The organism is Candidatus Uabimicrobium helgolandensis (assembly GCF_041508025.1).
GTDB classification, from domain to species: Bacteria; Planctomycetota; Uabimicrobiia; order Uabimicrobiales; family Uabimicrobiaceae; genus Uabimicrobium; species Uabimicrobium helgolandensis.
Genome location: NZ_CP165719.1, coordinates 110,172 through 225,514 on the forward strand (window position 1 = coordinate 110,172; position 115,343 = coordinate 225,514).

The window sequence follows — 115,343 nt, forward strand, 5'->3', positions numbered from 1 at the left end:
CTTTATTTTGTTTACCAATAACAAGGTCGTCAGTCAATAAAAGAGAATCCTCAAAAAGCTGGGCTAACCCTTCATTTAACCACCGAGGGGCCTCCAACGCTAATTTTTTTGTGAACATAAAATTATGTAGAAAAGCATGAAAGGCTTCGTGATAAATAGTTTCAATCATTGTTTCGATATAACCTAAAAAAATTTGCTTATTTTTATAGTTGTAAAGTTTTATTTTGTCTTCTAACGATTTAACTACTTTTTGGTTTTCGTATAATTTTTTTCGTTCTTCTTGAATTAAATCAAGTAATTTACGGTGCCTTTTTTTATATTCTTTTAATGTAATGTTTTTCTGTTGGAACATTTTTTCTAGTTTTCTGGAAGTATCTTGTCTTATTCCTGTGATTTCTTTTTTCGTAGATTTAATGTGTTTTCGATACTCTTTTATGTTTTTTAAAGTTTCTTCATTTTCGTTTTTTAATTTTTCTATTACTTTTTGGTAAGAATCTACGTTGCAACCAGCGGCGATATAGTTACTTTGCGGGAGAAAAAAAGCAGGGTTAGAAAAAGCATGATCAATTGATTTATAATATTCTTCCATGGAGTTGAACACATAAATTTTTACCTTTTCTTTCGTGTCGCTTTTGATGAAAAAGAATTTTTTATATGCTTTAAAAATCAAATCTACACGAAAGGCAACTTCTTGCGAAAAATCTAATGGTGTATTGCAAAAAAGTTGAAAGTACTCACCTTCATAAAACAATGCTTCACCTTCACCAAATTTCCAGTCACTTTTTTCGAAATTGATTTTTTTTCTAAAGTCATTTTTGGCCATTCGATCTAAATATCTAATTTTACGTGCGCGAGATTCTGGTGAAATTTTTCGAATAGATTTTATATTTTTTTTCATTACCAAACGTTTAGTGCTTTTTTCTTTGAGTTTTTCATCAAAAATTAGTAGAAACAACACATCGTCTTTCTCTTGTATGATTAAACCTTCTTTTGTTGTTCCATTTTTTAAAAAAACTTTATCGAGGTTTACTTGTAAGGATCGTCCTTTGATTATTTTTTTCTTTTTAAGACGAATGAGTTTTCGCTTTTGTTGAACTTGCCACTTGTTTAATTCTTGGATAAAACTCGCTGTTACTTGCTTATTTAATTGTTCTTGCGTTTTTATAGTTGAAAAATTTATATATCTAGATGAAGAAATCACATCGTTCCAAATACGCTTGCCATTTTCCCATTTATCGACAACGCAAAAAATACGGTATTTTTGTAGTTTTTGCCAATTGCCTGTTTTTACTTGTCTCATTTTTAGAGCAAGGTAATTTTGGCTTTTTTGTTTTAAAAACTGCACAATATAACCTTTTTCAGAGAAAGACTCTTCTATTTGTTTTTTGGCATTAACAAGTGTTACTCTCGAAAAGTTTTTACAAAGAACATGTATTTTCTGTTTTACGTCTAAAAAAGATTTCCAGTGTGTAATTATTTTTTCAGTATCAGAAGAATTGAGAACTCTCGCTTTTTGCAACACGCTTAAATACGATTTGCAAAAACTAGAACGATGATTTTTAGAAATGTTTTGTAGTAAAGACAATGCCAACTTGTCTACTTTGTACAGATTATTGGTCACTTCTTCGCGAAATTCTAATTGCTTAACAAGAGTATTTGATCTTATTTTTATAGATGATTCTCTATATTTCGCTATTATGTCTTTATAGGCATTTATAAATTCTGTGTGGTTGAAATTAGCCAGTTTATCAACGGCATTTTTTCTTTTATGTTTTGCTGAGAGTGGCTTACTTGATTGTTTCTTTTGTTGCTCGGGAATTGGATTTAATTTTCGCTGCCACTGGTTTTCTACAAGTTCATACTTTCTTTGGTACTCAATAAATATGTTGACCAGACAATGTATTGCTTCCTGACTAGTTTGCTTATCTTGAGAAGACAGCATTTCTTCAAGTTCATAACGCAAAGTGTTCATTTTTAATTCGCGAATAGCCTCGAAAAAAACACCGTTAGGTTTTTTGTTTGTACGTAACAACTCTTTAAAATAAGGCGTTAAAGTTGCTTTATCAAACCTTTGTAACATCTTCTTGGATCGACTTCGTATCTCTTCAAATTCGCTATCTAGGCCCATCATTAAGATAGGGGCGGCTCTTTTATCAATAGACTGTGATGCAATAAGAGCTTTTTTCTGCTGAGTGAGTACTGGAGACATCATCTTTGTTTTGAGATCTTTGATATCTGTTTTGGAAATATAACTGAAAAAAAAGGCACAACAAATAACAAAAGCACCAGCAGCGACAAAATATTTGGTGTTCTTTTTTTGGCTGTTTAATTTCTGGCGTCGGATATTTTTGTTTGGTTTTTGTACCTTTGGCACTTTGTAGCTTTTTTGAGCTTTATTTTCCTGACTAAGGACAAACAAATTATTACAATGTCGACATTTCGCTTTTTTCCCAAACGAAATCCTATCGTTTTGAAAACTAGACTCTAAATTACAATGATGGCATATAAAGTGAGTTCTTTCAGTCTGTAAGTCTTGCGATATTTCTGATTTGCTTTTTTCTTTGATGCGAGAAGAACGTAGAACTTTTCTATCAAATGTTACGCAACAATGCCCACATTTTACATGACTACTTATTTTTCCAAGAGGAATAATCGGAATAAAATATAAAGTAAAATATTTATGTACTCCAACAAGACTATATTTCTGATCTTTGCAACACGTTGGACATAGAAATAAACCTTTTTTAATTGTCTTTTCTATACATTTTGTACCATAGATGATCATGTCTGCTCCTAGCTTTAGAACACATTGATATTGACAAATATCATGTTCTCGTATATCGAAATTCTGCCGTTACATATCTATCACTAACAATAACGAAGAATGTGACATATTTTTTATTTTATCTTAAAAGCTTGGGGCCTGTCATCAATTAAAACATTATATTGGAGAATTCGTGTTGTAACCGAAAATATATAACGGCTACGATTACAATACTATCGGGCTAACAAAAAGTATACGCATCATCGTTTACTTCTTGTTTATATTTTTACTGTTTTGAGTGACATTTCTAATTTTTTGTTCTAAGTTAGGAGATAGAGTCTGCGAGTAATTGATTAATTGTTTTAATTCTTGCTCGGAGCAATTTTTAAGCATCTTCCGGTGCCTAAAGCCTTTTAAAAACTTATTGATAATACCTATTGCTTCTTCTTTTTTGAACTTATTACAGTGATCTATAAACAAAGGAACAGATAAACACTCAGGTCGACCAATACTCATACCACTTCGAAATTTTTTCATACTTCTTTCTGAAAAAGAATGACCTATAAAAGCACGAAAATTCTTGGCATCGGGATTGATCATTATTGTGTAGTAAAAACGTCCAATACCTTTCTCTACTTTTATGTGATGATCTTCAAATCGTTTACCATCAGTGGTGAATTGATATTCGTATGCTACTCCATCTATTATCTGAGTATTTTTGCGTATAGTAAATTCTAGTGGGGTTAGTCTTTTTAGTTTTACAGGGATAATATATGGACCTTCTCCTGGAGGAATAACGCCAATAAATTCTGTGGTTTTGTATTTTGCGAATTGAATAATAAAATGTACTTGTTTTCCTGGTTGAAAAGTGTCGCGAAATTTTACTTGAGCATTTGTTTTTACATTCATCACGCTATGTGCATCAACAAGGCAAGAGCATAAAAATAGTGCTTGTGGTCTGACAACAGAGAAAGCTATTTGCTTATTATTTTGTACATTAAAAATCTTTTGCGGGGAAACGTTACTATAAGAATAAGCAACCATTTCAAAAGATATTTGTCTTTTTTTTGCAATCAGAGTTGTTTTGATAACAAAGGGAGATGATGTTATCGGTTGTTGTTTGATTACTTGGGTTTTATATCCTGGTTGTGAAATTGTAATATCGTAGATTCCCGCAGCAATTGTATTTTTGCTTTGTAATTGTTTGGTTAGCGTTTTATTCGTTATACTCACAGTGTAAGGTGGTAGGTCTTTTGGTGGTAATACATCGTGAGTGATGTCTAGTTGTATTTCAATGTTGCTTTGTGCATTGCAAACAATTGAAAATACTAGAGTAAGAAAAAATATCATGCGCATTATAATTTACTCCTTTTAAATTTGTTGTCCTGTTTTTTCGATCTTGTTGTCGCCTACTTAGAATAGATATTCATAATTTTTTGTTCTAGATCGTTATCAGTGAGAGTTCGCAAGTAGTCGATTAATTGTTGTAGTTCCTGCTGAGAACAATTTTTTAGCATTTTACGGTTTCTAAAGCCTTTTAGAAATTTGTTGATAATGTTTACTGCTTGTTGTTTTTTGAACTTACTGCAGTGATCTATAAACAAAGGAACGGATAAATATTCCGGTCGGCCAATACTCATACCGCTTCGAAATTTTTTGAGGCTTCTTTCTAAAAAGGAGTGTCCTATGAAAGCGCGAAAAACCTTAGCATCAGGATCGATCATTATTGTGTAATAAAAACGTCCAATACCGTTCTCTACTTTTAAATGGTGATCTTCTAGTGGTTTACCGTCAGTAGTGAATTTGTATTGGTATGTAAGTCCATCTATTATTTGAGTGTTTTTGCGTATGGTAAATTCTAGAGGGTTTAATTTTTTCAGAGGCACAGGAATGATGTACGGCCCTTCGCCTGGAGGAATAACATCAACAATTTCGACAGTGTTGTATGTACTAAATCGAATAATAAAATGAACTTGTTCTCCTGAACAAAAAGTATCGCGAAATTCTACTTTGGCGCTTGTTTTTACGTTGATCACACTGTGCGCGTCAATACAAGCCATCGTATAGTTTTTAGGTTCAAAAGATATTTGTCTCTTTTTTGCAACAAGTGTTGCTTTGATAACGAAAGGAGATGTTGTTATCGATTGCTGTTTGATTACTTTCGTTTTGTATCCTGGTTGTGAAATTGTAATATCGTAGGTGCCCGCAGCAATTGTATCTTTGTTTTGTTTGGTTAATGTTTTACTAATTATACTCACAGTGTAAGGTGGTAAATTTTTTGGTGGTGATGCGTCGTGAGTGATGTCTAGTTGTATTTCAATGTTGCTTTGTGCATTGCAAACAATTGAAAATACTAGAGTAAGAAAAAATATCATGCGCATTATGATTTACTCCTTTTAAATTTGTTGTCCCTGTTTTTTCGATCTTACTATTGCCTACTTCGAATAGATATTCATAACTTTTTGTTCTAGATCGTTATCAGCTAGAGTTCGTAAGTAGTCGATTAATTTTTGTAGTTCCTGTTGAGAACAATTCCGTAGCTTTTTACGGTTTCTAAAGCCTTTTAGAAATTTATTGATAATGTCTACTGCTTGTTGTTTTTTGAACTTACTGCAGTGATCTATAAACAAAGGAACAGATAAATATTCAGGTCGGCCAATACTCATACCACTTCGAAATTTTTTGAGGCTTCTTTCTAAAAAGGAGTGTCCTATGAAAGCGCGAAAAACCTTAGCATCAGGATCGATCATTATTGTGTAGTAAAAACGTCCAATACCGTTCTCTACTTTTAAATGTATATCTTCTAGTGGTTTACCGTCAGTAGTGAATTTGTATTGGTATGTAAGTCCATCTATTATTTGAGTGTTTTTGCGTATGGTAAATTCTAATGGCTTTAGTTTTTTCAGAGGTACAGGAATGATGTACGGGCCTTCACCTGGAGGAACAACATCAATAATTTCGACGGTTTTGTATTTTATAAATTGTACAAGAAAGTGTACTTGTTCTCCTGGTTGAAAAGTATCGCGAAATTCTACTTTGGTGTTTGTTTTTACGTTGATCACACTGTGCACATCAACAAGATGACAAACGTATAAATACGGCTGTTGTGGTTTGGTAATAGAGAAAGAGATTTGTTTCTTATTCTTTACATCAAAAATTCTTGGGAAAACGTTACTATAATAAGGATTTATTTCAAATGATATTTGTCTCTTTTTTGCTATCAGAGTTGTTTTGATAACAAAAGGATATGTTGTTAGCAATTGTTGCTTGATTACTTGGATTTTATATCCTGGTTGTGAAATTGTAATGTCGTAGATTCCCGCAGCAACTGTATCTTTGTTTTGTAATTGTTTGGTTAATGTGTTACTGGTTATACTCACAGTGTAAGGTGGTAAATTTTTTGGTGGTAATACGTCGTGAGTGATGTCTAGTTGTATTTCAATGTTACTTTGTGCATTGCAGACAATTGAAAATACTAGAGTAAGAAAAAATATTGTGCGCATTATGTTTACTCCTTTTATGTCGTCCTATGAAAGCAGTTGTCATTAATTCATAGACTTCTTGTTAGTGTAGTGGATCAATGTCATATTCCATTACAACATCAACATAGATAGCTTTTCTTTTTAAGACACTCACGTCTAATGATTATTCATTTTCTATTTTAGGAGTTTTGCTAGAAATTGTCCGGTGTGTGATTTTTTTTGTTTTGCTATTTGTTCTGGCGTTCCTTTGGCCATTATTCTTCCTCCGTTTTCTCCTCCTTCAGGACCTAAGTCTATTATATAATCTGCGGTTTTGATGACGTCTAGGTTGTGCTCGATTACAATAACACTGTGACCTTTGTCGACAAAACCGCGTAAGCAGTCTAGTAATTTTTGGATGTCAGCAAAATGTAAACCTGTTGTTGGTTCGTCGAAGATGTATAGGTTGTGTTTGCCGCGCTTGCTTTTCGCCAGTTCTGCTGCTAATTTGACTCTTTGCGCTTCACCTCCTGATAGTATAGTTGCAGGATGACCGATTGTTAAATAACCTAGTCCTAGGTCGTTGAGAACGCTGAGTTTTTTGGCAATGAGTTTGTTGTCTTCAAAAAATGCTACCCCTTTTTCTATAGACATTTCTAGCACATCAAAAATGTTTTTGTCTTTGTAGGTGACACTTAGGGTGTCTTCGTTGTAGCGTTTTCCCTTGCAATTTGGGCATGTGGTCTCTACGTCGGGCATAAATGCTAGTTTTGTGGTTATCATTCCCTCGCCTTTGCATTCTTCGCATCGTCCGCCTTTGACATTAAAACTAAATTGTGACGCGCTATATCCTTTTTCTTTGGCAGTGTCTGTTGATGCAAATAGCTTGCGGATATTGTCGTAAAAGCCAATGTATGTTGCAGGGTTTGAGCGCGAGGTGCGTCCAATAGGAGACTGATCTATATGAATGACACTATCTACATGTTCGTGACCACTGAACTTTGTGTGTTTACCAGAAAGAACGCGGCTATCGTATTTCAGTGAATATAGTTTTTTGTACAGCGTTTCGTGAATAAGAGAACTTTTGCCTGATCCAGAAGCGCCGGTGATACATGTGAAATTTCCTAGGGGAATTTTTATATCGAGGTTATCGAGATTATTGTGTTGTGCTCCTTTAATTTCTAAGTGTTTTCCGTTGCCTTTGTTGCGCTTTTTGGGGTATGAAATTTGTTTTTTACCACTTAAAAATAGCCCGGTAATGGAATTGTTATCTTTAATCATTTTACTTACCGTGCCGCTCATTACAATTTCACCACCATGAACACCAGGCCCTGGTCCTACCTCTACAATATAATCGGCAGCGCGAATTGTGTCTTCATCGTGTTCAACAACAATAACAGTGTTACCTATATCTCTTAAATGGCGCAAAGTTTTGATCATTTTTGCATTGTCTTTAGCATGTAAACCAATGCTTGGTTCGTCTAAAACATATAACATGCCCATAAGCCCAGAACCTATTTGCGAAGACAATCTTATTCTTTGAGATTCGCCACCTGATAGTGTCGCAGAGCGACGATTTAAATTTAAATAATTGAGTCCGATATTGATTAAGGTATCTAAACGCCCTATAATTTCGCGCTGTATGGTTTGTAGTATTTGTAAGTGTTTATCTTCGGTTTTGATATTTTGAATAAAGGAGTGAAGTTCTTCAAGTGGCATTTCGCCGATTTGATAGATGTTTTTGTTGTCAATAGTAACAAGACATCTCTGCTTTTTTAAACGTGTTCCCTTACAATCAGGACAAGGTTGCTCGACCATAATTTTGCGATAGTATTCCTCGGACCAGTTGCTGGCTTCACCATATTTTCGGTACCAATTGTATTTGTGTTCTATATCAATTGCGATACCTCGGTAACTAACTTCTTTTCCTTCATGGTGTTGTCCTTGCGTTGCTCCTTGCGGTATTACAATGGGAAGTTTTTCGCCGTTGGTTCCGTAGAATAAAATGTTGACAACCGATTTTTTCAATTTTGCAAATGGTGTATCTAGACTGAACTTGTAGTGGCTTGCTAAGCTTTCAAGAATGCGTCCCCCCCAAGTATTCTTGTCGCAGTTAAGCGCTTCTTTCACGAAGGCTCCATTACGTAAAGATCTCGATGGATCGGGAACAAGAAGTGGAGTATGAACGCGCATAGAAGTTCCAAGTCCAGAGCAAGTATTACAGGCTCCGGCGGCGTCGTTAAATGTAAACCAGCCGTGATGCATTTCTGAAGATAAAATGAAATGCTGTTTGCAGCCACAAGCGCGGTAGAACTCATCGCGTTTATTTTTGGTAATTTTACTAATAATATGAAAACTAAACAAACCAGCGCCTATTTGATTGGCGTGTTCTAGTGAAGCAATTATTTGCTTGTCGATGTTTTTTTGTACAGTAAAAACATCAGCAATGACTTCAATAAAATAATTCTGGCTCTCGTCCAACTCAATTTCATTACCAATGTCTTGGAGTTTGCCATCAATGCGTATATTTCTGTAACCACTAGCGCGTATAGTTTCTAGTAGATAGGGATAGTCTTCATTGTAAATTTTTAATACGGGAACACGTGCTTCTACCTCTGTTCCCATGGGAAGGGAGAGTATATGTTCCATCATACGATATAAACTCCATACCTCGACAGGTTCTTCGCAAACAGGACACTTAGGAGTTCCTATACTTGCATATAACATCCGCAAGTAGTCTAAAATGTCAGTCATTGTTCCAACGGTAGAACGAGGGTTTTTGGTGATGGTTTTTTGATCGATACAAACAACAGGTGACAAACCGCTTACAAAATCTACTTGCGGTTTTTTTAGCTGTTGCACGAATCTTTTTGCCCACGAGGACATTGATTCTAGAAAACGTCGCTGTCCTTCTGCGTAAATAGTATCAAAAGCCAAAGATGATTTACCTGAACCACTTACTCCCGTAACGACAACGAGTTTGTCGCGTGGAATCTCGACATCAATGTTTTTTAAGTTGTTTTCTCGTGCCCCACGCACAGATAGTATTTTTTCCATTTTATCTCCACATTTTTACTTATTCACTTGGTACGCTGGTTCTTCTACATCGGTTATGCTTTTTTTAGTGATGCGAATCGGCAATGATATTTTTTCTAAAAAACCTTTGTTGCACAACCATTCGCAAACACAAACGATGTGCCATGGATAGATTTGGGTGTGGGCGAAAGAATCGCAGATTTGCGATAGTGGCACAATATGCGGTTTATTTTGGTAAAATTTTATGATAGGACGTAAATAGTGCTGATGATTTTGTTCTAGATATTCTCGCACAGCTTGTAAGGCTTTTTTTAGTTTAGTCATCGAGCGTTGTCGTCCTAATATTTCTTGGTAGACAGTTGCAAATAACTGCGGATTGTAATCTATTGCTTTGTAAATGGGCTGATGCTCGTATACTTCGCCGCGCAAAATAATTTCAATTGCCGCTAAACTGTGTGCAACTCCAAGAAGCTCTTGACGTGCTAATTCGATATCTTTTTTGGTGTGTATTAACTGATCGATATATTTTAATGGTTGGATTACCCATGTTGTTGCAATCATTAGTGAAGTTTCTTGGTCGGAAGTTGCTAGTTGGTGGGCTTGTTGAAACCAGCGATCAATAGAAGAATCTTTACTATGAACTAAGATGCGTTTTGCAAAGAAATTATGAGTAAAAGCCGTGCGCGAATTTCCTTCTACCATGAGTTTAAAACGCGTACGTGGAATGAGTTCAATGACTATGTTAATATCTTCTTCCGTGTAAGTACGGAAAAGGCGTTCATCTCCACCATCGCTTTTACGGCGTTTCGTTACCCCATCAACCTCAATAACCCACAAAAATAAATGTTCTTTAGACCAAATAGTTTGTGGTGAAATTTCTCCGATAAGGACCACTGCCTGAATCCATTTATCTTTCTCTACACGTTCTATAAAAATATCCAGCGCTTTTTGAAAGCGTTGGCATTTTTGTTCCATATTCTCTGACATTATTTTTCTCACTATGCATTTTACATAAGAAGTACATTACTATTTATATGGTACTGTTTATGTACGGTTTTTGCAAGCTAGTTTTAAGTAGTAAGATCACTTAGATAAACAATTTAGTGAGTTTTTTTTGTAAGTTTAAAGAGTAATGTCGTTCTTTTTGTTCACTTATTTGTTGTTGTTTTTCTGTAGCATCAAATTTTACATTATTGTTTTGTAAAGTTTTAGTGATGAGTTTGGATAATCGTATTTCTAAATCGAGTATAAGAAGAGGATCGCAGTTTTTTTTACGGCGATTAATTTCGTTAACTAATTCGTTGAGACTCCATTTTTGCGAAGAAAAGAATGTGTCGGCTTTACATAGAGCGCAAATCATTTTATGTAGTGTTTCGCGAGAATGAGAAATAACTTTATCTATATTTTCTTGCGTAGGTAATTGGTATTGCTTGCGGATATTGTCTTCGTGATCAAGAGGAATATGTTCGATGTTATCTATTTTGTGTTCTATTTCTAGTTTTACTATTAAACTGTGATAGTCGTGTAAAAAAGAGCAGTGTAAGTAGTTGATATCTTCTCGGCTGTATTTCATACAAAATACCAGCACAAAAAAATCTTTTATTGGTGTAAATACACTTAGTGGGTTTGGTATAAAGCTCAACAAGAAGTCTAGTATGGTTTTTTTTCCTGTTGCAAGCGTTTCCTTTCGATTAACAAAATCTAGATCTCTGCGCATTTGATCAAGGTGGTACCTTGCCTCAAGAACGAGGGTTAATACAATATCTCTTTGGTATTTATCTAGTTTTGTTATCTGCTTTTTTGTGGTGCTAGAGTTATAGAGCAATCGATATAGCAGTGCACGTGCTTTGTTGTAGTCACTCCACAGTTCCGATACTAAGATTGAAGGGTCTTTTGTTCTTCTTGCGGCCTTTTTCATTGTGTGGGCCATCTTCCAGGCGCGAAAAATTCCTTGAACATAACTACTAACGGTGTCAATGATCATATCTACAGCATTGGCAAATAACACAAAATACATTCCTATAGTTGCTTGCGATATTTTTAGTAGAACTTTGAATTTAGAGGTGAAACGTTCCACTGGTCCAGGAATTCCTGCATCTCCAGAGAGCCATTTTTGCCAACTTTTTTCGCGTTGTATAGTAATCTTACGCTTTTCTTTACGTTCAACTTTTAAAGCTTGTTGTCTTTTTTGAGTTTCCGTCTCCAATTTACTTGGTTTCTTTAGGGCTTTTTTTCTCAATCCTACTTTGGGTTTTGTTTCTGTGCTTTTATCTAAATCATAACTTTTTTTTGCATAATTACGGCGTTTTAAAGATGCAATTTCACGAAGATCGCTACGATCACATTCATCGACAATCTCAGAGTTCATTCCATCATCGTCATCGTCATCATCTTCTTCATAGTCTGCATCGTCTGATTTTACAGGTGCATACTCTATTTCATCGTCTAAATCGTAGCCAAGGTCAGCGGAGGTTAGCATATCATACATATCTTCGAGGTTACTTTGCTCAACATCATAGTGTTTTTTAATAGCTTGTGCGATAGATGTTGGAGTTGCAACGACCAGTTCTATATCACAAGCGAGTAAAAATCTTAGGTCCTCTAAGGTCTCTAAATCTGTTACATCTGAAAAGGCGACGTAGATTGCTCTAGCAGTCTTTTTTACTGGGATAATTTGCTTTTCTTCTACAATTTGTCTTGGAGCACACTCAATAACTTCTGGAGGGATATCTCCCGTTGAAAGATCAACATAGGGTAGGTTATTCTGTCGTGCAAGAGCTTGATATACTTGTATTTCCGTTGCATAATTAAGTAGAATTAAAGCTTCGCCTAAACGTACACTATATTCTTGTTGATAGGCGAGGGCATTTTTGAGTTGCGATCTATTGATAATATCTAGAGAAATAAGTATTGCGCCTAGTTTTCTATGACGTTTCTTAGATGATGGATTTTTAGGTTCAAAAATTTCTATACTTGGCGGAGTATTTGATTCACTTTGTTCTTGGGAGCTTTCAGGTTTGGAAGTATCGGAGCCTTTAGATTCAGCAATATCTATATTGGGTGGAGTGCTTAATTCGCTTTGTTCTTGGGAACTTTTAGTTTCGGAAGTATTTATGTTATTTGATTCGCTTTGTTGCGAAATGATTGCGTCTTGAGAGTTTTCAGGTTCGGAAATATTTATACTAGGTGGAGTATTTGATTCGCTTTGTTCTTGAGAGTTTTCAGGTTTGGAAATATTTATATTGGGTGGAGTATTTGATTCGCTTTGTTTCGAAAAAATTTCATCTTGAGAGCTTTCAGATTCCAAAGAAGTTATGTCTAAGCTTGTTATGGGGTTGAATTCCACATTATTGTCATGTGAATCAAAAAACTTTAGATTGTATAAAATATTTTGTTCAATAAATTTCTCTAATTGTTCTTTCGAAGTATCAGAGTTTTCTAAAAGTGTTTTGATCTTTGTGATACTTTGATAAAGTTTGGATGGATTTCTTAAACCGCGAAGAGTAATTTTGTGATAAATATCTAATAAATAATCTGTATCGTTTTTTTGAGTTGTGATAGTGTGAAATAGCTTTTTTTTGATAAGATGGGCATTGGATGTACTTTGATATGCTAGTGAGAGTAGTTGTACTAAGGTACGTTTGTCTTGGGCTGTTTTCACAGTTAATTGTTCCACTGTTTTGGTATTTATTTTTGGTGAGATACTGTCGCTGGTTACTAGCTTTTTCGCTGCTTTATCTAGTATGTTTGACAAATCTTCGAGAACTTGCTGTACGTTTTGGTAGCGCTGTTCTTTCTTTTTTTGTAGCATTTTGGTAATGATTGTTTGGAGTTGAGGGTTGATATCCGGCAAGTATTTTTGAATGGAGGTAGGTTCATTTTTTAGCATATGATTGAGATAAGATATACCTTGCTGTTGTCCAAAAGGGTACTGTTTGGTAAGGAGATAGTAAAATAAAACTCCTATAGAGAAAATATCAGATCTTTCGTCGAGTTGTTCTCCTTGGTAAAGTTCAGGAGACCAAAAATGGTATGCTTCGTTTTCGCTTATTTTATAATTTTTTTCAGACTGTTGATTAGATAACTGTGGCTCAAATCCTGTCATTCCCTTACTCAAATTAAGTCCATACATCATTATTTTTACATGACCATTTTTTTGTAAGAAAATATTCTTAGGATGAATAGCTTGGTGAATGATTCCGAGATTATGTCCGGCAAAGATTCCATCTAGCAATTGGTAAATAGTTGCTGTTGTTTGACTGATAGAGAGTGTTTGTTGTTGTAACCACCATGAAAGTGTGTTTCCCGAAACGGCTTCTAGTACTAAATAATAATTATTATCGTCTTGTTCTACAGAATAGATTTTTTGAAAATTGCGATGATTAATTTTTTGTAAAGTTTCTGCCATTTTAGTTAATTTTTGATGAGCATTTTGTGTTGAAGCTTTTGTTACATGTAATAAATTCATAATCACACTTTCATAGCTGTTTTACTCTTTTGATGGTTTTTGATTGTATAATAGTCTATTATAAAAAATAGTGATTTGCAATTTAGGAGAATTTATTATTAAGGATAATAATATGCGTTTGTTAATAGTTTTTTTGCTTATAGTATCCATTTTTGCTAACGAAGAAAAATTTACTTTAGAGGTTTCTAGTCAAATCCACGAAAGTAAATCTGTGTCGTTTATTGCGCATTCAGGTACGGGAGCTTTTGATAGTTATTTGATTCTTAATTTGCCGTACAAACATGTAAAGAAAGTTTATGATGATTTACAGGTAAAGTTGGAAAAAACTCTAAAAAATAGAGGCGAAGCGCACATTACCGTTATTACCCCTCCAGAATATTATAACCAGTTACGTAATTATATTTCTATAGAAGAGATTAACGAAATCGCTAAGGATATGAAAATTCAAAATGCGCGATTTGATATCATTTGTATTGGTAGAGGCGAAAAAAAAATCGATGGCAAGAAAGAGCATACTTATTATATCGTGGTCGAATCGCTAGATCTACGAAATATACGTAAAAAAATATGGGATTTGTACGTTGAAAGAGGTGGCGACCCGCAGAAGTTTAATGCCGAGCGATATTACCCACATATAACATTGGGGTTTACAAGGCGGGATTTGCATGAAAGCGATGGTATTATAAAAGATCGTAAATCTTTATTTGCATTTTTAGTCGAAGCAAAACAAGAAAAATAAGATGAAGTGCGTCTCAGGCATGACACCTGAGACGTAAATATTATAGATTATCTTTTAGTTCTTTTTCGGTAAAAGGACGACATACTGAATCGTGATGCTCATGTGCATGTCTCTCGTTTGTTACCGCTTCTTCGCTTTGTCCGTAGACGTAGCGATCAAAACGATCAAATAAACTTTTACCAGCTTTTTTCTCTACAAATGTTTTAAATAACTCTGTAGTGATATTGTTGTGGTGTTTATTTGCGTAGAACTCGCGTAATTGCTTTTTCATACCACCTTGAGCGCTAAGAATATAATCTAGCTCTGCAATAAATGTCATACCTGAGCTATAAGAAGCGTAAGGTGTATGACGGCGATACTCAGAATTACCTGCTAGATTTACAGGAGTACGATTTGCAGGACGCTTACTTGGGTAACCTTTGTCTCTCCAGCTTGCAATCGCTTCATCCATCCATCCAGAGTTACCGCTTGATGGCATAATTCCACGTGCAAACCACGAGTGAGTTAGTTCATGACCTAAAGCCCATAGAGAAGTGATTGTCGCTCCACAGTGTTCCATTCCACCACCACCTGGTGTCATGTATGCAATAAATTGTGGGTGACAAAAAGGGCCAAATGTTGTTTCTAGTTCTGCCATGTACTTTTTCAAATCGCGCATTCCATTGCTTGCTAAAGAAGAACTTTTTGCGTAAACAGTTAGCGGAATTGTTTTTTCCATACCTTTGTAATCAAATTCAATGATGGTCATTGCATTTGGATTTACAATGTGTAGGTAGAAAGAAGATGCAGTGAAGTACTGTGGGAATGAAATGGAATACTGGTTACTTCCCAATTTTTGAGTAGTACCATTAGCCATTACGCGGTGCTCATACTGAGCGTTCAATATTTTTAATTGTAGTTGAGTTGGATATTGATCAAACTCTAGGTTACCAGGCAAGTACTGTTCGATGAATGTACGTTTGCTTAGATCAGACATAAAAAAACCAAGTTTAACACCTTGCGATGTAAACTCAAGATTTTTAGTGAAAGAGTTTGTTATTTGAAGTTCGTGCATACCAGCAGCAAGTTGCGTGCGTACAACGCGAAAAGTAGTTGCGTTGTCAGGTGAGCTGATTGATGGGCATGAATCTGACGATAACTCTTGACCATCCACTTTCGCAGAACTTACTGAGGGAACTAGGTCAAATATTGGATACCCATCTTGTGGTTGAAAAAAAGAAATTGTGGTTGTTGCTGTTGCCTTGCGGTTTTTTACATCAAGAACTAAGTCAACACTTACTTGTTGAAAGTCAACAAAAACAGCCTGTGCATCAAATTTGTCAAAGTTCTTTGGCGCTTTATCTAAATCATTGGCCACTAGGCACACAGATAAAATAAGGCTTAATAAAAATATATTTTTCATAAAAAAAAATCCCTTCAATAAGATTTTTAGAGTGCGATTTGCGCACTCTAAGTGACCTGAGTTTCAACAGGTCACTTAAATTTACATTATCTTATTATATCAGGGATTTTTTTCTTAGTACAGTTTTATTTGCGGTACTTAGCCCAGCGGTATATTTGTTCGTAAATACTACCGCCTTTGTAATGTTTGTAACCACTAACAAAACCTTGTTTAAACGAATGGTGACAACTATCAGGTAAACGAAGTACATACGAACGAATAAAATTCGCCAGTTGGTTTTTGGTTACATTTCCCCAATAGAGGTTGTGCCCGTATATTTTTCCAAAATCACTAGCTGTGTGACATAGTAATTCTTGGAAAAGATATAAACCCGCTGCACCATAACCTTTGATAAAGCCACGTCTAAATTGTTCTAAATCACTTGCGTTTTTAGTAAAAACGTTGCCGTATATGAATTTTTGCGTTTGTTTTCGCGATACACGGCCGCTGCGCAGTGACCTTCCCCAATCAAGGCCTAAACTATATGTAGTATTTTTACGGCCAATCACTACTTCTGCAACAGATTCTACTCCTTGGTGTCTTGCAATAACTACGTAGTTACCAGGAGCTCTACCTGCTTGGAATGTACCACTTTGGTCAATTTTTCCTCCTGTGGCAGACCAAGATATTTGCGCAGGGTATCTTTGGCCATTGCTTAAATAGGCTGCGGCTGTAAATTTATAAAGTTCTCCAGGTTGTAATGCAATTTTTTTCGGTCGTAGATCTATTCGTTTGATGCGTTGTCCGTATTCACCTTCTACTTCAAGCACGATTTCGCGGGTAGCTTTACGGTGCGCTACTGTAAGAGTGTATGTACCTGGGCGCTTGGGAGCAATCCAAATATTACCATACTCGCCGACTAATACTCCGTCTGAAGCTTTGTATTTAAATTCCCAAGGCCATGTCCACTCTGTTTTATCATTTTTAAGTAGGGCAGGCTTAATAACTACATTTTCTCCAGGACGTACTTTTGTACTACTAGCTGAAATACGCAGTGAGTAGCCTATGTTATGTTGTTGCCTTTCTTCTATCACTATAGGTGCTTTAGCAAATAAGTGGCTTTCCATGTCAATAACAGTAACATAATATCGTCCAGCTTTGTTTCCCGCATAGTAAATACCATCTTTACTTATCGTACCGCCAATAGCAAACCACTTCGGAGTGATGACCACTTCATTTTCATTGTTATCAATTCCTATTGCTTTGAATTGTAGGCTTTCACCAGGAGCTAATTTGGTGCTTTCTGGAATTATTTTTAAACGTACACTGCTACTACTTAGAATTCTAATTTTAGCAGTGCTACTAAGACCGTTTGGAGTATTTGCGGTAACAGTGAAGTAACGCCCCTCTTTTTGACCCGCTGTAAATAGGCCTTCAGGTGTAATGTCACCTCCCGTAGCGCGCCAATTTACATCAACAGATGTTTCTTCGTTGTTTTGTCTAACTCCCATTGCTGTAAATTTGAATGTTTGGCCAGGTTGCATATTTTTATTTCCTGGAACAATTACAATTCGTTCTATTGGTTCCACAATAGAAATTGTTGCTTGTCCTTCCAAACCTCGTTCGCGATCAATAGCTTTTACTATATAATCACCGCTAATTGCACCTGCGGTGTAAGTTCCGTCACCTTCCATGACTCCGCCTTGGGCTTGCCACTGTAGATTAGCTGATAATTTATTGTTTTGGGCATCGTAAACTTCAGCAGTAAAATGGTGTTTTCTTAGAGGTTCTAAAGAAACGGTTTGCGGAGTAATTACAATACGACTTTTGTTATTGTTAGGAGTATAAACAACAACCTTTGTTCGTTTTACCCATTTTTTATAGCGAATCTTTACGCGGTAGGTTCCTGGTTCGTTTGGAGCAGTGTATAGTGTTTCGTGAAATGAGCCTTTTTCTGCAACACATTTAAATTCCCAAGGCCATGCCCATAGTTTTTCTTTACCTTTGTACATTGTTATTTTTAAACGAAGTTTTTCGCCCACTGGAATTTCGAGTTTCTTTGGCTCGACAAACATTTTCATTCTACCAATAACATTTATGGTTGTTTGGGCAGAGATGTCTGTTCCTGGGATTTGGGCGGTAATGGTTTGTGCTCCTGATTCACTTGCTAGGTATAAACCATTTTGCTTAATTTGTCCCCCAGAGCAACTCCATTCTAAAGGAAATGTGCGGCTGCCTTGTGGATCTGTGATTTCGGCCGCAAATTTTACTTTTGTTCCCTCTTTTACAGTTTTTTGTGCACTTTTTATTGTGAAAGATTGAATTTGTGGAGGTGTTACTGTTATTTTAAATTTTGCTTTTGCTTTCTTATGTACAGCTTCTAGCAGGTATTCGCCTGTTTTACTTGGCGCTGTATATACGCCATTCTCATACGTACCAGCAGAAACACTTGTCTTGTATTCCCATGGCCATGAAAATTGTTCAAAGGAACCTTGGCGTAGTTTGAAGCTGATTTTTTGCTGTGTACCTATTGGTAGTATAATTTCTTTTGGGTCAGACTCAATGCTGAATATGTCTGATTTTTTTTCGATAACGGTTATATTTATAGTTTTTGTAGCGCCTGATACAGGATCAGAAACTTCTATAGTATAATTCCCTGGCGTATTACCTGCCGTATAAGTTCCATTTGCATCTACTTTACCGCCATTTGCTCGCCATAAAAGAGATATTTGTTGTACACTACCATCTTCTGCTATTGCATTTGCAATGAAAGTATATTTACTAAAAGGTTGTAAGGTTAGACTGTCGCGATTAACTTGAATTTCTTTGATTTTTGAGTTTTCAAGTTCTGTTCCCACAATGACAATTACATTGGTTACAGCTTTTGGGTGGCGAATTTCGATGTTGTATGCACCAGGTTTTTGTGGAGCAGTATATACTGTATCGTTCATTTGTCCTTCGCTAGCAACAAATGTGTATTCCCAAGGCCATGACCAAATTTCTTTGTTACTTTTGTTAAGTGCAACTTGAAAACGTACTTGTTCTCCAGGTTTTACACGAGGTTCCACAGGAGAAACTTGTAATGTGTATTCATTGTTTGTGGCTATAACAACGCGCGCTGAAGCTTGTAAATCTTGTTTTGAAGACGCAACCTTAATACTATAATTTCCAACGGTATTGTTCGCTGTATATAAACCGCTGTTATCAATAGAACCACCTGTTGCAGTCCATGTTATATCTACAGCTATTTTATTGTTATTTTTATCATAAGCATTCGCTGAGAATTGTGCGCTTTCTCCTGGCTGAAGCGTTACATTTTTTGGAAGAATTTCTAAACGCGAAACTTCAGTAACTTCTTGCAGACCTCGAAAGACATAAATGCTAGCTTTTGTATGTGTATCACCGTTTGTAGCAACAACTACAAATTCTCCTACAGCGCTCCCTGCGGTAAAAAGTCCGCTGTTATCGATAGTACCTCCTGTAGCTTCCCATTTTATTCCCCCTGCAATATTTGTTGAGAATTGATATGTTTCTCCTGGTTGTAGAGAGATGCTTTCAGTGTTAATTTTTATACCGGCTTGTATTATTTCGTTTGTATTATCTGGTAGTTTAGGTTCTTCGATTTCGTTGTTTACAATTTCATTTTCTATGAGTTCGTCTTGTTGTTCGCGCGATGGGTTTTCTTGATCGTTATTCTGCTCGCGGTTTGTTAAATCTGCTTGATTATTCTCTTCTTTATTTGAAGAATCTTGTTGGTTATCTGTGGTTTGATCTTGGTCGCGATTTATTAATTCGTCTTCCTGTTCACGCGAGAACATTTCGGAAGCTGTATCTACGCCATCATCATTTGTTAGATCATCAGGGGTTTTCTCTGAGAATATTTCTACATGTTTATTTATATCGTTTTCATTTTCCTCAGGAAAATCACGCTCGAAATTTTCTGGTGTATTAGAAAGATACTCTTCTTTGCTGTTATTTTCGCTATTTTCAGATGTATCTTGAGTGTTTTCTACCAAATTTTCGTTTTGTTGTGGGTTGTCATCTGTATTTATGTTATCAGCAACAATATTTTTATTTGGAAGAATTTTAATGGCGATTTGTTGTTGTACATTACTTTGAGCATCTTTTACTTGGACGCTATATATTCCTGGTTCTTTTGCAGTAAAGTTTCCTTGTGCGTCTATGTTTCCGCCACTTGCATTCCACAATGGCTGGAAATTTATTTTATTACCGTATTGATCATAACCTTGACTTGTGATTTGCAATGTTGTGTTTGGATATATAGGTTCTTTGTTAGCTATAAGCTCTATTTTTTGTAGCTTTGCTGGAATTGCTTCTACTTCTATTTGTATAGAGGCTTCTACATTACCGTCAACCGAAGAGGCCTTAATTTTGTAGACACCTACTTTTTCAGCTTTAAAATTGTAACCTTGGCTATTTGGTTCTCCTGAAGTAGACTGCCATGAGTATTCACTCTCAATTATTTGACGGCGGTTGTTGTATGCTGTCGCTGTTAGTTGTAATGATTCACCTACGTATATTTTCTTTTTAGGAGTAGAAATGACTATTTCTTGAAGAACATCACGTTGTTCTTGAATGTTAACATTTGCGACTGCTTTTAAGCCGTTAGGACCAAGAGCAGTTACTTGGTATTTTCCAAGATTATTTCCCGCTGTAAATTTTCCATTTGAATCGATTTTTCCACCTTTTGCCATCCAAGCTACTTGGTAGAAAAGAGCATTTTTGGTTTTGCCGAGAGGAGTTGCTGTAAAGTTAACGGATTCTCCTGCTTGAAGATTAACTTCTTCTGGAGTAATTGCTATTTTAGCAACAGGTTCGCGACCAATAACGTTTACAATTGCTACGCTTTCTATGGTCTTATAGCGAATAAAAACCAGAAATGTTCCGGGGACAGGTGGAGCTTTATATACGTTTCCTGAAAAACTTCCTTTTTGTGCAGAAAATTTAAAATCCCAGGGAAGAACTTGTTGCACTTCTCCATCTTTAACAAGACCAACTATATAGGGAATTTGTTCTTGTGGAGCAACAGATACTTCGATAGGATTTACAGATATATATGTTTCTGCACTCAAAATAGGTATTAAAATTAATAAAACTATAAGCACATACTTTAACATCTATGGTCTCCGATTTCGAATTTAAGGGCGGGTGCAGAGGATTGTACCCTCTTTTTCGCAGCATCCCTAAGTTGTAAGGCGTGTGAAAATAAATATACCCAACCCTGAGCTGGAATTTTATTAGATATTTGCATGTTCAAAATGTCTATCTCTGTAAGTGAGAAATAACGACAGATAAAAAGTCAAGCAAAAGGAGTATATTATTTATTTCTATATGCCTAAAATCTATTTTGGGTAGGCTTTTATTCTAAGGGCTATAGAGATAAATTATTTTCTCTCACCCTAAAGTACCAACTATGACACTCTTAATTTCTATTTATTTTTTCTAATTCTACTATAAATTTTGCAATATTTTTATAAAAATGCATAATTATATATTAAAATTTTTTTACACTTGGGTATTATTTCACTTTCCTAGAAGGATTCTCTGTGAATGAACTAGCAATTGATTATTTAGACATATGCCTTCTTATAGTAGTGACTATTTTTAGCACAATTATTTCCTCTACTACTGGTTCAGGTGGTGGTGTGCTTCTCTTTTCGTTTATGACATTGTATCTACCTCTTTTTATTATAATACCTGTTCACGGCTTTGTTCAAATGTTTACAAATGGATTTAGAAGCTATTTATTACGCGATGTTATGCGCTTAAAATTATTTATTTTTTTTGCACTCAGTGCATCTGTTGGAGCAATTTGTGCTGGTGCCTTTCTGCCTAAAATTTCCAAAACAGTTCCGTATTTAATTATCACAACATTTATTTTTTACACAATTTTTAAGCCAAAAAATATTCCCGATATTGTTTTGGGAAATAGAGGATTTGCGATTGTTGGCTTTTTTGCAGGTATTTTGGGGATTCTAGTTGGGGCTATTGGACCGTTTTTAGCATTATTTTTTGTGCGTAAGGATTTAACAAAAGAAGAAATTGTTGCAAATAAATCAGCAATGCAAGGTTTTATTCATTCTACGAAATTGCCTATCTTTTTGTACCTTGGTTTTTCTTATTTTGAGTACTCATATCTTATTTTAGTTATTTTAGTTTCTGGTGTGATTGGTACGCGCATTGGTATATATGCATTAAAGTGGATTCCTCAAATTTATTTTTTCACACTTTTTAAGTGTGCATTGTTTTTTGCAGGTTTAAAGTTACTACACCAAGTATTTTTTTAGGATGTGACCGCATCCTTCTTAGGAAGAGATTTTATGAATATGTTTACAGTTAAAAATCCTTTTAATAATCGTTCTTTGGGAGAATTTCCGTTTTGTTCTGCTGAAGAGACAGATACAGCAATTGCTCGTTTATATGTAGGTAAGAAAAAATTGCGTGCGATTCCATATTTTCAAAGAGCAGTGATTCTTGAAAATTTAGGAAGATTATTAGCTGAAAATGCAGAAAAACTTGCGCAACTCATTACTTCTGAAACCGGAAAAACTATTAGTGATAGTCGCGTCGAGGTACGACGCTCTCAAAATACGGTGCTGTGTGCTGCTAGTGAAGCAAAGAATATAAAAGGTGAAGCTTTGCATTCTGACGCTTATCCACCACAAAGAAATCGCGTTGGGATTGTGCAGTTATTTCCTTTAGGAACTGTTTTGGCGATTACGCCATTTAATTTTCCTCTCAACATTGCCATGCATAAAATTGGACCGGCTTTTGCGGCAGGAAATGCTATTTTGTTTAAACCAAGTCCTCAAAATTATTTATCTGCCAAGGAAATTTTACGTTTATGTTATGAAGCGGGAATAAGCGAGGATGTTTTACAAATGTGCGTTCCTGACGTAGAGGTTATGAATAAAATTGTTGCTGATCCCCGGATTGATTGCATTAATTTTACTGGCGGTACAAAGGTAGCGAAAGCGATTGCTAAAAATGCAGGTTTTAAGAAATTATTGTTTGAACTTGGTGGTAATGACCCTCTTATTGTGATGGATGATGCCGATATTGATTTGGCAGTGAAGACTACTATCCAGCAACGCTTTGGAACAGCAGGCCAACGTTGTACAGCTTGCAAAAGAATTTATGTTCACAATGGTATTTACAATTCTTATAAAGAAAAGCTCGTGAGCGAAGCGCAGAAATTGCAAGTTGGCGATCCAAGCAAAGACGATACTTTTGTTGGACCTTTAGTGAACAAATTAGCTGCAGATGAAGTATTTTCACGTATTCAAAAAACAGTTGAGCTTGGAGCTTCTGTTTTACTTGGGAATAAGCGTGAAAACAATATTATCTTTCCTACTATACTAGAGAATGTTACTGCTAATTCTCCTGTAGTTGCTGAAGAGACATTTGGTCCTGTTATACCACTATTTAAATTTTCTAATCTAGATACAGTGATCACAAGTATTAATTCTTCAAACTACGGATTACAGTCAGGCGTATTTACTCAAAATATATCTGTAGCAAAAAAACTTTACGCAGAATTAGAAGTAGGTGCTTTAGCAGTAAATGACGGTCCTGGTTTTCGAGCAGAACACTTTCCATTTGGTGGAGTCAAAGATAGTGGTATTGGCCGTGAAGGTGTGTATTACGCTATTCGCGAAATGTCTTTTCATAAAACTTTAATTATGTAGAAATTCATTATGAAGGTTGTACAAGTAATTACTGAATTGCGCCCTGCTGGAGCGGAGCAAATTGTATTGGAGCTTAGCCGTGGTTTACAAAGCCTTAACCATGAAGTGACTGTTGTATCGTTATTGAAAGTACCTGAAAACTCTATTGTTGTCGAAAAACTCCAGGCACTTGGTATCCGCATTCTTAGTCTTAATTTAACAAAGTTAAGTATCTGGCGTATTTGGAAATTGCGACGTTTTCTTAGTGAAATTGAGCCGCAAATTGTTCACGCGCATCTTATTCATGCTAATGTCGTTTCTCGGCTAAATTCCTGGCGGAGAAAATATATTTTGGTTAACACCATACATATTGCGGAAAAACGCAAAGGAAAAAATTGGCATTTCATTTTAGATCGCCTTACTTTTCGCCTTTGCGATTGTATGACAGTGGTTTCAAAAGCAGTACAAGAATTTCATTCGCAAAAAATAGGTGTTACAAGTAAAGCTTTACCAGTTATATATAATGGTATTACAGACATTACTTGCCTATCTCCCGAAAAAATTTCTGATTTGAAGTGTATTTGGGGAATTGAGCATTGTACGAAAATTATTGGCTCTGTTGGAAGATTAAATCGCCAGAAAGGTTATGATGTTTTTTTTAATCTTTTGACCGAACTGAGTGCGCATATTCCAAAAGGGGAGCATTGGGCAGTTGTTATTCTGGGGGAGGGAGAAGAGCGCAGTAAGTTAGAGAGCTACTGCACTATTGATAATATCAAAGTGCGTTTACCAGGTTTTCGAAAGGATGCAGCCGATTGTATTGCTGCTTTTGATTTGTTTGTTATGCCTTCGCGTTATGAAGGTTTTGGGCTTGTTTTAGCTGAAGCTATGAGCCACGGAGTTCCTGTTGTGGCAAGTAATGTTGATTCCTTGCCTGAATTATTAGAATACTATACAAATGGTTGTGTTGCTGATTTTACGAGAAAAGATACGGTAGAAAAGATAATAAAGCAACTCTCCGTTTCAAAAAATACTCCCTGTAAAGAATTTACATTATCAAAAATGATATCTAGTTATATCGATTTATATAATAAATACGACAATAATTACAAATATCCAAGGTAATGAGTTGCTAAATTAAATGGCATCTTTTATAAGATGCTTAAACTAAGTGCGATGTAGGGATCGTCTCGTATCGTGTCGCTCTTGGTGGTATAAGACGGCCTCTACATCGTATTACTCGAATCGATATTTGCTGGGTTCTTTTGTCTATAAAACTTATATCGTTTAATACTTTAGTTTTCTTTTCCCAAAAGAAAATTTCGTTTAAAAATCCTTAGTATTGGTATTTTTTTATTAATCTACGAAAGCGCCTTAGGTAACGAACATTGTTAAGGTCTGGATCTTGTCTTATATGAGCAAAATCTCGATACCCTAACTCAAATGCACGTGCTAGGTAATCTAAAGCTAAGTCTTCGTGGTAAGTAATTGCTTCTACACAAGCTAAGTTATAAACCGCTATAATATTGCTTGGTTCTATTTGGGTTATTTTTGTGAGCAATTTTCGCGCAATATTGTACTTTCCTTTTTTCATCAATTTAATTGCTTTGTCCATTAATGCTTTTGTTGAAGGAGAATTATGTGGCGGAAAGCTTGAGCGTCTTACAGAAAAAGTGACCTCATTGCTGCGCAAAGTACCATAATTACGTGTTTTAACTACTCCGACGAGACGATGTTGACCTGGATTTAATGCGTATCTTCTGAGAGAATGATTTTTTTGAAAGAGCTCTATTTTTCCATATGCAGGCACTAATTCGCGTCCAAGAACTTGAGTAAACATCATATTTTTTGACCAGTGATAATTGTTATCCAAAATATAATCACCTCTCATGCCATTTGTAAACTTTAACCACACTGCCCGCGAAGAGTTATTGTGTACCGATATTTTGATACTCGGACTTTCATTTACTTCGTATTGGGGTTTATCTAACGCAACAACTATTTTTAGTTTTGGTTTAGGTTGAGAGAAATAGTAAGGATAAGGCCCGTACCAATAAGAACTTTGGGTTTGATTTTCTTGCAATTCAACCCAGTATCTATTACCTCTATTGCAGTAATAAGAAAATGCTTGGTATCCTGGATAAACATGACCATGGGAATATTTTACCACTACGTTTCCATAATCGGTCGTTTTATAATAAGTGGTTAATTCGAGTTGGTTTGGTTGCAGTGAAGGCGTTTGTTTTGTATGTGTACTATTAAATTGATTTTGAAAAAATGTACGATTATTGAATTGGTTTGAGTATTGATAAAAGCCATACCACAAATCTACGTTTAAAATAGATCCTTGTAAGCGATACCAATATCGTTTGTGTGGTTGACAATTGTAAACAGTAACTTTAATGTCAGGTGTTTCTTGTAGTATGATTTCAGTAACAGGTGCTCCCATGTGTGTCCATGTTTGTAATTTTTCAAGTCCTTGAGGTGAATTTGCGTGGGTAGCTTTTGTGTTGCTTGAGCCTTGTGATAAATTTTGTTGTCTTAGAAAATCTTCTATTTGTCCTTTTACTTTCTCATCGGCAAATAAGAAACAACTAACAGATAATAAAGCAATAATTAAATTTTTATACATGTTGAAAAATCCTTAAAATTTGAGATGTTCTATTTTTTGAGATAATTATGATTTTTTTTTTTTCATATACCAAGCATATTTTTATTTTTTCGTTGGAAGTTTGTAAGTGTGACACTATAATTTTTTTATAATACATGTTTAGGGAGATTATTTTGAACACAGCAGATATTTTTTTTCAAGCGTATAGCAATTTTGTGCTAGATATTCTTATTATCCTCATGTGGGGATGGGGAGTTATCTATACGCTATCCAAGATAACAAAATATAAAAAAATGTTACTTGGAGCTTTTGGTTGCTTGGGAATGTTTGCACTTCATATATATGAAGGAATTTCTAACGCACCAGATGCCCTCATTGTTGTTATGCCTAATTTTGAAAATGTAATAGAAATGAAGAGCAATATTATAAACACTTGGCAAAGTACTGGTATTGCAAACTATGAATTATCCTTGGTCCTTTTATTTCAGATTTGTATAGTATCTGCAATTGCGGGACGTTTTAAAATGGAAGATCGTTTAGACGAGAATAAAGAAGTTGCAACAGATAGCGTTGTTTCAGTTGTTGATAACGATCTTGACCACTCGAATGACAGTAATGACACTAATCGTTCATATGAATCAGAAGAAATAATATCAGAGGCTGATGATTCACAAGAATATGTCTCAGAAGAAATGACATCTGATGATTATGCGTCTGAAGAATATGTCTCAGAAGAATATGTCTCAGAAGAAATGACATCTTCTGACTATGTATCTGAGGAAGTGGTTTCTGCAGATTATCACGAAGAAAGCCAGGAAAAAGAGTATATAGAAGCCTACACGGAAAGTGAAGCAGATCAACAAGGAATAGCTGAAGATTATGTTGCTATAGAAGCGTATAGTGACTCGCAAAGTACTATCGCAGCAGAAGAAGTAGATGAGAGTTTCTTTGAAGAAGAAGATGACCCTTTGGCGATTGATGAAGAACGAGCAATTCCAGAAACCAAAATAACATCTGCTCCAGAACTTGAAGTTGATGACCTAACAGACCAAGGCTATGATTCTGAAGTTGCACGTGCGCAAACTATTACAAGTGATAATGATATTTCTATTCCTCTTGAACCGTCAACACAACGCGATTTTACAATGTCATCTCATATTTCAGAATTTACTGATAGTTCTGTAAGTATACCTAATGAACCGAATATTGATGATGATGTAGAACAGACGCTTGCTTGTGATATGGAAGAACTAGTAAAAGAAGCAGAAAGCTCTCCAATAGCAATACCAGCAGAGCCAGATCTTTATGATGATGTAGAAGCTACAATATCATGTGATATGAAGGAAATAGTTCAAGATCCAAGCTTTGATGATGATACATTTGCTGGTTTGGGTGACGAAGATTTTGAAGAAGAGGAAGAGGAAGATTCTACGGGTAATGAAGATAACCGTTCTTTATTGAGAAATCTTCTACCTCCTGGTAGCAGTAACAAACGTAAATCCTAATAAGTTGTTTTCGGATGTTGTTTGTTTTGGAGTTCTTATATATTGTGTTTAGATTAGTATCATTACTTTTAATTACAGAGCAATACGTACTTCTAAGTGCCCTGTTCTAATTGCATTAAACGCGCTTGAAAACTTTTTTGCAGCTCATGTTGAATTTCCTTAGAAAGAAGTGAAGTATGTCACAAAGAGAACTAACTATTTTAGGAACCTCGGGGCAAGTTCCTACACGTTATAGAAACCACAACGGTTACTTGTTAAAATGGGACAAACAGGGTTTTTTGTTTGATCCTGGAGAAGGTATACAGCGGCAAATGATATATGCCAACGTTTCTACTTCAGCAATAACCAAAATATTTATTACCCATTTTCATGGTGACCATTGTTTAGGACTTGCTGGCTTATCGCAAAGAATTTCTTTGGATAAAGTAGCACACCCTATTGAAATATACTATCCGGTTTCCGGCCAAGAATTTTATGAGCGCTTACGAAAATCGACAATATTTCACGATGTAGCACACATTGTCGATTGTCCTGTTTCGCAAGAAGGCGTTATTTTTGAAGATGAGCAATTTGTAATAACAGCAAAACAACTCAGCCATAGTGTCGATACTTTTGGGTATAGGATACAAGAAAAAGATGGAAGAACAATGTTGCCAAATAAACTTGCTGAGTATAACGTAAAAGGTCCTTCTATAGGTGCGTTGCAGCGAGATGGTTATCTTGAGGTAGATGGAAAACGTATTGCTGTTGAGGATGTAAGCGTTTTACGTAGAGGACAAAGCATGGCTTTTGTTATGGATACTAGAGTATGTCAAGCAGCAGCCGATTTAGCTGAAAATGTAGATCTTTTGGTATGCGAAGCGACATACTTAAAACAACATTCTGTAGAAGCAAAAGATCGGGGACACCTAACCGCTGAACAGGCAGCAACTATAGCAAAAAATGCAAATGTACGTAAAGTAGTGCTTAGTCACTTTTCACAACGTTATCCTCATACAGATTTAATTTTACAAGAGGCAAAATCTGTTTTTGATCACGTGCATGTTGCTAAAGATTGCGAAAAAATTCCGATGCCCAAACGCCAAAAGTAGAGATTCTAACCGCTGATTCACCTGGTTTTGAGCTAAAATTTTGCCTAATCACTGATAAGTACGAGGCAAGGTATTCTAGCGATAGAACAAAGACTAGGAGGGTGAAGCTTCTACTGAGCCAAAGCCTTTATTAGAATAAAGGCTTTATAGGAAAAAACTTATGAAAGTGAATATATGCGAAAATCTATTGTAGATTGGTCGTTTCCTGGAAATTTTTATTTGTAAAAATTTGGCTCAGCAGCTTCGCCTTCCTAAAACTATACTTGCTCCTACCAATCTTTGTCACCCACCAATTTAGTATTTGACATAATACATACAAACATAACTAGTGGAGCAAATGAAATAGCAATTATTGCTATTGCTATTTCACGCCAACTGTTAGGTTTTAAAAAGCAAATACGAAATAATGCCCGAAGTTGCAAAGCTGTTTCCCTAACATCTATTCTCACTTTATATCTTCCTTCTTTAGATAATGAGGTTTTGTAGTATTAGTAGGTTCGTGAGGAACTTCTTTTAACGGTACGTAGTTCGGAATAGGGTTTGGGTATGGAGGATTTGTCCATAAAGAACGAAAGATTATTGCACTTATAAAAACAACTAACCCTATCATTAAAACCCAACGAGAAAAAGCTGCTGTTTCTTCTTCTTTTTCCTTTTTGGTATCTTTATCGAGTTTTTTTGTTATTTCATCGTAAGTAACATCCATTTTGAAACCACAATGTGTGCAGTACATTTCAGTATCAGGAGTATCCTGTTTACATTTCAAACACTTCATACAATATCCTTTTACTTAATAGCATATTTACGGTATTTTTTGGCTAAGTCTTTTTTATGTGGATTACTTTTATACACATAATACAAGTTGTTCATTAAGATACGTTTGTAGGTTAGTGGACGTCCATCAATTATTACTTTTTTATCTGGTAAAGAAGACAGTATCTTGGCCAATTTTTCTGAAAAACTAGAAGCTTTACGTGAATAATTAGTAACAGCAGAGATATAAAAAAAGTTAGCTAAGAATACAGTATCATGCGGAACAAACTTTTCTTTTTCCAAAAGACTTCTAACACTTTTGCGATAAGCGGATAAAAATATATCTGAAAAGTTACTTTTTAAAGTCTTGTTTTTCCTCTTTTGATCAACAAGTAGCATTCGTGCATAGCGATCATTCGAAGGACTAAAGGCAATTTTGAATCGTCTAGCCAAGTTAAATCGACATTTTCCATAGTTTTTAGTATAGATATTAGAGATTGCTGTACCATTTTCAATATAGGCCTTGCTTTTCTCCAGAAACCATTCTTTCTTTGCTGTTTTGCTACTTTTGTATTCTGAGTACAAATGTTTAGAAAATGTTTTCGTTTCTTGTTGGTAGCTTGTTGCTCTTGTAAAAATTTGCTTGCGTTGTTTTGGAGTTAACCAAGGGAAACTCAAAATTCTATCACCTATAACACCTAAATTTACAACAATATGAGAATAGGTCTTATCACGGTAAAGAAATGCTATACGGTAGTGATCGAAAGCGCTTAGAAACTTATTATATATTTGTGTAGAGGCTGAACTATTTTCTTTGGGAGAGGGTGTTTCTTTTAAAAGTCGAGATGCTTCCCAAAAGTTTAGTTCTGCGACACCTGCGTAATACGATAAACTAGACATTACTGAAGGTGGATATTCGGTCATCTTGTCTTTTGCTTGGCCAAATTTCCGGCTAGCTAATTTCATATATGAAAGTTCTTTGTCCTTATCGTTATTACGACTGAAGAACCTTGATTGTAATAGATATAAATGCGCATGTAAGATGTAGAAATCTATCGATTCTGGGCTTTCAGAAGAGAGAACTTTTATTTTACTCTCTAGTGAACGATAGACAGAAGGATTTGTTTTTTTTGATTTACTGTTTTCGTGTAAATATAACTGACATACAGCATTGCCAATTTGTCCAGCAAAAGCGTCTTCTCCAAAGGCATATTCTTCTATTTTTTCGTATAATTCTTGGGCCTCTTTGTATTGTCCTTTTAGTAAGTGTATTTTAGCTAGAAGAGCTGTAGGACCTACTTCGCCGTCCTGAATTTTTAAAGCTTTAGATAAATGATATTGAGCTTGCCCGTAATTTTTAGAATGGAAGAAAATTAGTCCTTTAGAGATATTTTGATGATATTGCATTTCGCTATAACTACTGTTAAATTGGCTGATTCCTATCAACAGAAATATAAGCCCTAGTGCTAAAGTGCCTATTGAGTTAGGTGTAAATCGATGGTTACCTATTTCCATTTTATTTTACTTTCCTTTAAAGATATTAATCTCGCCCTAGAACACCCTTTATTACAAACATTGATATTGGGCCTAGATGACGACTGTCGCTCAGGAAGAAATACTTTCCGACAATGTTTCTTTTATCATTTAGTAAGTATACATGATCGCGAGGAATAAGAACTTCAGGAAGATTTTCATCGCTCAAATTTGGTTGAGGAATATACGATTGATCAACAAGGCTTCCATTACGAATTAATTTTCCGTCCTGTATACCTATTGTATCTCCGGGTAAACCAACAACTCTCGAAAAGAAGAGATTTTCTTTATCACTTTTTACGAAGACACTTTCGAACACGTAATAAACAACATCACCGTATTCTAACGAGTCAACATAGTCTAAATGTTGACCGGCACTTACTGAACTTGCTATATGAACTGCAAACTCTTCATAAGAAGGTGACATCTGCGAATGCTTTGCTGGGATACCAAGCCAATCGTAAGAGCTCCATAGTATAATAGCGGTGTTTGTTACAATAAAAACGACTGCTATTTGTACATAAAGCATTATTTCTTTTTTTCTTTGACCTTCTTTCATATATTTTACGAAGCGTTATTACTTATTTTCGCTTCGAACTCCCTTCTGAAAGTAGAAAATGTTTTACTGTTAGTTTATTAAAGCGTGCCGGTGTTGATCTCTCTTATAATTTGACTTTTTAGAAAGTGACTATGTTACTTTTCAATTGTGTTGCGAAACCTTGTTACTTCCTAAGATATCTTTTTTTACACAAAATGTTGGCCGCCTTAAGGTGTCTAGTGTATTGAGATTGTAGTACGAATCGTTTGGTGTAGTAACTTCCACCATGAAGTACTTCGATACATCATTGTTACAGCTTATTGTGATATTTTCAAGCGTTTGTTAAAAAATTAGCTTACTCAGTAATAAATAATGAGTTTTCTTTACTGAGTTGTAAAAATCCTGTATAATTTAAATATCTGTAAAAAAAACAAAAAATGAATTTTGTAGATTTTTTTATGATAGCAATTTTCAAATCGAAACAGTTTCTAGAAATAGAACGCCTTAGTTGGGAATTCTAAAACGTTGTTGAGCTAAAATTTTGTAGGTTACAGAGGAAAAGGTATGTCGATCAAATTTAAACTTGTTTATAGTTTTCTGTCTGTTGTTTTATTGCTATTGAGTATAGGCTATATAAATATCTACAACCAACAGCAGACAGCAATAAAATTTAAACAAATTGCAACAAAAACTTCAGCGCAGATGTCTGCTTTAAATCAAATAAATACCTATATATTTTCAGTAATAAAAGATACATTTAACATTGTTATTATAGAAGAAGCTATCAAAAAAAAAAACCAAGTTACAGTGAGCAGCGAGCATAAAAAACAACAGCAAAAAATAAATTCTATTTACAAAACAAATAAAAAATTTATCAAATGGTCGCAAAATTTACAAAATTTAGTGAGCAGTGATCAACAAAAAGATATTTGTTTAAAAATTTCCCAAGAAGGAGAAAAAATATTTGCAATATGTTTACAAATAATATCGGAACGTGGGAATTCCGCAAATTTTTTTCTTCTCCGCAACAATCTACAACTTCTAGAGAGTAATTTTCAAGTTTTAGTAAGTCAAGTAACAAAAGCAAATATAGACAGCTTTTTTAAAGGGAATACTGAGGCAGATAAGCGAGTTAACAAAAGTATTGTTTATAGTGCATTAGGATCTCTTTTAGCTATGGCTATTGCGTGTATACTCGCACTTTTTTTGTATAAAGGTATTATTAATCCAATTAATTTGCTTAAAAATGGTACGAAACAAGTGGCAAAAGAAAACTTTACTTGTGATATTAAAATTGAATCGTGGGATGAGTTTGCAGAACTGGTACAAGCATTTAATCATATGTCACGAATGTTAGAAAATCATCGTAAAAGAATTGATGATAATACTAAGGTTATACAATTAAAAAATAAAGATTTAGCTCATGCTCTTAAACACAAAAGCGAATTCCTTGCAAACATGAGCCACGAATTACGCACACCTTTGAACGCAATGATCGGGTATACAACTGTTACGCAAAAGGCACTAAAAAATAAAGTAGAAGAGCGTCATTTGCAAAACTTGCAATTTGCAACACAAGCTGCAAAAACACTTTTGCATTTAATTAATGATATACTTGATTTTTCTAAAATAGAAACAGGCAAAGTAAGAATTTCGCCTAAGATGATTAACCTTAGCGAAGTTATACAGGATTGTGCAATTACTGCTAAAAGTATGCTTACAAATAGGCCTGTTGAAGTAAAAACAGAGTTGTTTTCAAACATTCCTCAAGTAAAAAGTGATCGCGCTAAAGTAGAACAAATCCTACGGAATTTGTTGAATAATTCAGCAAAATTTACTACAGAAGGTGAAATAAGAATACGTGCTTCATTTATGAAAAGTAAAGAATCAGTATATATAGAAATAGAAGACACAGGTTGCGGTATTCCCAAGGAAAATATTACTAAGGTTTTCGAGGTATTTACACAAGGAGATAGTTCGACAAAGAAATCTTTTAGTGGTTCAGGGTTAGGATTGGCAATAGCTAAAAAGCTATGCGACATGTTAGGTATAGAGATTGGTGTTCATAGTGAAATTGACAAAGGAAGTACATTCTGGCTTATGGTACCTTTGCGGTTTTTTGGAGAAGAAGATAGTGTACTACTAACAACATCAACAACATCATCGCAGTTAGACATAAAGCCTTTTAAAGAGGTATTCGAAACCAAAAGTGACAATGCTCTTCAAGTTTTAAATGCAGAACAAGAAAACAGCCCTCCTTCGTCTCTTGTTAAAGATGCTAAAAGTACTGATAATGAAAAAAAACAAGTAAATAGTTCTACTTCGTCAATTATGAGAGATGCTACAAATATTTCTAACGAAAAAAAACAAGTAAATAGCTCTACTTCATCAATTATGATTAGAGATTCTACAAATATTTCTAATGAAAAAAAACAAGAATTGGCTATTAGTCAAAAAGATGTTATGATGCAAGATGTATGGATTGGTTGTATAACAAAACATGACACATTTAACACTTTAAAAGAGCTTCTTGATGACCTACCAATGATAATAAGAGAGATTAAAGATGTTGAAATGTTGTCAATGAAAACTAACACAAATAAGTTATGGGCTATTATTGTTGAACCAGACTATGTTGGTTTTGAGAACTTGATGTACATAAAAAATAATGACAATGTAAATAAATTTCCAGTAATTATGTGTAGTAGTAACAATAACTCTATCAAGAGTTGGGGAAAAGTAGATCACATATCAAAACCAATATCAGAAGAACAACTCATTAATATACTACTGCGTATTGGTAAAAATAACAGTGGTGAGATATTGATTGTTGACTGCGATGACAACTGTCATCAAGTATATAAAGATACACTAGAAAATTTAGGATACAAAGCCGTAATTGCCACAAGTGCTGTTGAAGCTCTTGATTATTTGGGTAGTAATCAAAATCCAGCGCTGTGCTTTTTAGATTTACTGTTGCCAGCAGAAAATAGCTTTAAATTATTTGATAGCTTGCGAAACACTGAAAAATGGCGAAGTATTCCTATTGTAATCGCAACAGACCAACACTTGTCTTCAGAACAACAAGAGCGTTTAAAAAAGGGCTCTTTTCTACTTTTGGAAAAAGGAAATGTTGAAGACCTAAAGAAAAATGTATACACAGCGGTTAACGATGTTGAAACTATCCATATAAATACTGCTCTTATTATTGATGATAATAGTATGAATCTGCATTTGGCTTCTGAAATATGTCAAGATGCTGGTTACACTGTTTATCAAGCTTCGTCTGCAAAGCAAGGTATCGAAATGTGCGAAAAATATCTTCCAGATTTCGTGGTAATGGACTTAGCAATGCCTGGTATGGATGGCTTTGAAGCTACTCGCGTTATTAAAAAATCTCCAAAAATTGCTCATATTCCGGTTATTGCTTGTAGTGCTTTTGCCATGGATGAATTTCGCAAGCGAGCCATCGAAGCTGGGTGCTGTGATTTTATTGTTAAACCGATCAGTACGGAAACATTTGCGACCCAAGTCAAAAAAAATATAATTATTAACCAAATAAAAAGGATGTACGATGAAAAAGATTTTGTTGGTAGATGACTCAGAGGATGTATTATTTCTTGTACCAGCAATACTTGAAGGTCTTTACGAAATACACACGGCAACAAATCTTAGTGATGTAAATCGTTGTATTACTTCCCAGGAAATAGATCTTATTCTGATGGATGTGAATATGCCTATTTTACGAGGAGATAAAATGACACAGATGTTGAAGATGTGTAAACAATCGGAAGAGATACCTGTGGTTCTTTTTTCTGCCATGGACGCAGAAGACCTAGAAGAAAAAGTAGAAAATGTCGGCGCTAACGGTTACATATGTAAAACTCTAGATGAAGAATTATTGACATTTAGGATCAAAAGGTTTTTTGAGGCACAGTAATATGATCCATCGAACATTTGATGATTTTACAATTTTAAAGTTACTTGGTGCTGGGAGTATGGGGCAGGTGTATTTAGCACAACAAAACTCTTTAGTTCGGCAAGTGGCAATTAAAGTTATGACAAAACATCCATCAAACTCAGGTGAGCAATTCGAGAGATTCATGCGCGAAGCGAGAATTGCTGCATCTCTACATCATCCAAATATTACAGCTGTTTATGCTGTAGGGTCCCAAAATAATTTTGCATACATTGCAATGGAGTATGTAGAGGGTACTTCTTTAGACCACTACATAAAAGAAAAAGGTATGATGCCTCAAGAGCTGGCTTTAAAAATTACCTTACAATTGTGTGAAGGTCTTAATACAGCGTTGAAAGGCAATATTATTCACAGGGATATTAAACCTGCAAATATACTTATTAATCTAAAAAATAATGTAAAAATTACTGACTTTGGTTTATCAAAACGGACTGATGGCAAAATGGATTTAACAAAGACAGGGATGATTTTAGGTTCACCGGGATATATGAGTCCAGAACAAGCTGTGGGAAAGCGCGTAGATTTTCGCGCTGATATATATTCGCTAGGAGCCTCTTTGTATCAAATGTTAACGCAACATATGCCTTTTGCTGCTGATACAATTGCCGATATGATTTATAAACACCGTTTTGAAAAAGTTGATTCACCGCGAAACTTTAATCCTGATATTGAAGACGAAGTATGTTTTATCATTGCAAAAATGCTGCGTAAAGAGCCAGAGAAACGCTACCAGAGTTACGAAGAAGTCATCGGAGATATCGAGGCCTTTTTTATTAGTAAAAATGTTATGTCTACAGGGAAACTAGATGCAAAAGAAATCTACAACAATTTTCGCCTGAAAAAACGTGGTTTTACAGGGATGTTTTCCTCTACGAGTTCTAAGCGTACGATTAGTAAGACCCAAAGGCGCATTTCTCCTGTAGCAAAAGATAATTCTGATCGTAGAACTCAAAGACGAGATAAACCTCCGGTGGTTGCAGAAAAATCGACAAAAAATAATCCAGCGCCGTTGTCTCCTAAAAGTAATTTGGTGACGAATTCGATAATGATTGAAACTTTTGCGACCAAAGACCAAGGTTTTTTAAAACATCTTGTTGACCAAGGAATGCTTACAACAGAACAAGCCGATCATGCAAAGTTACTACAAGCAACTCTCAACCGTAAAGTAGGACAAATTTGTATAGAGTTAGAGTTTCTTAATGATGAAGATGTCGATATCATCTTACAACTACAAAAAAGTAACGGCCGGTATTTTGGTGAAATTGCAATACGCGAAGGACTAATGAGTCACGAAGAGGTTGAAATTGTTTTGCAAAAACAATCAGATAGTTACGTTGATATGTATAAAGTGCTGCTTTATGATAATGTTTTGCCAGATGAAATACTACAACAACAGCAAAAATTATTTCTTGGAGATTTGTTCTAATAGTTGTTAAAAAATCGATATTAACTGCTTAAAAAGTACCTATAAGTTTTCGGTTACAGTTTGTGCTAATTCAAAATACGATTTCGATCTGGTTAATAGCAGGATCGATTTGGTGCAAATTATACAGATTTTTATATACGCTACAAATAAGTAGAAAACTTATGGTACTCCCATCCCAAAAACCTACTAGAGCCTTAAATATTGATATCTAAAAATACTTTAAACAAGTGTTTCAATATGTATTCTTGACAAATTCAAGATATTGTTTTATTTTTTTATGTAGACACTCTAGACAATTGTAATTTTTATCTAAATATAAAACTTAATGGGAAGAAACATTGTGAAATACTTATTTATTTTTTTCATTCTTTTTTTGTATGGCTGTGGTGGAACAAGAGAGTATCGCTTGCAAGAACCACAAAAAATTTCTGTTGAAAAAAAACTACCAGGAAATGTAAACTTGAAAGTCTTTTCTCCGCCTAAATACCAAGACAATTTAGGTCTATATAAATATAACATACATTTAAAAGATGCTATCACTAAACAGTACGAGTTTAGTTTACGAAATCTTTTTGAAAATGAGCTTCAAAAAGATCGCGCAGAAACAAATATACACGTTACAAGTTTGGATACTTCTATATTTCCTATATCAGGTTTAGTAATTGATATTCGCGTTTTTCTTAAAATTGAAATCTTTGATACAAAAATGAGAAAATTAAAGACTTTAAAGATCTATGGTTTCGGCTCAGCAGAAGATGGAAATAAAGCTTTACAAAAAGCGGTTGCTAATTCTTTTCATCAATTGATACCTGCTGTAGAAGAACTGTTTGTGCGCTCTTAAAAAGTAGTGATTACTATTCCATCATTTTGTCGCAACAATTTCATTGACTAAGGTATACTTTACCAACAATAAATTCTGTTTCATCTACAACATAAAATAAAAATACAGCATAATCGTAAAAATCGAATACACAATAGCACATTTTTTATTTGAGAGCTTAAGTATGTCAGAAAATAACGAAAGTCTTCAGGCTAAACTCTTAGGAGAATTGGGAAGCATAGGACTTGCAGAAATCTTTGAAACACTAGGAACAAAAAACAGATACGGTTGGCTAACACTAAAAGATCATAATAGTGAAGTAGTTCTATATTTTCAAGGCGATTTAGTTGGTTTAGTAACACTGCCACAAGAGAAATTAAGTTATATCCCAGAAAAATTATACTATTCAAGTAATATATCGGTAGAGCAGTACCAACTTATTATTGAAAGCGAAGATCCACTAGGTACTTTGGAAGAAATAGTAGATAGTGACACTATTTTGAATTTTTTAAACACTATTTACTATGATGAAATTTGTTATTTGTTTTCTTGGACAGAAGGTTATTTTGAATTTGTTGATCAAAAACCTGGTGACCAAGGAAGTCCTGTTGGAAAGCTATTTGAAGCAGAAACAATATTACTGGATGCAACAAGACGTTTAGATGAGAATAAAGAAATTGATTCTGTTATACCTGACAAACACGAAATTTTAGTTCATGCTGTTGAACAAGGTATTCCTGAGGAGATGTCGGCTATTAACGAGCCGCTAGGAAACATATGGCATCTTGCAAGTTATAAAAATTTTCAGGAAATTGTTGCTTTTTCGTATTTGTCCGAATTTGATTCAGCAAAAATACTCGCAACATTGTACCAAGAGAATAGTTTACGCTTTTTGAACAACGAGGAATTGCAGACATATGCGCAGGATCTAGAACAGCAAGACAATATAATGAACGCAGAGAAGTGTTATCGTTTATTACTAAGACGTGATCCATACAATAATGACGCTTGCGAAGCACTTATACATATAAATGAGTCAGCTGGAAATGTTAGTGTTTTAGAAGAGCTCTACGAACAAATTGCTAGTAATTTTATTTCATCTGACGATCCTAATTTTCGCATTCAGGGAGCTTTTTATTTAAAAAGATATAGCGATCTAAAAAAAGATGCTGTTGAAGGTGTAGAGGCCCGCTTTCATCTACTTGATATGGTTGTTAATTCTAATGTTGACCCAGAAATGATAGGGTATGCTCCTCTAGAAGATGGTCGAAACTTGTTTCAAATTTTTAGGATGCAACGCCAAGATCAAAAAGCGAAACAAGTTTTAGAAAATTTGACAAAACTATCCCCTGGGGATGTGTCTTTACATAGTGAGCTTATCAATATATATTTAGATTTGGGAGAAAAAGACGCTGCTCTCTTAGAATATGAAAAAGTAGTGCGTGTATACGAAGAAAACAATAATCCCATTGAGCTACAAGCAACATACCAAAAAATCCTTCGTTTAGACCCTAGGCGTAAAGATATACAGCAAAAATTTGATCGCTTAAATGTAAAGCAGAAGCGGCAAAAAAATAATATGGGGAAGTTGTTAATTATTTCTTTGTTTTTGGGGATATTAGTTGGTGGAGCATACTACGTAAACGATTTTTTGCAACAACAACAGCAAAGTAAAAGACAGCTTGATATGCAAATTAATGATTTGATTGCTAAAAACATGTTGAAAAATGCGCAAGGATTAGTTTCTAGTAGCAAAATATTTGATCAACTAGAAAAAGATGTGCTTTTGAAAAAGATTGAGAACAAAGAAGAAATACTTTTAAAGAAAATAGGTAAAGACTTTGAAAATGCCATTGTTGCAAAGCAAAGTGGTAATCTATTAGAAAGTCGCGAAATTTTATCTGGAATTCTCAAACTAAATGTTAATATACAACAAGATACAGCGAAGGCAGTTAGGGACTTAAGTAAAGATATAGCTGTTCGTTTAGCTGATTTTGATCGCGATATTAAGTTAGCGCAACAGTATGAGTCAGAGAATAAATACTCTGAGGCGATTGAGTTGTATCAAAAAATATGGACAAGACCAGATTATCAGCTTCATCCACAAAGAAATGCAATTAAGTACCCGATAAAATTAATTAATTTTGATTCTAAAATGGCTAAAGTTTGGGTAGATGGAAAATCGGTTAATGTTGAAAACAGCATCTTACTTATTTCCCCTCGTTTCCAAAAACTAAAGTTAGAAACAGAAGGTTATGCGCCTTACCTTTTTTATAATGCTTTTGATAGTCGTTCAAACGAATCCAAAAAAAGTAGCGAAGGGAAAGTATATCCTTTGCGTAAGTCAGAAATAAGAATTTCATTTAAAAAAGAAATTCTGTGGAAATACAGGATAAATGGTATAATCGAGGCAACACCGTGTTTTGGTAATGACAAGTTGTATATAGCAGCAAGAGATGATAATATCTATGTTCTTAAATCTCTGAACAAAACTCCAAGTGAAAGTTGGCAACCTTTTAAGCCAAATTCTTTAACTTCTTTTAGCTCTTCCCCTGCATTTTACAGCGGAGTCTTATACTTGGCTGGTAATAACTATAAATTGTACGCAATAAAGGATAAATATTTATTTGCTACATATTCTCTACCAAGTAATTCCCTCATTTCTGCTCCAGTAACTCTTGATAAAAAGAAAAAGTTAGCTTTTTTTAGCACTGAGAATGGAACGGTTTACGCGATGCCGCTAATTAAAAAACGAACAAATAATTGGAAGCCTAAATGGAAAAAAGTATTACAATCGTCGCGTAAATTATTTTCAGAAGTGGCAGGAGATAGCCTGTTCGTTCATGCTAAAAATAGTAATATTTATTCATTTAATACCACAAACGGCGCTGAGAAATGGCGAAAAAGAATAGATCAATCGTCCGATTCTATTCCTAGCGTGTATCGTTCGCGTTTATATCTAGGCGGTAGTAATGTTTTATTTGCAATAAACAAGAATACAGGAAAGAATGTATGGAACTCGAGAATTAAGGGCCGAGTTGCAGGTAAGCCAGTAGTCAATGCCCATGGTGTCTTTTTTGGAACATCAGCCTTTTATATTTACGGTGTATCACATAGAGGAAGAATGTTATGGCGCCCGATAAGAGCCAAAGATGAATTTGAACATTCTGCTGTATTAAATAAAAAAGGTGTTTTATACATCGCGTGCAAAAATGGGGTGATTTACGCTATTGACTCTAAAACCGGTTCTGAAATTTGGCAGTACTCTATTGAAACAACAGAAAGACTAGAACAAAAAATTACGTCGCCACTTACTCTTGCTAGAGATAAGCTATTTGTAGGTTCATATAAAACAATTTATGCTTTTTCGAATAATTAAGAACAGGGACATGTCTAGAAAGACAATATCAAAACAAAATTAACTTTACATTTTATCAGTAAGCAATGTATAATAGATCAGGCTAGATTTATTCTTGTAATTAACTTGTATACAAGTTTAGTAGGATGTGTCCCTAAACAAAAAAACCTACAGTCCTAAAATAACAGTGGAATGTAGCGAAATATTCTAACATAAGTCTGCTAGAAACATATCTATATGCTGTCGCAATTGCCTTATTTAAAAGGACTTCATATAAAAATATAGAGTATAATTATGTATTGTTGACACTCTCTATAATATTTGTTAGTATGGCGAAAAGAACATTTGGCAGTATTCGCAAAACATACAATTCTCATTAAATCTAAATTTATGTTTAAGGTTTTTTGTATTATGCAATTTTGGGGTTGGAAAAAAAGTTTAGAAGACACTGTAAAAGAATCTCCAACAGTTGAAAACTATTGTACATTAATCAGATCATTACAAACAAAAGGTGATGTAACAAAAGCGTGGGAGTATGTAGAGCAAGCGAAACAAAAATTTCCAAGGTCAAAAGAAGTTTCAGAACTCTATGTGACTATGGCAAAGAATAAATGGCGGCCAGAAATTGATCGTTTAAAAAAGCTAATATCTAAAGGATCAAATTCTGTAGCATTTGTGCAACTAGCAGAGATATATAAAGAATTAGGTGAAGAAGAAGAATCTCTTTCTTTGTGTTTAAAAGCTATTGAAACAAATGATAAAGATGATATTCCTCACTTTATAGTTGGCCAGATTCGTTTAGAAAGATTCTACAAAGATTTTTTTGAAAAAGATGGTGTTCTTGCTCGTGAGCATTTAGAAAAATCCGTCGAAATCAATCCTCAAAATTACAAGGCGTTAATAGTTTTAGCCAGGTTGTACATACAAATAGGTGCTTTAAAAAAAGCAGACCAAAAACTACGCGACATTTTAAGATTTGCTCCTGAAGATGAAAACATAAGAAATTTGACCTCTGTCATATCTACTCTAGAAAAACCTGGCATAGAAGATGTTGATCTTCTTCTTGCTACTGTAGAACAAGACAGAACTCTGTTTTGTTGCTTAGATGGCGGACGTAATCAAAAGAGAGAAATGATTCTCTCTCCTGATATATTTCAAAATGCTTTAGATTCACTGCATTCAGTTACCGATATACTCTGTCTTCTTGTTTGTGATGAAGAAGGTACTCTTATAGCCCATTACGCACGAGAAAATGTAGATTTTAGTATTTACTATGAAGTTTCTTCATGTATATATCAAAATGTACAAAACTCTACAAGACATATGGATATAGGTAAATTTCAACGAAGTGAAGTTTCAGGCCCGTTTGGATGTATTCAAATGATGACCGCAGATAACATAATGTATACTGCTTTTGGATCATCTGAAAGTCGAAGTAAAAGTGTGTACCAAGAATTACAAAAGTTTATATCTAAAATTCCAATACTTCATGGTAGTTAGTTGCATTTTGTTTGGTAAATTGAGGATAGTGTTTTATGATGCAAAAAATTTTGCAGCAACTCAATCAAGAAGTTGGTGTAAAGGGAAGTATGATTGTCGAACAAGATGGTTTACCTGCTGTTACCGAGCTAGGTAAAGAGTTAGATGGAGACATTGTTGCTGCTATGGCATCAAGTACTATCCGCTCCACCAAAAGAGCACTCCAACTACTAAATCAATCTAAGTTTGATCGTATTGTTTTAATGGCAGCACATGGAAGAATGGTTTTTGTTGATTTAGATCCAGCGCCTGCTATACTATTAGCAGTAACAGATAAAAATATCAACATAGATTTAACCATTCTAGCAATAGATGGAGCTGCTATAAGAATCAAAAATTTACTAATGAAAAAATGATATATGGGGGAAGGCTGGATATGGTCCAGTTTAATTTTTTCCGAAGAGAAGTAAACTGTAAAATTGTATATTATGGTCCTGGGTTGTCAGGGAAAACAACAAACCTGGAAGTAGTTCACCAAAAAACTCCTGGAAAAAGCAGAGGTGATCTTACTTGTATATCCACAGAGCAAGACCGTACTCTATTCTTTGACTTTATGCCTATTGAGTTAGGAAAAGTTGCAGGAATGAATACGAAACTACGCTTGTTTACTGTACCAGGGCAGCCATTTTATAACTCTACAAGAAAGTTAGTTCTTCAAGGAGCTGACGGTGTAATTTTTGTAGCTGACAGCCAAGAAAAGAAAATTCAAGAAAATATTGAATCTCTAAAGAATTTAGAGGAAAATTTAGCTGAGTATGGAATTGATATTCGAGAAATTCCTTTAGTTATACAGTGGAATAAACGCGATATGCCAAACGTATTGGAAATCGCTGACCTTGAACGTGAAGTGAATTACCTAGGTGTCCCAACTGTACCAGCAGTAGCTCCTACAGGAGAAGGGGTATTTCCAACTCTGAAAGCTTGTGCTACCATGGTGTTATCAGCTGTTAGTAAAAAAGTGGAAAAAGCAGGGCAACAAACTCTTACCTCAAGTCCTCCTCCACTTCAAAAACGGACAAATCCAACACCTATAGCTAAGACAGAAGAAAAGAAACCGATAGCTGGTTTTAACAACCAAAGTAAAAAGAAACCTATATTCAAAAAATTTGAAAAAAAATTCAAAAGTCCAAATTTTGATAAAAGGCCAGAATAGTTAGATGTTACTAAGTTGGGGTATGCTAAATGAGTGATAGCCAAAATCTAAAATTAAACAGATTAATTTTTTACAAAGAAGATGTCGATCTGATTGACAAAGTTCTTCAAATGTTTCTAAAACAATGCCAGGCTAAATGTTGCATTCTTATTGACAAAGAAGGACACTTGATTACTCATCATGGAGAAACTCAAGCATATGAACTAGACACTGTATGTACTCTACTTGCTGGTACATTTGCCGCAACAAGAGAATGGGCAAGATTACTGGGAGAAGAAGAGTTTTCTGTCCTTTTTCATAAAGGCAAGAAAGATAGTATACAAGTTAATCTTGTTGGAGATCGTACTCTTCTTGCAGTTATTTTTGATGACAGAACTCAGTTGGGTCTAGTAAAATTGATCAGTGAAAAAATATCCAAAAGACTTGAAAAAATATTTGCAGATTCAGAAAACCGTAAGGAAAGTCCAGACCAGGAAATGGTTGAAGGAATTTCTAAACTTGGTGACGCTGCAGATGAATTATTAGACAATATTTTTGGACCAGACTAGTCTTATCACGCCACTCTACTTTGTGGAGTGGTAAGACCAAATTAATGTAGTAATAATACGCTTATTTTGAGGGCATCGATAACATCGGCCCACTTGCAATAATTATTTTTAACAAAAATACTTGCAAAAAAAGACCAAAAAGGTGTTCCTTCCTGTAACTCTCCGCAAAAATTTTCAACACATGCTTTCTTATTTGGTGTACTTTCATATAGATATTTCCCCGTTTGTAAAAACAATAACACTGCTGCAAAACTCCATATATCTGTGCGAGTTGTCGTTTCTTTTTTTTCAATCATTTTTGGTGATTGAAAGCGTGTTATTAAATTGTCATGTGTAAACTTATTTGGTAATATTCCATGACCATAAATTAGTGGTTTTCCATCAACTCTAATATAAATAGAATTAAGAGTTATATTTTTATGAACACCCCACTTTTGAGATGAATATTCGAAAGCTTCTGCTATTTGAATAATTAACTTTGTTTTTTGTAAAGAACTTAGGTCATTAAACAACTTAACAGTCAAGAATTCTCCAGGAGTATATGGAATTTCTCCGTAAGTATAACTATCTGTTTTTAGGAAATGAGTCGGAGACATTACATTTTGTTGTAATAGATTATCTTGAGAATAGTTTTGCTTGTATATGTATAAGTATACTTTCTTTTGCTTTGATAAATCGATGGCGAGTACAAGTATACCGCAAAAATCTATTTGTATAGGGTAGCCGATTATTTGATAATTCTCAGCTAAAACTACTTTTATAAAATGAGTAAAGTCTTTGCAATTTTTGCAAGAGTTCCATACGCAGTATTCACCGATTGGAAAAGTATGTTCTTCGTTTTTACAAAAAATACAACTTGTAGATATCTCCAAATTCGTTTCTTCAATTATATCCAAATTAGTGATAGAAGTATTTGACTGATAATCAGTTGAAATTCTGTTATGAGGAGCAAGAAATTCTTCAACAAGAGCTTCGTCATTTTTTTGCGAAAAGCGTCGAGGTTTTAGTTTTTCTTGAGGGTCTGGTGAAAGAATTTTAAGGTTCAAGGTGCTATCACCAAGGTTTACGTTATCGCCATTCTGTAGAGTTTGTATGCCTTGCAATTGATTTTCGTTTACTAAAGTCCCAAAAGAGCTTCCCATATCAATAATCGATAAATCATTGTTTTGAACTTGTATTAAGCAGTGACTTTGCGATACTTTGTCATCATTAACAACTAGATGACATCCACGCAAGCGACCAATAACCACAGTATCGTTCTTTATAGTAAACCGCCATTCACGGCCTTGGTCTACTCCTTTAATGCATTTTATTAGTATCTTATACTGTAGCATAAATTTTTTCCGTAAAAATGGTATAAGGCTGCTGATTTATTCTTGTTAAAAAAATAGTCGTTAAAGGTGATACTCTTTTACTTTTTTTTATTTGCAAACGCTTTTGCCATCCAACAGACTCTCCTGAAAACCCTCGACATTTAACCATAATATTGTCGAGTTTTTCCTTGCGGATATACGATTTCACTTTCTTCTCACTGAATTTCATAATTGACTTTACTTTGTATGGTTGTAACCACGGGCTTTTTACTAAAATGTCTCCTGTCAAATAGGAAAGTCTTTTATCTAACAAATGTAAATTATGATTATGCGCTATAACTTGAACTAAACCTGCACGCAGTGCTGCTTTTTGAACTTCGTAAATGAATTCTCCAAGCGGTCGTACAGATGCATCTTGAGTATCAGAGTATTCAATAGATATATTCTCAGGTAGTAAAGTTGCTCGGCGTTTTGTTGTTGCAAAATCCCCGCACCATAACATTATCTCTTTACACTCTCCGTTTAATGAAATAACCTCTATTTCGCAAGGTATCTTTAGGTTTTGGTAATTTAACCCTGGAGAAACTTTGATCCCTAAAAAATTAGTTGCATTAAGCAGTTTTTTCATAGTATCAATACCAGGTTGGTAATCTTCAAGATGAAACCATCTTTGACCACTATGTCGACGAGAAGGGTCGATAAAGTAAGCATCAGCTTTAGGAAACCAACTAGTACAGTCCGCAGCAATAGCTGTGTGTTTTCTATTATATATTCTCAAATTATGAGCACACATCATTACTTTGTGCAAAAATTTGTCCATCACAATTAAATTGGCAACCTCGGAAAGATAAATCGCATCTCCACCAATACCACATGTTAAATCGCCAACAACATTAAAAGACTTGTAACGACTGCTTATATAGCGTGCGACAGTCTCAGATGTAGATTGCTCTAAACCTTCGCGATCAAATAGCATGTTAGAGTAGTGCCCAAACTTTACTTTAGCCTTGAAACGCAGCTCTGTTTGTAAGGACACAAGCGCTGATGAATCTGCATTTGTTATCTTACGTAAAGCCTGAAGCCTTGCGTTTATATTGGTGTATGATTGCGCTAGCTTTAATAATTTTTGCCCTTCATCGCTTTGCAAAAATTTGATTTCAGAAGTATGCATTTAGTAACTCATCTCTTTAAGCCACTTTGCTATTTTGTGAATGTTATTTTGAGCATCACCACTTCCTGCAGCAACAGCGATTACAAAATCAAATACCTTATCTTCTTGGAAGGTACCAAAATGAATGTTGTTCCAATTAAGTAATGTAATTGCCGTGGCTAAACCTGTTCTCTTGTTACCATCATGAAATACATGGTTTTTGATTATGTAAAACATATAAGCCGCGGCTTGAGAGAAAATATCAGGATAGATCTTTTGCCCAAATAAATTATTTGTATGTATATTCTCAATAAACCCTAAGGACATTCCTGCACGAATATTGTCTTCGTGGGCGGTTCCTCCTGCTAATTCTATTGATAGTTTATTAATGGCAATAACCATACGTTTATTAATATATTTTTTGGACATTAACTCCCCAATCGAATATAGAGATTCAAATTTTGTTTAATATGTTTTTCTGCTGATTTTAAGGCTAACAATTCACCGTTGTCTAACCAAATTCCTTGGCACTTGGTGCAAATATCTATGATTTCACCAGCAACTTCTCGCTTTTTCATTATCTCATTATCGGCTGGACAATAAAGTTGCTTATTTTTTTCATACTCACTAATTGTATCAATCTCTTGCTCTTTTAAACTTACTTTGCAGAAAAGTTCTACTAAATGAATGACAGATTCAAGTTCTCCGCTGTCAAAATAAATCCCCAAACATTTGTTACAGCGATCAACTGTTTGGCCATGAAAATCAATTTCATTTAACTCTATTTTACAAACAGGACAATGACGCATTTTATATCTCACTTAAAACATTAGCGAATCTTTCGCAATCCAACTCATTATTATAAATATAAGGAGAAATGCGAATTACATTACTGCGTATACTAACGTATACTTTTCGTTCAACCATTTTTTTTCCAAAATCTGCTGGTAAAGAATTTTCAAAACGAAGTCCAAGAATATGACTACAGCGTAAATTTTGTGGAAGAATTTCAAAGCCGTGTTTCTCTGGCAAGTCAAATTTCTCGACAAAGTGAATTATTCTATTAACCAACGACTCCACATTACTTTGTATATTTTCTATCCCCCATTTAAGTATTTGTTCCAAAGCAGCTATTGCCATGGGCAACAAAATAAAATTGCTACGTTCTCCCATATCAAATCGTTGCGCGCCGATAGCATATTCATTTGTATAATCCACGAGTTGCGCAAAATTTTCACTGCCCTTGCGATTCATCCAATTATTTTCAAGAGGCGAACAGTCGTGGTACTCAGGAGCTACATACATAAAAGCAAGACTATATGGACCTAAAAGCCATTTATAACCCGCTGCAATAACAAACGCAGGTTGTACATCTTTGATATTGATATCTAAGATACCAAGTGATTGGGTTGCGTCAATCACCAAAGGAATATTCTTGTCGCGACATACTTTGCCAATAATTTTTAAATCAATGATTGAACCGTCTGTCCAGTGGCAATGAGATAAAGCCACAACTGCTGTATCTTTATTAATCGTATCTAGAATCGCCTGCGTCCAGTCGTGGTTTTGTGGACGGGCTACAGTAATAACTTGTGCACTATTTTTTTTGGCAAGCTCTTTCCACGGATAAACGTTCGATGGAAATTGCTCTTCGAGAATAATAATGTTTTGTTGCATAGATACGCGAAGATTTTTAGCTGCAATTCCAATTCCGTAACTAACAGAAGGAATTATCGCAATATTCTGTGCCGAAGTGTTTGTCACCTTTGCAAAAAGTTGTTTTACTTCTTTACTTTGTTCAAAAAAATCGTGGGGTTTTATTTCCCAAGGTTGCGATTTGCGCATAATTCCTTTGACTCCCGCTTCTTTAACCGCTGAGAAAAGAGGAGATAAGTAGGAACAGTTTAAATAAATAATATCTTCAGGTATTTCGAAAAATTCTTTTTGGCAAGGCAAAGTCATTCTTTGTTTCCGATCTTTTTTAGTATAGATTTTGCTAAAGGTATATATTCTTTAAGTAAATCACCTTTCTTCAGGGCAATTTGCAAGCACTTTTTTGCCTTAGATATATGTTTCTGCATATAGTATATCTGACCAAGGTGAAAATTGACAAGTGTTTGATTTGGAGACAGTTTATTTGCTTTTTCTAAATCAATGACAGCTTGTTTATTGCTTTTTTTCTTGATGTATGCGACAGCGCGATTATAAAAAATAACCCAGTTTTTATTATTGAATGAAATAGCTTTTGTGTAACTAGCTATAGCTTTATCAAACTGGCTTACACTTGTGTAATAAAGGCCTTGTTTCTTATAACAAACTTCAAGGTATTTCTTGGTTTTGATAGATTGCTCCGGGTGCAAATCGAATGTTAGAGCTTTTTCTAAATCGATGAGCGCTTTTGCATAATTTTTTTTCTTTATGTACACTTTCGCACGATTATAAAATAACATCCATTTTTTATTATTGAGTGAAATAGCTTTTGTGTAACTAGCTATAGCTTTATCAAATTGCTGGTAGCTAGTATAAGTAATCGCTATATTATTATAAGAAATTACAAGAGTATTGTAACATTCAAGTACAATGTTTTTTCGTAGTTTTGACTGTAAACTTAAAGCTCTTTCGAGATCAACAATAGTTTTGCGATAATCTTTTTTCTTAAATAAAGAGATTCCGCGAATATGAAAAAGCTGTGCGTATTCACTATCTTGTTTTAAACCTTCACTACAGTTTTCAATTGCTTTATCAAACTGCCTCAACTTCATATAAGTAGCCGCTAAATTACTGTAGCACTTCATGAGATAATTATCAACTTTTACAGCTTTCGGTAAAAGTAGTTGTAAATTTGTGGCTTTTTTAAAACCAATGACCGCCTTTTCAAAGTCTTCTCTTTCAGCATATACTCTGGCACGATTGAAAAAGAATAAAGAGTTTTGTTTGTCTAAGGCAATAGCTTTCGTATAGTTTTTTATAGCGTTATTAAATTTTCCTAAGCGATAATAACCAAATCCTAAGTTATGATAAGCTTGTGAATATTGAGGATCTATCTCTATCGCTTTTTGATAGTCTTTAATGGCTTTAGGAATATTTCCCATAGTAGAAAAAAAAATCCCACGATTATAATAAATAATGGGATTATTAGGATTTAGTTCTATTAGTTTCTGATAAAGCTTTTCTGCTTCCTTATTTCTTTTTTGCTTTTTCATTAGATTTGCTAAGTTGCTATAACCACGAACATCTTTGGGACCCAACCTAATAGCAGTTTTAAAATCGTTTTCAGCTTTTAATAGCATGTTGTTATCGAGATAAATATTTCCTCTTGTATTATATAAAAAAGCATTGCTAGGATTATTTTTTATCTTTTTTTCTAGTAATTGTAAGCTTTTTTTTACATTTTGCTCTTTCGAACTAAAACCAGCAATGATCATGTATAAATCTGGATATTTTTTTTCTACAAAAGGAATTTGGTTTAGAGCATTTCGTAAAGGTTGTAAGAAGTGAGGATTTTTTTGAAAATATGTGTGCCTTTCAAAAACTTTATATAAAATTTTAACAGTAGCTTGGCTTACTTTATCTGCTTCATTCTTCAGTGCTAAAATTTTTTCAGCATAAAGCCTTGCGTTTTTTTCTTGTTGATCTGCCTTTTCAGCATACAATCTTGCTTTTTTTTCTTGTTGTATCAAATAAAAGCAAAAACTTACTAATAGAACAATAAGTCCGCTAACAAATGTAACCATAAATAGATTACGTTTAGCAAATGTTTTTGCTGCTTGAAAAACAGTATATTTTTTAGCCAATATTTTCTGATGAGATTGTGCGCTTTTTATGTCGCGTATCAATTGTTTTGCACTAACATAACGATTTTGCGGCTTTTTATGTAAGCACTTCAAGCAAATAGCTTCAATTTCAGATGACACTTGCGAATTTAAAATTGAAGGTGCCATTGGTTCCTTTGTCAGAATATCAACCATTATATTATAAGATTTCCCCTGAAAAGGAGGTTTACCACAAATCACTTCGTATAATGTTGCTCCAAAGGCGTAGATATCACTTTTGTAGCTAGGTTTTCCCGATATTTGTTCAGGAGCCATGTATTTTGGTGTTCCCATTGCCGGAATTTCTTTTTCTTTATCTCCAGACATACGTGGAGCTGCTCGAGAAATGCCAAAATCCATTAGTTTTAGTACATTATTTCGCGAAATCAAAACATTAGAAGGTTTTATATCTTGGTGAATAATGTTTTTCGCGTGTATAGTTTCGATTGCTGCGGCAAGTTGTAGTAAAATAGGAGCTAAATGTTTAATAGAATAATTGTTGTTTTGATGGAGCCATTGTCTTAAAGTGATACCTTCGACAAATTCCATTGCAAAATAAAAACAAGGCACAGTTCCCACATCGTAAATACGCACAATATTTGGATGATCTAGTAAAGCCATTGTCTGAGCTTCATCGGCTAATTTTTCAAAACTATCTTGGGTTTTATTGATGATTTTTAACGCAACGGTGCGCTTAAGCCTTTGGTCATAGGCGCGATATACAACACTCATGCCACCAGAACCGATAACTCCTTGGATTACATAATTTCCAACTCTGGTGTTAAGAGGAAGAATGCCGCTCAGCTCATCTATATTTGTGTTATCCATGTAAAATATCATCCTGAGTTGTAGAAAATATGATATACTTGAGTGTATCTTCAAACATATTTTGAACTTAAATAGTATGTTCTGCTTAAATTACCTAAATTTAATATACACCATAAATTATTCTAACACTTAGCGATAAGAGGCCCAAGATGAATTTGCAAGAAATTTTTGATTTTTTAACTATCGCAGAAGGCTTGAAAAAGCTAGAGCGTTATAAAGGATTTGTCTATTGGCGTGACTATCCATTTCCCCAAAGATATGAATCCGTCGCCGATCATAGTTGGCGCTTGGCACTGCTTGTAATTGTAGTAGAAAAAAAACTACACCAAAAGCTAAATATTGACAAAGCACTAAAAATGGCTCTTGTCCACGACATTCCTGAAATCATAGCAGGTGATGCTAGTCCTCTTGGCGAGTCAGGGACAGGTGATGATTCGCACTCTTTTAACGAAAAGATTGCCAAAGAACGTTTTAAGCGCGAATGCCAAGCCGCAGAAAAAATATTTCTTCCACTTGGAGAAGACGGGCAAGTATTTTACGATCTTTGGCTGGAATGTGAAGAAAAAAATTCTTTTGAAGCTAAAGTAGTGAAAGCTTTAGACAAAATAGAGGCACTATTACAAATCTTATCGTGGACAGATGGACGCATGTTTAAAAAGCATCTCGATTTTACGATTCTTTATTCTGAGCGTGCTTTAGGTATAGATCCTTTTATTGATAAACTCTGGAAATTACTCACAGATAAACTAAAAGATACCTTTAAAGAAATTGAAGAGACCGAAGGGGAGTAAGTAAAGTTTAAAAGGTGCTAAGAAATGAGAGTTATATTCCTACTGATGTATTTTACGGTTTTTGCTTTTAGTGATTCAGAAACGAGACCTTATTCCTATGATATAAAAAGTGAAAATAATAAATACCTTTTTGTGATGAGGTGCTCTGGGTTAAAAAATAGCAACTATACTGAATCTGATAAACACAAAATCTACCCATCGTCAGGTGCGTATAAAAATAATGGTTCTGTAAAACCACTATGGACAATAAATTGGTATGCCTCAGTGACAGGCATTTCTAATGACGGGCAATATATTATTAGGCTGGGGCCATGGGCAAGGTCTTTCGATGAGTTAGGAGTGGCATTTTATAAAAGAGGAATAGTAATAAAGGAATATTCTGTTAAGAGTTTAGTTTATGATGACAACAAAGTAGAATACTCAGCGGGTCACCTTGTATGGAGAGACTTAACATCATATGATAAAATGACTCAAATTTTAACAATAAAAACTCTTGGTGGGATTACTTATAAATTCTCTATTGATGGAAATATAATCAGTAAAACAAATCCTCGCTTATACTTAATACTTTTTGGAACTTCTTCTCGGCGATTTATTTCAATTATTGCGATAGTTTTTGTTGTACTTCTTCTTATTCAAAACCTAGTTGTTGTCATCACTCTCTCTCGGGACATTGAAGAACAATAGAGAAGGCCCCAGCTTTTAACAAAAGCCGGTGCCTAAATTAGAGTAAGAGTGCGGTCTCACTCTGTATCGTTGGGTTGATCATAATTGGTGTCAGACTCAGAATTATCAGTGATAACGTTGGCGTCAGATTGAGAATTATCAGTGATAACGTTGGCGTCAGATTGAGAATTATCAGAGATAATATTGGTGTCGGATTGATTAGTGTCAGGCTTAGATTTTATGAAATTAGTCATTACCTCCCAAGTCATTTTTACGACATGCTGACAATCAATAAGTAGCGATTGAATTGCAGGAACAAGAACTAGAGTTAAAAAAGTAGAAAACACTAACCCACCTGCAATTGCAGTTGCTAAGCCACTGTATAACTCAGAGCCCGGAGCGCCTTTTATGCACATCGGAATTAATCCAAAAACAGTGGTTATGGTGCTCATAAAAGCCGGGCGTAAACGCGTTCTTACACTTTCACTAATTGCCTGTTGAGGATCATAACCTTCATTGATAAAATTCAAGGCTTGATGGACTACCAAAATGGCGTTATTGACAACAATACCCCCGAGAATGAAAAATCCTAGCACTGTTAGTAAGTCAAAAGGAACCTGATTCCATATTACTGCAAAGATACCACCAGAAATAGCCAGAGGAACGGAGAACATGATAATAATAGGATAGAAAAATGATTCGAACAAGCTGCACAAGAGTAAATAAATAATGACAATTGATAGTATAAAGTTTGGTTTTAGGGCGTTTATTGTTCGTTCTAAATCAGAGGCGGAACCTGATACTTCAATATTGTATTCTCCTGGAAGTTCTTTAAGCATTGGATCAATAATTTTATTGCGTACTTCGAGAATAGCTTCTTGTAGAGGTTTTGTTTCATCGAGATTGATGCTGAGAGTAATTGCTCGGCTGCGTTCGCTGTGTAAAATTTGCGTTGGTCCGTTTGTTGTGTATATGTCAGTTACACTATCGAGGTTCGTTGATCCCACTCCTTCGACAAAAAATTGCGCAAACTTGAGTTGCTCTATATCGTCAATTATATAGCTAGGAACCTTAACAACTATATCAATTTCATCGGAACCATCGCGAAATTTTCCCGTTTTTTTCCCCGCAACAAATGTTTCAATAACACTTGCAACTTCAAAAGCTTTTAAGCCTATTTCAGAAGCTCGTTCACGGTCTATATTGATACGGATTTCAGGTAAACCAACTTCAAAATCACGTGTAACACGGCCATAGCCGGCACTTTTTCCCATCGTATCTATTTGTTTTTGGACTTTATCAGCAAGCTGTTGTAGTTTTTCAATTTCTGGTCCGCGCACTTCTACAGTAAAACCTTTACTTGCAAAGCGTCCGAATAACCCTGGACGAATAGCAAATGCATATTCTGTTCCTGGGGTTCCAAATGTCGACATGGTTAGTCGTGCAGCTAAATAATCCATTGATGAAAGAAATGGTTTTTGCGTCATTGGATTCATGGTCATTGGTAATTTTTCGACGGGAATACGCGCGTATTTATCTTTAAATACGGTGATCATAATATTAAATTGCGCAGATGTAATCGCCACTAATCTTTTAATAATAATGTTATCTTTGCTATAGCCTTTACTCGGATCAAAGAGAATATTCTCTATCTTTCTCTCCATTGCCGCTGAAATTTGCGATTTCTTCGCGGCATTGGTTCCTGGAGGAACTTTATATATAATAATAATCATGTTGCGATTACCAGTAGGTAAGTATTCAAGAGGAGGCACATACATCAAGGTGATAATAAAAATGGGGATTACAATAACAAGAACGAGAATGCTTTTGAAAGCTATTTGCGAAAAAACATTTCTTCCAAAAGGTATCTTATTTAAATATTGTCCTGTTACAACTTTTGCGCAAAATTCAAATATAAAGCCAATGGCACGGCCGATATAATCGCTTGGTAAAAAGAAGTAACGAGTTAATTTCATCGGTGAACTTTTTCTCATTAAACGTGCTGACATCATGACAACTAAGGTAAATGATAACAGCAGTGAAACGGCAACACTACATGAAATAGCTAGTGCAATGTCTTTAAAAAGTTCTCCTGCCTCTTCTTTTATATATAGTATTGGCAAAAATACAGCCATTGTTGTTAATGTTGATGCTAGAATCGCTCCCCAAACTTCTTGGATTCCTAGTAGACACGATTTGCGTAATGTTTTTCCCATTTCTAGGTGGCGGTAGATGTTTTCAATAACAACAATCGCATTGTCGAGAGTCATTCCAACAGCAAAGGCAATTCCTGCGAGTGAAATAATATTAATAGTGCGTCCAAGTAAACTAAGAAAAATAAAATTAGAAATAAAACACACGGGAATCATCACCGATACAATGAGCACGGAACGTAAACTTTTTAGAAAAAAAATCAAAACCGCTGCTGCTAGTATTGCGCCAGATAAAAGGTTTTGAGAAACAAAGCTCATCGATTCCCAAATATATTCAGATTCGTCATATGCTGGTTTTAAACCTAGGGAAGCGCTTTTTCCTTTATAGTTCATTGCGCTAAATCTTTGGTTTAGTTCGTCAATTTTAACCTTAATCCGATCGATTGTATCTACTACGTTTGCACCGATCTTACGCGAAATACCAATAGCAATTTCTGGGCGCATTCCAAGACCGCGCACGGTCGAATTTAATGGTTCAAAACCGTCTTCTACATAAGCGACATCACGCAAGTACACTGTTCCATTTTTAGAGCGAGATAACACAATATTTTCAATGTCAGATATCTTTGAAAATTGCCCGACAGTACGCAAGGTATAGCGCATTTTACCTTCATCGATAAAACCACCGCGAACATTGCGATTTTCAAGAGAAATAGAGTTGCGTATTTTATCAATAGTGATTCCGCGCGAAATCATTGATTTTGGATCTAAATTGACTGTGATTTCTCGTTCGCGACCACCAAATACACCTACATTACCAACACCATCTACTTTACCTAAAGCATCTTTAATTTCGTTTTTTGCAAATGTAGTGATCTCATCGACATTCAGTATATCGCTGGAAACCATTAACCACATAATACGATCTTCGTCTACAGAGGAAACTGCTGAAATCACTGGCTTTTCCGCTTCTTGTGGAAGCTCGCTAATCTGATTAACCTTTTCAATAACATCCAAAAAACGTGCATCGCGGTCTGTTCCCCAATCAAATTCCAAGGATATATTGGAGTTTGACTCAGCAGATGTAGAAGTTAATTTGGTTAAACCCTGAATTGAGTTTACTTTTTCTTCAAAAACATCGGTAATTTGTTGTTCTACTTCAACGGGCGCTGCACCTGGATACAAAGTTTGAATACGAATAATTGGTTTATCTACCGTTGGTTTCATTTGGATTGGCAAAGTAACTAACGCCACTCCACCGAAAAGTGCAATAAGTAGTACGCCTACAATTGTTGTTATTGGACGATCTACAGCGACTTGCGCTATTTTCATTTATTATTTTCCTAAAAGTTATAGTCCTTTGGTAATAATGACTTTGGCACCTGGGTATATATTGTTATTATTAGTAATAACGACCATATCATCATTTTTTAAAGGGCTAGAGCTTGAAACTATTTCAAACCATTCGCCTTCGCGAACTCCAAGAACTACCTCTACCATGTTAACTAAATGTTCTTTTGTGACTTGGGCAACAGTTATTTTTCCTTGCTGATGGATAAAAGAGTCGCGATGGACCATTAACACTCCTTTGTCTTCGCGGAGTATCCCTTCCACACGACAGAACATTCCCTCATAGATGTTCCCTTGAGGATTATCTATAACAAGATCTACTGGAAAATTACGCGCCAGTCCTTCTGTTCTTGGAATAATCGCTGAAACGGTTCCCCAAGTTTCAAATCCAGGAAATGCGTCTAGTTTAACTTTGGCTTTCATTTTAAGGCGAACAAGAGAAATATATTTTTCTGCTATTGATACTTGAACCCTTACTTTGGATAAGTCAACTAGATCTGCGATTGTTGCTCCAGCAGATAACCACTCACCTATTTCTACGTATTTTTTTGAAATTACTCCATCAAAGGGAGCAGTAATTGTGGTATTTTTAAAATTATCTTGCGCTTGTCTAAGTTGAGCTTGTACGGTTTTTAGATGAGCGGATGCTATCTTTACGTCTTCGAAGCGACTTCCGTTCTTCATTTTTTTTAGTTCTGCACGTGCCTGGCTCACTTGAGCGGCCATTGCATCGTAAGAAAAGCGCGTTTCGTCCCATTCAGAACGAGCAATACCGTTTTGATTTAATAAATCTTGTTTGCGATTTTTCTCAACCTCAAATTTTTTCAATGTTGCTTCTTTTTCACGGAGTACAGCTTCTGAACGATTGACATCTTCGACAATATAGCCATTTTTTAGCTTTTCGATTTCTGCTTCCCATCGCAAACACTCTGCTTTTTTTTCAGCAATTTTCGCTTGCCATGAATATGTATCTACTTGAAGGAGTGCCTGCCCTTTTTTAACTTTCATCCCTTCTTCTAAATGGATCTTTACTACCTTACCTGCAGTAGCATTAGAAAGAACAGCTTTGCGTAAGGCGACTGTTGTACCAACAATATCGACTTTAACTTCAAGATTCTTTTCTCTAATTTTACCTATTTCAACCTGAACTGGTGGCGGAGAGTACTGCTTTCGAGGCGATTTTTTCGCTGAAGAATTTTGAGTATCAGTACTTTCTGAACTATCGCACCCTAACATAGTAAACATAATAACAATCAAAATATAAAAAAAACGTTGCATTATAAGCTCCTAACTCTATTTTAAGAACAAAACCCAGCACAAAGCCGTATATTACCGTAAGTCGTTGTACTATGTTATTTTTATAATAAACGATGTGAGGGGTTTTGAGGAAGAGTGCACTTTTTATAGATGCACTCTTTGAAATTAAGTGAGTGACACAAATTTTTTGAGGTAAAACTTGTTTTTGAGCGTAAGGGATATGGCGAAAAATAATTTACGCCACCTCCCTAATTATGGCACTGAATACACATAATTGCACTCAAATTCTGGAATGTATTCAAAAACTTTTTGTAACTTACCTAAGATGATATAGATGCTTTGAGCATTTCTCTATTGAGACGTGCTATATTAGAAACACTTATTTCCTTTGGGCATTCAGCTTCACATTGGCCACTGTTTGTGCAGTTACCAAAACCTGCTTCTTCCATTACTGACAACATATTTGTGACGCGTTCAGTTCTTTCTGCTTGGCCTTGAGGCAATAAAGCATATTGAGATACTTTTGCAGAAACAAAAAGCATAGCGGAAGCATTTTTACAAGCAGCAACACATGCACCACAGCCAATGCAAGCTGCAGCATCCATTGCAAGTTCTGCATTTACTTTTGGAATAGGAATTGCATTTCCATCGGGAGCACCACCTGTTTTTACTGAAACGTAACCACCAGCCGTCATAATATGATCAAAAGCTGTACGATCAACAACAAGGTCTTTTAGTACAGGAAATGCTTTTGCACGCCATGGTTCAATCCAAATAGTGTCACCATCATTGAATTTGCGCATGTGAAGTTGGCAAGCAGTAATGCCTTTTTCTGGTCCATGAGCGCGACCGTTGATTACCATAGAGCATGACCCGCAAATTCCTTCGCGGCAATCGTGATCAAAAGCAATAGGTTCTTTTTCGTCTTTAATGAGAACATCATTAACTTCGTCCAACATCTCTAGAAATGACATGTGGGTCGAAATGTCTTTAGCTTCGTAACTTTGAAATTCCCCTTTGCTATCTTTATTTTTTTGTCGCCAAACTTTAATGGTGATATTGATAGTTTCACTCATTACTTATAGCTCCTCTGGGTTAATTTCACATTGTTAAATTTTAACTCTTCTTTGTGTAACTTTGGTTCTTTACCTACACCAGTAAATTCCCATGCGGCTACATAAGAATAGTCTTCATCATTACGCTTTGCTTCACCTTCTTCGGTTTGACTTTCATCACGGAAGTGACCGCCACAAGATTCTTTGCGATTAAGAGCATCTGTTGTTAGCGTTTCTGCGAATTCTAAAAAGTCAGCCACGCGACCAGCGTATTCTAGCGCAACATTTAAATCTTTCGCTGATCCTGGAATATTTACGTTTTTCCAGAAGTCTTCGCGGATTTGAGGTATCTTCTTTAAAGCTTCTTTTAGTCCTTTTTCATTGCGCGCCATACCGACGTAATCCCAAAGAACTTTACCTAATTCGCGATGAATTTCCATTGCTGTCTTTTTGTTTTTGCCTTTACCTTTGGTAGATAACATCTTGCTTATTTTCTCTTTTACTTCACTTTCAGCTTTTTTGAATTCTTCGTGATTTGTATCTGCTTCAGATAGTTTTGCCTGAGATAGATAGCCACCTATTGTATAAGGAATGACAAAATAGCCGTCAGCTAAACCTTGCATAAGAGCCGATGCCCCTAGTCTGTTTGCACCGTGATCAGAGAAGTTACATTCTCCAAGAGCAAACAAGCCTGGAATTGTGGTCATGAGATTATAATCAACCCACAAGCCACCCATTGTATAATGCACAGCAGGGAAAATACGCATTGGAGTTTCGTATGGATTTTCATCGGTAATTTTTTGATACATGTGAAAAAGGTTACCATATTTTTGGCGGATTGTTTCTTCACCATCACGCTTAATTGCTTCAGCGAAGTCTAAATAAACAGACATATTGGTGTCTCCGACTCCATTTCCTGCATCGCAAACTTCTTTAGCATTACGTGATGCGACGTCTCGTGGAACTAAGTTACCAAAACTTGGGTATTTACGTTCTAAGTAGTAATCTCTTTCATCTTCGGGAATTTCACTAGGTTTGCGATTGTCGCCCTTTTTCTTTGGAACCCAAACCCGACCATCATTACGCAAACTTTCACTCATTAAAGTCAATTTTGATTGACTTTCTCCTGTAACAGGTATACAAGTTGGGTGAATCTGTGTAAAACATGGATTTGCAAAATAAGCACCTTTTTTATGTGCGCGCCATGCTGCGGTAACGTTGCTAGCTTTTGCGTTTGTAGATAGATAGTATACGTTTCCGTAACCTCCCGTTCCTAGAACCACAGCATCAGCCATATGTCTTTCTAACTCACCTGTAATTAGGTTACGCACGATAATACCGCGGGCAGCACCATCAATGAGAACAATATCCTGCATATCGCGTCTTGTGAATAACTCTACTTTTCCCGTACTAACCATACGCATTAAAGCGCTGTATGCGCCTAGTAGAAGTTGTTGTCCAGTTTGTCCACGACAGTAGAACGTTCTCGAAACCTGAGCTCCACCAAAAGAACGGTTTGCTAACTGTCCGCCGTATTCTCTTGCAAAAGGAACTCCCTGAGCAACACATTGATCAATAATATGGTTACTAACTTGTGCTAAACGATAAACATTTGCTTCTCGAGAGCGATAGTCGCCACCTTTAACTGTATCATAAAATAAGCGCCAGACGGAGTCACCATCGTTAGGATAATTCTTCGCAGCATTGATACCTCCTTGAGCAGCAATACTGTGCGCACGCCGTGGGCTATCATGAATACAAAACGCTTTTACTTCATATCCCAATTCTGCTAATGATGCAGCGGCTGAACCTCCAGCTAGACCTGTACCAACAACAATTACTTTATATTTGCGCTTATTCGAAGGGTTGACAAGTTTCGTACTAAAGCGATACTTGTCCCAAATTTGCTCAATAGGAATATTATCTGGAACTTTTGAATCTAATTTCACGAGCTACTCCTTGCGACAAAGTCATTTATAAAGATCCAGAGTGGAATACTTGTATAACCCGCCCACATAACAAATGCGTAGACGTAGCTAGTTTTCTTAATTATAGGTGTGTATTTAGGATGGTTAATTCCTAAACTTTGAAAAGCACTTTGGAAACCATGCGAAAGGTGCGTACTTAAAATAGCTATAAAAGCCACATACACCCCAACCCAAAGTGGCTGAGTAAATGCGCTAAAAACGGTATTATATAGTGATCCATCTGGACGTTCTCCAAACTTAAATTGAATTAAGTGAAGAACTAAGAACCCAAGAATGAAAACTCCAGTGATAAACATCTTTGAAGATGCCCAGTCACCTGCCGCTTTCGATTTATAAACTGCATAGCCTACAGGACGAGCACTTTTGTTCTCTAAAGTTAGTTTTAGCGCTGCACCAATATGAAACAAAGCTAAAAGAATGAGAACGGCTTCTGCAGGATATACCAACATTGGTAGTTTTTCTAGTTGCCCAGCATACATATCAAACTGTTTTTGTCCTAAAAACAGAGTTAAGTTACCTGCTAGGTGCACGACTAAAAAAGCACAAAAACACTGTCCTGTAATAGCCATAGCTACTTTTTTACCAACGGATGTACTTAAAAATTTTTTATTGCCCATAGATTAATAACTAGTAAGCTATTTCGAGCTTACTACCCCTCTGTATAACTAAATATTTACCCATAGACGCTTACAAATATGGAATATTTTCGGTTAAGTTAAAACATATCTATTTAGATTTTGCGTAGTGTATTAGCATAATGAACACTAATGTGTAGTTAAATCTTTAATAAAATTACAATAACTGTATTTTCAAAGTCTACGCAAAAAATAAACGCTGAACAAGACTTGTTTAAATAAACACTGTAATAAAGTGCAGTGTTACTTTTTGTATAGATTTTAGTTTTTATACTAAATTATATTACCTTTATTTGCAACTGTTTTCTACTGAATTTGCTGTGAAATAACGATGGAATAGCGAAATAAAAGTTTCTTATTCTATGTGTAAACGCTATAATAAAAAAAATATAAATCTACTATTAAGGCTAAATTGTCATGGAAAGAAAATCAATATTTATTACAGGTGCTGCTTCAGGAATAGGTAAAGAAACTGCGTTGTTTTTTGCTGAACGAGATTGGTTCGTTGGTCTTTTTGATGTGAATGAAAATGGTTTAGTAGAGCTTGCCGAGAAAATAGGTGAAGAACAGTGCTGTTACAAAGTGGTTGATGTTAGTGACTTTCAAGAGATGGAACAAGCCGTAGCGTTCTTTGGTGAAAAAACAAATAACCAAATGAATGTTCTTTTTAATAATGCTGGTGTTATGCATATGGATTTTTTTGAAAATATTCCTCATGAGTCTCACGTTAAAGCTGTTCAAGTAAATATTATGGGAGTAGTAAATGGTGTTTATGCCTGTCTAGACATTTTAAAGAATACTCCTAAAGCGCACATTGTCAGTATGTGTTCAGCATCAGCTTTTTACGGTACACCAGAAGTCGCAACATATTCCGCAACAAAGTTTTTTGTCCGCGGATTTACAGAAGCCTTAAATATTGAACTAGAGAAAAAAGGTATTACCGTTACCGATTTAATGCCTTTGTTTGTCAATACTCATATGATTAAAAGCCAGGATCACCAGTGTAATAGTCTCAAAAAATTTGGTGCACAACTCTCGCCACAACAAATAGCTAAAATTGTTTGGAAAGCAGCTCACAAGAAAAAAGTTCACTGGGTTCCTACACTACAACTTAAATTTTTATCCTACATGGGTAATGCCTTTCCTTTTATGGGAAAAACATTAATGAAAATTTTTAGCTAACACACATAAGATTTGCCCTCATAACAAACAAAGGAAAAAAAGATGGAATTAAAAACAACTCCCTTAACAAAAATTCACGAGGAATTAGAAGCAAAAATTGTTCCTTTTGCTGGTTTTTCAATGCCTATTCGTTATGGAAATATAGCAGAAGAACATCACGGGGTTAGAAATGCGGCAGGATTATTCGATCTTTGCCATATGGGTCGGGTCACTATAAGTGGCGAGGAAGACTGTAAATACCTACAATACCTAGTGACAAATAATATTGAAAAAATGCAAGTAGGGCAAGCTCATTATGCCTTGATTCTCAATAACGAAGGTTATGTACTTGATGATATTATTGTTTACAAACGCCCAGAAAATTATATGGTGGTGTGCAATGGAGCAAATGTTGACAAGGTTTTGGAGTGGATGAAAAAACATCAAGTTTCATTTAAAGTAGATATTAAAGACGATAGTGAAAAAATAGGAATGATTGCAATTCAAGGTGCAACGTCTTTGGCTGTAGTCTCACAACTTCTTGATGTCGATATTTCATCAATGAAATATTATTCTTGCCTAGAATGTCAAATTATCGGTCACTCTGGCATGGTTGCAAGAACAGGTTACACAGGTGAAGATGGTTTTGAATTGTATCTTGCAAGTGAAAATGCACCAGAGTTGTGGCATAAATCACTTGAAATAGGAAAAGAACAAGGTCTTATTCCTGTAGGTTTAGCAGCTAGAGATACACTTCGGCTAGAAGCAGGAATGCCTCTTTACGGACATGAAATTGACGAAACTACAAACCCTCTTGAAGCGGGTCTTCGCTTTGGAGTAAAACTTAAAAAAGGCGACTTTGTAGGCCGCGATGCTCTACTTAAAATCAAAGAAGCTGGTCTAAAACGCAAGCTAGTATGCCTTGAAACAGAAGGCAAACGTATCGCACGCCAAGGGAGTAAAATTCTTTGCGGTGAAGAAGAAGTAGGTTATATAACAAGTGGAACGCTTTCTCCTACTTTGGGAAAAAGTATTGCAATGGGATATGTTCCTGCGGATAAAGCATTAGAAGGAAATATTTTCAATATCAAAATTGGTAAAAATAATTTTGAATTTAAAATCGTAAAATCTCCTTTTTATAAACGCAAAAAATAATTGAAAACAGGTGTTTGATGGAGACAATTAAAGAAAAACTTTTGCTTTTGAAAAAGTGCGATACGGATTTTGAAATATTTGGATCATGGGAACATCGTTACGAACTTAATGAACCTCTACCTGTTAAAGATTTTAGAGCAATAGAAAAGAAATATGATTGTACATTTCCAGAAGACTATAGAATATTTATTACTGAAATAGGTAATGGAGGTGCTGGACCAGGTTTGGGGCTTTTTCCCGTGGGTAAACAAGATGGTGATTTTAGAGAAGGTGAATTGATAGATTGTTGGGAGCGTGGGAGGCTTATTGGCGATTTATCAAAACTTTTTCAACATACAAAAGGTGTGGATGCCATCGACGATTTTTGGCGCAACTTGGAGAAAAAATTAAACATAAAAATTGAAGAACTTCCAGAAGAAGAAAACAAAGCGCTGTATCGAAAATACAGAAAAGACCTTTTTGCGTATGTTGATAGTGTATATGATCCTAGAGATTTGATGCAAGGAGCTATTCCCATTTGTCATATAGGATGTGCAAAGCGCCTTTGGTTAGTAATTAATGGACCTCAAAATGGCAATGTGTGGCTCGATTTGAGATGCAATGATATAGGTATCTTTCCTTATTTAAACAACGTAGAGGAACCAATGACATTTTATGATTGGTATCTCTATTGGTTAGTAGAATCGTTAGCAGAGATCGAGTCTATGCAGAAGTAAGTGTTTATATTACTTTCTTTTTGGGCACGTAGAGAGAAATATTCTTACTTGGAATAACTTCTGTTTTATATACAAACCATAAATTGACTTATAACTATTTACGTGATAGAATAAAAATTTGTTTGTACTAGTGTAAACAACTTTACTAAATTGAGAGTAAAGCTAAGTCACTTTGATATTACAGATGACTAAGAGGGTCGTACAGGCGAGTTTTAAATAGGGTACGCTCTAGACCGTGTAAATTTTAGAGAACTTGGTCGTGTAGTTTATTGAAAAATAATAACTTCCGCTCAATATTTATATTCCATTTGAGAATGTAGTTTCAGATAACAACAAAAACAATGCTGTTTTTTTTAGGATCACCACGCATGAAAGTCTTATTTATATTCCTTACCGCTTCCTTCATTTTTATTTCAGCGCAAGAAGTGCCCTCTTTAGAAAAATGTTTCTATTGGGCTTTACAAAACAATGTTGATATAGAGGTAACAAAATTTGGCCCTAAAATTGCGGAGCAGGATATATCGTTAGCGACAAGTCCTTTTCATGATATTTTCATTGGAGGAGGCGCTTCGTACAACAAACTAGATACTCGCTTAGTGCAAAGTGACGAAGCGAATTTTAATCTTTCTCTTGCAAAACGATTTTTACCTGGAACAGAAGTTTCTGTAGACTATCGTGTAGATTATATACGATCAACTAACTTTGAAATATTCGAAATTGTTGGATTGATATTAGGCGATGATGACATAATCATTGATAAATTAAATACTTCAGCACTCACATTTCAAGTAACGCAACCTTTATTAAAAAACTTTGGTATTGACGTAAATTCTGCATTTATTGATATTGCTAAAAAGCAAAAAGAAATTGCTAACGCAGAAATAGAAAGACAGATAAACGATACACTTACCCAAGTAGAGATTGCCTACTGGACGTGGATTTCGCTACTGAAAACAAAAGATGCGTTGCAAATATCTATCAATGAAGCTGAAAAGTACAAAAGCAAATACGTTGAACCTAAGGCTGGATTGACAGAAGGTGTTCTTCCTAGTGATGTTGACCAAGCAACAATTGATGTGCAGTTGCGTAAAGATCAATTAATTTCAGTTGAACGACAAATAAAAGAATGGGAAGACAAACTAAAAAGATTGATATTTCCACTCGATTCCAAAAAAGAATCTTTATCTAAAGAGCTTCCAATATGGCAAGATGGATTAACAAATTTTGTATTAACTGATTTTAATTTACCTGATTTTGAATATGATTCCGCTTTAAAATATCGTCCAGAAGTTAGACAGTTACAAGGAAAAGCTGATGCATTTCACATACTATCAAAACAAAAGAAAAACCAACTTTTACCAGAAGTAAATCTTGTCGGGCGTTATTCTTTTATAGGACAATCACAAGAAACAAATATTGCTATTGCTAATACCATAGATGGAAATCACTATCAATGGCATGTAGGTGTTGAATTTGAGTATACTCTTGGTACTCTTGGTGTACGTAGCGATTATAAGAAAGCTATTTTGCAGAAGCAACAAGCTCAAGCGCAGAAAAAACAAGTAGAATATGATATTTGTTTAGAAGTAAAACTTAGTAGGCATGCGGTAGAAGAAGCGATAAGAAAGTACCAAAATATAACAAATATATTGCAAAAATCGCAAGAACGTCTTACAGGAGTTGAAAGGCGTTACCAGCAACCTTTGCCATATGATTTCAACCTGATATTCTTTGTTCAAGATGCAGAAGTTCAACGCACGGAAGCACAAATAAACCAGTATAGAGCCATTTTGCAATATAAATTGGCTATGGCTCAGTTAAAACATGCTCAAGCGAAATATTTACAGAGTATTTATAAAAAGTATCAAATAAAATAAGGTATATCAATGGCTATTTCGCAAATTATCCCCACAAAAATAGAACGATCTGGCATTCAAACTATTGGAAGATTGATTGTAAAGTTAGGCTTTGTAAGCCCTAACGCTTACGAGCAATTAAATATGCTATATCTTCTAGAAGAAAAAAAATGGATTGTAGCAAAAAAAATATTAAGTGACTTACTATCCCAAGAAGAAATTACTCTTCTTGATCTTTGCTACCAGGAATATATGTTTGTGGAGTATGCACGTAAAAAAGCGATTATTTCGAAACAAAAAGCCAATGATTACATGCAAAAAAGATTTAATTCCACTAGAAACAAGCAACATACGAATATGCTTTTTGTACAAAAAGACATTGAAGATAAAGCATTTGCAGCGATCAAAAATGAATTAATTAAGCACCATTTATTAGAAAAATCTTCTACTGTTTCAAATTCTAGTCCAACTATTACTAGAAACCCAATTGCCAAATTGAAAACGATTAAACGTTTTAAAATGGGAGAAACTATTTTTTCTAGATACCAAATACTAGAAGAAATTGGGCAAGGGGGTATGGGACGAGTTTATAGAGTAAAAGATACAAAACAAGATAGAATATTAGCTCTAAAAATACTGACAAATCTTCAAGATCAACAAAACAATTACAAACGATTTATGCGTGAAGCAAAACTAATGCTTCAACTTCGTCATCCAAACATTGTCAGTGTTTACGATATTGAAGAGCATAATGGTCTTATTCTTTACACGATGGACCTCATAGGTGGCACAAATCTTAGCGATCTCATAGAAAAAAGGTCTATTACTATACAGCAAGCAGTAGATATTGTTAAAAAAATTGCTGAAGCAGCAGCATATGCTCATCAACATGGTATTATTCATCGTGACATTAAACCTTCGAATATAATGATGGATGAAAATGGTAAACCTCTACTGATGGATTTTGGTCTTGCTAAAGTCGTAGAAGCAAACGAAAAAATATCTCAAACAGGTGCTATTCTAGGAACTCCTGTTTATATGTCTCCTGAACAAGCAGCTGGACGTTTACATCTCGTTAATGAACAAAGTGACATTTATTCTATTGGTGCATTATTTTACGAAATACTAACGGGGGAAATGCCTTTTAAGGGATCTTCATCTTTAGCTGTTATTTTACAAGTTCTTAATGTAGATCCTATTCCTCCCAGAAAACTAAGTCCACAAATCCCGCAAGTGCTAGAAAATATTTGCATTAAAGCTATGAGTAAAAAGGCGGAGAATCGCTATATTAATGGCTATGCTTTAGCTCAAGATCTCAATAATTACACACATGGCAAACCTACACTTGCAAAAACACCAAGCATATTTTCTTTGTTAAAGAAAACGATTATGGCTCATCGCATTATCTCTTTCCCTCTTATATGTATTTTCGTGTTAAGCATTACATTTTTTGTTTATGCATCGTATAAAGAATATCGTTTGCTGTTTGATCTTCAGGAGTGTACAGGACTTATTCTTGATATACAGCAGATCACTCCTAAAGATACAGAAGAGCGTAATAAAATAGCAAATTCATATATCGCAACATTTACACAACATATAGATCACAATTCAAGTAATTCTGCTGCTTATCTCGGACGAGCAGTATGTCATATACTACAAGGGCACTATAAAGAAGCGCTAAAAGATTTAGATAAAACAATTGATCTTGCCGATAAATCACCTTTTCCTTTAGATATGCTTTATCTAGTGCGTGCTCAATGCTTTATCGATTACGGGAAATACCAACAAGCGATTGACGACTTAAGGCGTATTTCTCAAAAAGATAAGTGGGTATGGGTTGGGATAATATACAAAGATTTGGGCGACTATAAAACAGCTCTCAAAATATTCAATAATATTTTAAATCGCCAAGACTACTACGCAAAAGAAAGTACGCTTTTTGCTAATATTCATAAAGCAAAAATACTAATGGCGCAAAATAAACTTCTTGCCGCAAAAGCATATGCCAAAACAGCTATTGACATGATTCCTTATCTAGGTGGTTCAACAATGATAAGTTTCTATGCTGCATCCGCATACAATACACTCTCTGAAATTTGCATTTCTCAAAGTGAATTTGAAGAAGCACTTAACTATATTAAGGAAGCGTCAAAATGGTATCCATCTGACGAAACTTTATATCGCACCTTGGCGATGCTAGAGAGAAGAAGAGGGAATTTGCTACAGGCCAGTAGCATTTACAAAGAATTAACAAAATACCAAGGACAAATTCACTTCACATACTATTACTACGCTGCCTACCTAAGCGAACAAAAGCAAACCGACAAAGCTCTTGACTATTTAGATAAATCTTTTCTGCAAGGATTTAGAGACTTTACTAAACTTGAAATGGACTCAAGCTGGGAAGCAATACGTGAGAATAAGAAATATCAGGCATTGATAGAAGAATATAAGAAAAAAATCCCTGTACTTGATTTTACTATTAAGTAGAATTTCATTGATGTTCAAGTTGCCTAGTGGACTACACTCAATTATTGACTTAAAGCAAGTCGCAAAAAATTTTTAAGAGCACGAGCTTGCCTTTGAGTGTCATAGCGGCGTTGAGCCTTCGGTTACATAGCTACAGTTATGCGCCTCTCAGGCTGTCCTTCTTTGACACTCAAATTCTACGCTGACTTGAAACGTGCTCAAAAACTTTTTGCGACTCACTTAAGAAAAGTATTTCTGGTGTCACCCGTTGATATTGTAAGTATTTACGAGGTTTTTATAAAGCTAAAACAAGTAAAAGAAGGCATGTGTGGAATATTTCAGCGCGGTAAAAGCTTAGAAGAAGAAGAGCAAGAACAAACAGTTGAAAAGCTATAGTTCTATATTTACTCGTTCCGGCTTTACTTAAACCAATTTGATATATATAGTATAAGTAATTGTTAAATAAAATTTCAGGCAAGGAAAAGGTTACAAAATACCGTAAGCCTAGCTTGAGGAATTTAAGTTATTACAAAGATTTGCGAAAGACTGGCGGCACAAGACCGCCCCTACACCGCGCTGCGATAAAGAATATCTACAATATTGATGCCAAGTATTTCGAAAATACCACTAACGCATTTATTCACCGAAATTGACCAAAATGAGCAGGTGCTTTTCAGGCAAGGAAAAGGTTACAAAATACCGTAAGCCTAGCTTGAGGAATTTAAGGTATTACAAAGATTTGCGAAAGACTGGCGGCACAAGACCGCCCCTACACCGCGCTGCGATAAAGAATATCTACAATATTGATGCCAAGTATTTCGAAAATACCACTAACGCATTTATTCACCGAAATTGACCAAAATGAGCAGGTGCTTTTCAGGCAAGGAAAAGGTTACAAAATACCGTAAGCCTAGCTTGAGGAATTTAAGGTATTACAAAGATTTGCGAAAGACTGGCGGCACAAGACCGCCCCTACACCGCGCTGCGATAAAGAATATCTACAATATTGATGCCAAGTATTTCGAAAATACCACTAACGCATTTATTCACCGAAATTGACCAAAATGAGCAGGTGCTTTTCAGGCAAGGAAAAGGTTACAAAATACCGTAAGCCTAGCTTGAGGAATTTAAGGTATTACAAAGATTTGCGAAAGACTGGCGGCACAAGACCGCCCCTACACCGCGCTGCGATAAAGAATATCTACAATATTGATGCCAAGTATTTCGAAAATACCACTAACGCATTTATTCACCGAAATTGACCAAAATGAGCAGGTGCTTTTCAGGCAAGGAAAAGGTTACAAAATACCGCAAGCCTAGCTTGAGGAATTTAAGGTATTACAAAGATTTGCGAAAGACTGGCGGCACAAGACCGCCCCTACACCGCGCTGCGATAAAGAATATCTATATATGCACTTTCGGAAATGCCATTAGCGCATTTATTTACTCACCAAAATTGACGAAAATGAGCAGGTGCTTTTCAGGCAAGGAAAAGGTTACAAAATACCGCAAGCCTAGCTTAAGCTAGGCTGAGGACTATTTTGTAGCCTTTGACGCAGCATGGGAAGATGCCTGCTCATTTTGCGTTAGTGAGTTGATAGACAAAGTCGTGTATCTTGTGTCCTCTCTTCTCACCCCTCACCTCAAACTTTGTTTTTGGGCGTTTGTAAAGTTCTGGTGACAATTTTTTGAGACTTTCTATTTGTTCAATAACGTTAATCATGTGGTTTGCGTAGTTTTCCCAGTCTGTAGCAAGGTGAATAATTCCGCCATTTTTTAGTTTTGATATTATTAATTGAACAAAATCTACTTGAATTAATCGTCTTTTGTGGTGCCTCTTTTTTTGCCAAGGGTCTGGGAAAAAAATTTGGACTTTGCTTAAACTATGTTCTGGGATGAAGGGTAGTACTTCCATTACATCCTCGCGCATGACGCGAAGATTACGCAAATTATTTTGCGCTATACCTGCTAAACATGAACCCACTCCTGGCCCGTGTATTTCGATACCTAAAAAATTAACGTCTGGCTTTTCGGTCGCTTGAATGACAAGTGATGTTCCAGGGCCAAATCCAATTTCCAAAACAATATCATTGTCATTTTGATAAATACTGGAAAAATCAAAAGGGATTTGAGGGATCTTTAGTCCCCATTTGGGTATAAGTTCATCAAGCGCGCGTTGCTGTGCTTTTGTTAAACGACTTTCTCTCCGTACAAAACTGCGAACAGAACGTAATTTTTTTTCTTCCATTTTTAAACCTTTGCTTAAACTAATAACGACAATTGGCGAATAGCACAAAATTCCGAGCTATTCGCCAATTGTATGACCTAGATGATAATTAAATAATCTACTTCTTTTGTTTTTTGGTTAACATACTAAATAGTGTGCGGCCAAAAATCATTCCCAAAGCAAATGCTATAAGTAAAAAAGCAAACAATGGCATTGTTGGCGATGCGAAAATAAAGTCTACTTGTATATTTCCGCTGTTTTTAAAACAGATAACAGCGATTAAAGTAATGATCACCACATTTATAACTCCGCTAACTTTTTTCATAGCGTTATTCTCCTATATAATTTTGTATTTTTGTAAACTGCAAAAAGATTCTGTGTATGGCAATTGCTGCAATAATATCTAAACAAGCTAGTACAGGTACACGATAACGAATGGACCCCAGAAATATCATATGAATTAGGCTAACATATAGAATTGGTAACAGCAAATAAAAGCGATTCTTTTTTTGTAAAAATAATAAGCCGTAAAAGAAACAAATATACAATCCGCAGCTAAACAACATAATTGCGTAATTAACATAGCGTAGATTGCGCAACTTGAGGTCATTAAAACCAATATTCCATAAGCGAAAAAATTTAACTATTGCTAAATATAGAGGGCTAAATGGATTTTCTTTTAAAAATTCCCAGGTCTTTTTTCGTAAAAATTTATCTCTCTGTATTTCATTTAAACTACTGTATCCGCTGGGAAGTTTCATTATAAGCATTCTTGGACCACCAGTAGCATTTGGTCCCAAAGCTTCATATAAATTAACCCCAGTTTTAGTTGTTGTTGGCACAAAGTCGCCAAAAACAACCGCGTTGCGTATTATCCATGGAGTCATTATTATAAATGTTGATATCCAAAATACAATTACCAAGCGCCATTGACTTCTTTTGCTACACATCCAGAATATTCCTACGAAGGCAACGAAAGGTAATAGTACAGTTCTAAATAAACTGCCGATACCACAAAGGCACCCAAGGAGTACTGCATTTTTTGAATTACTACTTTCACGCGTTTCAAATAATAATAATAGAGAGCATAAAAACAAAAAGCAAAACCAAGTCTCGGTGAGAACTAAAGAACAAAAGGCTATTTGTAGTGGATCTACAGCGAATAAAAATGCTGCGATAAGGGCGGCATTAGAGTTGCGTAATAATTTTTTTGCTAAAATAAAAACTAGGAAAATGCTAAAACAACCAATAACAGTCTGCAAAATTTTTATTGTTAGTATATTTGTATTTAGTAAGTATATAAGTGCTAAAAATGAAGAATATAAAGGAGGACGAACAGCTTGTAGTGTTTGAGTTTGATGAAAACCTGTTCCCGATAGAATATTATGAGCGATTTGATTATAAGAAACTGAATCTGAAAAAACGAAGTGATCAGGAGAATAAAAAACTACAATTATTCTTAAAACAAAACCAAGAAGAATAATTGAAAAGAGAATTTTATGAATTCGCGACATAGACTATCCAAACCCCTAAACGCTTAAAAAAATTCGAACATCAAATTTTTGATGTTCGAATTTTAATAAAAGCAATTATTGTTTTTTACCAGCAGTATACTGAGAATACAACATTAAAATAGTTTTCTTTTGGGCATCATTCAAGGTATCATCCTCTTCAATGATTGCTGTAGTTTCTACTTTTTCGTCGCTTTCTACTGTTTCTTCTACCTTGGCTAAAGCATTTTCTTCTGCTTCTTTTAATTGACCTTGTAAAGATGTTATTTCTTGTGTTAATTCTTCTAATTTGTTTGTCTTTGTGGAAAGTTCTTCTTTAGTAGCGTTTAGCTCTTCTTCTATTTCGGCACTTACAGAAGATTCTTCTTTTTCCTCTTTTTCTTCTTTTTCTCGTAGTTCTGTAATTAAGTCTTCTTTTTCCTTTAATTGTTTCTCGAATTCGAGTAAGCGCATTGTCAGCTCTTCAGTACCACCTTCTTCCTCTAAGGAGAATACAACACTTTCTTCTCCTAATTCAACATCTTCAGGAATCGGTACACTATCAAGATCCTCGATAATACGCTTTATTTCGCGAATAGCTCTGGCACGAAGGCGAATATTTTGTTGATTGCTTTCTTTGGTTTTTTCAAGTTCTTCCAAAGTAGTTTTCTTCTCTTCTTCAACTGCCTGCAAATCGTCTTTAACTTTTTCGAGCTCTTTGATTTCTGAAGACAATTCTTCTATTTTTTGCGAAGTTTCCTCTTCTTTTTTATTGCTTTCCTCTGTGATAGAGTCGATTTGCTTTTGTTTCTCTTCTATTTCTTGCTTTTTTTCTTCCAAACTACTATTTAATTCTTCTAGTTGTTTGTCGCTAGCTTCTGTTTTTTCGTAAGCAACTTCTAGTTCAATTTCAAGTTCATTTACTTTTTCGGTAAGGCTATTAACTTCCTGGCCTTTTTCACCCAAGGATTCATTGGCAGAGCTTACTTGTTGCTCATATTTTTCTACTTGCTCAGTTCTTTCACGTAGCTGTTGTTTAAATTCTTCAATTTGAGCATTGTGCCCTTCTTCTTGGTCTTCTACTTTTTCTTCTAAGGAGCCGATTTTTTTATGTAAGTTAATTTTATCGCTATCAAGAAGCCTAATTCTTTCCGTTTTACCCAATATTTCACTACGCGCTTTTTCTAATTGCTCTTGTTTCGTCTTCGTTTGCTTTTTGGTTTGAGCACTTATTCCTAAGGCAGTAAGAATAGCTCCTACAACAATGCCGACAGCGCCAAATATTAAATCCATAAAACAGCCTTTCTAAAGGTAATTTTAGTTTGTTTTGTTGTTTGAACACGTCCTCGATTTTATTTGTTGTAGTCATTACAAATTTTTAATGCTGTTTGTACCTCATTCTGCAACATTCAGCAATACTTAGGAGCACAGTGGAAAACAATTCGCTTGCTTTACATAAGTAAATTATTTTTCACCACATCCTTTATACAAACGTGTCCTATAAAAAAAGATGTCATTTCACAAAGCATTAACTACTTTACGGAAATGACATCTATCATATAAAATTTTACAACTTGCGTCTAGAAATATAATTTATCTGTGTAAAAACCATCTACCCAGTCTTGAGCAACTTGTCGTAAAGAGGGAATTGTGACGGAGGTTCACCCGCAAGTAGCATTTCAACTTGGAAGTCGTCAACACTTATACTTTCGCCATCACATGAAACGCTTTTTACTTTTAGATCACTAGGTCCTGCGGTCACGAATGTTACTTGTACGCGTGCAGAAACTCGTGCGTTCATCGTTACATTTGCCCATAGTTGGCTGATACCATCTTTTGATTTGCGATAACCAAGGTTTAAACGACGAACTCCACGTTCAAAAGCAACTGAAAATTCTCGAGTGTTATCAGCATCCCAAGCATTGTGGTCTGGTTTTAGAATTGTTTCTACTAATTGACCTTCAACAATTTTACCGAAGCACCAAGAAAGTTTTCCAGCACTTTCTTCTTCTAAACTACTCTTAAAATTGAAGAATCGTCCAAGACCTTTTTGATGGAATTGAAGTACTTCACAAACCTTACTAATAGAAGAATTTTCACCGCTTACGTTTACCACGCGAGACTGTGGGACGCGATTAGCGTTCAAGTGTGAAGCAAAAATATCACGAAGATGTGGTATTTCAAAAACACGTCCACCTAAAAGAATGATGGTGTTTTCTGGACTTTCAGCAAAACCTTTAATTGCTAGGTCACCCAGTTTCTCAACTGCTTTTTGAAAATGTTCGCCAATAAGCTCATCAAAGTGCTTCTTGCCTTCGCTTGTTGACAGTTTACCCCAATCTTCAAGTACTTTACGACTCAAGGTACTTACTTTGTGAGCAGCAGTTGCACCAAAACGTCTTTCTTCTTCTTCTTCAAGAAAAGCGCAGCTGATGTGGTCGCCACCAAATCCGGTTTTACCAAGATAGTTTTGGTAAATATTTATGGTTTCACCTACGCGTTTAGCAGATGCTAGGTGCTCAATAGAGTCAACCTTTAGGCGTACAACGCGCGAATGAGTTGCTCCCATCGTGACGACAAGGAAATTAATCGGATCATCAGTGCGTGGTAAAAGACCATGACGCATCATTAGCTTTTTAATTTCTAATTCACTAGCTGCAAGCTTTGGTTCTACTTGGTCTGTTAACCAGTGAACTAGTGTTACCGCTGATTCTGGCAAACTAACAACTTTGTCTTGTAAACCAATCTCATGGTCACCACCTGCGTTCATAACAGGAGGAAAGAATTTTTCCCCTGCATTGATAAACCATTCGCGATATTTTTTGCTATCTTGTTCAGAAAAATGATCAGGCGTTTCAACAACAATATTACCTATTTGAAAGCGACGAATTTCTGAAAAGTACTCGTGCGCATTTTTCCACAAAAATTCATAATGAGCACGAATATAATTTTCAAAAACATCGTCATTACCTGGAGATTGATATTTTACCTTATTTCCATCGTATGTCGTGATGTAGTGTGGTAACTTTGTCAAATTTAACAAGAAACGATTTGGTTGTAAGAACAATGTGCAAGAAGGATCTCCACGATCGCTAACAAATTGTCCTAGTGCCTCTTCACCAATAGAAAGTTCTTGATTGGTATCACTTTGAACTTTTTCAGATCTGTACACTGAAAAATCAAGAGTGCGGTTTTCCATTTCTGGTTTCCAAGGTAACAAATCATTACCTAGTTGGCAAAAAAGTGCTCTTTTTGTATATGTAGTTCCAAGAGACAGACCAAAAACCAATGCTGGTAGAGACTGCCCTCTTGTTGGCAATTTTAAGTTAGGAACGCTAAGTGAACCGTCCTCTAACTCAGCTGCCGCTTTGGGGTTTTTAAATACTTTATCCCATACGCTCATATCGGCAATCTCCTTTATGTCAATGACGGAAGTTTTTCAAAAACTTCGTTCAACTTGTTGTACGATACAGTCACTGCTTCTGCTTCTTCTTTAGAGATATCATCACGGATATCAAAGGAAGAGGTTATTTTTGTTTTTTGTGACCATAAGTGTTTACGCAGGCGATTTTGATTCCATAAAGAAGCAAGAAGTTGGCATTCCATTACATTTTGTACACCTTCCTGGAAAGCTTTTCTTTCACTGGTGGTGTAAATGCCTTTTAACTCTTCTTCTAACGCAGCGATAGGCTCTGTTAAGTAGTTAATCACAGCTTCAACAGGCTTATTACCTTTGATAATTGGACGCCCTTTGTCTTCCATAAAACTTACAATTTGTCCAGTAACACGTTCGCGAATGTGTGCGAATGTATTTTTTTGGTATACTTCCCAATCTTCTTCTTCTTCTTCAGATAGTTGGACAACTTCGCGCACTTGTTCTAAAGTCATATAACCTTTATCGACTAGGATCTGGCCAATTTTTACTTTGCGTCCGGTATCGTCGAGAAGTTTTTGCTGCTCGTCAAGACCTTCTTGTACTTGTTTAGAAGTACAAAGTTTTCTTTGGATGCAGAATTCACCAAAACGTTCAGGCAAACGAAATTCCTCTGGTCGCCAATTTAGTTGTTTCAAATCTTTGAGTAGTTTTTCTAGGTACTCATCGATTTCTTTGTCCGTTGGCTTTTCTTCGATAACGCGTTTTGCACCAAGAATATTTAAGACATCTTTAGTATAAGGAAGAATGTGCTTTCCTAAACGTTCAAAACGAATTTCGCTACCTTCTTTACGCATAACGCGTTCAACAGTACGCCATGCGAAACGTACACCACCGTCTTCATTATCAAGTGCTGCGCGAACGTTTTTGCCTGCGTCGTACAAGTACTTGTTAAGTGTTGGACTGTCAGTACTGTTAAGTAAGAACTCTTGTTCCTTTTCACCGTCTATTTTAAACTTAGGGGCGCGGCACAAGAAAACATTGCGAAATCCAGATCCTAAACCACCGATTTTATCCATTACGTTGGTTTCAATCCAAATCTTCCAAGTGTTTTCTTCGTTAGGAATAAGCTCTCCATCGCGGCCTTTTTTGTAATCTTCTTTGTTTACCGCTTGGGTTACAGCTTTATCCAGTTTATTCATTAAAATGAATAAACGTTTGTCAAGAGCACCGTGTTTTGCGCATTCAGAAAACAGTTCTTGGAATTCAGTGTCCACTTGTTGCTCTTCCATTACCAAAATAAAGATAATGATGTCGACAGATGGAATTAAACGCTCGAAACCCCAGCGGTTTTTGAATGCTTGGATTTGAGAGTGTACTTTGATACTTGGATCTTTCGCTTCTGTTTCATCACCACCAACGCGAACCCCAGCAGTATCGTAGATGTCAATATCTTTTAATATCTCTTCTTCTACGAATAGGTCGGTAATCGCACCAGCAGTTCTCATGTTGTAGTAAGTATGTCCTTCTTCATCGGCTTCACCTTTAGAGCGCTTTAGCTTATTTTGAAGCATTTTAGAAAGTTTTTTACCGTCTTCGCCTTTGTCTAAGAACGACAAAATTAAGTTGCGTGGAATCGGGTTATAACGATCAAATGAAGTTGACTCAGGATTAAAGTGGTCGGCAATTTGTCCTAAAGTTTCAAAATATTTTGAATCATCTGTACGGTCTTCTGATTTTGCCCACATAAATGCTTCGCGAATCCATTCACGCGTTGCATCGTAAAGCTTCTTTTCCCATACTTCGTTGCGCACAGCATTTGGGTCGCGCTGGATTTTTGTAACACGGTCCCAGCTGTCACCTAACTGAGCGTCTTTTAAATAAGCACTTTTTACTGTTTGTAGTTTTGACATCAACTGTACTAAATCACGCGGCATCAAAAATGTTACTCGACCATGATCTTTTGGATCCATGTCTTCATTTGGATAACGCATGCGTACCAACATTGGTGTCGTATCGCGTGCAGTTGAACCTGCAAATTCTCTCAATTTTGGTAGAAAACTACCAAGAATTTCTGTCTTCCCAGCAGAACTTGTACCTAGCAGGATGGCGCAGGGGGGCCGTTTGGCCCGATCCACTGCGCTTAGTCCGTCATTGCCTATACAAGTCATCTCATCGAAAACTTCCTGGAGAATTTTATTGTTCTTGGGATCTATACTTGATTTGAAAGTTTGTAGTGGTAGTGAGTCTTTCACTACGTCAACTAAAACTTCCGTTAGATTTCCAAGATTACGACAATGTTCTTCGTAAGACGACATTTCATCTCCTATTCATTACTAATTATTTGTTCCCTAGTTGGTACAAGTTTTTTCTGCAAAATATACTTAGGAAAACCGCGACGACTCTTACCTTCTTTTGGAGAAACCTTCCATATAAGAGTTCTGGTTTGGCTCAAAGTAGGAGTAGATGGAATAGTTAATTGCGGGTGTTTGCCTTTGAACGCCTCTGGTGCATAAACATTTTCATATACAGTTGTAGTAATTACGTGAGATTCATCGTATTTGTACTGGAACATCTGCACATTGTTATTTTCCAAAGTATGCTTTTTGTCGTATATATCGGCCAACTCTTCTGTCCACTCAAATTTCTCTACAGATTTTAGTTGGGAGCTATTTTCAAATAGTTTGTTCAACAAATCAAACATACGACGCGATTGGATAGTACCGCCATCGTAAGCAGTACAAATATTTGCAAAATCATAGTATGGAAAGAATTGTTCTTCTGGAAGTTTTTCTTTCGAATCAAGATATACAAGTTCCATATCGTATTGTTCTTGTAGTACAGAAAAATTACGCGAACTTTCTTTTGGTTCTGGCTCTTCTTTCCAACTTAGCTCAATGGTTTCCTTGTTCTCAAAGACTTCGCTTGCTTGAATATCAAACGCATATGGAGATAGTACCGGACCATTGTCTACAGAGAAATTCCATTTCCAGTTTTTTGTACCACGCTTTACGTACATGCTAAGACCTTTGTTACGCATAACTTCGCGTAAACGATCAGGCGAAATTTGATAACCGCTTATTTCAAAAAGAATAACACTTTTTGGGTGTACGCGGAAATCGATTACTGGGGGACTAATGTCACCAGCACGAGCTATTTTCTTTTCACCAGTACGATCTTCGTAGAAGAGATCTAAACGAATACGCTTATCTGGTCCACCTTTAACTTCGGAAGAGGTATGGTCTTCATAAAAATTGGTAAATGCATCAACACCGGTAATACGTATAATTTTAGTGTCAGCATTACCTGCCCAGTTGTCACCATAGTTAAAAATTTCAACACTATAGTCTCGGCTAGGCCATGGATCAAGGCTCAGACCATTGCGCTTAAACAATTTGATCTTTTTCTCTTCTCCTGGAAGACCGTCTGCACGCGGGCGATAGGTTTTCATGTATACCCATTTTCCGCCAAAAGGACACTTATCTAATGTTTGGCGGTCGATGACAAATTCAAAGCTAGAGTACCAACTCTTTTTAGAAGTAAATTGCGGCATCATTGAACGTTCAACAAATTTCAGTAAACCTTCTTGTTCTTGTTTACTTAGTTTATCGCGATTTTTATCTCGTTCTTCTGGAGTGCGTACTTTACCATCTAGCTCAGGATCACCCCAGAAAACACGGCGAACTTCAACTGGACTTAGTAAGTAGGACTCGATGCTTTTTTGTAGCTCTAGAGCGATGTTGTTCATTTGTGGAATATTGATCTTGCCGTCAACATCAGTGAACTCTTTTGTTGTTCCTTGAACCGCGACCCAAAACTTAGATTTTGGTTTCACTGAGTTCTTTAAACGTTCTTCCCATAAAGAGTATTGTAGTAAGTTTTGGTATAGTTTTTCAGAAATCTGAATACCACTTCCTACTTTTTGTAATTTTTGCTCTGGGAAAGCATCGCTATGAGGGTAAAGATTTGCAAGGTAAGATTTTACACGTGGTACACTATCAAAATGAGTAGGAACACCGCGGTAATAACTTTCATTGAGTTCGTGAAGTTGTATTGCTGTTTTATCTAGCATTACTTTATCAAACGGTACTTTAATAGTAACGCTTTTAAAGCGTGTTGGTGAGTCAACGAGAATAGGAAAATCACGTGTTGGGTAGAACTCAACATTGAGATTATAAAGATCGTTGTCTATTTTTGTACCTGCCGCTAGACTTTCTTCTAAGTGGGTTAAGCCAAGAAAATCATTCATCAAATCTTCACTTTTACTACTCCATGCTAAGAATAGAGATTCGCGCATAAGTTGATAAGCTAATTTGATTGCAAATTCTTCTTTTTTACCCAAAGATGTGCCTAGTTCTTCGGCGAGCGTACCTAGTACTTCTGATGGTGGAGCACTTGGATCTTTTGTGCCTACTGATTGAAGTGCCCAAGCAATAATCTTTGACCAACGATCGTCATCACTATGAACTTTACCTTCTTCTTTGTGATAACCGCTGTGCATTAACTGAGTTGCAGCACATGTTAGTAAGAAACGGATTTCTTTAGCTAAGGTATCAGCATCTGCTGTTTCGTAGTTTTGCACTGAAATGTTGAAAGACTTGTTTTCTTGGTCAAATTTAACATCCCAAGCTATTTCATGTTCGGCTTTACGAGAAACATTTACCTCAATAGAAGCTTCCATGTCTTTTTCTGGTAAGTAAAAAGTTAATTTAGTTTTCTTATCTTTTTCACCAGCTTTGACACCACTACCAGCAACTGCGTAGTATCTTGCAACTTTACCAATAATATCTTGATCAGCTAAGAAATAGAGTTCTTTTGTGGCAACAGAGCCGATTTCTTTGTGGTCAAGTAATGTATAAGGAGGTCTCTTGTCTTTTGCGCGCTTTAAAAACTTCAATTGTACAGCAGGTTTGCCAAGTGATTTAATACCATCAATATTTGCCTGATTGTAAGTAAACCAGTCGCTATCAACGGTTTGATAAATCATGTTTAATAGAGATCTATCTTCTATTTTCAGGTACGCTTCATTAGAAACATCAGCGACAGCTTCATCGCCAGCAAATAAGATAACATTGTAGCGTAAACCGCCAAGAGGTCCGGCAATATTTACTACTTCTTGGTTTTTAGGGTCTTCTTGGTTTAACCAATCTTCTTTTTTGTATGTTTGGTTTGGAGCAAGTTGACGCCATGTTACAATTTTTAAAGCTTCTTCAGACTTAGCAGAAATTGGTAATTCGAGTTCTATGCGTTTGCTTCTCTTTAGAGTTAACATAGCGTTTTCTACATTTTTATCTGTAAGAACAACTACATAAAGCTGAGTAATCGCTTCTGCTGTTTGACGGCGGATAGTCACTGAGTTTAAATTGCCTTCAGTAGATTTAAACCATCCAGAATTATTTGCTTTGTAGTTTTTTTCATCGGCAGCAAAATAGAGAACGTTGTCTTTTACTGTGTAGTTTTCAATCGCATTTGTTTTACCATCTTTTGGATTGTAAAAATAAAGTGTACTATCTGATTGTATTTGAAAACCAATACCTAGCGCACCATAATTATCAAGCGGTTGTTTGCTTGCACCATCGTTTAGTTCATATGTGAAATCAGCTAAACGTACTGCTTCTAGCTTACGAGGATTACGGCTCCACAAACGCTTTTGGATTTCGATTGGATAACCTAAACCAGAAACTTGTGAACGAACGTGAACCATTTCGTTTTCTTTGAACAAAAATTCTTCTTTTGGATTAAATGTAATTGGAATTTCTGTTGTTTTATTAATCCCTGGAACTGCAATGTGTAGTGAACATTCAATGTCTTCACTTGGAAGTTGCTTATTCGCAATTTTTACAGTGGTAAACTCAGGTAGTTTAGCAAGAGAATAATACTTGTTACCATTTAGTTCAAAAACATCAGGATCACGACGACTTAAACGACCGCGACGTGGACGATCATCTTCTTCATCCTCATCGTCAAAATCTTCTTCCTCTTCTTCCTCTTCATCAAAATCGCGGTTTCTTTTTGTGCGAATTCGAATAGAGCGAGTAGTAGGAAGGCCACCGTTATAATAGGTTTCAGAAAAACTTACTGTTGCGACAACAGGTCCTTTAGGAGATTTTAAGAATTGGATCTCGATAGGCACTGTTGGCAAATCGGTGTTTTTGAATGTTACGCGGTAAAATGCACGATTGTTGATTTCTTGACTTTTTTCTTTCGAGTCTTTTGCTGGATTAGCAAATACGCGAAGTTCTTCAGCAACACCAGAAGCCTTTTCGTCTTGGGTTTGCTTAAAAGTCACAGATGTAGGTTGTGAACTTAGTGACCAACCTTCTTTCTCAACAATAACTTCTAAAGGCAAACTTTGTCCTTCTTTAGAAGTAGGTGCGAGATCAAATCTTTCTCGTCCCCATTTTTTTTGACTTTTAATGATAAAGCGTGAAGTAATTTTTTTACCGTTAACTTCAAATTCTTTTGTTGCCGCTTTTACCATATCTAGTTCATCGTATTTTAGCGCATCAAGTGCGATTGGCTTTTGTGCGTTTAGGCCGTAAACACGGTCAAGCGGTGTGCTAAGACCTAGTTTATCAAAAACAAAAAGGCCACCCATTTGTTCTAAGCGCAAAGGTGATTGATAAGTTCCAACCATTTCAACGACATCACTACTGGTGTCTTTTCGGTTGAGAACTATACGATAACTAGAAACTTCGTTGAATTTTTTCTTGTCTTGTTGATCTTTTTGTAGACGACTTACTACCTTCGATTTTCCAAGTTTCTCTTCTTTTTCTTCTTCTGTTTGATCTTCTGCTTTGACTTGTACATTACCTTCACTGTCATAGAATTCGTAGCTAACAGTTTGTAGTGCTGCCTTGTTCCACGGAGTTACCCCTGATAAGAACATAATTATAGAGAAAGCAACAAAGCCTATCAGTGTGTATGCCGCTGCATAAGCAGTACCAACAGCAATGCGTTCGAGAGTTGGAACATCTCTTGAAAGATGACGAAGAGCTGTAAAAACAGTTTTTAAATCGTTTGCTTTTAGTACACGGTTGAATAAACTAAAATCCCAGCGTTGGCGAATGAGGTCTTTGATTGCCATTAGACACAATTCTTCCGAAGAAGTATTTTCTTCGATACTGTCAGGGCAAATAGAGTGTATCGCAACGTTTAGTTTACGTTCGCCGCTTTCGTTGTCAGTGAGTACAAAGGCATCTTTACCTGGATAGATGTAAAAATCATCGTATTTAAAAAGTTTTTCTTCACGAAGAGTGCGAATTGCGCCAACAACATCGAGTAGTTCGCGAGCAAATTTCTTCATCTCAAGATAAGGATTACTCAAATCTTTGGTTAGGATTTGATCTAAAGGGTAACTTTGGTTTCCTTTTGGCAGATTAACGCGTATAGGAAGTGTCTGATTAGTTAAATCAGTATAGTTAGCTCCAGCATTAAATACCTGGACATCTTGAATTCGTTCTTCTACATTTTCCCAAATGGCTTTTTGTACTAGAACGCCTTCTTTTTTCTCAGGTGGAGCTTCGTAAAAGAGATCATTAAGTGCTTCGATCCCTTGCTTACAAATTTCAAAATTTCGAGGGATTGCCTTTAGTGCTTTTCTATCTACCCTACACTTTAGTGCTGTAGGAAAGGTAAAACTACCATCTTTTAGCTGAATCCCTTTTGAAGGATCGGTTGACATAGGTGTTTATATCTACCTTTCTAAATAGTTACAACTTGTTACAAGTTTTTACGTGTTTGGGGCGCTCTACCAATTTAAGTTTTCTTTTCTAAGTTTGTAGCAATCGAAAACTTGTTTTTGTTAGGTGTGTCTCTATCTAGGTTTTTGCAAAATTCTAAATAGAGATACGCCTAAGATGGTAACGCGCTTAGTTAGGACGTATCCTAGCAAATAATCACAACTTAAGATTATTTATTATTAAAGACAATCATTTTACTTTGTTATTCACCCACGCTTTAGAAGGCAAAAATAAAATTTGAGATAACCCATAATTTTTATATGAAGTGATTTCAAATTTTATTTTGGGACTCTGAAAGCTTCTGAGTGTAAAAATGTTGTACAATGAGATCTTTTCAAAAATATGCTGTATAATAGCCAAGTGTTTATAGTACACTGTTTAAACAAAAGGTATTGTGGTATTTAGAGAAGATGTGATATTTTTTTGCTACAGGATTGTAGCCTATTTCAGTAGTGTTTTCAAGATTTTTCTAAGCTTTTCAGCGAGTATAAAAAAATTTTCCTAAATACTGATATTTTTGTTATTTTAGCTAAGAGGTGTAGAACGAAATAATATATTATTTTGCGTAAAATTAGGTTACTGCACGCCTTAGGAATGTTCTTTCTTTCCACATATTTTATTTCACGTTTTTGCAAGAAAGGTAAAATCTTGGCACAAATCATAATTATTTCCGCTCCAGATGCTGAGATGGAAAATAAATGTTTCACGATTGTAGGCAAAGTGACTATTGGTAGAAGCCCTTCAAATACAATTGTTCTAAGTTCAGGAAGTATTTCTCCTTACCACGTTTCTTTAGAGATAACAAATAATGAATTTTGGATTGAGAACATTTCGCAAAATAAACAACTATTTGTAAACGATGTACAACAAAAAAAAATCCGTATACAACACGGAGATATAATTACTATCGGTAGTTGTATATTGTTATTTGATGACCAAGAAACATTAGAAAATACGCCTGCAGTGGTCGATGAGAAAATGCAGTCGCGAATAGAGTCGCGTCAAAAACATTATGATAGCGCACAACATGTTTTACAGAGTCTAGGCAACATTGATAAGTCTCACGGGCGCTTGGTTGTTTTGTATAAAGTATCAAATGCGATTAGTGGTATACTTGATTTAGACCAAGTGTTACAAAAGTTTTTGGATATTATTTTAGAAGAGTTTCCTGCTGATCGGGCATTTATTCTTCTATACGATGAGATGAAAAAAAACTTGCAACCTGTTGCAGTGCATAATAATAGTAAAAATAAAGAAGATACCAACGCCAAAATTAGCCAAAGTATTCTCAATGAAGTTTTACAAACGCGAGAATCTTTGTTATGTGAAAATATAATGAAGGATATTCGTTTTAAAGAAAAAGATAGCCTTGTAAATCAAAACGTTACATCTGCTATCTGTGTTCCTTTACTACGAAAAGAAGACATTTTGGGTATTATATATCTAGACTCAGATCGTGAAAATTTATTTATGCCAAGTGACCTAGATCTTCTTACTAAAATAGCTCTACAGGCTTCTGTTGTGATAGAGAATGCTCGCTTGTACAAAGCACATCAAAAATTTAATGAAGATCTCATTTCGTTGTCGCATGCTACGCAAAATTTATCGTCTTCTCTAGAAGAAAAAACTATTATTAACTATGCTGTAGAATATGCTTCGCAAATATTGAGTTGTGAAAAAAGCTTTTTGATACTACGCGAAGATGACGGATATCAATTGTGTTCTTCAATTGGAATTCCCTCTGAACTTCATGGGAAATTTGAGATACCTGGAGAGTTATACGGAGTTATCAATGAAAATAAGTCAATTATCACCAACAATATAAATGATGTTTATCCAGAGTTGCAGGCACTTCAACAAAAAAAACTTTTAGGTGATACTTTTATTATCGTTCCTGTGGTAAGTTCGCTACAAAATAATGTTCAAACAAAAACAATGGGACTCTTAGGGATTGGTAATAAAAAGAATAACGAATTATTCAAAAATGAAGATATGCAGATTTTGACAATTCTTGCTGGTTATACTGCTGTAGGACTTACCAATGCACAGCTGTATCAAGATCTTCAAAAGAAAGAAGAAGAAATCGCAAGGTGGAACCAAGAACTAGAAGAGCGTGTAGTGGAAAGAACCGAGCGTATAAAATCTATGCAAGACAAACTCATTCACTCCGAAAAAATGGCCGCAGTTGGTTTATTGGCGGCTGGTGTTTCCCATGAATTTAATAACATTATTGCTAGTATGTATGGATTTTCGCAAATAGCCAAAAAAAATGATAAATACAAAGATCGTTTAGTTGATATTGTCATTGAACAAAGTCAGCGAGCATGCGAGATAACAGAAAGTCTACTTTCTTTTTCTAAACAGCGCGGTGATGTAGAAGAACTTGTTAAAGTAGAAAGTACTATTGAAGCGCTTTTAAAGCTAATAAAACCTGCTCTTGAAAAAGAAGATATAAAGGTAATTAAAGACTTTCAAGACACCACAAAAACATACACTATTCCAGACAAACTAGAACAAGTTTTTCTGCATCTTATGATTAACGCTCGTGATGCAATAGAAGGCGATGGAGTTATTACAATTAAAACTTGGGAACAAGATGCAAAGATATACACGTCTATTACTGACAATGGTCGCGGTATAGAGTCAGAAAATTGCGCAAAAGTATTTGAACCTTTTTATACCACTAAAGGGAGTTTTGGTAGTGGAACACAGCCAGGTATGGGGACAGGTTTATCTGTTTGCTATAACATAGTCAAATCGTTAAAAGGAGATATTTCTCTGCAAAGTGAGTTGCAAAAAGGGACTACAGTTACGATGATTTTGCCTGTTAATAAAGAGCGCGGGCGCAATACAACAACCAGACGTATAAAGTATTATGTTGGACGTAGTGTTGTTGTTTTAGAAAGAGAAGATGAAACACGCGATTTGTTATCTACAATTATTGAAGAGCAGGGATTTAATGTTTTTTCAGTAACAGAAGGCAGAGAAACTTTAGAGTTGTGTGAAGAAAAAGCTATTGATATAGTATTCCTAGACATCAATATTTACAGTGAGTTAGCAAAAGAAAATTTTGATTTAGTGCAAAAAATTCGCGATATATCATCAAAAATTAAAATAATCTTTCTCTCGGGAAGAGCAGAGGATGCGAATGTTCTAGAATATGTGAAAAAAGCAGACGGCTATGTTCGTAAGCCGTTTGATATAAATGACATACATCGCATAATTAAATTCAAAGAATAGAACTGTCATGCTCAATAAAATATTTAAAAGTTACCAACTTGTGAAAAAAGATATTTTAAATGTTATCTGTGCACAATTTTGCCTAAACTTAATTAACACTTCATTTATTTTAATATTTAATATCTACCTTGCAAAAAGAGGATTATCAGATGCTGTTATTGCCGATATAACATCCTATCGTTTCCTCGGTGTCTTATGCTGTGCTTTTCCTCTTGGTTTTTATATAAAAGGGAAAGCACTCCGCCCTTTTTTTTTCTATGCCGCTTATGGTATGCCAGTTATTGCCTTTTTTACATTATATGCTGCTAAATATCAATATATACTCATGTTACAAACGACTTCTTTTCTTATGGGAATATGTTTTAGCTGTATACAAATTGTCGCTCTTCCTTTTATTGTAAGAAATACTGAACCTAGCCAACAACCCGAAGCCATTTCCTTACTTCATGCTACTTTTAGTTTTAGCATGGTAATTTGCAGTTTACTCATATTTGTATTTGGCAATATTCCAAACGTAAATGAACAAAACATTCTTGTTGCGTTTACCACAATGGGTTTTCTTAGTATATATTTCATTTCTCGTATAGATCAAAACGAATATATTCCAGAAGTAAAGGCTAATGGTAATACGCATACTGATTGGGCAGTCGTGTTTAAAGCTTTATTTCCGAGAATTGTCATTGCAATAGGTGCAGGACTGACCATTCCTTATATGAATTTGTTTTTTTATTCAGTTCATGGGTTAGATTATGACTCTTTTTCACTACTCAATTTTTTTACAGCAAGTTTTGTTGCTGTTGCCGTTGTTTATGTTCCTGAAGTTAGACGTAAATATGGCTTACATACTTCCATAATAAGTACACAAAGTGCAGCAGTTATGGCATTGACAGCCTTAGCACTGACAGATGTACTCAATATACCTTTTGCTATGTATGTTGCTTTTTTTTGTTTTGTAGTGCGCCAGCCTCTTATGAATATGGCTGGACCAATGACGGCGCATTTAACGATGGAATACGTGGGGGAGAAAAATCAAGAGATTACTAGCGCTTTAGCTGCTGCTACATGGTCAGGAAGTTGGTTTTTGAGCGGAAAAATGTTCAAATACTTGCGTACTTATGAACTTAGCTATGGCTACATATTTTTGATAACGGCGGCGCTTTATATTGTAGGAGTAATTAGTTATCACATTCTTATTTTGCATTTTGAAAAACGCACGTTGTCACTTTCACCTGCTGTGGCTACTTAAGATGTCAGAAAAAGGACTTGATTTTAATTAGGGCGCGTTGATATTTAAAATTTCAAATATTGACATGCCCTAAGTTTTTTAGTTTGACTGGTTGTCGTTACTTCGACATCTTATTCAAATCAGATTAGGGCGCTTCTGCGCCCTAATATACAAAAACCGCTGAATTTTTAGTTGTCGGAAACAATTACGGTTACTTGGTATTCAACAAAAGCATTGAGACTTTTCGCACTATAATTTGTTACAAAGACTTCTACTGATGAAAAATTAATACTCTCGCTAAATTTGACCTTTGAAACTTTGTGATTTTTTACTCTTTTGAATTCTTCTACTGATAAAATTTCTTTGCCAAAATTAACACCAAAATTACCAGTGCTGTTGATGCGAAACCTTTTGGTCATTTTATCAATTTTAATAGAAGGATCATGGACATAAGACAGGGTAACCTCTACATCTGTTTTTAATTTTGGGTTTGTGTTCTTCGTTTGTATAACAATCACTTTTTTGCCAAAATTCGTTCCGATTGTTACTTGTTTAACTTCGTCTTTTCCTTTAACAACTTTTGCCTCTAACTTGTTCGCTGTCATAAAATCAAACGGCAAAGGAGCAGTAAAAACGCCGAAAGATTGATTTTCTAGGGTAAAAGTTTTTTTATAAAGTTTTGCGTTTGAGGTGTGAAGATGCAAAATACCAGCTGCAACTGTTTCTGAAGAAGGTTTTTCGCTATAAGTAAACCGAATGGTCACTTTTTTGGCAGATAGTGACATAGGAAGAGGGTACACCTTACCTTTTTCCATTTGTTGCTTTAATACAGTTTTACGATCCAAAATAATGGTAGCTAATCCGTTTTCTAAAGAAGAAATTCCAACAACAGGATTTTGGCTTTTGGATGCTAAATTTTCTGGATTTACTACTGTTTGTTTTTTTGAAGTCTTAATAGTTTTAGGAATTATTTTTATGATGGAAAGCTGCGCTTCGTTTCCTTGTTTGGGCTGTTTTAGGCTTACATGCGTAACCGCGCTTAAATCAACATTTATATTTTGCAAGCCAAAATTTCGAGGGGACAAACACATACATAAATGTGTATTGTCTTTATTCTCTTTAATTTTTAAAAATAGAACATCGTCAATGATGAATGCGCTAAAAATACTATTACCTTGGTCATTTGTCCATTGGCTATTGGCACTTTTAAAATCTTCTACAGAAAAATTTCCCGATAACTTCCATAGGCTACTTAAAACAGAACCACTATCTCTATGAGAAAGTAAAACATCCTCATTTGTTGATAACTCATTTATTTTTGAATATACCGATTCTATTGATGTGTTTGCGAAAATACATCCAATAAATATTAAAAAACATAATAAACTCTTCATTATTTAAACTTTCTAATAAAAACATGTTTAAAGTAATAGACTGAATTAAAGCTAAATTAATACACCGCTTTATTGCCGCTCTCATATTCCTAGACTACCATAAATAAAAAAAGGAAATTTTTTTGTAAAAATAATCTTTGCTTTTGATTTTTTATTAGGGCCTGTCATCATTCAAGCTAATGAAGCCAAATAATGCAAGAAACTAAGTATACAGCCGCCAAAAGGCCACTCTCACCTTTCTAATCAACTCCAGCGTGCTGCTTTGTCGATTTCTTTAAATATAGCAGAAGGCGCTGGTGAATTTAGTTCTGCCGAGAAAGCTCGTTTTTATAGAATTGCTCGCCGATCTGCTACTGAATGTGCTTCTATTATTGATATCTGTCGATGTTTAAAAACGAACGAGAACTTCTTTTGCGAGTTGTAGCAATGCTTACTCGTTTGGTCAAAGTTCAAGTAAAAACGTAAGACTTAAATTGCTAGACGAGATCGGGCTCGCAAGCGGGCTCGGGCTCGAAAAAATAGACAATACTTTGAATGATGACAGGCCTATATTTTTGGATTTTAGTGGTAGTGTTTTTTTGGCAAAAACGATGATGAAGTTTTAGGCTTCTTTAATAGAGAGAAAGTTGCTAAAATAAAACTAATAACACAGTTTTTATAAAAATACATATCGGAGGTTAGATGTGAAACGTTTATTTCTAGTAATGATTTTTATTATTTCGACATTTGCTCAAGAACAGTGGCGCGGTATATGGGTAGATGCTTGGAATGAAGGTTTATACAATAAACAACAAATACAAGAAATGTTAAATATTGCGAAAGATTATGGATATAATTCTGTAGCTGTTCAAATTCGTTGTCGAGGTGATGCTCTTTATCATCCTAAATATCCTAACACTGAACCGCGAAGAAAAAATCTAGATCCTAATTTCGATCCTTTGCAAACTACTATCGATTTAGCACATGCAATGAATATAGAAGTGCATGCTTGGGCTACAACTTTTCTAGTAGCAAGTAGAACTCCTAGTTCTCCTGAACATGTTTATCATAAGCATAATGAATATCTAACACAGGATAATAGTGGTAACCAAAAAATTAGCGAAGGTTATTATCTTGATCCAGGTCACCCTGGAGCTTTAGAGTGGAATCGGAAAGTCGTTTTAGATATCGTAGAAAATTACGATATAGATGGTTATCACTTTGATTATATTAGATATCCTCAACAAAATGCAGGTTATAATCCTGTAGCAATTGAACGTTTTAATAAACAGTATAATAAAAGTGGACAACCTGCTGCAAATGACCCTCTTTTTAGCCAATGGCGACGTCAACAAATCACTAGCTGGTTGCGTAGTATGTATGCAGAAATAGTTAGTCGCAAACCAAGCATGAAGATAACGGCTGCGACATTTGCTAGTCGTTCAGATGCTTTTAACAATCGCTTTCAAGATTGGGCTACTTGGATGAAAGAGGGAATTATTGATGCTAATTTCCCAATGAATTATGCTCGTACTCATGATATTTTTGAATCGCGCACAGATGATATTGTTGCTCATAGTTACAATAGACATGTTTATATGGGAATAGGTAGCTATCTTATTTCTGTAGATTATTCTATACATCAACTTCTGTACGCACAACAAAAAAAGAGCCAAGGTGTTATACTTTTTAGTTATGCTAACAATGCCAAATCGGGAAAATCGACTGCTGGGTACAAAGCTATTTTTGATAAAGCTTTTAAGAGTAAAGCAAGTGTACCTGATATGCCATGGAAATCACAAAAAGATGTTGGACATATACTTGGTAGTGTAATTTCTGAAAAGCAGGTAGAAATATCAATACCTAGTTTAAGTTTAAAAACAACAACAGATGCAAATGGACGCTTTAGTTTTCTATATTTACCACAGGGTACTTACAAAATAAATTTTGGTACCCAAGAAGAACGAATTGATGTTCGCGGAGGACAAGTTGTTACTTGTAATAAAGTTGTATTAGACTAGGACAGTGTCCAAAATGAGTTACGATTTCTAGCGCACTATATCTATAATTACTTTTTGGCGGTAGACTTCTTGCAACAAATCCATTCGATACCTAGAAGATTGTAGGGACGGTGGGTGTCCGTGAAAGAAGAAGCAAACATTTGTTTTGTATTTTACGGGTTACTAGGAGCATCCTTTACGGATGTTCCTATATTTTTTCATTTTGGACATTCCTATCTCTGATCGAGGGCATTATGAAACAAATTAACATCGCACAAGCTCTGAGTGAGAATATTCCAATTGTAGATGTTCGTAGTGAAGGTGAATACTCAATTGCACATATTCCTAACGCTTCTAATATTCCGCTTATGAATAACCACGAAAGAAAATTAGTAGGTACTGAGTATCGAAAAAAAGGAAATTCTGCTGCTTTAAAACTTGGTCACTATCTCGTCGGTCCACGATTTTTAGATATAAAAAAGCATTTGAAATTAGTGAGTAAGAATAATCGACTTATCATCCATTGTTGGCGTGGTGGTAAAAGATCTGAGATTATTTATAAATTGGCAGAGGAAGCTAAGCTCGAACCGCTACGCATTGAGGGAGGATATCGTTCTTATCGCAATTGGTGTCGCGAAGTTCTTTGTATAAAACGAAATCTCTTTGTTTTATCTGGAAAGACGGGGGCTGGCAAAACGGACTTACTACAAATGTTGCGAAACTCAAGCATTCAGATTTTTGATTTAGAAAAACTTGCAAATCACAAAGGATCTGTTTTTGGTGGACTAGGCAAAGAATCTCAACCAACCCAAGAAATGTTTGAAAATCTTCTTGCTAATCATTGGCATAAACTTGAAAATCAGCCTGTTTTTGTTGAAAACGAAAGTCGAATGATCGGCAAGTTATTTATTCCAGAGCCTTTTTTTATACGATTAAAACAACACGATGTTCTTCATGTAGAACTCCCTCTAAAAGTCCGCAAAGAAAGGATTATTGAAGAATACGGAAGTTTTTCTAAATTAAATATACTTACATGTGCACTCAAATTAAAAAAAAGACTGGGAGGACTACGTCTAAAAAATATAGAAAAAAGTTTAGAGGTAGGGAGTTATGAGTGGGTTGATGTACTACTTGATTATTACGACAAAGGTTATGATTACCATAAAGAAAAATATAATCAGCGCATCATTCGCAATTTCCACGGTAATGATTTACAACAAATACATGATCAAATAATAGAGTGGCTTAACGAAAAAAATTACCCTAAATAACGCATTCCTAAAAGTGTTATATCATCATGTTGTTCTGCTTTACCTATAAAGCTTTGAACATCAACTAATATTGCTTCGATCATTTCTTTCATATCCATTTGATGATATTCTTCGACTTTTTCAATTAAGCGTTCTATTTTATACATTTCTTTTTTGGCATTATGTGCTTCTGTTGCTCCATCAGTGAAAAGAACAATAACATCATTTTTTTCTAATTGTAGTTCTTTCTCTTTTACCAAGCGCGAAAAGTTTTTAAAGTCAACTCCCAGGACAACACCCCCTGAGCGATATGCTTCGCATTTACCTGTTGCAACACGATAATGCAGAATATGTTCATGTCCAGCAGAAGAATAAGATAGTTTATTTCCATCCCAACACAATAGTAACATACTCACGAATTTTCCAGAACCTGCAATATCTTTTAATAGCAATTTAGCACTATTTAGAAGTATGTCCTTTGAGGATTCGTAAATCTCTACGAAAGCGCGTACAAAAGAACGTAATTCACTCATTATAAGACCTGCAGCTACTCCCTTGCCAGAAACATCTCCGATGCAGAAGTATAAATTGTTTTGCGCTTCAATAACATCAAAATAATCGCCGCCAATTTCTTTCGCGCTGCGTGTTATACCATAAATACTCATGTTTGTGGATTCAGGGAATTTCTTGGGTAACAAACTTTCTTGGATAGTTGAAGCGAGTTTTAGTTCGTGCTCAAGAGCTTGTTTTTTCTTAAGTTCTTGCTGTACGGTTTGATTTTCTATTGCAAAAGCAACATGGTGTGAAAAAACTTCTAGTAGTTCGGAGTGACGTATGCCTTGTTCCTCATTATCAAAAAAGATAACTCCCACTCTACGATCTTTTACCAAAAGTGGAGTAATAACTCCTTCTTTTAAACGCATTACTTTTTTATTTGCAAGAACATTTTGAAAGAAATGTTCTTGGTGATGATAATCTCTTTTACGGAACCCATCTATTGTCGCAAATTCACCTATTCCGCCAGAATAAACTAAGTCTTTATTTTTAACTAGTAATACAAATGCGTTTTTTGAATTGGTAATTGCACATAAGTGTTTCAAAACTTTGCTAGCAAGATGAACGGTATTTTGTTGTTGCAATAACTCTGGTGAAGCATCGAGAATTGTGCGTAATCCTTCGCGAATAAACTCATTTTTAATAAGAGCTTTTTCTTTTTCTCGGTGTAAAACAAATGAAGAAATTAGGTGTGCAATTAATTGTTCCATTTCTTGCATTCCATGGCGACTTTGGTAATATAACCATTCACTTGGCGATGAAAAAAGATCTTGCGGTCGTGTACTATCTTCTCCGTCTCGAACAGCAACAGCGCAAATGAGAGAGGGAAAGTATTCGCGCATTGAACGAATCAGGGGGCGTATTTCTACTTCGCTTGTATTCAAGTCAAAAAAAGCAACAGCAATTTCTCCGCCTTCGTTGAATATTCTATTTGCGATGTCATTAGCATCATCTTGACCAAACGCTAGGATAAGATTGTACTCAATGCTTGAAGTGTGAGAAACATTGAGGTGGCGTTTGCTGATATACAAACTCCCAAATCTTCTAGTTGATTGGCCTTGTATTTGGCTACTACGAAGTAAGTTGGAATAGCGCTTTAGAACTTCTTCTTCGTAATCAACACATAAAATAACTGTATAATTTTTATTCACTTTGCGTGCCCTAGACTTAAGTTTACGTTTTTTATATATTCTAATACATAGCCTAGTAAGTCACAATAAAAATTTACTTTAGAAATAGACGCATTAACATTTATCTTTCTTCCAGTAGGGCTATTTTAGAGAATATAACTTTGTGGTGGAGAAAAAAAAGGTAAAAACTTGCCTTTTTTTGATTTGTTTGTTCGTTTGAAGTGTAGAATATACATGGGTTTGCGGTTTTTAGTATGGATTAAGACTGATTACTCCCCCACAAACTCTGTGGGAGAGTATATTTTGAATCCGGAAATTTACTTAAGATATTCTAATCTGTAGTATGCTTGTTTAGCCGTCGCCACGTACTTTACGAATAAAGTTTATAAGATAATCCAGTTTTTGTTCTACAACAGCTAACCTTCTATCGATGGAATCTATTTGTAATGCTAAATCGCTTTTAGCATTAACTTTTCCTATTTGTTGCTCGACATAAATTTGTAGAGCCTTTAGCTCTCCTGTGTCTAACCATACTCCATGTAAAGAGCACTCATCAACAATAATAGGACATGAGCTACTATATGGTTTTTTTATCATCACTCCTTGGCATTGAGGGCATTTGATTTTTCCATCTTTATTAGCTGGTACTGCAAGATTTCCTTTAGATAAATCATGTAAAATCTTTTGCTTTTCATTTTCATCAAACTTATAGACTAATGTATGTAAAATACTATCTAGTTGATTAGTTGATAGCCAGTATCCCCAGCAAGATTGACAACATAATACATTTTTATTTTCATACTTTGTTGGTATCATTGCTAAGTTGCAACGTGGGCAATCCATATATGCCTCCGTGTAGAGTTTTAGTATAAGTGATTAGATATTTTTGAACGAATAGGAACTCTATTCTTCAGTGTCCGAGCTTTCTTCAGTGTCCGAGCTTTCTTCGGTCACTGCAGGTTTTTTACTTACAACAACTTTACTAGGCCGTAAAACGCGATCGTGATACGCATACCCTTTATCAAAAGCTTCAATGACGGTCATTTCTGGGCAGTCGGCTGACTCTATTTGCGATACCGCTTCATGAAAATTAGGATCAAACGGTTTTCCTTTAGCTTCAATTTCTTTTACATTGTTGTCTTGTAAGGTTTTTTCTAGTTCTTTTTGAACCAAACAAATACCTTCAAAGAAATTCTTATCTACTTCTACTTGTTTTCCTAAATCAATTGCTCTATGAAGATTATCTATAACATTTAATAATTGTTTTAAAATATCCTGGTTTGAATATTTCAAAAAATTTGCACGATCTCGCTCTTGACGTTTACGGTAATTTTCATAGTCAGCTTTTGTTCTTTGTAGTAATTCGATATAACTTGAAGATTCATTTGCTTTTTCAAATAGCTTTTGCAAATCTTCATCACTCATGTTTTCTATTTGCGAGCGATAGTCTACTTTTTCATCTTTCTGCGGCTCTTCGATCTTTTGTTCTTCTACACTATCGATATTGCCGTCTGTTTCTTCTGGCTTTTCTGAATGCTTATCTTCCATGCCCTTTACCTTTTCATAAAAACCGACTGTAAAGATTTCTAAATCTCTAGTGATTTGAACCACTCACTTGCTTTTTTCCAAAAAGATTTTTGCTGAGGATTGCTATTACTTTTTTCTTCTAAATTATCAAACTCTTGTAATAAGCGGCGTTGTTCTTTGCTCAGTTTTTTTGGAACTTCAACTAAAATAACAATTAATTGATCACCCTTTCCACGCCCGCGAACGCTAGGAAATCCTTTACCGCTTAATTTTAACACATCATTATTTTGAGAACCAGCAGGTATTGTTAGTTTACTCTTACCATAGATCGTAGGAATTTCAATATTTGCTCCCAATGCTGCCTGGGTAAAAGAAATTGGCAACTGAAGTATAACACTGTCTCCTTGTCTTTCAAAAAACGGATGAGGGCTAACACTTATTTCGCAATATAAATCGCCTCTTTCCCCACCCTGTTCTAGAGCTTCACCTTCTCCTGCGATGCGAATTTGCATACCATCTTCAACGCCGGCAGGTATTTTTACATCTAATTCTCTATCGACAGGGACGCTTCCTGTTCCAACGCACGGTTTACATTTTTTAGTAATAACACTACCTTGTCCGTTACAATAAGGACAACCTGTACGTAAGCTAAAAAAACCTTGCGATTGTTGTATGAATCCTCGGCCCTGACAGCGGTCGCAAACATTTCTTTTGGTACCAGGAGCGCAACCTGAACCTGTACATGTTTCACAACTTTCGCGTCTCTTTATTTTTATTGACTTTTCTTGGGTTTCTGCTGGTTCAGCAAAATCCATTTGAATAGTACAGTGTAAGTGGTTTCCTCGTCTGCGTCTACTGCGACCACCTCCACCTCCCATACCAAACAAATCTTCGAAAATACCGCCACCGCCAAAAATATCTCCGAATGCACTAAAAATATCTTCAGCGTTACTAAATCCGCCCTGGCCAGACATACCCGAGTGACCAAAACGATCGTAACGGCTTCTTTTTTCTGAATCAGATAAAATTTCATAAGCTTCAGCAGCTTCTTTAAAGTTTCTTTCTGCCTCTTCGTCACCTGGATTTTTATCAGGGTGATATTTTAAAGCCAATTTTCGATATTTCGACTTAATTTCGTCGGTAGAAGCATTTCTTTCTACTCCGAGAACTTCGTAATAATCTCTTTTTTCACTCATCGTTACCTATATTTTCGTAAAATAAAAAAAACTGCCAAAACGCAACAGATTTCAGTTATCAAAACTATGTGGTTTTGATAACTGACTGGTACGCTAGAACATTGCCATTTAACTAACGCTTCCATCGAATCAATGTTCCAGAGCACTAGTACAGGAAAAAGAAAAACAACTTATTGTTAGGTAAGGTTGTTTTTCCTGATCCACAAGAACGTTAATGGTCTTGCACTATTTATGAGAGTATTTTTAAATATTTCTTTGAAATATTTAAGAAATACTTCCAGAGATGTGATTTTCTTTGTCGCCAATATCAGTAATCATGGCTTCTGTTGTTAACATCATACCAGCAACACTCGCTGCGTTTTGTAGTGCTACACGAACGACTTTTGTAGGATCAATGATTCCTTCAGTCACCATGTCAACAAACTCTCCAGTGCGCGCGTTAAAGCCAATATTTACATCTTTCTCTTTTACATCAGAAACAATTACTGCACCGTCGTAACCAGCATTAGATGCAATTTTTTTCATTGGTGCACTTAATGCATTTTTTATGATTTGTACGCCAAATTTTTCTTCAGGACACGCTTCGATATTGTCAAGAACGTGTAGAGAACGAATATATGCAACTCCACCACCAGGAACGATTCCTTCTTCTGCCGCAGCCTTTGTAGCATGTAGTGCATCTTCAACGCGAGCTTTCTTTTCTTTCATTTCTGCTTCTGTTGCAGCACCTACTTCAATAACTGCAACTCCACCAGAAAGTTTTGCTAAACGCTCTTGAAGTTTTTCACGATCGTAGTCCGAAGATGTTTTTTCCATCTGGTTTTTTATTTGAGAAATGCGGCTAGCAATTTCATCCTTGCTGCCTGCGCCTTCAATTAGAGTTGTCTCATCTTTTGTAATGCTAATTCGTTTTGCATTTCCTAAATCTGTCAACTCTATATTCTCTAGTTTTAAACCAAGCTCTTCGCTAATTACCTTGCCACCTGTAAGTATAGCGATATCGTCAAGCATAGCCTTACGACGATCTCCAAAACCAGGTGCTTTTACTGCACAAACGTTAAGGATTCCTCTTAGTTTATTTACAATAAGAGCTGCTAAAGCTTCGCCTTCAATGTCTTCAGCAATAATAAATAGAGGCTTGCCACCGCGAGCTGTTTGTTCTAAAACAGGAATAAGTTCTTTTACGTTAGAAATTTTCTTGTCATACAGTAAAATGTACGCATCTTCTAACTCAGCACTTGTGTTTTCTACATCAGTAATAAAGTAAGGAGAAATATACCCTTTATCAAACTGCATTCCTTCAACGCAGCGCATCGAAGTTTCAATTCCCTTAGCTTCTTCAACTGTAATAACACCGTCGTTACCAACTTTTTCCATTGCATCAGCAAGTAAATTTCCGATTTTGGAATCGCTATTTGCGGAAATTGTTCCAACTTGTGCAATCTCTTCTTTGTCTTTTATTTCGCGCGATAGTTTTTTTATTTCAGCGACTATAGCACTAACAGCTTTGTCAATACCTCTTTTAATTTTAACAGCATTCACACCAGTACTTGCGTACTTCAAACCTTCGCCATAAATAGCTTGAGTCAGTAGTGTCGCTGTAGTAGTACCATCTCCTGCAACATCGGAAGTTTTAGAGGCCACTTCGTTAACCATTTTTGCGCCCATGTTTTCAAATGGGTCTTCTAATTCGACTTCTTTTGATACTGTAACACCGTCTTTTGTAATTGTAGGACTACCAAAACTTTTTTGGATAGCAACATTACGTCCTGTTGGACCCATTGTTACAGTTACAGTTTTCGCTAATTTATCTAAGCCATCTTTTAATTTCTTGCGCGCATCTTCACTATAGAAAAGCTGCTTAGCTCCCATGAAAATTCTCCTTTTTTATACAAACAAAAGCAACAACTCTTGTTTTTAGTGAGCTTAGGCATGTGGAAAGAAATATCCTGTTCAATTTTTGCACTGGAATTTTATTATCAGTTGGAATTTTGAATGGGGAAAATTCTATTTCTCTAAATTGAGAATAATGAAACTGATAGATAAAAGATCAAACAAATGGGTAGATCATTTTTTTCTACATGCCTTAAAACATAACTTTTACGGGAAGCGTGTGCTCCCCATTTCATTTGACTATCCAAGTTTCGCTAAGATGTCACCCTCTTTTAGTATCTTGTACTCAGCACCATCATATTTTACTTCAGTACCAGAATATTTGCCGAAAATTACGCGATCTCCCTCAGAGAGACTGCAAGCTGCACGTTCGCCACTGGCTAACAATTTACCTTTTCCCACAGCAATAATTTTTCCGCGTTGTGGTTTTTCTTTTGCTGCTTCAGGTAATACTATCCCACCTTGGGTTGTTGATTGTGCGGCTTCAATTTCTACAACTACTCGGTCATCTATTGGTTGAAGAGCCATTTTAAATCTCCTATCAAAAAAATTTGTTCTAATTACATCATGTCATCGCCGTAAGGTGCATCATCGTCATCTTTGGGAGCTTCTGCGATTAAGCAACCAGTTGTTAGTAGCAAAGAAGCTACGCTTGCAGCATTTTGTAATGCGCTACGTGTTACTTTAGCTGGATCAATAATACCTTTTTCGTACAAGTCTCCGAAAGCGTCTTCTCCTGCATCGTAGCCGTAAAATCCGTCTTTTGTCAAAACTTGTTTCGCAACTACAGCACCTTCGCCACCGGTATTTTCTACGATTTGTTTGATAGGCATACTAAGAGCAGCTTTGATAATAGCAACTCCATGATCTTCATCACCATCAAGTTTCATATCATTAAGCGCTTTAGCTGCGCGAATAAGAGCAACACCACCACCAGGAAGAGTTCCTTCTTCTATAGCAGCTCTTGTTGCGTGAATTGCATCATCTATGCGAGCTTTTGCTTCTTTTAACTCAACTTCAGAAGCAGCGCCAACGTTAATCTGAGCAACACCACCTGCTAATTTTGCTAAACGTTCTTGTAGTTTTTCGCGATCATAGTCAGAGTCGGTGTTTTCAATTTCTTTTTTGATTTGTGTGACGCGTGCATCGATATCTTCTTTTTTTCCTGCGCCTTCAATAATTGTTGTATTGTCAGAAGTGATGGTCACTTTTTTCGCAGTGCCTAGTTCTGAAAGTGCAACTTGTTCAAGATCAACACCTAGATCTTTAAATAAAACTTTGCCACTTGTGAGTATACCAAGATCTTCAAGCATTGCTTTACGACGATCGCCATAACCAGGAGCTTTTACTGCGCAACACTGAACAATACCGCGAATCTTGTTTACTACTAATGTTGCCAAAGCTTCTCCATCAACATCTTCAGCGATGATAAGCAAAGATCTTTTTGCTTGAGATATCGCTTCTAAAAGAGGAACAATTTTTTTGATGGCAGATACTTTGTCTTCGTAAATGAGGATGTAAGGGTTTTCAAGAACAACTTCCATCTCATCTTGGTTTGTAACAAAATGAGGAGAAATGTAGCCTCTATCAAACTGCATACCTTCAACCACTTCGACATCAGTTTCCATTCCTTTGCCTTCTTCGACAGTGATAACACCATCTTTTCCTACTTTTTTCATCGCATCGGAAATCATGTGCCCTACTTTGGCGTCGTTGTTAGAGGCAATCGTTGCAATTTGCTCTATTTCTTTGTCATCTTTAACTTCTTGGGCAAGTTTTTGTAATTCTCCAACAACCGCCGCTACTGCTTTGTCAACACCTCTACTTAATACTAGAGGATTTGCTCCCGCAGTTACGTATTTGTAACCTTCGAGAAAAATAGCTTCAGCAAGAACAGTTGCCGTAGTTGTTCCGTCACCTGCTACATCCGAAGTTTTTGATGCCACTTCTTTCACAAGTTGCGCACCCATGTTTTCGTAAGCGTTTTGTAGCTCCATTTCTTCAGCTACAGTTACACCATCTTTTGTGACATTGGGAGAACCCCATCCCTTGTCAATTACAACATTGCGTCCTTTTGGACCTAGGGTAACTTTAACAGCACGTGCTAGCTTTGTTACTCCTTCGCGAATAGCACTACGTGCTTCTTGGTCAAAGGCTAATTGTTTAGCCATACATCCTTCTCCTTACATTACATATTAACGGCATGTCTGTAAATTCGGATCTTCTGAGTAAATTTTGACTGATCTCTTCTCCTGAAGAACCCAAAATATTTCATTTTCTTTTTTACAGCAAAATACATACCTAACTCTTATATAAAATATATAAACCTCTATTTGTCTGATGTTTATAGAGATATTTTTTTTGTTTTATTTTATCGTTAAATAAAAGCGCTAGTGCAGTCTGTCATAGTGACAAACTATTGACAATCTATCCTAAGACATTTTGACATTAAATAAGAACTATTTTGTCAGGTCACTTAACTTTTCAAATTCTCTAACAATTTGGCTTTATTTTGTACTAAGGGATGTGGTGAAAATAAGCGAACATTTTATTTCAATTAGGACTGCTATCATTCAAAATGTTTTTTCAAGCCCGAGTTCATTTCCGAACTCGATTTCAAAGCTTTTAATCAAATAAAGAAGCATTTGTTACAACTCGCAAAAAACTCTGTTTTCTACTACTTTTAGAAAGTTTTTGGAAACGGGTTCGATACTACTCGCAGTATCATAATATAAGGCAATGATATTTTAACGATATCTGTTATTCTTTGGATGATGGCGCGCCCTATATCCCTTAATACAAACCTCAACAACAGGTGTTCTAGCAAACATTACTTGTTGCTAAAAGAATTTGCAATCCTTTCTCCATTACAGTATAGTAATATACAGACGTTATCTGTAATAGCTTATAATAGTTTACATCCAAACAAATTATTGGGGTGATTGTGGAACTGGATCGCAAAACAAATAAAGTTATCGAAACTTTGAAAAAGCATGCTATAAAAACGCAAAAAAAACTTCAGAATACATCCCCTAATCCTATCGAAGTTGAGGGTGAACAACCTATTTCTGGTTACTGCATGATTGATAAAGTAGGAAGTGGCGGAATGGGAACCGTATTTAAAGCGCAAAATACTGATACGGGAGAGTTTGCAGCACTGAAACTTCTTTATCCTGGACACAACAATGATCCAACCATTCTACAGCAATTTATCAATGAAGGTATGATGCTGATTAATCTCAAACATCCCAACATTCTAAAAGGCCTAGATTTTGGAATATCCAAAGGTTTTTATTTTTTGGCAATAGAGCTTGTTGAAGGAGAAAGTCTTATATCATTCATTGAAAAAGGTTTTTCTTTTACAGAGGAACATGCACTACGTGTTGCCTTACAAGTTTCTAGAGCTTTAGTATATTTAGAAAAAAAGCAAATTGTACATCGTGATATAAAGCCGGCAAATATACTTGTTGTCGGAGAAAAAGTGAAACTATGTGACTTGGCTTTGGCAGTTGAAATAAAAAACCTACAAAAAACAGAATCTACATGTGGCACAATAGAATATATCTCTCCAGAGCAAGCACGCGGGGAAAAAAATCTAGATGGTCGTAGTGATGTTTATTCATTGGGAATTACTTGTATTCAGATGATTTCAGGTAAACTTCCATTTGAAGGAGAAGATGCCACAGAAGTTATGCGACGCCATATCTATGAACCTATCAATCTCAACGCACTAGGAAATTTCTCTCCAGAAGTACGTAAATTATTATTCAATATGACAGAAAAAAAACAAGAAGATCGTCTGACTGCAACTAGACTAAAAGAACAAATAAAAATTATTTTACGCAAAAGAAAATAGCGCAAATAATAGATGCGCTCAAAGTAAATCTAGAGAGGTAAAGTTGTGTCTGATAAACATCTGAAGGGTCTAACTGACGCTGAAGTTATCGAAAGCAGAGAAAAAAACGGCGCGAATGTACTTACTCCACCACCACGAGATCCTTGGTGGAGATTGTTTTTAGAAAAATTTGAAGACCCTGTTATTCGTATTTTAATTATTGCTGCGGTTCTTTCTATAGCAATAGGTGTTATTCACGAGGATTACACAGAGGGTATTGCTATTGTTATAGCAATTATACTAGCAACTGGAATAGCATTTATTAATGAATACAGAGCAAATGCTGAGTTTGATATACTTAACCAAGTAAATAACGAAATTCCGATTGAAGTTATTCGTAATGGTAAGTTTATGTCTATTCCAATGAACGAAATTGTAGTAAACGATATCTTATTAGTAAACACTGGTCAAGAAATCCCTGCCGATACCGAAGTACTAAAAAGCGCTAATTTGCAAGTCTCTCAAGCAAAACTTACAGGAGAATCGCATCCTATTCATAAATGCATTAAGGCAGAAAGTCAAGTCTCAGAACCTTATCCTGACTATATGTTATACAAGGGTACGGTTGTTGTTGATGGACATGCTACTCTAAGAGTAACTGCGGTAGGAGACCATACTGAAATAGGAAAAACAGCTCGCGATGCTGCTGTTCTCTCAGGAAATACAACCCCTCTAAACAAACAACTTGCCAAACTTAGTCGCCTTATTGAGGTAGTTGCATTTAGTATTGCAGCTGCTATTTTTATTGCCCTCATTATCCAAGGAGTGAGTGATAAATCTTTAGTTCTGAACCAGGCACAGTGGATATTTACTGGATTATCTATGTCGGCTATTTTTGTCGCTTTAACAATGATGTGGGCTCCTGTTTTTTTTGATGCATGTGATATTTTTAAAATCCCTTCTTCCCCTCCAAAATGGTTAGAAAAAGGTGGTTTAAAACCATGGATCATAACTATTATTTTAGGAGTAGTAGTCTGGGGAGCGGGTATTTACCTTCTTATTCAAAATAAGTTTATTTCCTCTGTCCCTCAAGAGTGGATTACTGAAAAAATACTACTTGATCTCTTACAGTATTTTATGATTGCTGTTACGATTATCGTTGTTGCTGTACCAGAAGGTCTTGCCCTAAGTGTAACCTTGTGTCTTGCATATAGTATGAGAAAACTCATTGCAAATAATAACTTAGTGCGAAAAATGCATGCTTGCGAAACGATAGGCGCTGCTACTGTTATTTGTTCTGATAAAACAGGAACATTGACACAAAATAACATGCATGTTACAGAATTTAAAATTCCATACAAAAGCGATGACAAACTTAAAAAAGACGAATGGATTGTTAGGTCTATTGCAATTAACAGTACAGCAAATTTAGATTTCTCTAAATCGCAAACCAACCCTAATATCTTAGGAAATCCTACTGAAGGTGCATTGTTGCTGTGGCTACATGAAAATGATGTTGACTACCTTCCTTTGCGTAAAGCTCATGAACAATTAAAAGAATGGTCATTTAATACAGAACGTAAGTACATGGCAACTATTGCCAAGATTGATGGACTAAAAAACCCGGTACTTTTTGTAAAAGGTGCGCCTGAAATTGTTTTAGGTAAATGCTCTCTTGTTGAAACCGCTGATAAGTTGAAGTCTGTTACTTCCTACCAAAAAGAAGTAAATGAGCAATTAGTTACTTATCAAGATAAAGGCATGCGCACAATAGGATTTGCCTACAAAGAAATTCAAAATTACGGAAATGATATTAATATTGATAAGATTGTGAATGGAATGAATTGGTTAGGGTTTACGGCAATTAGTGATCCTATTCGTCCTGATGTTCCTGATGCTATTTCTGTATGTATGCGCGCTGGAGTTGATATCAAAATCGTAACAGGAGATAATGAAAAAACAGCTCGCGAAATTGCTAAACAAATAAATTTATGGGAAGACGAAGATAATAATCGCGAAAATATTTTAGTTAGCGGACATGATTTTGAAGAATGGGATGATGAAAAACTTCAAAAAAATGCTAAAAATATAAAAGTTCTTTATCGAGCGCGTCCAGCAAATAAACTACGCTTAGTAAAAAACTTGCAAGAGCAAAATGAAGTGGTTGCTGTTACTGGAGATGGTGTTAATGATGCACCAGCGCTAAATCACGCTGATGTAGGTTTAGCGATGGGGAAATGTGGTACATCGATAGCAAAAGAAGCAAGTGATATAGTTCTACTAGATGATTCCTTTACCAGTATAACTAAAGCAATTCTGTGGGGAAGATCTTTATTTCAAAATATACAGCGTTTCTTGATTTTCCAGCTAACGATAAATGTTGCCGCTTTGGGTATTGCCCTTCTTGGGCCATTTGTAGGAACTCAGTTTCCTTTAACCGTTATGCAAATGCTGTGGGTAAATCTTATAATGGATACTTTTGCAGCTCTAGCGCTCGCGACAGAGCCTCCAAATGAAAAATTAATGAATCGCTCACCAAGACATCCTGATGATTTTATTATAGATCGTACCATGACATGGTTAATCTTAGGTGGTGGGTTTGTCTTTATTTGTGTAATGTTAGTGTTCATGATTTTCTATCTTGACGGAGGAACACCAGGCTTAAAGTGGGAACTGCAATCTTTTGAGTACAAGTATCGTTTAACTATATTCTTCAACACATTTATATTTTTACAATTATGGAATATGTTAAATGCAAAAGCTTTTGGAACAGGAAAAAGCGTTTTTGCAACTTTATTCAAGAACAAGGCTTTTCTGGCAGTAGCAGCTATTATTATAGTGGGACAAATACTAATGGTTCAATTCGGAGGAACTCTTTTCCGCACAGTACCTCTACAGTCAGAAGATTGGCTAAAAATTATAGGCTATACTTCGATAGTTCTTTGGATTGGAGAAGGTATGCGCTTACTATTTGGACAAAAAAGTTGATTTTAGGTAAACACTGTAGTGAATTCACTACAGTGTTTACCTATAGTAAAACAAAAGCTAAAAATTTAGGCGTGTTACTTTTAATAAGAACAGTTGTGTTATGTATCTTTTTCTAATCCATTTTATGCTTATGAATATGTTCTATTTATCTGATCTTGCAACAATAAAATCACTCATACTGTTTGGAATCATAATAGTTGGAATTTGTTTATTTCCAGTGAGTTCTTTAACTCTATTAGATGCATAAGTATAGAGTTGTTGAATACTAATTTGCCCTTTATAACTAGCCTTGCCATCTAATCCTTCCAACAAACTTTTGGTGAAAACTCCATTGTTCCAATCTTTTCCTTCTAGTGCTACTTGATTTGCCGAAGCTGATGAAATAATCATGAGTTGGTTTTTATTTGACTCAAAGTTAGCAATTATATTATTAATGTTAACAGCTCCAGAACGACAAGTATCTAGTAACAATATAGTTTTTCCTTGGATTTTACTTATAACATTTTGAATCTCGCTAAACTCAACAGCTGTTTTACTAATACCTCTTTTTGGGTAAAAATCTGTTGGCAAAAAGTAGTAATCTCCGTAATTATCTTTTTCTCCGTGACCTGCTAGAAAAATCATAGCTATATCATTTTGCGTGCAATTTTCTTGAATAAAATCTAAACCGCGCAAAATTTCGACTTGAGTTGCTTTTTGATCGAGAATTATACGGCCACTTACTTTTTGGTAATGCTTTTGCTCTATCATTTTATCGTAAAAATTTTGCGCGTCTTTTGCTGCGTAATTGAGGTCAAGGGCAGATTCTCTATATTTGCTTATCCCAACAGATAGTATATAGAGGTTTTGTTTTTTTTGTTTTGTGTGTTTTGGGGTTGGAATGTTTATTTGGGGTAGACTTTTTTGTTCCAGTGGTTCTGAATCTATTTGCTGATTAACTGTATTATTGATAGCAAGTAAAGGTTGTTCCCCTGGTATTGTTTCTGTGCTTTTATTTCTAATTTCATGAGCGAGTAACTCACCTCCTGGAGAGGAAGTGTACTTATTGTTTTTCCATGCAATCCACGGTTTTTTACCTTTGTTATTATTATTGACAGTAAAAAATGTAAGTATCTTTTGCCCAGTGTTTAGATTGTACCAACAAATTGTTCCGTTTCCTATAGCAGCAACAAGCATTTTTTCATTACGAGATATATTTACGCGCCAAGCACTTGATGAGATAGAGTTTTTCCAAATAATATTATTGTTTTCATCGATTAGATATAAGTAGTGATCTGTACCAAGCGCAATTATTTTTTTATTTGATGCAATAGCAATACTTCTTGCAGTACTATCGCTTTGAAAAACGCGACCGTTTACTTGTATTTCTCGAGAGCTTTCCCAGTTATTTATTTGCAATGACTGACTTTTTTGAATTGCTGGTAAAAAAGCAATATAACGATTGTCTTTACTTTTTGGCTTGGATAAATGTAGTTTAGATGAGTCCATTGAAAAATAAGCAGTTTCTTTGTCATTGTAACTAAAATGTACGTGTTTGCCATCAGGGGAGAGAGCGAAGGTATATCCTTTGTTACGAAAATTAATTCTGTTAGCTGTTTTATGCATACGCAATTGATCGCCAGCAATAATACCAAAGGACGGTTCTGTTGAACAAAACGCGATGTCGCCATTTACTAAAGCGGCCATATGCTGGATTTCGCTGTTTGATTGTACTAGTATATCTTTTGGTGATTTATCTGGCGGAAAACGCCGAATCACTTCTTGTTTGTTCTGATTTTTACCCGAAACATATAGTGAGCCATCTTTTCCCCAACAAACATTTTTAAGTGTGCTTTTTAAAGTCTCGAGATTAGGAGAGTAACGAAAATCGAGTGTTGTATCGCTATAAACATCTACTTTTTCACTATCTGCAAAACCCACAGCAATCAAAATATCATCTGGTGAAAAACACAAGGAGTATGGGATTGAACCGCTTTGGGTTTTTATTTTGTTGATCATCGAAAAGTCTTGATCATACAATCTTAAATGACCATCGGCGGAAGCAGTAGCAAGATGATCTAAAGCATTAAAATCAGCAGAATAAACAGCACCGTCATAATAGCGGTCCTTGTATATTAGATTATAGTACAGTGTATCATAAACATATACTCCACCGCTCTCAAGACATGCAGCTAAACGGGTTCCCAGTTTAGAAAATGCTAAGTCATGCACGATATTTGGTAATCCCGAAATACGATAAATTAATTGGCCATTGTCAGCATCGAATAAATATATATTCGACATTCTTTGCCAGTTAAGACCTGTCCAGCCAGCAGCAGCTATTATTTTACCATTTGGCGAAATAGCAATAGCATATATTTTTCCTTCACTACCTTCTGCGGTAGGTACACGTAATATTTTATGTAAATCGCATTCATAGCGGTTTTTTTTGTATTTCCATATACGAATTGTTTTATCAAGTGAGCCTGTAACAATGTATTTTTCATCGTTATCGATGGCAATTTTACGAATAATATCCGTATGCATTTGGGTATTGGGAACTATATACGGAGATGCCGAAATCGCCTGCAAATCAGGTCTTGTTGATCCGAGAGAATATCGACTTGTTATATTTTTACAGCTCATAAAAATGAACAATGCTACTACTAGAAATATTATCTTATTCATATTTGGTCTGCGATCGTTAAAAATAATAATTTATGCCAAGGACTACTTTCGATGTAATCATATCGAAGTCTACAGTTGCTTTATTCTCATTACCTTCTATAATATCAAAGTCGGTATTTTGTGTAGAGTACGAATACTCTAATTTAATCGACCAAACATAATTAAAAAATACTTCTGTTCCAAGTCCAAACTCAAAACCATACACAAAATTATTTAATCCTTTAAGATTTAAATTTTGGTCATCTAAATCGTTATTTTCGTCATATATATTGTAACTTAAGCGAATACCTGTATATATGTATATATCCCAATAGGAGGAAATATCAAAGGAGAATAGATTTTCGGCAAGATTAAATAAACTGAGTTCTATATTTGGAATTATACTAAAGGAGTGCGCTGTAAAAAAACCAGTATCAACAAGTTCAAAATCAATTATGTCATTATCAAGAATTAATAGATTAACATTATCAATGTTGGCATAAATATAATCGAATTTTAGCCCTAGTGATATACCAGGAAATAGATAATTATCTAATCCGTAGCGAAAAGAGAATTGAATCCCTCCTTGCCCTTTATCTTCCACATCCTCTATCTGATTGATAGTGTCTGCGCCTGCATCAAACGACAATAAATCTTCGTGAAAGAAGCGACCAATGAAACCAACACCTACACTACGAACATCAACAGATTTTACGTTCAGATATTGAATTTCATCTAATGTAAATACATCTGAATCTGCATGGAGAGGTAATAGAAATATAAAAGATAAAACAAAGTAATATACTTTTAGCATTGTACTTTCCTATTTTGTGCAAAATAATCTATTATAGATCGGAAATGTCCTAGTTTTTAAAATACAAAGGATTGAGCAAAATATGATCACTTCTTTTACTGAATCCCTTTAAAGTATATTTACTTAACTAGAAGATGTCTATATTTGTTTTCTATAGTTTCCACGTTTAGCAAAAGAGCGTATTCTAGGTTTATTTTATTTATTGTAAACCTATTTTAATATGAGGAAAATCTTTCTCTTCTACTTTAATTATATTATTTGCTTCACCTAGAACTTCTTCATTTTCTATAGGAGTTATTTCTCCTGTAGTTAGTGACACTACAGCATCAAACCCTCTTGCTTTTGTAGATAACCATTGTTTGATTTCTCCGTTATCCAATTTTTGATCGCTATTAAAACAATATATCCAGTGTTCATTGTTTTCTTCATTTGGCTTAATAGCACCCTTTATAGTTTTTTTCCACTCAAATCCATGAGGAAGTAACTGTGTAACTTTGTTGTTATTTTCAGGAAATATTTGCGATACAGAAATTACTTTATCTGAAGAAATGGAGCAAATAAATATAGAAAAATATCGTTCTTGGAACATTTTAAACTGCAGATTTAATTGACTACTTTGTTTTAATTTCTGCTTGCGCTGAGGTTGAAAAGACTCTTCATTCGCGTTCTTACTCATTATCTCAAAGGAGAATGGAGTATGGAATATGTCGATATTTGCTTGGATATTTATATTCTTTAAATTGTCTTCGACATTATAAATTCTCCAAGTATAAGGTTTTAGTGCGCTACTATTTTCTGTTATTGGAATAGACTTTGCCAAATTGCGTATTTTACTTTTTGACAGTCCTAAGGGTTTATTACTTGTAATGATAAACCAGTCTGTATCCTTCGAAAAATCCTTCAATGATAAAAATTTTGTCGTATTTTCATCGTTACTAAAAGTATAGTCACCGAGTAATGTAACTTTATCTGCCTGGCGTTGCCAAGTGTAAGTATACACTCCTGTAGCAAAAGAAATTTCTACTGATTCTTCACTATCGTATTTCTTTTTTTCTTCGTCTATTTTCTCTCCGAGAACAACTATTTTTAAAGACGAATTTGTTGGGGTATTTCTACTTTGTACATCTTCTAAGGTATTTGTATCTTGTTTTTCAACACAGCTACATAATAAAAAAATAGCACAAATCAAAAAAGTACGCATTGCATTCCTTACTTATGATCAAAAGGTCCAATCACCTCTACAGAGTTAGTTTTTTTTCCTTTTATATATTCAAGGACATATTTTAATGGGTCTACTAGCTCTGTATTACTAAAAAGAAGATAAAAATATTCTTTACCACGTATGTTATCTAAACGAAAAGCGCTGCCTGGCGCAGGAATAAAAAATTCTCCTGGAGAAACAGGATTTACAAAAGAGAACTTAGTAATTTTTTTATTGGGGAACATTTTTTGAATTTTACCTGAACTATCACTTTGGAATCCGTAAACATAAAGTTGTGTTTTTGTAGTGACTCTAATTTGATAAAAAGACCCTGACCATAGTTCTGTTGTTGCTTTTTGCCAAGGAGAAATGTCATTTTTTTTCCAATAAATATCCATTGTTACAGGAGGATAATCTTTGCTAACTAGGTTCCATTTCAGTCGTTCTTCTTTTGTTTTTAATTGTTCGTTTAGTTGTGTAACCAACTGTTTTGCTTGAAGCCATTGTTTGTTATCAAGATAATATCCAAATTTCTTCATACTACGTTCAACTCTAATTTGGCGTTTTTTTTCTTCGATTTGTTGTTTGCAGATTGAAATTTTTTCTTCGATAAACGGTATTTTTATTGGAGGAGAATGTTTTTCATAAAAAAAACGTAGATCTGTTAAAGTATCTACAGCTTCAGACCATTTTTTAGCTTGCAACAAACGATTTACTTTTTCGAATTTTTGCGCGTAGTGTAGTGGTTCTTTGGCAACCTCAGTGTTTATTTTTTGTATCTTTTTTAAGTAAGAAATTGCTTTAGAGAATTTGCTTTTTTCCAAATTAGCATGTACTTCTTGTAAATAAAAGGTTAACTTTTGTTCTGTTTTTCGTTCGCTATATTGTGTTTGTCGTTCGTGCAAAAATTTAACTAACAAACGCGTGTCAATTTTATTTAACCAAGATTCCGATATTTTAGTCAGTGTTTTTTTGGCTTCATCAAATTGATTTTGTTTTGTTTGGCTATAAAAATTTTGTACATAACTTTTATTTATATTCACCTCTTTATTATAGATTAAAAATCCAGATAAGAATACCAAAACGGTAGCAATAATAGCAATAGCTATTTTGGTAAAAGTAACTTTGCGTACGTCCTTTAATTTGTATATGTTATCAATATCTTTAATGAACTGATCAGAGCTTAAATAACGTTTATCTCTCTCTTTTGTTAGAGCTTTGAGAATGATTTTTTCTACCGAAGAACTTATCTTATTATTTATTTCTTTTGGAGAAGTAGGGACACGGTCAGTGTGTCCAATAATGATATTCCAATAACTCCCTGAAAACGGTACGCTATTTGTTAGCATTTGGTACAAAATAATACCTGTAGAGTAAATATCTGTTCGATGATCGATATTTACTAAGTTTTTTGCTTGTTCGGGAGACATATAATATGGTGTTCCAACGGGCGCTTCCCCTGTAAGATTCATATCTTGCGGCGTATTGATTATTTTAGCTAATCCAAAATCCAAAACCAGGGCATGTTCTGTTTCCCGGTTTTCAATGATAATATTTTGAGGTTTTAAATCGCGATGGATAATGTTTTTAGAATGCGAAAATTTAAGAGCTAAAAGAATTTGACGTGTAATTCGCAGAGCTCTTTTTTCTGGTAAAATACCATCCCTTTTAATAATTTCGTATAAGGACAATCCTGACGAATAATCCATAGTAAAGTATTGACTTCCATCGCTATGTTCTCCAAAATCGCGAATTTGGATTGCGTGTTCATGAGTAAATTCCATCGCAACCATAACTTCTCGTAGAAAGCGATCTCTGAAGCTTTTTTTTTGCGATAGATGATTTTGTAGTATCTTTAAAGCGAATTGTTTACGATTGGGTAGTTTTTCATGTTCAACTTTAAAAACAATTCCAAGTCCGCCTCTACCAAGTTCACTAATAATTTTGTATTTGCCGTCAATGATATTGCCAACACCCAAACTCTTTGTTTTGTTTTGTTGGGGCTGAACATTCTTCTCTGAAGATGTCGTAATATTAAAAGGCAAAGGTGTTGCGTCAGGTGCATCAGAAGGCAGAGGTGTTACTTGAGTTGGACTGGAAGGCAATGGGGTCATTTGGGTCGCATTGGGCAGTTCAGCATTGTCCATTTGAGTTTTTGCTGATGCAAGGGATGGAAGCTTATTGTCTTCTCTTTGAAGATCTTGCTTTTTTTTTATTTCTGCCGAGTGGTTGTTCATTTTTTACCTAACATATTGACGATGTTTTCCTTAGTATTGTCAATTTGTTCTTCGTAGTGTTTTTCATAGAACAAGTTGAAGTCCTTGTTCTTCCGCAAAGACTCAATCTTATCTTCAAGGAGATAGTACAACTCATTTGTACTGTCATTTAAAATATAATCGACATCTTTATTTCCCGTTGATTCTCCCCTTAAAATGAATTTTTGAGCTTCTTTTACATTGAGGCAATCAACAAAATTTTGAGCAATACTCTCAGGTGTATTGACTTTCTCTATATTTGGAGTTTCGATGTGATTTTGGGGTACTTTCATTCGCGATCCTCGTTTTCTATTTCCAGTATTGTTTTAATAACAGAGGCAATTTTTTTAAAAATATTTGATATTTGCCGCAAACTAATACCTATTTTTTCAGCTATCTGTTTTTTATTGTGAGTAGTTTTCAGAGCTTCGAGAACCCGCTTTTCCGTTTTATTGAGATGAGGAAGTATCTTGCTCTCATTTTCTACAATGAGGTTTGCAAATTCCTTTTGCATTTTGTGCTTTTTCTTCTCAACGATTTGATCTATTTTTTTGTATTTAATGTTTTTGATTTCTTCAATAGACATTTGTGAAAGTTGATCCAAGTTTGTTTCTTTACGCCTATTTTTTTCTTTCATAAAATCAAGAACTAGGTTATTCATGGTTTTTTTCGTATATGCTTTTATCGCGGTAATATTTTTAGAACCGTTTTTTCTTAGTTGCTTATATATTCGAAGAACAGATTTTGATATTACATCTTCCGCATCATGAAAGGTTAAACGGCTGTATTTTTTTAGTAAAACGTGGAACTCATATTTTGCAATTTCAAAAATTTTTCGAATTACTTCGTCTGCTTTTTCTAAGTCTTCGTTTTGATCAGCAGAAACGTTAGTGCTTAGAGGTACATTTGTGGTTTCGTTTTTTGCGTCCATAAAGTTAAACTTTTCTTGTTTGAGTTATAGTGTTATAACACAAAAATACATGATGCTTTTAGAAAAGTCAACAGCAGAAAAATAGGTATACACTTTTGACTGTGATTTATGGAAAATGGAAATGAAAAAATTTTATTTCGCTGTTTTTAAAAGTTGAATGAGTTTATTTATAGCGCTTTCTTCAGCATAATCCATTGCTGTTTTTCCTAAGGAGTCTTCAATACCAACTTCTATAGTAGGATAACACTCGATGAGAATTTTTACCATTGGTACTTGTTGTTGTTTTACTGCTATAATTAGCGGTGTTGTTCCTTCTTTTGTTTTTATGTTGACGTTTGCACCTGCTTTGATTAATATTTTTACAGCAAGTAAGTTATTTTCAGAGACAGCAAAGACAAGAGCTGTTTCAGAGAATTTATCCTTGGCATCAATTTCTGCGCCTAATGAAATTAACGCTTTGATTATATTCTCATCGCCAAATAACGCTGCGAACATCAATGGAGTGCGGCCATCCTCTTTTTTAATGTTAACATCTGCTTTTGCACGTAAAAGGTTATGAACAACTTTCTTATGACCATTCCACACCGCGAAACTCAAGGCTGTTTCTCCTGAATTGTCTTGCGCATTTACATCAATACCAGCCTTAATTAGCATAGTGGTAATATCGTCATAACCTCCTTGAGCAGCAACCATAAGAGCTGTGTCTCCAGCATTACTTCTTATGCTAAGATTTGCTCCCGCTTTAATAACAACATCGACAATGTCTTTATGCCCTTCTCTCGCAGCTACAATTAGAGGTGTGTATCCTTCATCATTTTGAATATCAACATCAGCTCCTTGAAGTATCAATTGGTATACTGCATCTTCATCTCCATTTTTTGCGGCATCTATAAGTAAAATTCCATCGACTCCAGGATTTGTAGCCTCTTTATTTAAATTTGCTGTTTTAACAAATTTATTTTGAAAATCATTTTTAACAGTTGTTTTACATCCCATTGTTAGAACTAACAATGCCGCAATATAATAAATTTTCATAAAATACCTGAATAAAAGAGTTTTGTTGGCGATTAAGGTACACTACAGTAACGATTTTTTTTGTAAAAATCTAAAGTAATATTTAAAGTATCGATGTATAAAAATCAAAATGTCGATGCGCCTTAAGCAAGTCGCAAAAAGTTTTTAAGAGCACACAGCTTGCCTTTGAGTATCATAGCGGCGTTGAGCCTTCGGTTACATAGCTACAGTTATGTGCCTCTCAGGCTTTCCTTGCTCTGACACTCAAATTCTACGCTGACTTGAAACGTGCTCAAAAACTTTTTGCGACTCACTTAAAAGAAGAACATCAAATTTCTCTAACCAATATTCATTCAAACAAATTTTCCTTTGCATTACAAAAAAAGAATATGTAAGTTATAGTTCGGTTTGTGATCGTTTCATTATCTATGAGGTATATCGTGAGAAAAATATTGTTTTATCCCGAAATACAATTGCAAGACCTTGATGCAGGCACCGTTATTATATATCCCACACAAAAACGCAACTTGTATTACGTTGTTCCCAGCTTTTTGATCATTGGGGCTCAAAAATGTGGTACGCGTGAGCTGCATACGTGGTTATCTGAGCACCCTAATTTACGTACTTCAGAAAAGGAACTTCATTTTTTTAATGAAGTAATTGATATTGAAAAAGAATGGACTCGTTAC

At 35.3% G+C, this 115,343-nt stretch carries 77 protein-coding genes and 1 pseudogene (2 of these 78 cut by a window edge); 31 read left to right on the top strand and 47 right to left on the bottom strand.

The genetic code is table 11. The features are described from left to right. The 7 genes from UABHE_RS00380 to UABHE_RS00410 all read right to left on the bottom strand — a co-directional run. Positions 1–2,785, bottom strand: partial view of a DUF1570 domain-containing protein gene (locus tag UABHE_RS00380; RefSeq protein WP_372368139.1) — the 5' portion only. Its footprint begins 332 nt before the window's first position; 2,785 of the gene's 3,117 nt are visible here — the first part of the coding sequence; the start codon lies at positions 2,783–2,785; its stop codon lies off the left edge, out of view. A gap of 246 nt (positions 2,786–3,031) precedes the next feature. Beyond that, complete coding sequence (locus UABHE_RS00385) at positions 3,032–4,120, bottom strand: hypothetical protein (RefSeq protein ID WP_372368140.1); 1,089 nt, start codon at positions 4,118–4,120, stop codon at positions 3,032–3,034. 53 nt (positions 4,121–4,173) lie between these two features. Next, positions 4,174–5,145 (bottom strand): hypothetical protein, encoded by a 972-nt coding sequence (locus UABHE_RS00390; RefSeq protein ID WP_372368141.1) that lies wholly within the window; start codon positions 5,143–5,145, stop codon positions 4,174–4,176. Positions 5,146–5,199: 54 nt separating this feature from the next. Continuing rightward, positions 5,200–6,267 (bottom strand): hypothetical protein, encoded by a 1,068-nt coding sequence (locus UABHE_RS00395; RefSeq protein WP_372368142.1) that lies wholly within the window; start codon positions 6,265–6,267, stop codon positions 5,200–5,202. 153 nt (positions 6,268–6,420) lie between these two features. Next, a complete protein-coding gene (gene uvrA, locus UABHE_RS00400) occupies positions 6,421–9,282 on the bottom strand; it encodes an excinuclease ABC subunit UvrA (protein ID WP_372368143.1) in 2,862 nt (953 codons plus the stop codon). A gap of 15 nt (positions 9,283–9,297) precedes the next feature. Further along, complete coding sequence (locus tag UABHE_RS00405) at positions 9,298–10,248, bottom strand: hypothetical protein (RefSeq protein ID WP_372368144.1); 951 nt, start codon at positions 10,246–10,248, stop codon at positions 9,298–9,300. 100 nt (positions 10,249–10,348) lie between these two features. Beyond that, positions 10,349–13,729 carry a protein kinase gene (locus UABHE_RS00410; RefSeq protein WP_372368145.1) on the bottom strand — a complete coding sequence of 1,127 codons (3,381 nt, stop codon included), beginning with the start codon at positions 13,727–13,729 and terminating at the stop codon, positions 10,349–10,351. A 112-nt stretch (positions 13,730–13,841) separates the two neighbouring features. Between UABHE_RS00410 and UABHE_RS00415 the strand changes: the two genes are divergently transcribed. Then, complete coding sequence (locus UABHE_RS00415) at positions 13,842–14,468, top strand: hypothetical protein (protein ID WP_372368146.1); 627 nt, start codon at positions 13,842–13,844, stop codon at positions 14,466–14,468. Positions 14,469–14,508: 40 nt separating this feature from the next. Here the strand turns inward: UABHE_RS00415 and UABHE_RS00420 are convergent, their stop codons facing one another. Together UABHE_RS00420 and UABHE_RS00425 are read right to left on the bottom strand one after the other, a co-directional pair. Further along, positions 14,509–15,870 (bottom strand): hypothetical protein, encoded by a 1,362-nt coding sequence (locus UABHE_RS00420; protein ID WP_372368147.1) that lies wholly within the window; start codon positions 15,868–15,870, stop codon positions 14,509–14,511. A 125-nt stretch (positions 15,871–15,995) separates the two neighbouring features. Next, a complete protein-coding gene (locus tag UABHE_RS00425) occupies positions 15,996–20,987 on the bottom strand; it encodes a hypothetical protein (protein WP_372368148.1) in 4,992 nt (1,663 codons plus the stop codon). A 429-nt stretch (positions 20,988–21,416) separates the two neighbouring features. Between UABHE_RS00425 and UABHE_RS00430 the strand changes: the two genes are divergently transcribed. Genes UABHE_RS00430 through UABHE_RS00440 form a run of 3 tightly spaced genes read left to right on the top strand, consistent with a single transcriptional unit; the run spans position 21,417 to position 24,662 of the window. Continuing rightward, positions 21,417–22,157, top strand: coding sequence for a sulfite exporter TauE/SafE family protein (locus tag UABHE_RS00430; RefSeq protein ID WP_372368150.1), 741 nt, complete (start codon positions 21,417–21,419; stop codon positions 22,155–22,157). Positions 22,158–22,190: 33 nt separating this feature from the next. After that, on the top strand, positions 22,191–23,558 hold the full coding sequence (locus UABHE_RS00435) for an aldehyde dehydrogenase family protein (protein WP_372368152.1): 1,368 nt from the start codon (positions 22,191–22,193) through the stop codon (positions 23,556–23,558). Between the two features lie 9 nt (positions 23,559–23,567). Beyond that, positions 23,568–24,662, top strand: coding sequence for a glycosyltransferase (locus UABHE_RS00440; RefSeq protein WP_372368153.1), 1,095 nt, complete (start codon positions 23,568–23,570; stop codon positions 24,660–24,662). A gap of 211 nt (positions 24,663–24,873) precedes the next feature. Here UABHE_RS00440 and UABHE_RS00445 read toward each other — a convergent pair whose 3' ends face one another. Further along, a complete protein-coding gene (locus UABHE_RS00445; RefSeq protein WP_372368154.1) occupies positions 24,874–26,169 on the bottom strand; it encodes a BsuPI-related putative proteinase inhibitor in 1,296 nt (431 codons plus the stop codon). 152 nt (positions 26,170–26,321) lie between these two features. Between UABHE_RS00445 and UABHE_RS00450 the strand changes: the two genes are divergently transcribed. Beyond that, on the top strand, positions 26,322–27,653 hold the full coding sequence (locus UABHE_RS00450; protein WP_372368155.1) for a hypothetical protein: 1,332 nt from the start codon (positions 26,322–26,324) through the stop codon (positions 27,651–27,653). 176 nt (positions 27,654–27,829) lie between these two features. After that, entirely contained in the window at positions 27,830–28,744 is a 915-nt protein-coding gene (locus UABHE_RS00455) for a ribonuclease Z (RefSeq protein WP_372368156.1), read from the top strand. Between the two features lie 269 nt (positions 28,745–29,013). Here the strand turns inward: UABHE_RS00455 and UABHE_RS00460 are convergent, their stop codons facing one another. Genes UABHE_RS00460 through lepB form a run of 4 tightly spaced genes read right to left on the bottom strand, consistent with a single transcriptional unit; the run spans position 29,014 to position 31,589 of the window. Further along, entirely contained in the window at positions 29,014–29,193 is a 180-nt protein-coding gene (locus UABHE_RS00460; RefSeq protein WP_372368157.1) for a hypothetical protein, read from the bottom strand. Then, the gene (locus tag UABHE_RS00465; RefSeq protein ID WP_372368158.1) at positions 29,190–29,519 is read right to left on the bottom strand and encodes a hypothetical protein; all 330 of its coding nucleotides are present in this window, start codon (positions 29,517–29,519) and stop codon (positions 29,190–29,192) included. Before UABHE_RS00465 ends, UABHE_RS00460 begins: the two co-directional genes overlap by 4 nt. Positions 29,520–29,530: 11 nt before the next feature. Beyond that, complete coding sequence (locus tag UABHE_RS00470; RefSeq protein ID WP_372368159.1) at positions 29,531–31,012, bottom strand: tetratricopeptide repeat protein; 1,482 nt, start codon at positions 31,010–31,012, stop codon at positions 29,531–29,533. Between the two features lie 25 nt (positions 31,013–31,037). Next, a complete protein-coding gene (gene lepB / locus UABHE_RS00475) occupies positions 31,038–31,589 on the bottom strand; it encodes a signal peptidase I (protein WP_372368160.1) in 552 nt (183 codons plus the stop codon). Positions 31,590–32,132: 543 nt separating this feature from the next. Between lepB and UABHE_RS00480 the strand changes: the two genes are divergently transcribed. From UABHE_RS00480 to UABHE_RS00520, 9 genes and pseudogenes are all read left to right on the top strand, one after another. After that, positions 32,133–35,168 carry a response regulator gene (locus tag UABHE_RS00480; protein WP_372368161.1) on the top strand — a complete coding sequence of 1,012 codons (3,036 nt, stop codon included), beginning with the start codon at positions 32,133–32,135 and terminating at the stop codon, positions 35,166–35,168. After that, positions 35,143–35,508, top strand: coding sequence for a response regulator (locus UABHE_RS00485; protein WP_372368162.1), 366 nt, complete (start codon positions 35,143–35,145; stop codon positions 35,506–35,508). The genes UABHE_RS00480 and UABHE_RS00485 overlap by 26 nt, the downstream gene beginning before the upstream one ends. Before the next feature lies 1 nt (position 35,509). Beyond that, entirely contained in the window at positions 35,510–36,973 is a 1,464-nt protein-coding gene (locus UABHE_RS00490) for a serine/threonine-protein kinase (protein WP_372368163.1), read from the top strand. A gap of 340 nt (positions 36,974–37,313) precedes the next feature. After that, complete coding sequence (locus UABHE_RS00495) at positions 37,314–37,814, top strand: hypothetical protein (protein WP_372368164.1); 501 nt, start codon at positions 37,314–37,316, stop codon at positions 37,812–37,814. Between the two features lie 163 nt (positions 37,815–37,977). Then, positions 37,978–41,172, top strand: coding sequence for a PQQ-binding-like beta-propeller repeat protein (locus UABHE_RS00500; RefSeq protein ID WP_372368166.1), 3,195 nt, complete (start codon positions 37,978–37,980; stop codon positions 41,170–41,172). Between the two features lie 390 nt (positions 41,173–41,562). Next, positions 41,563–42,651, top strand: a complete 1,089-nt coding sequence (locus UABHE_RS00505; protein ID WP_372368167.1) for a tetratricopeptide repeat protein — start codon at positions 41,563–41,565, stop codon at positions 42,649–42,651. Positions 42,652–42,686: 35 nt separating this feature from the next. Continuing rightward, a complete protein-coding gene (locus UABHE_RS00510; protein ID WP_372368168.1) occupies positions 42,687–43,046 on the top strand; it encodes a roadblock/LC7 domain-containing protein in 360 nt (119 codons plus the stop codon). A gap of 20 nt (positions 43,047–43,066) precedes the next feature. Continuing rightward, positions 43,067–43,645: pseudogene (locus UABHE_RS00515) on the top strand (ATP/GTP-binding protein); the annotation flags it as partial. 227 nt (positions 43,646–43,872) lie between these two features. After that, positions 43,873–44,391 (top strand): roadblock/LC7 domain-containing protein, encoded by a 519-nt coding sequence (locus UABHE_RS00520; protein ID WP_372368170.1) that lies wholly within the window; start codon positions 43,873–43,875, stop codon positions 44,389–44,391. A gap of 41 nt (positions 44,392–44,432) precedes the next feature. Here the strand turns inward: UABHE_RS00520 and UABHE_RS00525 are convergent, their stop codons facing one another. The 6 genes from UABHE_RS00525 to UABHE_RS00550 are packed head-to-tail and all read right to left on the bottom strand — an operon-like array spanning position 44,433 to position 51,494. Further along, a complete protein-coding gene (locus tag UABHE_RS00525) occupies positions 44,433–45,725 on the bottom strand; it encodes an FHA domain-containing protein (RefSeq protein WP_372368172.1) in 1,293 nt (430 codons plus the stop codon). After that, positions 45,712–46,875: a hypothetical protein gene (locus UABHE_RS00530; protein ID WP_372368175.1), complete on the bottom strand. Its 1,164-nt coding sequence runs from the start codon at positions 46,873–46,875 to the stop codon at positions 45,712–45,714. The genes UABHE_RS00525 and UABHE_RS00530 overlap by 14 nt, the downstream gene beginning before the upstream one ends. Continuing rightward, a complete protein-coding gene (locus UABHE_RS00535; RefSeq protein WP_372368177.1) occupies positions 46,876–47,283 on the bottom strand; it encodes a type II toxin-antitoxin system death-on-curing family toxin in 408 nt (135 codons plus the stop codon). Next, on the bottom strand, positions 47,283–47,663 hold the full coding sequence (locus tag UABHE_RS00540) for a zf-TFIIB domain-containing protein (protein ID WP_372368178.1): 381 nt from the start codon (positions 47,661–47,663) through the stop codon (positions 47,283–47,285). The genes UABHE_RS00535 and UABHE_RS00540 overlap by 1 nt, the downstream gene beginning before the upstream one ends. Position 47,664: 1 nt before the next feature. Continuing rightward, positions 47,665–48,816: an aminotransferase class V-fold PLP-dependent enzyme gene (locus UABHE_RS00545; protein ID WP_372368179.1), complete on the bottom strand. Its 1,152-nt coding sequence runs from the start codon at positions 48,814–48,816 to the stop codon at positions 47,665–47,667. Then, complete coding sequence (locus UABHE_RS00550; protein ID WP_372368180.1) at positions 48,813–51,494, bottom strand: tetratricopeptide repeat protein; 2,682 nt, start codon at positions 51,492–51,494, stop codon at positions 48,813–48,815. Before UABHE_RS00550 ends, UABHE_RS00545 begins: the two co-directional genes overlap by 4 nt. 149 nt (positions 51,495–51,643) lie before the next feature. On the opposite strand from UABHE_RS00550, the gene UABHE_RS00555 reads away from it, so the two are divergent. Both UABHE_RS00555 and UABHE_RS00560 read left to right on the top strand, forming a co-directional pair. Next, a complete protein-coding gene (locus UABHE_RS00555; protein WP_372368181.1) occupies positions 51,644–52,285 on the top strand; it encodes an HD family hydrolase in 642 nt (213 codons plus the stop codon). A gap of 24 nt (positions 52,286–52,309) precedes the next feature. Then, positions 52,310–52,972, top strand: coding sequence for a hypothetical protein (locus tag UABHE_RS00560; RefSeq protein ID WP_372368183.1), 663 nt, complete (start codon positions 52,310–52,312; stop codon positions 52,970–52,972). Positions 52,973–53,028: 56 nt separating this feature from the next. Here UABHE_RS00560 and UABHE_RS00565 read toward each other — a convergent pair whose 3' ends face one another. The 5 genes from UABHE_RS00565 to UABHE_RS00585 form a co-directional block, all read right to left on the bottom strand. Then, positions 53,029–56,436, bottom strand: coding sequence for an efflux RND transporter permease subunit (locus UABHE_RS00565; RefSeq protein ID WP_372368185.1), 3,408 nt, complete (start codon positions 56,434–56,436; stop codon positions 53,029–53,031). 18 nt (positions 56,437–56,454) lie between these two features. Next, positions 56,455–57,732: an efflux RND transporter periplasmic adaptor subunit gene (locus UABHE_RS00570; protein WP_372368187.1), complete on the bottom strand. Its 1,278-nt coding sequence runs from the start codon at positions 57,730–57,732 to the stop codon at positions 56,455–56,457. A 299-nt stretch (positions 57,733–58,031) separates the two neighbouring features. Beyond that, a complete protein-coding gene (locus tag UABHE_RS00575; RefSeq protein WP_372368189.1) occupies positions 58,032–58,787 on the bottom strand; it encodes a succinate dehydrogenase/fumarate reductase iron-sulfur subunit in 756 nt (251 codons plus the stop codon). Beyond that, the gene (locus UABHE_RS00580; RefSeq protein WP_372368191.1) at positions 58,787–60,715 is read right to left on the bottom strand and encodes a fumarate reductase/succinate dehydrogenase flavoprotein subunit; all 1,929 of its coding nucleotides are present in this window, start codon (positions 60,713–60,715) and stop codon (positions 58,787–58,789) included. The genes UABHE_RS00575 and UABHE_RS00580 overlap by 1 nt, the downstream gene beginning before the upstream one ends. Beyond that, entirely contained in the window at positions 60,712–61,371 is a 660-nt protein-coding gene (locus UABHE_RS00585; protein WP_372368192.1) for a succinate dehydrogenase cytochrome b subunit, read from the bottom strand. Before UABHE_RS00585 ends, UABHE_RS00580 begins: the two co-directional genes overlap by 4 nt. 435 nt (positions 61,372–61,806) lie before the next feature. On the opposite strand from UABHE_RS00585, the gene UABHE_RS00590 reads away from it, so the two are divergent. The 6 genes from UABHE_RS00590 (at position 61,807) to UABHE_RS00615 (ending at position 69,145) form a co-directional block, all read left to right on the top strand. Beyond that, positions 61,807–62,571, top strand: a complete 765-nt coding sequence (locus UABHE_RS00590; protein WP_372368194.1) for an SDR family oxidoreductase — start codon at positions 61,807–61,809, stop codon at positions 62,569–62,571. Positions 62,572–62,613: 42 nt separating this feature from the next. Continuing rightward, positions 62,614–63,705: a glycine cleavage system aminomethyltransferase GcvT gene (gene gcvT, locus UABHE_RS00595; RefSeq protein WP_372368196.1), complete on the top strand. Its 1,092-nt coding sequence runs from the start codon at positions 62,614–62,616 to the stop codon at positions 63,703–63,705. A gap of 17 nt (positions 63,706–63,722) precedes the next feature. After that, on the top strand, positions 63,723–64,421 hold the full coding sequence (locus tag UABHE_RS00600) for an SMI1/KNR4 family protein (protein WP_372368198.1): 699 nt from the start codon (positions 63,723–63,725) through the stop codon (positions 64,419–64,421). Between the two features lie 368 nt (positions 64,422–64,789). Next, positions 64,790–66,298 (top strand): TolC family protein, encoded by a 1,509-nt coding sequence (locus tag UABHE_RS00605; protein ID WP_372368199.1) that lies wholly within the window; start codon positions 64,790–64,792, stop codon positions 66,296–66,298. A gap of 9 nt (positions 66,299–66,307) precedes the next feature. Continuing rightward, positions 66,308–68,770, top strand: coding sequence for a protein kinase (locus UABHE_RS00610; protein ID WP_372368200.1), 2,463 nt, complete (start codon positions 66,308–66,310; stop codon positions 68,768–68,770). A 162-nt stretch (positions 68,771–68,932) separates the two neighbouring features. Further along, positions 68,933–69,145 (top strand): hypothetical protein, encoded by a 213-nt coding sequence (locus tag UABHE_RS00615; protein WP_372368201.1) that lies wholly within the window; start codon positions 68,933–68,935, stop codon positions 69,143–69,145. A gap of 1,180 nt (positions 69,146–70,325) precedes the next feature. On the opposite strand, the gene trmB is transcribed toward UABHE_RS00615, so the two are convergent. The 7 genes from trmB to UABHE_RS00650 form a co-directional block, all read right to left on the bottom strand. After that, positions 70,326–70,997: a tRNA (guanosine(46)-N7)-methyltransferase TrmB gene (gene trmB / locus UABHE_RS00620; RefSeq protein ID WP_372368202.1), complete on the bottom strand. Its 672-nt coding sequence runs from the start codon at positions 70,995–70,997 to the stop codon at positions 70,326–70,328. 97 nt (positions 70,998–71,094) lie between these two features. After that, the gene (locus tag UABHE_RS00625; protein ID WP_372368203.1) at positions 71,095–71,301 is read right to left on the bottom strand and encodes a lipopolysaccharide assembly protein LapA domain-containing protein; all 207 of its coding nucleotides are present in this window, start codon (positions 71,299–71,301) and stop codon (positions 71,095–71,097) included. A 4-nt stretch (positions 71,302–71,305) separates the two neighbouring features. Further along, a complete protein-coding gene (locus UABHE_RS00630) occupies positions 71,306–72,490 on the bottom strand; it encodes a glycosyltransferase family 39 protein (RefSeq protein WP_372368204.1) in 1,185 nt (394 codons plus the stop codon). Positions 72,491–72,565: 75 nt separating this feature from the next. Then, positions 72,566–73,759: a hypothetical protein gene (locus tag UABHE_RS00635; RefSeq protein WP_372368205.1), complete on the bottom strand. Its 1,194-nt coding sequence runs from the start codon at positions 73,757–73,759 to the stop codon at positions 72,566–72,568. A gap of 319 nt (positions 73,760–74,078) precedes the next feature. Continuing rightward, positions 74,079–75,869 carry a hypothetical protein gene (locus UABHE_RS00640; protein WP_372368206.1) on the bottom strand — a complete coding sequence of 597 codons (1,791 nt, stop codon included), beginning with the start codon at positions 75,867–75,869 and terminating at the stop codon, positions 74,079–74,081. Between the two features lie 14 nt (positions 75,870–75,883). Then, positions 75,884–78,157, bottom strand: coding sequence for a hypothetical protein (locus UABHE_RS00645; protein ID WP_372368207.1), 2,274 nt, complete (start codon positions 78,155–78,157; stop codon positions 75,884–75,886). Positions 78,158–78,165: 8 nt separating this feature from the next. Continuing rightward, positions 78,166–83,523, bottom strand: coding sequence for a hypothetical protein (locus UABHE_RS00650; protein ID WP_372368208.1), 5,358 nt, complete (start codon positions 83,521–83,523; stop codon positions 78,166–78,168). Positions 83,524–84,229: 706 nt separating this feature from the next. Between UABHE_RS00650 and UABHE_RS00655 the strand changes: the two genes are divergently transcribed. Beyond that, positions 84,230–86,821 carry a GAF domain-containing protein gene (locus UABHE_RS00655; RefSeq protein ID WP_372368209.1) on the top strand — a complete coding sequence of 864 codons (2,592 nt, stop codon included), beginning with the start codon at positions 84,230–84,232 and terminating at the stop codon, positions 86,819–86,821. 7 nt (positions 86,822–86,828) lie between these two features. Further along, complete coding sequence (locus UABHE_RS00660; RefSeq protein ID WP_372368210.1) at positions 86,829–88,067, top strand: MFS transporter; 1,239 nt, start codon at positions 86,829–86,831, stop codon at positions 88,065–88,067. A 167-nt stretch (positions 88,068–88,234) separates the two neighbouring features. On the opposite strand, the gene UABHE_RS00665 is transcribed toward UABHE_RS00660, so the two are convergent. Continuing rightward, complete coding sequence (locus UABHE_RS00665) at positions 88,235–89,440, bottom strand: hypothetical protein (protein WP_372368211.1); 1,206 nt, start codon at positions 89,438–89,440, stop codon at positions 88,235–88,237. Positions 89,441–89,648: 208 nt separating this feature from the next. On the opposite strand from UABHE_RS00665, the gene UABHE_RS00670 reads away from it, so the two are divergent. From UABHE_RS00670 to mnmH, 3 genes are all read left to right on the top strand, one after another. Beyond that, the gene (locus UABHE_RS00670; protein WP_372371548.1) at positions 89,649–89,864 is read left to right on the top strand and encodes a four helix bundle protein; all 216 of its coding nucleotides are present in this window, start codon (positions 89,649–89,651) and stop codon (positions 89,862–89,864) included. Between the two features lie 259 nt (positions 89,865–90,123). Then, positions 90,124–91,440, top strand: coding sequence for a family 10 glycosylhydrolase (locus tag UABHE_RS00675; protein WP_372368212.1), 1,317 nt, complete (start codon positions 90,124–90,126; stop codon positions 91,438–91,440). A gap of 233 nt (positions 91,441–91,673) precedes the next feature. Beyond that, on the top strand, positions 91,674–92,690 hold the full coding sequence (gene mnmH / locus UABHE_RS00680) for a tRNA 2-selenouridine(34) synthase MnmH (RefSeq protein WP_372368213.1): 1,017 nt from the start codon (positions 91,674–91,676) through the stop codon (positions 92,688–92,690). Here mnmH and UABHE_RS00685 read toward each other — a convergent pair. The 7 genes from UABHE_RS00685 to groL (UABHE_RS00715) form a co-directional block, all read right to left on the bottom strand. Further along, positions 92,678–94,375 carry a SpoIIE family protein phosphatase gene (locus UABHE_RS00685; RefSeq protein WP_372368214.1) on the bottom strand — a complete coding sequence of 566 codons (1,698 nt, stop codon included), beginning with the start codon at positions 94,373–94,375 and terminating at the stop codon, positions 92,678–92,680. The genes mnmH and UABHE_RS00685 overlap by 13 nt on opposite strands. Before the next feature lie 330 nt (positions 94,376–94,705). Beyond that, positions 94,706–95,197, bottom strand: a complete 492-nt coding sequence (locus UABHE_RS00690) for a zf-TFIIB domain-containing protein (RefSeq protein WP_372368215.1) — start codon at positions 95,195–95,197, stop codon at positions 94,706–94,708. A 60-nt stretch (positions 95,198–95,257) separates the two neighbouring features. Beyond that, on the bottom strand, positions 95,258–95,902 hold the full coding sequence (locus UABHE_RS00695) for a nucleotide exchange factor GrpE (RefSeq protein WP_372368216.1): 645 nt from the start codon (positions 95,900–95,902) through the stop codon (positions 95,258–95,260). A gap of 38 nt (positions 95,903–95,940) precedes the next feature. Further along, the gene (gene dnaJ / locus UABHE_RS00700) at positions 95,941–97,077 is read right to left on the bottom strand and encodes a molecular chaperone DnaJ (protein ID WP_372368217.1); all 1,137 of its coding nucleotides are present in this window, start codon (positions 97,075–97,077) and stop codon (positions 95,941–95,943) included. A 264-nt stretch (positions 97,078–97,341) separates the two neighbouring features. Continuing rightward, the gene (gene groL, locus UABHE_RS00705; protein WP_372368218.1) at positions 97,342–98,949 is read right to left on the bottom strand and encodes a chaperonin GroEL; all 1,608 of its coding nucleotides are present in this window, start codon (positions 98,947–98,949) and stop codon (positions 97,342–97,344) included. A 261-nt stretch (positions 98,950–99,210) separates the two neighbouring features. After that, positions 99,211–99,498, bottom strand: a complete 288-nt coding sequence (gene groES, locus UABHE_RS00710) for a co-chaperone GroES (RefSeq protein WP_372368219.1) — start codon at positions 99,496–99,498, stop codon at positions 99,211–99,213. Between the two features lie 32 nt (positions 99,499–99,530). Next, complete coding sequence (gene groL / locus UABHE_RS00715) at positions 99,531–101,141, bottom strand: chaperonin GroEL (RefSeq protein ID WP_372368220.1); 1,611 nt, start codon at positions 101,139–101,141, stop codon at positions 99,531–99,533. A 773-nt stretch (positions 101,142–101,914) separates the two neighbouring features. Between groL (UABHE_RS00715) and UABHE_RS00720 the strand changes: the two genes are divergently transcribed. Both UABHE_RS00720 and UABHE_RS00725 read left to right on the top strand, forming a co-directional pair. Further along, complete coding sequence (locus tag UABHE_RS00720) at positions 101,915–102,826, top strand: serine/threonine protein kinase (protein WP_372368221.1); 912 nt, start codon at positions 101,915–101,917, stop codon at positions 102,824–102,826. A gap of 45 nt (positions 102,827–102,871) precedes the next feature. After that, complete coding sequence (locus UABHE_RS00725; protein WP_372368222.1) at positions 102,872–105,793, top strand: calcium-translocating P-type ATPase, PMCA-type; 2,922 nt, start codon at positions 102,872–102,874, stop codon at positions 105,791–105,793. Positions 105,794–105,934: 141 nt separating this feature from the next. On the opposite strand, the gene UABHE_RS00730 is transcribed toward UABHE_RS00725, so the two are convergent. The 7 genes from UABHE_RS00730 to UABHE_RS00760 all read right to left on the bottom strand — a co-directional run bounded on the left by UABHE_RS00730 (position 105,935) and on the right by UABHE_RS00760 (position 114,675). Beyond that, positions 105,935–108,460 (bottom strand): caspase family protein, encoded by a 2,526-nt coding sequence (locus UABHE_RS00730; protein WP_372368223.1) that lies wholly within the window; start codon positions 108,458–108,460, stop codon positions 105,935–105,937. 16 nt (positions 108,461–108,476) lie between these two features. Then, a complete protein-coding gene (locus UABHE_RS00735; protein ID WP_372368224.1) occupies positions 108,477–109,253 on the bottom strand; it encodes an outer membrane protein in 777 nt (258 codons plus the stop codon). 199 nt (positions 109,254–109,452) lie between these two features. Further along, positions 109,453–110,454: a hypothetical protein gene (locus tag UABHE_RS00740; RefSeq protein WP_372368225.1), complete on the bottom strand. Its 1,002-nt coding sequence runs from the start codon at positions 110,452–110,454 to the stop codon at positions 109,453–109,455. 8 nt (positions 110,455–110,462) lie between these two features. Further along, positions 110,463–112,691, bottom strand: coding sequence for a protein kinase (locus UABHE_RS00745; protein WP_372368226.1), 2,229 nt, complete (start codon positions 112,689–112,691; stop codon positions 110,463–110,465). Next, positions 112,688–113,002, bottom strand: coding sequence for a hypothetical protein (locus tag UABHE_RS00750; RefSeq protein ID WP_372368227.1), 315 nt, complete (start codon positions 113,000–113,002; stop codon positions 112,688–112,690). Before UABHE_RS00750 ends, UABHE_RS00745 begins: the two co-directional genes overlap by 4 nt. Beyond that, positions 112,999–113,640 (bottom strand): helix-turn-helix transcriptional regulator, encoded by a 642-nt coding sequence (locus UABHE_RS00755; RefSeq protein WP_372368228.1) that lies wholly within the window; start codon positions 113,638–113,640, stop codon positions 112,999–113,001. The genes UABHE_RS00750 and UABHE_RS00755 overlap by 4 nt, the downstream gene beginning before the upstream one ends. Positions 113,641–113,772: 132 nt before the next feature. Beyond that, positions 113,773–114,675 carry an ankyrin repeat domain-containing protein gene (locus tag UABHE_RS00760; protein WP_372368229.1) on the bottom strand — a complete coding sequence of 301 codons (903 nt, stop codon included), beginning with the start codon at positions 114,673–114,675 and terminating at the stop codon, positions 113,773–113,775. A gap of 419 nt (positions 114,676–115,094) precedes the next feature. Here UABHE_RS00760 and UABHE_RS00765 point away from each other — a divergent pair, with 419 nt between their 5' ends. Further along, positions 115,095–115,343 carry the beginning of a sulfotransferase domain-containing protein gene (locus UABHE_RS00765; protein ID WP_372368230.1) on the top strand. 654 nt of this gene lie beyond the right edge of the window, so 249 of the gene's 903 nt are visible here — the first part of the coding sequence; its start codon is at positions 115,095–115,097; its stop codon lies beyond the right edge, outside the window.

Bases quoted from the DNA above. Each gene is read 5' to 3' on its own strand.
- UABHE_RS00385 (WP_372368140.1), bottom strand. From the start codon at position 4,120: ATGCGCATGATATTTTTTCTTACTCTAGTATTTTCAATTGTTTGCAAT.
- UABHE_RS00390 (WP_372368141.1), bottom strand. From the start codon at position 5,145: ATGCGCATGATATTTTTTCTTACTCTAGTATTTTCAATTGTTTGCAAT.
- UABHE_RS00395 (WP_372368142.1), bottom strand. From the start codon at position 6,267: ATGCGCACAATATTTTTTCTTACTCTAGTATTTTCAATTGTCTGCAAT.
- uvrA (WP_372368143.1), bottom strand. From the start codon at position 9,282: ATGGAAAAAATACTATCTGTGCGTGGGGCACGAGAAAACAACTTAAAA.
- UABHE_RS00405 (WP_372368144.1), bottom strand. From the start codon at position 10,248: ATGTCAGAGAATATGGAACAAAAATGCCAACGCTTTCAAAAAGCGCTG.
- UABHE_RS00410 (WP_372368145.1), bottom strand. From the start codon at position 13,729: ATGAATTTATTACATGTAACAAAAGCTTCAACACAAAATGCTCATCAA.
- UABHE_RS00415 (WP_372368146.1), top strand. From the start codon at position 13,842: ATGCGTTTGTTAATAGTTTTTTTGCTTATAGTATCCATTTTTGCTAAC.
- UABHE_RS00420 (WP_372368147.1), bottom strand. From the start codon at position 15,870: ATGAAAAATATATTTTTATTAAGCCTTATTTTATCTGTGTGCCTAGTG.
- UABHE_RS00425 (WP_372368148.1), bottom strand. From the start codon at position 20,987: ATGTTAAAGTATGTGCTTATAGTTTTATTAATTTTAATACCTATTTTG.
- UABHE_RS00435 (WP_372368152.1), top strand. From the start codon at position 22,191: ATGAATATGTTTACAGTTAAAAATCCTTTTAATAATCGTTCTTTGGGA.
- UABHE_RS00440 (WP_372368153.1), top strand. From the start codon at position 23,568: ATGAAGGTTGTACAAGTAATTACTGAATTGCGCCCTGCTGGAGCGGAG.
- UABHE_RS00445 (WP_372368154.1), bottom strand. From the start codon at position 26,169: ATGTATAAAAATTTAATTATTGCTTTATTATCTGTTAGTTGTTTCTTA.
- UABHE_RS00455 (WP_372368156.1), top strand. From the start codon at position 27,830: ATGTCACAAAGAGAACTAACTATTTTAGGAACCTCGGGGCAAGTTCCT.
- UABHE_RS00465 (WP_372368158.1), bottom strand. From the start codon at position 29,519: ATGAAGTGTTTGAAATGTAAACAGGATACTCCTGATACTGAAATGTAC.
- UABHE_RS00470 (WP_372368159.1), bottom strand. From the start codon at position 31,012: ATGGAAATAGGTAACCATCGATTTACACCTAACTCAATAGGCACTTTA.
- lepB (WP_372368160.1), bottom strand. From the start codon at position 31,589: ATGAAAGAAGGTCAAAGAAAAAAAGAAATAATGCTTTATGTACAAATA.
- UABHE_RS00480 (WP_372368161.1), top strand. From the start codon at position 32,133: ATGTCGATCAAATTTAAACTTGTTTATAGTTTTCTGTCTGTTGTTTTA.
- UABHE_RS00485 (WP_372368162.1), top strand. From the start codon at position 35,143: ATGAAAAAGATTTTGTTGGTAGATGACTCAGAGGATGTATTATTTCTT.
- UABHE_RS00490 (WP_372368163.1), top strand. From the start codon at position 35,510: ATGATCCATCGAACATTTGATGATTTTACAATTTTAAAGTTACTTGGT.
- UABHE_RS00500 (WP_372368166.1), top strand. From the start codon at position 37,978: ATGTCAGAAAATAACGAAAGTCTTCAGGCTAAACTCTTAGGAGAATTG.
- UABHE_RS00505 (WP_372368167.1), top strand. From the start codon at position 41,563: ATGCAATTTTGGGGTTGGAAAAAAAGTTTAGAAGACACTGTAAAAGAA.
- UABHE_RS00510 (WP_372368168.1), top strand. From the start codon at position 42,687: ATGATGCAAAAAATTTTGCAGCAACTCAATCAAGAAGTTGGTGTAAAG.
- UABHE_RS00520 (WP_372368170.1), top strand. From the start codon at position 43,873: ATGAGTGATAGCCAAAATCTAAAATTAAACAGATTAATTTTTTACAAA.
- UABHE_RS00525 (WP_372368172.1), bottom strand. From the start codon at position 45,725: ATGCTACAGTATAAGATACTAATAAAATGCATTAAAGGAGTAGACCAA.
- UABHE_RS00530 (WP_372368175.1), bottom strand. From the start codon at position 46,875: ATGCATACTTCTGAAATCAAATTTTTGCAAAGCGATGAAGGGCAAAAA.
- UABHE_RS00535 (WP_372368177.1), bottom strand. From the start codon at position 47,283: ATGTCCAAAAAATATATTAATAAACGTATGGTTATTGCCATTAATAAA.
- UABHE_RS00540 (WP_372368178.1), bottom strand. From the start codon at position 47,663: ATGCGTCATTGTCCTGTTTGTAAAATAGAGTTAAATGAAATTGATTTT.
- UABHE_RS00545 (WP_372368179.1), bottom strand. From the start codon at position 48,816: ATGACTTTGCCTTGCCAAAAAGAATTTTTCGAAATACCTGAAGATATT.
- UABHE_RS00550 (WP_372368180.1), bottom strand. From the start codon at position 51,494: ATGGATAACACAAATATAGATGAGCTGAGCGGCATTCTTCCTCTTAAC.
- UABHE_RS00555 (WP_372368181.1), top strand. From the start codon at position 51,644: ATGAATTTGCAAGAAATTTTTGATTTTTTAACTATCGCAGAAGGCTTG.
- UABHE_RS00560 (WP_372368183.1), top strand. From the start codon at position 52,310: ATGAGAGTTATATTCCTACTGATGTATTTTACGGTTTTTGCTTTTAGT.
- UABHE_RS00565 (WP_372368185.1), bottom strand. From the start codon at position 56,436: ATGAAAATAGCGCAAGTCGCTGTAGATCGTCCAATAACAACAATTGTA.
- UABHE_RS00570 (WP_372368187.1), bottom strand. From the start codon at position 57,732: ATGCAACGTTTTTTTTATATTTTGATTGTTATTATGTTTACTATGTTA.
- UABHE_RS00575 (WP_372368189.1), bottom strand. From the start codon at position 58,787: ATGAGTGAAACTATCAATATCACCATTAAAGTTTGGCGACAAAAAAAT.
- UABHE_RS00585 (WP_372368192.1), bottom strand. From the start codon at position 61,371: ATGGGCAATAAAAAATTTTTAAGTACATCCGTTGGTAAAAAAGTAGCT.
- UABHE_RS00590 (WP_372368194.1), top strand. From the start codon at position 61,807: ATGGAAAGAAAATCAATATTTATTACAGGTGCTGCTTCAGGAATAGGT.
- gcvT (WP_372368196.1), top strand. From the start codon at position 62,614: ATGGAATTAAAAACAACTCCCTTAACAAAAATTCACGAGGAATTAGAA.
- UABHE_RS00600 (WP_372368198.1), top strand. From the start codon at position 63,723: ATGGAGACAATTAAAGAAAAACTTTTGCTTTTGAAAAAGTGCGATACG.
- UABHE_RS00605 (WP_372368199.1), top strand. From the start codon at position 64,790: ATGAAAGTCTTATTTATATTCCTTACCGCTTCCTTCATTTTTATTTCA.
- UABHE_RS00610 (WP_372368200.1), top strand. From the start codon at position 66,308: ATGGCTATTTCGCAAATTATCCCCACAAAAATAGAACGATCTGGCATT.
- trmB (WP_372368202.1), bottom strand. From the start codon at position 70,997: ATGGAAGAAAAAAAATTACGTTCTGTTCGCAGTTTTGTACGGAGAGAA.
- UABHE_RS00625 (WP_372368203.1), bottom strand. From the start codon at position 71,301: ATGAAAAAAGTTAGCGGAGTTATAAATGTGGTGATCATTACTTTAATC.
- UABHE_RS00630 (WP_372368204.1), bottom strand. From the start codon at position 72,490: ATGTCGCGAATTCATAAAATTCTCTTTTCAATTATTCTTCTTGGTTTT.
- UABHE_RS00635 (WP_372368205.1), bottom strand. From the start codon at position 73,759: ATGGATTTAATATTTGGCGCTGTCGGCATTGTTGTAGGAGCTATTCTT.
- UABHE_RS00640 (WP_372368206.1), bottom strand. From the start codon at position 75,869: ATGAGCGTATGGGATAAAGTATTTAAAAACCCCAAAGCGGCAGCTGAG.
- UABHE_RS00645 (WP_372368207.1), bottom strand. From the start codon at position 78,157: ATGTCGTCTTACGAAGAACATTGTCGTAATCTTGGAAATCTAACGGAA.
- UABHE_RS00650 (WP_372368208.1), bottom strand. From the start codon at position 83,523: ATGTCAACCGATCCTTCAAAAGGGATTCAGCTAAAAGATGGTAGTTTT.
- UABHE_RS00660 (WP_372368210.1), top strand. From the start codon at position 86,829: ATGCTCAATAAAATATTTAAAAGTTACCAACTTGTGAAAAAAGATATT.
- UABHE_RS00665 (WP_372368211.1), bottom strand. From the start codon at position 89,440: ATGAAGAGTTTATTATGTTTTTTAATATTTATTGGATGTATTTTCGCA.
- mnmH (WP_372368213.1), top strand. From the start codon at position 91,674: ATGAAACAAATTAACATCGCACAAGCTCTGAGTGAGAATATTCCAATT.
- UABHE_RS00690 (WP_372368215.1), bottom strand. From the start codon at position 95,197: ATGGATTGCCCACGTTGCAACTTAGCAATGATACCAACAAAGTATGAA.
- UABHE_RS00695 (WP_372368216.1), bottom strand. From the start codon at position 95,902: ATGGAAGATAAGCATTCAGAAAAGCCAGAAGAAACAGACGGCAATATC.
- dnaJ (WP_372368217.1), bottom strand. From the start codon at position 97,077: ATGAGTGAAAAAAGAGATTATTACGAAGTTCTCGGAGTAGAAAGAAAT.
- groL (WP_372368218.1), bottom strand. From the start codon at position 98,949: ATGGGAGCTAAGCAGCTTTTCTATAGTGAAGATGCGCGCAAGAAATTA.
- groES (WP_372368219.1), bottom strand. From the start codon at position 99,498: ATGGCTCTTCAACCAATAGATGACCGAGTAGTTGTAGAAATTGAAGCC.
- groL (WP_372368220.1), bottom strand. From the start codon at position 101,141: ATGGCTAAACAATTAGCCTTTGACCAAGAAGCACGTAGTGCTATTCGC.
- UABHE_RS00730 (WP_372368223.1), bottom strand. From the start codon at position 108,460: ATGAATAAGATAATATTTCTAGTAGTAGCATTGTTCATTTTTATGAGC.
- UABHE_RS00735 (WP_372368224.1), bottom strand. From the start codon at position 109,253: ATGCTAAAAGTATATTACTTTGTTTTATCTTTTATATTTCTATTACCT.
- UABHE_RS00740 (WP_372368225.1), bottom strand. From the start codon at position 110,454: ATGCGTACTTTTTTGATTTGTGCTATTTTTTTATTATGTAGCTGTGTT.
- UABHE_RS00745 (WP_372368226.1), bottom strand. From the start codon at position 112,691: ATGAACAACCACTCGGCAGAAATAAAAAAAAAGCAAGATCTTCAAAGA.
- UABHE_RS00750 (WP_372368227.1), bottom strand. From the start codon at position 113,002: ATGAAAGTACCCCAAAATCACATCGAAACTCCAAATATAGAGAAAGTC.
- UABHE_RS00755 (WP_372368228.1), bottom strand. From the start codon at position 113,640: ATGGACGCAAAAAACGAAACCACAAATGTACCTCTAAGCACTAACGTT.
- UABHE_RS00760 (WP_372368229.1), bottom strand. From the start codon at position 114,675: ATGAAAATTTATTATATTGCGGCATTGTTAGTTCTAACAATGGGATGT.